Genomic DNA, 100,076 nt, shown 5'->3' with positions numbered 1-100,076 from the left:
TTTGTGACCAGCCTATGGCACTGCCCAAGGCTGCAAACATCAACGGCAGTGGATTGGCCGAATCAGTGTCGCCCTGTACGCCCGCCGTTTCATCATGAATGACCGGTGCAGCTCCGCTTACCAGTTCAAGCTCAGCTGTTGGACCATCGTCATACACAACAACATCCAAGTTAACCGTTGGTGAAACATCACCATCGTTATCAAAAACTCGGATCAGGAAGCTTTCCCCCACCTGGTCAGCTGCACCAGTTGCATTATCAATATTGTGGTCCAAGGTATTGTCGGTAAGGATGTATACCCAGTTCCCCGCAGCATCAAACTGCAAGGTACCGTACTCCCCTATAACAACACCTCCCCCTTGCACATTGACCCATACCCCATCAGCACCTTGCACTTCGATACTGGAGATGCCGTCAGGAGAGTTGATCACCAATGTGCCATGGGTAAATTCGCCATCGCTGCCCGGGTTGGATCCATCAGCCAAAGCGGCCTCATCAACAACGCCTGGACCGGCCACCACCCCTGGTTGTGGCCCCTCACTACTTGGCGGACCATCAAAATAAATCACTTCGATTTCTGGGAAAAAATCCGGAACTTCGGGAGCAGGGTCATCGGGTAAAGCCGCCGGATCCGGATCAGGAAACTCCGGCCCGGTGCTCAATCCTTCGGTTGGGAAGCCTATGATCGGATCAAGCGCACCGCCCGTTTCACTCAGCAGAACAAAGGAGTGGCCGCCCCCCGCTCCACCGGCACCACCACCGGCGCCCGGACCGGCTGCGGTGGCTTCACCTTCAAGGGTCGGGTCGACGCCGGCCTCAATCGCGGCCTGCAAGCGCTCGACATCGGTCAAGTCATTATCACTGGGCGCTGCGGGTGCGGTATCGGCGGTCTGGGGTTGCGCATCGGGCCGATAGGCCAGCATCTGCTCAGTCAGGGTCAGGCTGCTGTCGCGACCAAGGGTCAGTTGCTGGCCGTTGCTCATGGCCACAGCAATTGCGCCGGCGGCACCGGTAACGATCTGCTCACCGGCAAAGACACGATCTCCTTCCACCAGCGGGCGACGCGTTCCATCGCCTGCTACCGCATAGACTTCGCCGACAACCTGACTGACGACACCAATTAAAGTAGCCATGATTCCATCCTCACTACAGCAGCCGACCCGAGCCGACATTTATGCAGATGATCAGTGCATCAAGACTTGAAGCGCTAGCCGAGGTAAGTCACATCACATGAAGCTGCCGTTACTCGACAACAATTTGACGCAACATTCTTTGATCTCGTCTGATACCTCATTTTTTTGCACTAACCGCCAATTCAAACCCAGCCCTATATATGTCAAAAACACCTGCTTGCCGGGTACTAGAACAATGGGCCGTTTTCATGGGGATACATAAGATCTTTTCCTAATAAGGGATCTAACCAATTTTTCTATAAAAATCAGAAAAGCAAGTAAATTCAATGAAATACGCAAACATCAAAACAAACAACAATAAAAGTCATAATTTTGGCGACAGTAAATAATTTCGATGCAGCGCCCAATGAAAAAAGCCAGGGCAATCCCTGGCTTGGTTTAAGGCCTAATCGCCGCGCAAAAGACTGCAACACGGCGTGCTCACACGATGGACCATCATTCAAGTAACAGCTATCGAATGCTCACTGCCGCCCAAGAGCAAAATGACCTGATCACCAGCAGATAAATTTCCAAGGGTGGCCAACGCGACAAATCCACCTGAGGTTTCCCCCATATCGACCTCCAATAGCGCTCCACTCTCAACAGCACTGATGCGTACGGCAGATTCATCAACCTGCCCACCCTGCAAACCAAGGCTGGACTCTAGCAGGGCATCAAGATCAATCCTGCCGCTAGATGTTTCGGTATGCAGAAGTAAATCATCGGCACTTAGGAACCCTAGTGCCGCCACATCGACGACATGCATGACCTGTTCAGGCCGAAATGCAGTGTCGGCTATCGCGGCGCCTGTATTGGTAAATCCATCTTCCCCTAGTAGGAAAGCCTGGTCGCCCTCAAGCAACGCAAACTCCACGCCACTAAAAGACAATGGACTACCCGCATAAGGGCCCGCGTCAATGACGTTGAGATAGGCCTCAGCACCAAGCCCGGGGTCGAGAGGGTCAATCGGCCAGCCAAAATCACTGTAGAAAAGCATGCCGGCCTTGATGAAATAGGTTTCGACCTGACCATCGAATAACTGCCCCATCACAGCTTCATACTGACGTGGGTGGAAAGAGTCCGTAACAGCGAGAGCCACCGGATAATCCAACCTGGCACCCATGATCTCGCCATTGGTTTGCTCTATCAGAAACAGCACATGATCAATGGCCTGCGGAACTGCCAGGGCATGATGAGGGTCAGGCTCCTGCTGCAAGGCAGAATACGCCTGCGACAAATCTGCAGTTTCCAGCTGTGCCGCGCGTCCCTCGGTACCACTGCCGTGGGCCAAGATCACGCGCATACCATCCGACATCAGCAACACAACAGCACCCGACTCCCCGGCGATCAGCTGCTCACCCGCCGACACCTGAGTGCCTTGGGCCAAATCCCTGCTTGCGCCCTCACTTGTCAGTGCATGGGCCTGACCGACAACAAGACTCACTTCTGCGCTTATTCCCGTCATCGCTGCACCCTCGCTCCGGCCGGTGATCAGGTAGACACTGTCTGCACGCCACGACGCCAAGCTCCACACATCGCCGCACACCAGATTTGCCTGGTTTTTACTGCGCGTCATAAAGGATCAGAACGCGCTGTTCACATCACCCGTTTGATTACCACATATCCGCCATATCACCATGCCTCCATCAAGACCATGTGCATAAGATTTTTTCTTCATAACCTGTGTAATCAACTTTTCTAAGCTACAACTAATGTTGATCACAGCCATGCAGTTGGATCCGCAGCCACGTTTACCTTTCTGATAAGCCATTATTTTGGCGACCGGACTTAGAACATCGAAAAGGAGTGTCACCAAATGCGCGCACTTAACCCTCTATGGGCCAGCATTGCCTTGGCCATGGCATGCACACAGGTGCAGGCCATGAACCTCTCGGAAGCGATTCAGAGCACCCTGGATAACCATCCCGAGGTGCATGCTGGCGTCAACAATCGACTCTCCTCCGATGAAGAGGTGAAGATCGCCAAGGGTGGCTACCTGCCCACCGTCGACCTGCTGGTGGGCTATGGCCGGGAATACACCGACAGCCCCAGCACTCGCGGAGTCGACAGTCACAATACCGAGACCCTGACCTATGGCACCTCGGAACTGCGCCTGCGGCAGATGCTGTTTGACGGATTCAATACACCTAACGAAGTGGCGCGCACCCAGGCCGTGGTGAATTCGCGCGCCTATCGTCTGCTCGGCACCTCCGAGAGCCTGGCACTGCGTACCGTGGAGGTTTACCTGGATGTCTTGATGCGCCGGGAAATGCTCGAACTGGCCCGCAATAACCTGCAGGCTCACCAACGCATCAACGACCAGATCGCCCTGCGCAGCCAGCAAGGGGTAGGCAGCACGGCCGACCTTGATCAGTCCGAAGCCCGTCTGGCCCTGGCACAGAACAACTTCTACACCGAACAGGTCAACCTGGCAGATGCCGAAGCCAATTTCTTCAGTGCCGTTGGCCGCATGCCCAGCGAATTGCAGTCACCGGCATCGGTCAAGGGCACGCTGCCGGAAACACTGGACAGCGCCCGTTCGATGGTGATGGAGAACAACCCCTTCCTGAAATCGGCACAGGCCGATGTGCATGCTGCCGAGAAGCAGTATGAAGTGGCCAAGTCACCCTTCTATCCGCGCCTGGATCTGGAGCTGGCAGCCAATGCCAATGACAACACCCAGGGTATTGGCGGCCATGACAACAGCTGGCGTGCCGCCGTGGTGATGAACTACAACCTGTTCAACGGCATGCGCGACAAGGCACGCCTGCAGGGCGCCGCGCATCAGATCAACGAGTCCATGGATATTCGCAACAACGCCCTGCGGGTACTCAACGAGAACCTTGCCCTGGCCTGGAACGCCATGGAGAACGCCAGCCAGCAGACCCCCACCGCCCGCGACTATGCCGACTACACCGCGCGAGTACGAGAGGCCTACCAGCAGCAGTTCAGCCTCGGCCAGCGCACCCTGCTCGACCTGCTGGACAGTGAAAACGAACTGTTCACCGCCAACCGGCGCTACACAGAGGTGCGCTTTCTTGAAGAGTTCTCCATGTACCGGGTGATTGCCGCCATGGGTGAGCTGCTGCGCCAACAGCAGGTCGTGGTGCCGGCCGAAGCCGTGGCCCTTAGCGAAGTGAAGAGCGAAGCGCGTCTACCCGACATGAAGTAAGTCTGAGGAGGTGTAGACCTTGACCACCATGGAGCGGCCAGGGTCATCCAGCGATCCGCGTCTGAGTCATGACGACCCGCTGCTCGATGGCCTGTTGATCCTGTGCAAGCTCCACGGCTGTTCGGCCAGTCGTGGCAGCCTGAGTGCAGGCCTACCCATGCCCGAGCAATGCCTGTCTCCCGAGCTGCTGCCCCGGGCAGCGGCCCGGGCGGGCTTGCAAGGACGTTTGCTGCGACGTGACCTTGCCAGTATTTCCCCGCTCAACCTGCCGGTACTCTTGCTCCTGAAGGATGGCCGCAGTGCGGTACTGCGTCAGTGGGGCCCCAAGAACCAGGCGCAGATTCTGCCCTGCGAGGCCGATGGCGGCGCCCAATGGGTAGCCCGTGAACAACTGGCCAGCGAATACAGCGGCCAGGCCTTCTTCGCCCGCCCCCGGCATGAACTGGAAGAAACCCGTACTCCACTCGTCCCGCGCATAGAAGCCTGGTTCCGTGACACCCTGAAACTGTCTCGCTGGCTCTACACCGACGCCCTGCTGGCCAGCCTGCTGATCAACCTGCTGGGTCTGATGGTGCCGCTGTTTGTCATGCAGACCTACGACCGCGTGGTACCCAATCAGGCCACCGCCACACTCTGGGTATTGGCCATCGGCCTGTTTCTGGCCATGGGTTTTGAGCTGCTGCTGAAGATCCTGCGCGCCCACTTGCTGGATACCGCCGGCAAGAAGACCGATGTGGTGCTGTCTGCCACCCTGTTCGAGCGCATTACCGGCATGTCGATGAAGGCGCGCCCCGCCACGGTAGGCGGCTTTGCCCAGAGCATCCATGACTTTCAGGGACTGCGCGAATTTCTCACCGCCGTCACCCTGACCAGCCTGATCGACCTGCCCTTTTCCTTCCTGATGATTGCGGTGATCTGGTTGATCGGCGATTGGCTGGTACTGATCCCCCTATTGGCGTTCCCCATCACCGCCCTGTACGCCTTCGTGATCCAGACGCGCCTGCGCAATACCGTGGAAAAGAGTCTGCAACTGGCCTCCCAGCGTCAGGCCCTGCTGATCGAAACCCTCAGCGGCCTGGAAACCCTGAAAGCCTGCAGCGCTGAAAGCGAGCGCCAGCACCAGTGGGAAAAAACCCACGGCGCCCTCACCCGCCTGGATATTCATGCCCGCTCCCTGGCGGCCATGGCCACCAACGGCACGCAGTTTTTCCAGCAGTTCGCCGGTATGGCCACCATAGTCGCCGGGGTCTACAGCATCATCGCCGGCAACCTCAGCGTTGGCGCCCTGGTGGCCTGCTACATGCTCGGCAGCCGTATTCTTGCGCCCCTGGGGCAGATCGCCGGGCTGATCACCCGCTATCAGCAAGCGCGTCTGACCATGACCAGCACCGATGCGCTGATGGCCCTGCCCCAGGAGCGCCAGCCCAAGCAGCGCCCACTGGACAGAACCCAACTGCAGGGTGCCCTGGAGCTGCGCCAGGTCACCTTCAGCTACCCGGGCCAGAGCACCCCGGCCCTGGCCAATGTCAGCCTGCGCCTGAACGCGGGTGAGCGGGTCGGCATCATCGGCCGTAACGGCTCGGGCAAGAGCACCCTGGCCCGCCTGCTGATGGCCTTCTACAGTGCCGACGAGGGGCAGATCCTGCTCGACAACATCGACCTGCGCCAACTCGATGTCGCCGATCTGCGTCACCAGATCGGCTATGTGGCCCATGACCTGCCGCTGCTGGCCGGCAGCCTGCGTGACAACCTGATGCTGGGGGCCCGCTACGTCAGCGACACACGCATGCTGGAAGTCGCGGAGATGACCGGGGTCGTCGACCTGGCCCGGCAACATCCCCAGGGCTTCGATCGGCCAGTCGGCGAACGTGGCCAGCTGCTCTCCAGCGGTCAGCGCCAGGCCGTACTGCTGGCCCGCTCCCTGCTGCTCGACCCGCCCATTCTGTTGCTCGACGAGCCCACCAGCTCAATGGACAACACCAGCGAAGATATCCTGCGTACCCGCTTGCAGGCCTGCGCCCAGGGCAAGACCCTTTTACTGATCACCCACCGCGCCTCCATGCTCAGCCTGGTCGATCGCCTGATCGTGCTGGATAACGGCCATATCGTTGCCGACGGCCCGAAAGAAGCGGTTATCGAAGCCCTGCGCAAAGGCCGGGTCGGCCCGGCGGCCGTGTAGGAGTCATGCCATGAGCCTTTCACTCGGCCAGTATTTTCGCAGCCTGCGCGAACACAAGCAGGATACCGCGTTTATGCCGGAAGTCGACGGCGCCATTCTGGAGGACTCCCCCTGGTTTACCCGGGTAACGGTCTGGGTAGTCAGCGCCTGCCTGATTACCGCTCTGTTGTGGGCCAATTTCGCCGTCCTGGAAGAAGTCACCACCGGCGAAGGCAAGGCCATTCCCTCCAGCAAGGTGCAGGTGATCCAGAACCTTGAAGGCGGTATCGTCACCGATATTTTCGTGCGCGAAGGGCAGGTGGTGGAAAAGGGTGATGTGCTGATGCGCCTGGATGACACCCGCTTTCTTTCCAATCAGGGCGAGGCCGAAGCCGATCGGCTGGCCTTGATCGCCCGTATCGAGCGCCTGACTGCCGAAGCCGAAGGCCGCTCTATCGCCATGCCGCAAGAGATTCTGAGCCAGGCACCACAGCTGGCCGAAGATGAGCTGGCCCTGTACCGCTCTCGCCAGGGACGCCTGCAAAGCGAACAGCGCACCCTGGGCGAACAGCTTCGGCAAAAGACCCAGGAGCTGGCCGAATTTCGCGCCAAGGCACAACAGTACCGCTCAAGCCTCGGCCTGGTTCAGCAAGAGTTGAACATGTCCCAGCCGCTGGTGGCCTCCGGCGCCATTTCCGAAGTGGAGATCCTCCGTCTGCGGCGCAGCATGGTGGAGCTGCGTGGCTCCCTGGATGCCACCAACCTGGCCATTCCTCGCGCCGAATCGGCCATGGCCGAGATCAAGAGCAAAATAGAGGAATCCGAGCTGGCCTTTCGCTCGGAGGCCTTCCGCGAACTCAATGATGCGCGCACGGAATTGCAGAAGATCAACGCCACCAGCGTCGCCATTCAGGATCGGGTCAGCCGCACCACCGTGGTTTCCCCCGTGCGCGGAGTGATCAAACAGCTCAAGGTCAACACCATCGGTGGCGTAGTGCAGCCCGGCAATGACATGCTGGAAATCGTGCCGCTGGACGACAGCCTGCTGATAGAAGCCAAGGTTCGCCCCCAGGACGTGGCGTTCCTGCACCCCGGACAGAAGGCCATGGTCAAGTTCAGCGCCTACGACTTCACCATCTATGGAGGCCTGAAAGCCAATCTGGAGCTGATCAGCGCCGACACCATCACCGACGAAGAAGGCAACAGCTTCTACCTGATTCAGGTGCGCACCGATAAAAGCCACCTGGGTAGCGAGGAGCATCCGCTGCTGATCATCCCCGGCATGGTGGCTACGGTGGATATCATCACCGGCGAGAAAAGCGTGCTGGACTACCTGCTCAAACCCGTACTCAAGGCTCGCTCCGAGGCCCTGCGTGAGCGTTGATCACTCCTGCAGCCGCGCGCCGTGATTACGCGCATAGGTTGAGGCGCCCATGGCCTCGATCTGCCCCTTGATCAAGGCTTCGAACGGCTGCAGCAGGGCATCGAACCTGGCTGGAGCTTCCAGCCGGTTCAGGGCCACGGTAATCGCCTCGATGGTCGATAACGCCCCAGGCTGCGGCGCCTTGCGCAAGCGATAGCGCGAGGCCAGATCGACAGGCAAGACCACACGCGGCAAGGCCGCCAGGGCGGGGTTCAGATAGAGCAGCTTGCGCGCCTTGCGCCAGGTGCCATCGGGCACCACCAACAAGGGCGGCGGCCCGGCCTCGGAACCCGCAAAGCACTCAACCGGCAGCGCACCCTCCCCCGGGAACAACAGACAGGGGCGATAACCCGGCTGTGCCAGCAGCGCCGGCAAATCGGCAAAGACCTCGCCCACCCGCAACTCGGCATTCGCCAGCCCCAGCACCGCCAAACGGGCGGTATTGAGGGCATGGGAGACTTCAGAAGGGTGCTGCAGAATCAACACCCGGGTACGACTGGAAAGATAAGGCACCAGCGCGCACAGACAGCAACTGAGCGGGCGTGTACAACGAGAGCAGATTGGCCGCGGCATAGAAACTCCTTGGCCGCCTAGTCTGCCACAGCCCTGCCCTGCTGTTGATGCCAGGTGCACATCACGCGAACGGGCGCCCTCCTGCGCTTCAGCGATTGAATCGCTCAGCCAGGCTGTGCAGATAGTCCGCCATGTTCTCCAGCGTCTGCCCCACCTGCGCGCCCTGGTGGGCCTGCTCGGCGCTCTGATCGGACAACTGGGCAATCTGGGTAATCTGCCGGCTGATGTCTTCGGCTACATGGCTCTGCTGCTCGGACGCCGCGGCGATCTGTTGACTCATGCCGGTAATGCGACTGACCGCTTCGCTGATGCCGTCCAGTGCCGTTCGTACGGCCTCGACACTCTCCACACTCTGCCTGGAAATCGTCTCGCCCTTGCCGGCCGTAGCCACTGCCCGCTCAGCCCCGGCACGCAGTGAGGCGATGATCTGATGGATCTGCTCGGTGGACTCACGGGTGCGCGAGGCCAGAGAACGCACCTCATCGGCTACCACAGCAAAACCTCTGCCCTGCTCCCCGGCCCGGGCTGCCTCAATGGCCGCATTCAACGCCAGCAGATTGGTCTGCTCGGCGATGGCGGTAATCACATCGGCCACGCTGCCGATGGTCTGGGTCGAGTTGGCCAGATCGCCCACGGCCTGGCCGATATCCACCACCGCCTTGGCCATCTGCTGCATGGAGTCCAGGCTGCCCACAGCCAGCTGTTGCCCATCGCGCGCCAGGCGATCGGCCTCCTCGGCCGCATGGGAGGTGTTCTGCACGTTATGGGTGACTTCCTGAATGGTTGCGGCCATCTGGTTGATGGCCGTGGCGGACTGGTCGGTTTCGCTGCGCTGGCGGTCGAGAATGGTGGCCGTGGAGCGGGACAACTCGGCGGACTGCTCGGCTGCCTGCTTGACATTGACACCGGCATCCTCCAGGCGCGTCAGGGCGGTCTGCAAGCGCGCCTCCTCGCTGATCATGGCCATGTCCAGCAAGGCCTGGGCACCCCGGCTGTCGGTATAGGTCAGGGCGACCAGGGCGCTGGTAAAGGCCTTGGGGTGCTCGGCCAGGGTCGAACGGATCAGCCTGCTCTTGGCATACAGCTGGAAGGCCCCCAGGCCGATCATCACGACGACGATAAAGCCCCACAGCCATGGCCCGCTAAATACAAAGTGTCCTGCAAGAATCACCAGAGCAGCCAGGATCAACGGCCAGGATTGCTGAAAACCCAGGGTCCACTCTTCAATCTTGGGCACCGGCGGTTTGCCTTCGCGCAAGCGGGCATAGAGTTTTTCGGCGCGCTTCTTCTGCGCCTCGCTGGGCAGCGAGCGGACCGATTCGTAGCCCGCTACCTGGCCGTTTTCATAGATGGGGGTGACATAGGCGCTGACCCAGTAGAAGTCGCCATTCTTTGAGCGGTTCTTGACGATGCCCATCCAGGGTTTGCCCTGTTTGATGGTGTCCCACATATGGCCGAATACACTCGGCGGCATATCCGGATGGCGCACCAGGTTATGGGGCTGACCGATCAGCTCGTCGCGGGTAAAGCCACTGATCTTGACGAATGCATCGTTGCAGTAGGTGATCTTGCTGTGCAGGTCGGTGGTGGAAATCAACCTTTCATGCTCGGGAAAGGTTCTTTCGTTCTGGGTAACTGGAAGATTCTGGCGCATCAATGCATTCCTTGTGGCTGTCAACCAACTTGGATAAACGTCCCATTTAAATGTGTAGCACAGCTTTTATGCCCCACAACAATAAGCTGCTAAATGCAAGGCAAGCTATCGGGAAAAACACTGAATCTTGATTTAAATCAAGAACTGCCTGCGCACCAAAGAACCGGGGCCGCATATGGCGGCCCCGACAGCGTTGCACAGTGGTGGTAATCAGTCTTTGCGCGGCCTGCTTGGCGGAGCGGGACGGTTCTGGCCGTCACGTACCGGCACCGGATGCAGCTTGGGCCGGTCCAGCAGCCCCAGGGCCGCCAGCAGGTCCTGAATGAGGTTTTGCAAAATGGCGTTCATGGCACAACCTCCCGATAGGGGCTTTGGACAGGCGCATGCACGCCCCTATTGAGCCTAGCGCAAAAAATGCCTGGCAACGCTGTACGGGAGGGAGATGGCGCAACTGCTGAAACCAGGCCAACGGCAGAGTCGTCCTTCAGCCGAGCACTGCCAGCCAGAGCATGACGCACAGGAGGCGGGCGTTTGCAGCCCCAGTGGCGCCAGGCAGCGGCGGCCTTCCCTCACATCTAGAAAGCCGCTCGCAAACCGATATAGACCGTGCGCCCCGGTCCTGGCTCGAAAAAGCGTCCGCCAGCGGCGTTGATTCGCACATTGTCGAAATAGGTGCGATCCAGCAGGTTGTCGATGCCGATATGGGGCTCCAGGCTCTGTTCATTCAGCTGCAGGCGCTTGCCCAGACGCAGGCCGATCAGCGCCTGGCCGGCCACATCGACCTGATTGGCATCATCGGCGTAGAACCGATCCCGCGCAGTCAGGTTAAGACTGAGGTAGGTGCCCGCGCGCTCGTAATTCAATTCGCCAAACAGCTGTTGCCCGGGGATGCCGGGAATGCGCCTGCCGGCAAAGTCATCGTCACCACTGCGATACTCGACAAAGCGGTAACGGTTATAGCTGTAGGCCAGATAGGCGCGCCAGTGCGGGTTGAGCCGCCAGTCCAGGCTCAGCTCCAGGCCATCACGGCGCGACTGCCCGGCATTGCGGTAAAAGCTGCGGCCATCCTGGCCATCTACCTGGAAGCCGATCAGCTCATCTTCCAGCTCGATGCGATACAGCGCCAACTCGCTGCGCAGATCGCTCCACTCGCCCTTCCAGCCCAGCTCGCGGCTCAGGGCCCGGGCCGGCAGCAGACCGGGGTTAAAGCCGCCGCCGTTGGGATTGGCCAGTTCATTGATAGTCGGCGTTTCGAACGATGTGGCGATACGACCATAGAGCGATTGCTCAGGGCTGAGGCGATAGCTTATGCCCAGGCCATGGTTCCAGTCGGTCAGGGTGCGGCTGCCGGAGTCGTCACGCTTATCACTGAGAAAGCTGTCATCCACCGCCAGGCGCACGCGGTCATGGCGCAGGCCCAGATTAAGCTGCCAGCGTTCGCCCAGCTGGATTTCATCTTCGATAAACAGGCCCTGGCTGTCGGCCTGCTCTTCCTGATCCATGCGCAGCGAACCGCGCACGCCCAACAGGTTGTCATGGCGCTGGCGCTGATCGCGCTGGCTTTCCAGGTCGAAGCCGAAGGTGAGCTTATGTGTCAGGCCAGACAGCTGGCGGTGGTGACTGTACTGACCACCGACACCGGCAAACTGGCGCTCGAAACTGCTCTGCCCGCCCCGCTCAAAGGCCAGCCGATTGGCAAAATCGCGCTGACCCAGGTAAATGCGTAGCTGGTAGCGATCAGGCCCATGGCCATAACCATCCCAGACCAGGGCCAGGCGCTGCTGACGGATCGTCTCGTCGCTGTCGAACCGCAGGTTGTTCGGTGCAGCCTGACGACGGTCAGCGGCTACTTCAGCGGCGGTCAGGCCGCCCGGGTCTTCGGCGCGGTTATCGATGGCGTTAACGCTCAGGCCCAGGCGACCGGCTGCGCTATACCAACGCAACTTGCCGGTCAGGCTGTTGGTTTCTGCGCGGCCGTGACGGCGGTAGCCATCCAGCTGAGTGTGGTTATAGGCCAATAGCGCGGAAACCTGCCGCAGACCACCGCCGATCTCCGCTCGCACCTGCTCATAACCCAGTCCGCCAGCGCCAGTCTCCAACCGGGCATAGGGCACGGTCGGTGGCTCGCGGGTTTCGATGGCCAGGACACCGCCGGCGGCATTGCCATAAAGCACCGAAGCCGGCCCGCGCAGCACTTCCATGCGCTCGACCAAGCCCAGATACAGGCCATCCAGTTCGGTCTGGCCATCGGGCATGGTCAGCGGCACACCATCGACCAGCACCCGCAGGCCGCGCACGCCGAAATTGCCCCGGGCACCAAAGCCGCGCAAGGCCGGGCGCAAACCCTGGGCCAGGTTGTAACGGTTCTGGGTAAAGGCCCCAGGCACCGGTGCCAGCAGGCTGTCCAGGGCCAGGCCTTGTTCGGCGGGTCGCTGCTGGGCCTGCACCACAGTCACCGCCGTGGGCGCACTGAGCCAGCGACTGGTAGAACGCGGCGCGGTGATCAGCAGGGGCGCAGCCTCTGCCACCACCTCTTGCGCCGCGGCCCCGCTCGAAGCGCAGCCCAGCCAACCCAGCAGACTGCTCAGGCCCAGACTCAGCGTCCTGTTCACCCGCCTCAATACTCCTTGTCGGCCTGTTCCTTGCGCCGGTAGGGGAAGACATCGATCACCTTGCCCGCGCGGATCGCCTCCTGCAGGCCCTTCCAGTAGTCGGCGTCGTACAGATCGCCATGCAGCTCGCTGAACAGCTTGCGCAGCTTGATATCGGCAAACAGGAAAGGCGGGAACTCCTCGGGGAATACATCCAGCGGCGCTACCGAATACCAGGGCTCGGAGGCCATTTCGTCCTCGGGGTAGCGCGGCGGCGGAATACGCCGGAATTTGGCCTCGGTGAGAAAGCAGATCTCGTCGTAGTCATAGAACACCACCCGGCCATGGCGGGTGACACCAAAGTTCTTCAGCAGCATATCGCCGGGGAAGATATTGGCCGCCGCCAGCTGCTTGATCGCCAGCCCGTAATCGTCCAGGGCCTCGCGCACCTGGGCTTCGCTGGCACTTTCCACATAGAGGTTGAGCGGGGTCATGCGCCGCTCGGTCCAGCAGTGGCGCACCAGCACCGTATCACCCTCCACCTCGACGGTAGAGGGTGCCACCTCCAGCAACTCGGCCAGGCATTCTGGCTCGAACTTGCTCAATGGGAAGCGAAAGTCGGCGAACTCCTGGGTATCGGCCATACGCCCGACCCGGTCGACGGTCTTCACCAGGCGGTACTTCTCGATCACCGTGGCACGGTCGACGTTCTTCGACGGCGAGAAGCGGTCCTTGATGATCTTGAACACGGTGTTGAAGCCCGGCAGGGTAAATACGCTCATCACCATGCCACGCACCCCCGGCGCCATGATGAACTTGTCATCGGTGGTGGCCAGGTGGTTGATCAGCGAGCGATAGAACTCCGACTTGCCGTGCTTGTAGAAGCCGATGGAGGTATACAGCTCGGCGATATGCTTGCCCGGCAGGATGCGCTTGAGGAAGCCGACAAACTCCGCCGGGTAGCCGACCCGCACCATGAAATAGGAGCGGGTGAAGGAGAAGATGATCGACACTTCCGCCTCATCGGTGATCAGCGCATCGATCTGGATGCCCTGCCCCTCGCGGTGCAGCAGCGGGATCACCAGGGGCCACTGTTCATCACGGGTGTAGATGCGCCCCACCAGGTAGGCGCCCTTGTTGCGATACAGGCGCGAGGCGAACAGTTCGATACGCAGTTCCGGGTCCTTGCATACCCAGTCCGGCAGGTTGGCATTGAGTTGCACCAGCAACCTGGCCAGGTCCCGCTGCAGATCTTCATAGCCGACCTCGAAGCTGAAGTCGGCAAACACCTGGCGCAGGGCCTGTTCCATATTGCCCCTGGGCTCATACACCCGGGTCTGCGGCGCCCGCTCGTTGACCCGCAGGGCCGGGCGGGTGGTGTGGATAAACATGCAGCCGTCGTTGATCTGATCGTGACTGAACAGGCTGCAGAAAATCGAGTTGAACCAGGTTTCTGCCAGTTCATCGTCGTAGCGCAGGTCGATCAGGCCGATATAGGCCGACTTGACCAGCGGCCACTGTTCCACTTCCAGCAACACCTCCTCGGCATAGGCCCCGCGCAGACGCTCACTGACTTCACTGACAAATTCCTCGTACAGGGCGATGCGCGCGGCCGAGGCCTGCTGGATCTCCTGCCACTGGGCCTGCTCGAAGCGCACCCGGGCGCCATTGGTAATCTCGCGGAACTGTTCACGGTAGTCGTCGAACCCGTCGAGGATAAGTTGGGCGATCGCGGCGGCAGGCCATTGCTGTGGCATAAACGAACCCTTAGTAGGAAACACGGATAATGCGCCGAGCTTATCCAGTGGCGGCGGCAAGTAAAAGCCGGCAATCATCGTTGCCGGTGTTAATCCGCTGCGATGTCGTTATTTGCCGGCGTGTTTTGCCCTTGCCACGGCAGATGCGCCCGGCAACACTGCCCTCCCCCGATTACTGCCCTGGAGTGCGTCGTGCGTCTGGCCGACTTGTTGCGTCTGTTATTACTGGCCTCCATCTGGGGCGCCAGTTTTCTGTTTATGCGTATTGCTGCGCCTATGCTGGGCAGCATGCCCACCGCCTTCTTCCGTGCAAGCTTAGGCATGCTCGGCCTGCTGGCCCTGTTGATGGCGCTGCGCCTGCGCTGGGATTTTCGCGGCAAGCTCAAGGCCTGCCTGATGCTCGGAGTGATCAACGCCGGGCTGCCCTCGGCCATGTATTGCCTGGCGGCGCTGGTCTTGCCGGCGGGCTATTCAGCCATCTTCAACGCCACCACACCGATGATGGGCGTGCTGATCGGCATGCTGTTCTTCGCCGAGGCCCTGACCCTGAGCAAGGCAGCTGGTGTCGCCATCGGCCTGTTTGGCGTGGCAGTTTTGACCCGCACCGGCCCGGTCGAGTTTGACCTGGACCTGCTGCTGGGTGCGGCGGCCTGTCTGGTGGCCACCACCTGTTATGGTTTCGCCGGTTTCCTGACCCGGCGCTGGATTGGCCAGCAGGGTGGCCTGGATAACCGCCTGACCGCCTTTGCCAGCCTGTGCGGGGCCAGCCTGTTTCTGTTGCCGTTCTTTATTGGCAGCCTGGCTGTACAACCGCCGGCCAGTTGGGGCGGTTTGGAAGTCTGGCTGTCCCTGGCCGGCCTGGGTTTTGTCTGCACCGCGTTTGCCTATGTGCTGTATTTCCGCCTGCTGGCCGATATCGGCCCAATCAAGGCCAGCACCACCACCTTTCTGATCCCGCCCTTTGGCGTGCTCTGGGGCGCCCTGCTGCTGGGCGAGCCGCTGTCCTGGGCCTATCTGTACGGCGGCCTGCTGATCGCCCTGGCGCTTTGGCTGGTGGTGCGGCCCAGCGCCGCCAGCGCGTACAAAGGTGGATGAGGCTCTTTTCATCCACCACAAGGGCACAGCAAGCGCACCGACCTACCCAAGAATTTCGCTCAACGGAATAAACCGCAGGCTGTCACCCTCGGCCAAGGTGGTATTTTCCAGCACCTCGGCAAATCCCTCGGCCCAGGCCGCGCTGCGCAGCACTCCGGAGCTCTGGTTCGGGTAAGGCACCACCCGGCCGTTTTCAATACGCGCGCGCAGGTATTCGCGGCGTTTTCCGGCCTTGTTCCAAGCGAAGCCCGCCGGCATCGGAAAGCCCAGCGGTTCAACCCGCTGCACGCCCAGGCGGCGCAGCAGGTAAGGCCGCGCCAGCAGGCCAAAGGTCACCAGGGTCGAGGCTGGATTGCCCGGCAAACCGATCACCGGCACGCCGCGAAACTGTCCGCAGGTCAGCGGCTTGCCCGGCTTGATCGCCAGCTTCCACAGTGCCAACTCGCCTTCTTCGCGCAGGGCCATACCGAGGAAATCCGCCTCGCCCACCGACACGCCGCCGGTGGAGAGAATCAGGTCAACATCACTCAGCGCTGCCAGTGCCGCGCGGGTCTTTTCAAGGTCATCGAGCAGAATGCCGCCATCCACCACCTCACAGCCCAGACGCTGCAGCCAGGCGATCAACACGCGGCGGTTACTGTTGTAGATCTGCCCGGGCCCCAGGGGCTGGCCCGGTTCCACCAGCTCATCGCCGGTGGACAGCACGGCCACACGCGGCCGCCGGTGCACACTCAATTCGGCGCAGCCAAGCGAAGCGGCCAGGCCCAGTTCGATCGGGCCCAGACGGGTACCGGCCGGCAATACGCTATCGCCGCTACGGGTTTCCTGGCCCTGAGCGCGCACGTTCTGCCCGAGCTTGAGCGGCTCGCTAAAGGCAACGCGGCCATCCTCGTCGCGCACGGCGTTTTCCTGCATTTCCACGGTATCGGCGCCGGCTGGCAAGGGCGCGCCGGTAAAGATCCGCGCACAGGTACCTGGCTGTAACGGCTGCGGCGCACTGCCGGCCTGGATACGCTGACTGACGACCAGCGGCTCGCCATTCCAATCGGCCAGACGCAGGGCGTAGCCGTCCATGGCGCTGTTGTCCCAGGGCGGCAGATCAAGCTGAGCAAGCAACGGCGCGGCCAATACCCGACCGGCAGCCTCACTCAAACTGACAGCCTCGGTTTCAACAATGGCACTGGCATCGGCCTGGGCCAGCAAGCGCGCCAACGCCGCCTCGACCGGCATCAGCCCGGGCTGGTCACAACTGCTCATCCACGGCTCTCGCAGGCGGCCACCGCTTTCAGATGCGGCACGAAATTGCAGGGGCGATGACGGTTATCCAGTTGCTCACCGAGGATGCCATCCCAGGCTGTGCGACAGGCGTTGGTCGAGCCTGGCAGGCAGCACACCAGCGTGCCATTTGATAGTCCCGCCAAGGCGCGGGATTGAATGGTCGAGGTACCGATATCAGGCACAGAAATCTGCCGGAACAGCTCACCAAAACCATCGACCTGCTTGTCCAGCAAACAGCTCACCGCCTCCGGCGTGCTGTCGCGGCCGGTAAAGCCGGTGCCGCCGGTAATCAGCACCACTTGCACCTGGTCTTCGGCAATCCAGGTGGCGACCTGGGCGCGAATCTTGTACAGATCGTCCTTGAGCAAAACCCGGGCGGCGAGCTGATGACCGGCGGCCTGCAGACGATCGACAAACAGCTGACCGGAGGTGTCGGTGTCCAGGCTGCGGGTGTCGCTGACGGTCAGCACGGCAATATTCAGGGGCACAAAGGGTGCGTCGGCCTTGTGGCTCATGGCAGGCTTCCAGTTATGATTGAAATTGCCCGCCGTTATATCACAGGCCCGTCTATGGAGGCTTTGCATGCCCACTCACCCTGCCCTACCGACCTGCTCTGTATTGATTCTGGCGGGTGGTCGTGGACAAAGAATGGGTGGCGCCGACAAGGGCCTGCTCGACTGGCAAGGCCGTCCACTGATTGCCTGGCTGCATGAGCTGGTGCGCCCCCTGAGCGATGACCTGATCATCTCCTGCAACCGCAACGCCGATCGTTATGCGCCCTATGCCGACCGCCTGGTCAATGATGGCGATCAGGATTTCCAGGGGCCCCTGGCCGGTATCCGCGCGGGCCTCAAGGCCGCCCGCCACCCTTGGCTGCTGGTACTGCCCTGCGATGCACCACGACTTGATCGACCGTTGCTGCAGGCGTTGCTGGCAGAGGCCGGAGACAAACCTGCGGTACTGCGCCAGGGTGATTATCTCGAACCGCTGTTCAGCCTGATTCCAACCCAGCTAGCGTCGCAACTGGAGCAAGCCTGGCAAACCGGCGAGCGCAGCCCGCAACGCTGGCTGCGTAACCTCGCGATACGGCCAGTGGACTGCTGCCCGGGCGATCCGCGCCTGGCCAATCTCAATACCCCCGAACTACTGACACAAACCCACCTAACGTGAGGGAACTTGCGCGACATGCGTCCATCTGAGGCAAAGTAGTCGCAGCAATAACCAAGGAGATATCCATGCTACAGCGCCCCCTGCTCACCACCTTGCTGGCCCTCAGCCTGGCTACACTCGCCGGTTGCGCCACCCCGTCGGTTATCACCCTGACCGACGGCCGCGAGATCCAGACCCAGGACTTGCCGCAGTTCGATGAAGAGTCCGGTTTCTATCAGTTTGAACAGATCGACGGCCGTCGGGCCAAGGTCAACAAGGATCAGGTTGAGAGCATCCGCGAACTCTGAGCTCTTGGCTGTCACGCAGAGGTAAAGCAATCGAGGGCCCCGACTGCGCGCTAAAAAATTTGGCCTAACCCCTTGTGCTGCAAAACTTTTTCAGTACAATTCGCTGTTATCGGAGTGTAGCGCAGCTTGGTAGCGCGTCTCGTTCGGGACGAGAAGGTCGCAGGTTCGAATCCTGTCTCTCCGACCAAATCCCGGCTCTGGTCAAAAGCCAAGCCCACAAGAAAGCCCGCCTAATCGCGGGCTTTTTTGTGCCTGCCATTTATGCTGAGCAGGCTGCAGACGATCGTTGAGTGGCGCAATCGCTACTGACGATTGTCTATCGCCTGCCCCCTGACAGCCAATCTTCGCGGTGTGCCTGAAGGCTTTCAGCCCAGGGACTCAAAAGCCCGCACCAAGGCCTTGCTCAGATCCACCGTGGAAAACTTGGTCAGCACATCGTTAGCCCCCACCGCCTGGGCCTTTTCGGTATTCATGGTGCTGTCGAGCGAGGTGTGCAGTAAAACATAGGTCTGGCCGATTTCAGCATCCTTGCGAATGGTGCGCACCAGGTCGTAGCCATCCATCTCCGGCATCTCGATATCGGATACCAACACCTCAATCGGGCGTCCCAGCGCATGCTCGGCCTTCAGGCGCTCCAGTGCGGCGGCAGCACTGCGTACGGTCTGGCAGTCCAGCTCCAGCTTGTTCAGGGTCAGCTGGGTCTGATGCAGCGCCACGTGGGAATCATCCACCACCAGCACCCGACGGCCCTTGAGCAACTGGCGCTCATGCTCGGTGAGCAGGTTGTCATCCAACTCCTCGGGGAATGCCGGAGCGAGTTCATGCAGCACCTTCTCGATATCGAGAATCTGCACGATCTTGCCGTCGATCTGGGTCACCCCGGTGATAAACGCCTTGCCGCCGGAACCGGCAGGCGGCGGACGCACATCACGAGTGGAACACTGAACGATGCGCTCCACACTCTGCACATGCAGCCCCTGACGTGAGCGACTCAGTTCGGTGACGATCAGACAGCCCTCACGGCTGTCACTCCCCCCCTGCTCGCCAATGGCCCGAGCCAGGTCGATCACCGTCAGTGCCGAGCCCCGCAGGGTGGCCACGCCGAGTACATGGGGATGGCGACTGGGCAGTTTGGTCAGTGCCGGGCAGGGAATGATCTCCTGAACCTTGAGCAGGTTGATTCCCAGCAACCGACCACTGTGCAGGCGAAACAGCAGCAGTGAAAGTGCATCCCCCATTACCATAGCCATGGCAAGCATTCCTTAGCGTGATCTGTTGTTTCAGTCTATGCGATCAGCGACATCACGCGGGCGCTCAGCGCAAAAATGTCACCAGCTGCTCGGCCTCGAACGGCCAATCCAGCTCGGCCCCGGTATCACAGCGACGCAGCACCGGAATGCGCAAGCCATAGCGCTCGACCCAGGTTTCATCCTCGGCGATATCCACCAATTCGACCAGCAGACCATGTTCGACGAAGGGCATCAGCAGCGCCTCGGCCACCTCGCAGAGGTGGCAGCCGAGGGTGCCGAAGAGTTGACATTCAGGAAGCATGAGCGCCCATCCACAGCGGATTAAAGCCGTAGTCTAGCACTGCCAGCTCAAACCTCGGGGGCTGGCTCAGCCTGCTGCTGCGCGTCATTGAGCAGGCCCTGCAAGCCACCCAGCAAGCGACTGTTGAGTTGCTCGGCCTTATCCAGACGCTTCTGATCAAAGCGCTCATCAAGGGAGAAACCGCCCTTGAGCAAGTCGAGCAGAGTGTCCTTGCCCTCGGTAGCGGCTTCATTGGCACTGCGCAAGGCATCCAGCAAGCCCTGGGCATAATCGAACAGCGTCGCGTTGACCGCACTGGCTGCCTGGCCACCCTGCTCAGACACGGCGCTGTAGGCATCGGTGGCCTGGCGCACGCTGGTCTGGGTCAGGCGCAGGGACATGGCAGCCAACTGCTCACCGTCCAGATCCAATGCCATGGCACGGTCAAAGGCGCCGGCCATATCCCCGGCGTAGAACTTGTTCGACAGTTCCTGCACCTGGCTGAAAAGCTTTTCTAGCGAGGCCAGTTCCTGCTCGTTCAGATCGCCTTCAACACTGACCTGCCAGGCGCCGATCTGCAGACTGCCGCTACGGCTGGCAGCGAGCAGCGTGCTGCCATTGGCATCACTGCTGGCCAGCACCCCGGACTGGGAATAGCTGGCTGAAGCCTGGGCGATGGAGATACGCAGACGATCGCCCTCACGGGTGGTCACCGACAGCTCGAAGGTTTCCGCCTGGGCGGCAAACCGCTCGCTGTAGGCCGCAACACGGGTACTGTCCTGCACCGGCACCGTATCTGGATTGAAACGCTGATCCAACGCCCCCAGCCCATCCTGAATGCGCTGGTAGGTGTCATCGATATCGCTGGCCACCTTGCCCTGCAGCACCCCCATGCCATCAAGGATCTTGCGCGCCTCGGCAAAGCCCTTCTCCACGCCACTGCGGGCCTGCTCCATCAACTTCTGCAACTGACTGGTATCGGCGCCGGCCGCCTGCTCGCTCTGCAACCGCTGCTCGATAAAACCGAGCACACGCCCAGCCACCTTTTCCGGGGTGTAGTCGCTCTGCGGTGCAGCCAGGGTGCCCTTGGGCAGCCCCAGACGCTCGGCCAGACGATTGGCCAGCAGGGCCTGGGCGTCCTCGGCTGTGCGAATGGGTGGCTGGACCTGGGCCGGGGTGGCGCGGGTGGTGCTGGATGAGAGCGGTGCCAGGGGATTCATGGCGAGGTACCTGAGAAGGGTATTTGACTGGTAAGCGGCGGCAACGCACAAAACTTTAGTCGTATTTCCAAGTAGCCGACCAGCGGTGGAGCAAGGCCCACCGTATTCGCTCGACCAAAGTCTAAAAGCCCTCCAGCCCGCTCCGTGCTCTAGTGCCAGCGCTGTAACCCAACGGTCACAAGCCGACCCGCACACACGAGGAGCCAATAATAATGAGTCCAACCCCCCTCGCCCGCGCCGTGGCCTTCGCCACCCTGGGCACCTGCTTGACCCTGCCCGGACTGGCCCAGGCTGACTTTATTCAGGACAGCAAAGCCACCCTGGAACTGCGTAATTTCTATATGAACCGGGACTTCCGCGAGCGCCCGGCCTCGGGCCAATCCAAAGCCGAAGAGTGGGCGCAGGGTGCCATTCTCAAGGCCGAGTCAGGCTTTACCGAAGGCACTGTGGGCTTTGGCCTTGACGCCTATGCCGGAGTGGGTCTCAAGCTCAGCTCCGATGATGACCGCGCCAATACCGGGCTGCTGCCAAATAGCTTCGGCGACGAGGGCCCTGGCAGCTATGGCGAAGCTACCGCTGCAGTCAAGGTCAAACTGTCCAATACCGTGCTCAAGGTCGGCGGTCTGATGCCCAAACTGGCCATCGTCTCGTCCGGGGATTCGCGCCTGCTGCCCCAGTTTTTTGAAGGAGCCATGATCACTTCCCAGGAAATTGCCGGCCTGACCCTCAATGCTGGTCAGCTACGCCAGACCAACTTCCGCAACTCGACCGATCGCGAAGATATCCGCACCAGCAACTATGCAGTTGGCATCAGCGACCGTTATAACTTCGGTGGTGGCACCTACCAGTTCAATGGCGGCAATACCACCGCCGGCCTCTGGTATGGCGAACTGCAGGACGTCTATGACCAGAAGATGTACAACCTGATCCACAGTCAGGCCGTCGGTGACTGGAAGCTGGGCGCCAACCTGGCCTACTTCGACTCTTCGGAAAATGGCCGCAAACTGGCTGGCAAGATCGACAACAATCTGACTTCGCTGATGCTCTCGGCCGGAATCGGCGCCCACACCTTCCGCCTCGGCTATCAGGACAGCAGTGGCGACAATCCCTTCCCGTTCCTGGCAGAAACCGATCCGGCGATTGCCAACTACCTGCAGATTCTCGACTTTACCCGGGCTGACGAGAAATCCTGGCAGGCCCGCTATGACCTCAACTTCGCCAGCTATGGCGTTCCCGGTCTGAATGCCTTCGTCCGCTATGTACGCGGTGACGATTTCAAGGTCGGCACCGAGAATGGCAAGGAATGGGAACGCGATCTGGATATCAGCTACACCATCCAGGAAGGCACCTTCAAGAACCTCGCCTTGCGCTGGCGTAACGCCATGGTGCGTTCCGACGCGCTCGGTGAGCTGGATGAAAACCGCCTGATCGTCAGCTACAGCATTCCACTGCTGTAAGGCGTAACAGACCGGTTATCCGGTCAGCTCAGGGGCGCCGCGTGGCCACGCATCCGCGCGGCGCCCCTTCTAACGCGCCTCGACCAGACGGCGCAGCGCCAGCAGGGTGTGGAACGGCACATCCACCACAAAGCTGTTGGCCAGCCAGGCCGGCAAGCTGCCACCCGGCTCGGTGTGGGCCTGATAGATCACCTCCACCTGCCCCTCGCCCACAGGGCGCATCTGCCAGAAGCCCTCGAACTTGCTGACCCGCACCAGCCGTGGCTGCTGCGGCAGATAATCGGGCACCCCACGCAGCTGCCGCTTGACGCTGCCATCGGCGGCTGTGCGCGTGCGCACCTGGATGATCGAATCGCGTCCCGCCACCGGCCAAGGGGTATGCAAGCGGGTATAGAGCCAGTCGACCTCGCCGTCACTGGCCAGCAGGCGCTGCTCCTCGCAGGCATAGACCCAGGCGCAGGAGGCTACGACATCTTCCTGCACAGTAAGCAGCCTGGCCATCTCGGTGCGCATCAGGGTCACACCCCGATAGGCCTGGTAACGGGAGCCGGGCACCTCGGCCAGATAGACCTGCACCCCAGCCTCATCCTTGACCAGACGCCACTGCGACTCGCTGGCCAGGCTCAGGCCGGTCAGCGTACAGAGTGACGCCAGCAGCATGCAGCGCAGTATCCGGCCCATCTCGACACTCCTCAGGCCGTGGCCTGCTCCAGCCAACCCAGTAACTGGATGGCTTCCTCGCGGCTATTGCCGCAGACCAGCTGATCGGCGGCGAACTGCCCGCAGACGGCTGGGCGCTGCGCCGTGCCGAACAGCAGGCAGAGATTATCGGCAGACAGTTGTACACAGCGCACACCTGCCGGTTTGCCCATCGGCATGCCGGGTATGGGTGAACTGATGGAAGGCGCGATGCAGCAGGCACCGCAGCCGGCACGACACTCCATGGGAACCTCGCTCATAGTCGCAACGGCGGCGATTCTAGCGCCTGTTTGCGGCCAGAGGCAGAGGCTCCGACAGCCTGTATCAGCCCTTGGCCCGGGTCAGCCGCGCCATCAGACTGGAAGTATCCCAGCGACCACCGCCCATGGCCTGAACATCGGCATAGAACTGATCAACCAGGGCCGTAACCGGCAACTGCGCGCCATTGCGCCGGGCCTCGTCGAGCAGGATGGACAGGTCCTTGCGCATCCAGTCCACGGCGAAGCCAAACTCGAACTCGCCGGCCAGCATGGTCTTGTGACGATTATCCAGCTGCCAGGACTGCGCCGCACCCTTGCCGATCACCTCCATGGCACTTTCGCCATCCAGGCCGGCGCGCTGGGCAAAGTGCAGGGCTTCGGCCAGCCCCTGAACCAGCCCGGCGATGCAGATCTGATTGACCATCTTGGTCAGCTGGCCGCTGCCGGCCTCGCCCATCAGGCGGATCATCCGCGCATAGGCCTGCAGCACCGGCTCGGCCTGAGCATAGGCCGTCTTGCTGCCACCTACCATGATGGTCAGCACGCCATTTTCCGCGCCGGCCTGGCCGCCGGACACCGGCGCATCGAGAAAGCACAGGCCCAGTGCCCCGGCCTGGCTCGCCAGCTCCCGGGCCACATCAGCCGAGGCCGTGGTGTGATCAACCAGCACGGCACCTGCAGCCATGCCGGCAAAGGCACCGTCAGCGCCCAGCACCACACTGCGCAGATCCTCATCATTGCCCACGCAGGTCATCACCAGCTCGGCGCCCTGGGCCGCTTCGCGCGGGGTGGACGCCTGACTGCCGCCATGCTCGGCCATCCACTGCGCCGCCTTGGCCGGCGTGCGGTTATACACGCAGACCTGATGCCCGGCCCGCACCAGATGCCCGGCCATGGGATAACCCATCACACCCAGCCCGATAAATGCCACCTTAGCCATTTCACCCTCCTGTTCTCGACTGTGCGCAGCATACCCTGTTCAGCGCGCCACAAGCCTGCACAGCCAGCCAGCAGAACTGTTGCGCTTTACCCGGTTCATGGGCACCGACCATACTAGGCCCTCGCTAAGGAGGGCCTATGCAGCAATGGCTAGTGATCGACCTGGAAGCCACCACCGAAGAAGGCGGCTGGCCCCTGGAAGAGATGGAAATCATCGAGATCGGCGCCAGTCTGGTGGACAACAGCGGGCATGAACTGGACCACTTTCAGCGCCTGATCAAGCCGCAACGGCGCCCGCAGCTCACCCCCTTCTGCCGCGAACTGACCCATATCGACCAGACCAGCATCAATGGTGCCGCCAGCCTGCCCCAGGTCTGGGCCCAGTTCGAACCCTGGCTACAAGCCCATCAGGAGCAGCTGGTGGGCTGGGCCAGCTGGGGCGACTACGACCGCCGCCACCTGCAGCAGGAATGGCAGCAACATGGCCTTCGCAGCGCGCTGCAACAGCTGCCCCACCTCAATCTCAAGCAGGCCTTCAGCGACGCCCGCCAGCTGCCGCGCCCGGTTGGGCTGAAAAAGGCTCTGCAGCTCGCTGGTCTGAGCTTTCACGGCCAGCAGCACCGGGCCCTGGGCGATGCCCGCAATACCGCCCGACTGCTGCCGCTGGTATTGCCGGCCAAAGGCTGATGACGGGCTTTAACGCCTTGGGCATACTGGCGACCCTTTTTTCCCACCTCCCCATCTTGCGAGGATTTGCCCATGTTCAAGGTCAACCAGTACTTCGACGGCACCGTCACTTCCATTGCCTTCGCCATGAGCGAAGGCCCGGCCACCGTAGGCGTGATGGCCCCGGGTGAATACGAGTTCGGCACCAACCAGCTGGAAGTCATGCACGTGATCGCCGGCGCCCTGACCGTCAAACTGCCGGGCAGCGACAGCTGGGAAGACTTTGCCGCCGGCAGCCAGTTCACCGTACCGGCCAACAGCAAGTTCCAGCTCAAGGTGGCCGTGGATACCGCCTATCTGTGCGAATACCGCTAAGCTAGCGCCGCGAATAGCCAATGCCGCTCACCTGACTCAGGTGAGCGGCATTTTTTATGGCTTGGATACAACCCGCAGGCAGACGTCCCCACTCTTAGCTTCGCGCCCGCCTCAGGCAACCGCCTCTACACCAAACTGCAGCTCGGCCAGTCGCGCATAGAGCGGGCTGCGCTCGATCAGCTCGGCATGCTTGCCAATCGCGACCAACCTACCCTGCTCGATCACGGCGATACGGTCGGCGCTCTTTACCGTGGCCAGACGATGGGCAATCACCAGGGTGGTGCGACCGGCCATCAAGCGTGGCAGGGCCTGCTGGATCAGGTGTTCGCTCTCGGCATCCAGGGCGCTGGTGGCCTCGTCCAGCAGCAGAATGGGGGCGTCCACCAGTAGCGCCCGGGCAATGGCCAGGCGCTGGCGCTGGCCGCCGGAAAGCCCCAGGCCGGCCTCGCCCAGGTGGGTCTGGTAGCCCTCGGGCAGCTGCTGGATAAAGTCGTGGGCATGGGCGGCCTTGGCGGCAGCCTCCACCTCGGCGTGGCTAGCGCTGGTTTTGCCGTAACGGATATTGTCCGCAACTGTGCCGAAGAACAGCGCCGGATTCTGTGACACCAGGGCAAAGCACTGGCGCAGTTCACGGGGATCGAGGCATGCGATGGGCACCCCGTCGATCAGGATACGCCCGGCCTGCGGGTCGAAAAAACGCAGCAGCAGATCGAACAGGGTCGACTTGCCCGCACCTGACGGGCCGACCAAAGCCAGGGTCTCACCGGCGCCCACCTGCAGGTCGATGCCATCTACGGCGAAGCGTTCCGGGCGCGACGGATAGGCGAAGCGCAGGCCCTGCAGCTCGATGCGCCCCTGCACCGGCCGCACCAGCTGCATGGGCTCGGTCGGTGCGCTGATCTGGTTACTCGCTGCCAGCAGTTCGCCGATACGCTCGGCAGCGCCTGCGGCACGCTGCAGCTCGCCGATCACCTCGCTCAGGGTGCCGAAGGAACCGCCGACGATCAGGCTGTAGAACACAAAGGCGGCCAACTCGCCACCGGAAATGCGTCCGGCGATCACATCCATCCCGCCGACCCAGAGCATCACCCCCACCGCGCCGAGCACCAGCACGATCACCACGGTGATCAGCCAGGCACGCTGGGCGACACGCTGGCGCGCCACGGCAAAGGCCGCCTCGGCGGACAGGCCGAAACGACGCTTGTCCTCGTCCTGGTGGTTGTAGGCCTGCACGGTCTTGATCTGCCCCAGCACCTCGCCAACATAGCTGCCCACATCCGCCACCCGATCCTGGGACAGTCGTGACAAAGCGCGCACGCGGCGGCCGAAAATCAGGATCGGCGCCACCACCAGGGGCAAGGCCGCCAGGACGATGCCGCTGAGCTTGGGATTGGTCACCACCAGCAGCACGCTGCCGCCAATCAGCATGATCAGGTTGCGCAGAGCCATGGACAGCGACGAGCCGATCACCGACTGCAACAGGGTGGTATCGGCGGTCAGCCGCGACTGGATCTCCGAGCTGCGGTTGCTCTCGTAGAAGCCCGGATGCAGCTCGATCAGGTGATCGAACACCCGCCTGCGGATATCCGCCACCACCCGCTCGCCGAGCCAGGACACCAGATAGAAGCGCGTATAGGTGCCCAGGGCCAGGGCCAACACCAATACGAAGAACAGCCCGATGGACTGCTGCAGCGCCGCCGGTGACTGGGTGGCCAGCCCCTGGTCCACCAGCAGCTTGATGCCCTGGCCCATGGACAGGGTGATGGCCGCGGTAAACAGCAGCGCCAATAGCGCGCCCAATACCCGAGCGCGGTAAGGCGCGATAAAACGCCAGGCCAGCACCAGGGCATTACGCTGGCGGGAAGACAGAATCGCGGACATACAGGCTCGCTCGCAGCTCGAAGGACTTGCTCAGGAACAGGCCTGCAGGGGCCTTTCCGCCAGATGGATCACCACGCACAGGGCCAGCGCCGCCAGATTGGTCGAAACGGGATTAAAGGCCTGCAGCAGTAGATGGGGACTGAATAGCGCCACATCAAGCAGCAGCACAAACAACAACCCCGCTGCCAGCCACACTGGCCAACGCCAGCGACTCGACATCAGCAGCAAGCCCAGAAGTATTTCCCCACCCCCAGCCAGACGCGCCACCCAGTGGGCCGGCCATGGAAAGTCATGGGCCTGGATCATCGCCAGTTCATCGGGGCTTAGCCAGAGAATCTTCGGCACCAGGCCATGCCAGATAAACACCAGCGCCAGAGCGATGCGGGCGATCCAGGCGATCTGCTGCAGTCGTGCCTCAATCATGCAGAAAACGCCGGGCATGGTCGGCGCTGGGCAACAGGCACTGCTCATAGCGGCCAAACAGGCGGTAGCGATTAAGGGCAATACGGTCATAGCACCAGTCGCGCAACGGCCGTGGAATCACGCGCAACCAGGCCAGATAGCGCCAGGCCCCAGGGAGTTGGGCGAGCACACGCAGCACGGCATCGGAACGCAGCAGCATCTGGCCATTCTCGACCAGGGCCATACTGTCGAAGTGATCAGTGGGCAAACCCGCCCAGGCCAGCAGCGCCTGGCCCTGGGGCGACTGCACCGAAGCCAGGCGAAAGCGCTGCTCGCTATCCTGCTCGATCAGAAACCTGGCCCAGCCATTACAGAGCGTGCACACGCCGTCGAACAGCACCACGCGCTCACCGGCCTGGATAAAGGGAGGACGTGTTTGCACCTGCATGCCCAACTCCTTATGTGCGATGTTCAAGCGGCCGGGACTCGATAGTGCCCGGTGATGCGAAAGCCGAAGAGGATATCCTCCTCCTGGGCGCCTTGACCGATATTGTGCAGCACCAAAGGCACACCGCTGCTTGTGTGTCGGTCGCTGATAATGCCGATATGGGTCAGACCGCCGCCCAGATCCCAGGTGACGATATCGCCGGGACGATAGCGTTCTGCATCCTGACTCGGCACCAGCGCCCAGCCCTGGCGCTTAAACCAGGTCATCAGGTTGGGCACACGGCGGTGGTCGATATTGGCGTCGGGCCGGCTTAGCCCCCAGTTCTGCGGATACAGACTGAAGTGGGCGCGCATGTCCTGGTGCACCGCCTGCTGCAGATCCAGGCCCTGCTGGCGCAGGGCGCGGATCACCACATCGGTACAGACGCCGGTATTAAGCGGCACATCGCCACCGGGATAGCTCAGGCGACGGTAGGCCGGGTCATAGCCGGTGGTCACCCCGACCTGCTGGCGGGCAGCATTGACCAGAGCCTCGGGCTGCAGAGCCCAGGCTTCAAGGGACAGCAGGCCAGTGAGCAGCCATAAAACGAAAAACCGCATAAAGTCTTTCCCTCTCCCTAGCCCTCTCCCGGAGGGAGAGGGAACACACTGCGGCGGCTGAACCATTACTGGCCCAGCGGATACAGCAGCTCTTCCTTATAGCCTGCCCACACCCGCACCGCATCGGGGAAAGCCGCATCCAGCGCCGTATCGCCGGTATCCACCAACAATGGGCGACCCTGCAGGGTGCCGAGCTTGCGTTTGGTGGCCACCACCCGCAGGTTATCCAGGCCGATGGCGCGCAGCACCCGTGGGCTGACCTGCTGGTTGCCACGACCGAGGATATGCCCCTGGCCACCGATGGCGGTCACCAGCAGGCGCGCAGCATGACCATCGACCAGCGCGAACAGCTGCGCCTCGTTGACGTCGCGGGCGATCACCTGACCGTCCTCGATCACATCCACGCCCAATAAAGTGGTCTCAAGACCCAGGTTCTGCGCCAGACCATGCAGGGTCGAACCGGGGCCGAATACATAGCGCACCCCGCTCTCCCAGCTGCCTTCCAGCCAGGCGGCCAGATCGGCCAGCACCAGATCCTCGGACTCCACCCCGCCCTGCTTGACCTGCTGCACATAGCCACCCTCTTCCGGCACCGTCAGCTCGCCATACCAGCGGGCGCTGACCCGGCCTTCGCGCAGGGCGTTCTCGTCGATATCGCGCACCTCGCCGCTGGCCAGGCGCACCAGGCCACCCTCAACCAGACGCGCCGTCAGCTCACCGGCCGCCTTGGGGCTGATGGCATAGACCCCGGACTGGATCTTCACCCCGGCGGGAATCCCCAGCACCGGCTGGCCTTCGCGCACTGCCGCACAGATATCCCGCGCCGTGCCATCGCCACCAGCAAACAGAATCAGCGCCACCCCGGCCGCCTGCAGCTGCTGCACCGCCCGTTGGGTGTCCGCCGCGGTGGTCGGGCCATCACCCAGCTCGCCGAGCAGGCGATGGGCAAAGCCCATTTGCGCCAGCAGCTCACCGCCCATGGCCCCGGGAAAACTGAGGAACTCGATACGCTCGCGCAGAGGCAGCAATTGCTCCAGGGCCACTTGAGTGCGCTGCGCCGCCCGTGCTTCGACGCCCAGGGCCAGGGCCTGCTCGGCCATGCCGTCGCTGCCCTTGAAGCCCGCCGGGCCACCCAGGCCAGCCAGCGGGTTGATGATCAGACCTATATGAAATTTACTCATTACACCCTCAAGAACCTACTTACGATCTGCTACGCGTCGGCCCTGCTGCGTTAAAAACAGGCTCGGCAAGCCGCTTGCGGCTATCGCGCTTCAGCGCGACCCGAAGGGCGAGTGAAGCGAGTCATGCTCATGTACAAAAGTACACTCCGCTTCCTCGCCTGTTTTTGCCTTGCAGGACTCTAGCTCGCGAGATCGTAAATAGGTTCTAACAATTTATCTTCCGCGAGCTGGCACAGTGCCTGCAAAGAGCCCGTCAACCTGTGTCCTGCGCCGGATTAACGCCGTCGCAACTGTCATAGGGCCTTCATCCAAGACCAATAAGATCGAAGCAACTCGATAAGGAGACACCCCATGCATCAGCACTCGTCCAACTCGCCCAAACAACCTCAGCAGATGCCCCTGGGCGGTTTTTTGATCGACGCTCAGGGCCGCGAAATCCCTATCACCGAAGCCATGATCCAGCAGGCCTGCAGCGAGCTGGAAAAAGCCCTGCAACAGAGCACCCAGCGTAAGTAAGCGCCCTCAGCCCAACTGCGCACCCAGGGCCCGCACCAGGCGGGCCAGTTCGGGGGCCTCGCCATTTACCCGCACCCGCAGGCCGTCGATCTCCCGACGCATCGGGTAGTGCTTGCGCAAGGCATCGAACGCCGCACGGCGCTGGGCCTCGTCACCCACCAGGCTACGGCGGAAATCCGCATCGTCGCGGCGCGGGTCATAGACCGCGCGGCACAGACTGGCCAAGGCCCAACCCGCTTCGGCGCTGGCCTCCAGACTTACTTCAGCCAGCCAGGGCTTGGGTAGTAAATCGCTTAAGCGCACCTGTTCGGCTACCCCGAGAAAGGCACACCAGGCCTGATAGATCTGCGCCGTGCCGCGCAGCTTGCCATCCAGGCTGTAGCCGGCGATATGCGGAGTGGCCAGTTGGCACAGGGCGGCCAACTGCGGATCGGCCACGGGTTCGCCCTCCCACACATCCAGCACTGCCTTGAGATCGCTACGCTGCTGCAGCAACTCGCGCAGGGCGCGGTTATCCACCACCGCGCCGCGGCTGGCGTTGATCAGCCAGGTGCCCGGTTTGAGCACGGCCAGCCGGGCATGATCAAACAGATGACGGGTATCGGCATCCAGCGGGGTGTGCAGGCTGATCACATCACACTCGGCGATGATCTGCTCCAGGCTGACAAAGTCGCCGCCCTCGGCGGCCTGGCGCGGTGGATCGCAGACCTTCACCTGCCAGCCCAGGCCCTGCAACAGCGCAACCAGCCGGCCGCCCACCTGCCCGGCGCCGACCACGCCATAGCTGCGCTGGGCAGGGTCAACGCCCTCGCGCTCGGCCAGGGTCAGTACGCTGCCCAGTACATAGTCCACCACGCCGCGGGCATTGCAGCCCGGGGCGCTGCTCCAGGCGATGCCGGCCTCGGCAAAGTAATCCAGATCCAGATGATCGGTGCCGATGGTGCAGGTGCCAACAAAACGCACACGGCTGCCTTGCAGCAGGGCGCGGTCGACCCGGGTCACCGAGCGCACCAGCAGCAGGTCGGCATCGCGTACATCGGCGGCCGTGATGGCACGGCCAGGCAAACGCCGGATGCTGCCGAAGGCGGCAAAGAACTCATCGAGCAGGGGAATGTTTTCGTCGGCGACTATGCGCATGGCAGGCTCCATCAATCAGCCGGCATTCTAACAGCCCGTCAACGGAGCAGTCCCATCGCTTGAGACCGCACTTTCTGACCGTTGCGTCAGGGCGTAGACTACTCGGCCATTTGCCCCCGTAGCGAAATCATCAGCATGCCTGCCGAATCCCGTCTGGGCCGTGTGCGCAAGGAATTGCGTGTACTGCTGGCCCTGGCCACCCCCATTATCATTGCCCAACTGGCCCACACCGCCATGGGCTTCGTCGACACCCTGATGGCCGGGCGGGTCAGCCCCAATGATCTGGCCGCCGTGGCCCTGGGCAATTCGATCTGGGTGCCGGTGTTTCTGCTGATGACCGGCATCCTCCTGGCCACCACGGCCAAGGTGGCGCAGCGCTTTGGTGCCGGCACCGAGGCCGAGATCGGCCCGCTGGTGCGCCAGGCCCTGTGGCTGGCCCTGGCGGTGGGCGGTGGCGCTGCGGCGCTTCTGTGGAATGCCGAATTTATCCTGCGCTATATGAATATCGACCCCGAGCTGATCACCTCGTCCATGGGCTATCTGCGCGCCGTGGCCTGCGGCTTTCCAGCGGTGGCGGTGTATCACGTGCTGCGCTGCTTCAGCGACGGTCTGGGTCATACCCGGCCAAGCATGGTGCTGGGCATTCTCGGCCTGCTGCTGAATATCCCGGCCAACTACATTTTTATCTACGGCAAGCTGGGCCTGCCTGCCATGGGCGGGGTGGGTTGCGGCTGGGCCACGGCCCTGGTGATGATTTTTATGCTGGTCGGCATGCTGGTCTGGGTGCAATGGGCGCCCTACTACAAGAGCAGCGCCCTGTTCGCCCGCTTCGATTGGCCGCAATGGGCGGTGATCAAACGGCTGATGCAGGTGGGTGTGCCGATTGGCGTGGCGGTGTTTGCCGAATCCAGCATCTTCGCCGTGATCGCCCTGCTGATCGGTGGCCTGGGCGCCACGGTGGTGGCCGGGCACCAGATCGCGCTGAACTTCAGCTCGATGATCTTTATGATCCCCTACTCCCTGGGCATGGCCGCCACCGTGCGGGTCGGCCAGGCGCTGGGCGCCGGACAGCCACGGGAGGCGCGCTTTGCCGCCGGGGTCAGCATGGGCGCCGCCCTGGCCTATGCCTGCCTGTCCGCCAGCCTGATGCTGCTGCTGCGCGAGCAGATCGCGCAGATCTACACTCCGGACCGCGCGGTGATCGCCATCGCCAGCAGCCTGATCGTCTATTCGGCGCTGTTCCAATTCTCCGATGCCATTCAGGTCACCGCTGCCGGCGCCCTGCGCGGCTATCAGGACACCCGCATCACCATGCTGCTGACCCTGTTCGCCTACTGGGGTATCGGTCTGCCGGTGGGCTATGCCTTGGGCCTCTCCGACTGGCTGGGCGAACCCAGCGGCCCGGCGGGCCTGTGGCAAGGGCTGGTGGTGGGCCTGACCTGCGCCGCGCTGATGCTTGCCGTGCGCCTGGCGCGCAGTGCGCGCAAACCGATTCGCCGGCAACTGTCGCAAAATGTGGTGATTTGAGCGCCTGCAGAGCGCACTGGGCGGATTAAGCTGATGGGGTTATTCCGGCGAAGTGGGCGCAGCATGCGCAGAGTGCTTCTAATCGGCAGCCTGGTGCTGCTCACGGCCTGCACCCCGGCCAACGACGGCCTGGCCCTGCAGGCCGATTACCTTAAACGCCTGGCCAATGTGCTGGAGGCGGACACCCCCGAGCCAATTGCACGCGAGACGCTGAGCCGCTACCGCCTGCCGTCGCGACGCGAGCGGCTGCTGGATATCCCCGAACTGCGTATCGGCCTGCTCGATCTGCTGGTCGATGCCCGTCACTGCCCCGCCCTGCAGCAGCTGATCAGCCAGCGCAACAACAGCCTGGGCAAACAACTGCAGGCCAGCCAGCGCCTGGGCTATGAAGGTGAACTGCTGCGCGCCATCGACGCCTGCCTGCCCCATCTGCAGAACGAGCGCTCGACCAGCCTGCGGCAAAGCCTGCAACAGATCGCGGCAGACAAGCGCCAGCAATTGCCGGCAGTATTCTTCAATGCCCTGAATGCCAGCCCGGAGTTCGAGGGCTATCTGCGCTTTGCCGATCAGGCACTGCCCCTAGATGCCGGGGAAGACAGCGCCGCCCTGGATGCCCTGGGCCAGCTGGCGGCCATTGGCGCGGCCCTGCCCGCGCAGTTGCCACCGCCAACCCGCGAACTGGATGGCCATTTCTTCGCCCTGTATGCCAGCGCCCAGGGCGGCCAGCTGATCACCAGCCTGGCCAGCCTCACCCACAGCCTGGAGGCCGGCAGCGCGCTGCTGGAACAGCGCCAGGCCAGCCGCCCGCCCTGCCCCCTGGGCCAGGCCACACAGCGCGGACGCATCCTGCAGAACATTTTTATCAAGTACTACGCTGGCAGCCTGCAGCCTTACCTGGCCCTGGTGCATCAGCGTAGCCAGCCATGGCGCGCAAGCTTGCAGGCCCTGCAGGCAGTGGAAGGCCTGCCGCCGGCCAGCCAGGCCTATCTGCAGCGCTTGAGCGGCGAAACGGACTCGCTGTGGAGTGATTTCAATGCCGCCACCGCGCGGCATGTGCGGGCCTGGCAGGAGACCCTGAACAGCTGCGGCCTGGCCCCGGGTCAGTCGGGATGGACGGGCAGCGCCGCCAATGAGGCCCAGTAATCCGGGCTGAGAAAATCCTGACCGGCCAGCAGATGGGCCAGATAGTCCCGCGCCGGTTGCAGCCCCGGAGCACGAAAGGCCGGATTGGCGATATACACCCAGGCCGCCTGCACGCCCAAATCGCAGTGAATGGCCAGACGCTCGCGGCTGTAATAGATGGGCGTGCCCTCGAAGTGATCCAGCTTGCCGATCTCCCGCTCATCGGCCAGGCGATAGAGCACACCCTCGACCACGCCGCCAGTCTGATGACGGATATTGGCATAGGCGCGCCCCGGCGCCCGGTCCATGGCGCGCTTGTCGAAGCACAGGGCGTAACCTGGCAGGCGACCGGACATGGCCTCGCGCACCTCCAGACCACGGGCCTGCATACGGGCCGGGTTCATGTTGGAACCGTAGGCAAAGTAGTAGGGCATTTACTCGGCCTTCTTGCGAATCCAGTACAGGTAGGTGCCGGCGTCCTCGCGCTGATCCAGCAGCTCATGGCCGAGAAACAGGCAGAACTTGGGAATATCGCGGCGGGTCGAGGGATCGGTGGCGATCACCTTGAGCAGGCCACCGGCGGCCAGGTCGCGCACCTTGTTGTGCAGCATCATCACTGGCTCCGGGCAATTCAGGCCGGTGGCGTCGAGGGTGTCATCAAGGGGCAGATCGGCAGGCAGGGACATCGGCAAGCTCCAGAAAACAGGGCGCCATTGTCGCGCAAAGCTGACCCCAAGGTCACCTCTGCACGACGTTTGGGCTTAACGGCCAACCCGGCGCAGATGGCAGGTCACTTCCTCGCGGTCGTGGTAGAGCTGCTTGCAGGCGATGGACACCTTGAGCTTGCGCTCGGCAAAGCCCTCCTGCATACGCTCAAGCAGGCGGCGCACCTCGGCATAGCGCTGCTTCATCGGCAACTTGAGGTTGACTACCGCCTCACGGCAATGGCCCTCGCCGATCCAGCGTTCCACCATGGCGGCGGTGCGCGCCGGCTTTTCCACGATATCGCAGACCATCCAGTCCACCGGCTGCTTGGGCGTCCAGGTAAAGCCATCGACCATCAGGTGCTGAACCAGACCGGTGTCCATCAGGCTTTCGGCCATGGGCCCGTTGTCGATGGCGGTGACCAGCATGCCGCGACGCACCAGCTGATAGGTCCAGCCCCCGGGGGCGGCGCCCAGGTCGACCCCGGTCATCTCATCGGACAGGCGCTCATCCCACTGCTCGCGAGGGATAAAGGTGTGCCAGGCCTCCTCCAGCTTGAGGGTCGAGCGACTCGGCGCCTCGCGGGGGAATTTCAAGCGCGGAATGCCCATGGGCCACAGCGCCGAATTATTAGGTTCGGCCAGGCCGAGAAAGACCTCGCGGCCGCTCTTGAAGGTCAACAGCAGACGCGGTTTGCGCGCATCCTCGACCAGCTTGCCGGCCTTGCTCAACGCCTTGCGCAGCGGCGCCTCGAACTTCTTGCAGAAGTTCGACAGCTCCTTGCCCTCATTGCTGTCCAGCACTTCCAGCCACAGGCTGCCGCACTGCGGGTAATCCGCCAGGGCTTCAAGCAGCACGCTGATACGGTCGCTCTCGGGTAATTCAACAAAGCGGCCACGCGCCCATTGCCGGGGGAAGATCAGCTGATTGAAACGCAGGCCGGCCATCAGACGCTCGACGCCATCCGCTTCGCTGCAGATAAATTCGGCGCAGGCACTGGCCGGCTTGCCCTTGGCATAACCGGCTATCTGCAGACGGGCCGCCTGCTCGCTGATCTCGGCGCACACCTCGCCCTCGAAACCGGGGCGGCAGTGCAGAAACAAAGTGTTCATGGCTACTCTCCTGAAGGCCCGCATCATAGCAAGTCCGACCTGTGGCGCAGGCGCCAAACCGAGCAAAGCGCTGCCATGAGGGTTAAACTTCACCCTTCGATCAAGTTTACCTGCGCCTGTAACTGCAACAGCAGACGTGGCGTCATACCCTTTTCCAGGCTCAGGCAATGGCCATGACCTACCACCGATGCGCCCCAGGCCGACTAAACTTCTGCCTGCTCCGGCCGATGATTCGGTATCGCCAACAGGGATAAGCAGTCCATGCGCAATAATCAGCCCGTCACTCAACGTGAACGCACCTTCCCAGCCCAGCAACGGCTGATCTCCACCACCGACCTCAAAGGGCAGATCACCTACTGCAACGACGCCTTTGTCGAGATCAGCGGTTTTTCCCGTGATGAGCTGATGCGCGCGCCACACAACCTGGTGCGCCACCCCGATGTGCCACCGGCGGTATTCGCCCACATGTGGAACACCCTGAAGCAGGGCAAGCCGTGGATGGGCATCGTCAAGAACCGCAGCAAGAATGGTGACCACTACTGGGTCAATGCCTATGTCACACCGATGCTGGAAGGCAGCCAGGTGGTGGGCTACGAGTCGGTGCGGGTCAAACCCACCGCCGAGCAGGTACGCCGCGCCGAAGCCCTGTACAAACGGATCAACAGCGGCAAGTCGGCCATTCCCAAGCGCGACGCCTGGTTGCCGGTGCTGCAGGCCTGGCTGCCCTTTATCCTGGTCAGCCAGATCGGTTTTCTGATCGGCATGTGGCTGGGTCATGGCTGGGGCTTCCTGCTCGCCGCCCTGCTCTCCGTGCCCCTGGGCCTGATCGGCCTGGCCTGGCAGAACCGTGGACTCAAGCGCCTGCTGCAACTGGCCGAACAGACCACCTCCGACCCGCTGATCGCACAGATGTACACCGACAGCCGTGGCGACCAGGCCCGCCTGGAAATGGCCATGCTCAGCCAGGATGCGCGCCTGAAGACCTGCCTGACCCGCCTGCAGGACACCGCCGAGCACCTCACCAGCCAGGCCCGGCAGGCCGACACCCTGGCGCACAAGAGCTCCACCGGGTTGGAGCGCCAGCGCCTGGAAACCGAGCAGGTGGCCACCGCCATCAACGAAATGGCCGCCACCACCCTGGAGGTGGCCAGCAACGTGGCACGCACCGCCATCGCCACCCAGGATGCCAACCGCCTGACCCACGCCGGCCGCGATATCGCCGCGCAAACCCGCCAAGCCATCCAGCGCCTGTCGCAATCGGTGGGCGACACCGGCGAGACGGTGACCCGCCTGGCCCAGGACAGCAACGAAATCGGTGGCGTGGTCGACGTGATCAAGGGCATTGCCGACCAGACCAACCTGCTGGCCCTCAACGCCGCCATCGAGGCTGCCCGCGCCGGCGAAATGGGTCGCGGCTTCGCCGTGGTGGCCGATGAAGTGCGCTCCCTGGCCCAGCGCACCGCCGAGTCCACCGGGCAAATCCACCAGCTGATCGCCAAACTGCAACGCACCGCCGAAGAGGCCGTGGCCGCCATGGAAGTGGGCCGCAAGCAGGCCGATGAAGGCGTCGAGCGGGTGCAGGAGGCCGATGATGCGCTGGTGGGTATCAGCGAGGCGGTGGCCAATATCACCGACATGGCCAACCAGATCGCCGCCGCCGCCGAGGAGCAGAGCGCAGTGGCCGACGAGGTCAACCGCAGCATCACCACCATCGCCCAACTGGCCGACCAGACTGCCGGAGAGGCCCTCAATACGGCTCACCTGAGCGAAGAGCTGACCCGTACCGCCCAGGGCCAGTATTCCCTGGTGGAGCGCTTTAACCGCTAGGAATCTGTTTCACGCCCCTGTCACAGCCAGGGGCGTCATTTCTTGACGCAGACAAACAGTGCATTGCCGGCCTGGCCATCCCAGGGCTCGATCTTCTGGTAATCATGGGCCAGCACATGCACCTCGAAGTCAGGCGCCAGCAATTGCTGCAACTCGGCAAAGTCCACCGCCACCATGGGGTGCTCGTCCTCCCAACTCTGGGTTACGCCCTGGGTGGTTTTCTCGATAGCCAGCCTGAGGCTCTGCCTGTCGCCCTGCCCCTGGTAATGCCAGCCGGAGCTGAAGACAAACTGGCTGTCACCCTGCACGGCGGTATGCCGGGCCCATGAGCAGTTGTCGATCCGGGTCTTGTCAACGGCATTGAAGCAGAACAGCCCCGCCGGGCTGAGCGCGGCATGCACCCGGCCCAGGCAAGCGCCCAGCCCGGCCAGATCGCCACAATAGTGCAACGAGTAGAGAAAACAGGTGATCAGATCCTGCGCTTCGGCCACCGCGAAGCTGCGCATATCCTGCAGGGAAAATTGCGCCTCGGGGCAGCGCTGGCGGGCCAGCTCCAGCATCGGCTGATTCAGGTCCAGGCCACTGCTGGCAAAGCCCATATCGATAAAGTGGCGCACATGGGGCCCGCTGCCGCAGGCCAGGTCCAGATGGCGCCGACCCTGGTTGCCGAACAGCTGGTGCAGGCGGCGCAGCATCTGGCTTTGCGCCGGATAGTCGATATCGGCGCACATCAGGTCGTAATAGCCGGACAGGTCGGTGTAGAGGGCATTGGTGGTCATAGTCACCTGGCGGCATGGGTGCAAAAAGGTGGCGCATGGTACAGCAAGGCTATCTGGCGGGGGCTACCGGTGAGCATGCCGAGCCGCTTTATTCGACCGCAAACACGCAATCACCTAACCTGCAGGTCACCTGTACCCCGGGAGGCCTGCATGCCCCTCAACTACCTACTTGCGCTCGGCACACTCACCCTGTTTGGCGGCATTTCCCTTTACCTGCTGCCGCTTGAGCCCAACCTGCTGGCTCTGCAGTTCAGCTTTAACCAACATGACTTTCAGACCGTCATTGCGAAATGGCAAGGTGAGGCACTGCAGCGCTTTACCCTGCACTTCTGGGCCGATTTCGCCCTGCTGCTCTGCTACGGACTGTGGGGCTATCGCCTGACAAGCAGCGGCTCCATTGCCTGGCACCTGCCCCCTTACTGGCGCAGCCTAGGCGCTTGGCTGCTACCCCTGGCCGCCGTCTGTGACGCCCTGGAAAACCTGCTGCAGCTCTATCTGCTGCAACAGCCGACTGCTCCGGCAGCGCTCTATGCCCTGGCCGGTATGGCGGCGCTGCTGAAATGGCTGCTGTTTATCGGCTTTGCCCTGCTGCTGGCCTGGGCCTGGACAAGGCGCCGTCATGGAGCCTGATCAGATCGCGAGTCAGCCCCGCAAAAAAGCCGTCACCGCCTCGGCCGCCGCCTGCAGATGCCGGGCCTGGGTCAGGCCGCTGCTTTTCAGCGGTTTCAGATCATGGTCGGCGGCCTGCAGCCAGTGCAGTTGAATCGCCGCTGACAAGTCATAGCCCTGCACCGCCTCGCGATTGCCCAGGGCGTCGCGCTCGCCCTGGATAATCAGGGTTGGCGTGCGCAGCTCGGCCAGGTGCGCAACCCGCGGCTTTTCCGGCTTGCCCACGGCATAGAAGGGATAGCCCAGGCAGACCAGGGCGTCGACGCCCAGCTCATCGGCCAGCAGGCTGGCCATGCGCCCGCCCATGGACTTGCCGCCGATGGCCAGGGGCCCTGCGACCTGTTGGCGCACCTGGGCATAGACCTCACGCCACTGCTCCAGCAGCTGGGCCTGGGGGTTAGGCGGACGCTTCTTGCCATCGAGCCGGCGTGCGGCCATATAGGCAAACTCGAAGCGCACCACCTGCACCCCGCATGCCGCCAGGCGCCGGGCCATGTCCGTCATAAAGTCGCTGTCCATCGGGGCGCCGGCGCCATGGGCCAGAATCAGGGTGGCCAGCGGCTCACCTGCAGCCCTGTCCCAGAGCTGGCCCGTTGCTAGCTCCCTGAGCGCGCATTGATCCCCGTCAATACCTGCGTCTGTCGCTTTATTCATGCTTGCCTCGCTTTAGGACTCTATCGGCCTGCGCCATGGCGAATTGTCCATGCGCGACCGGAAGTTTCTCAACGCTTTGCCAATAAACCGTGGATGGAAGCCCAGACATGAACACAACAACCAGTGCCGCCTACAACTACAAGGTGGTTCGCCAATTCGCCATTATGACGGTGGTGTGGGGCATAGTCGGGATGGGGGTCGGGGTGCTGATCGCAGCACAGCTGGTCTGGCCCGAACTGAACCTCGACCTGCCCTGGACCAGCTTCGGTCGCCTGCGCCCACTGCATACCAATGCGGTGATCTTCGCCTTCGGCGGCTGCGCCCTGTTCGCCACCAGCTATTACGCGGTACAGCGTACCAGCCAGGCCACCCTGTTCGCGCCGAAACTGGCCGCGTTCACCTTCTGGGGCTGGCAGGCGGTGATTCTGCTGGCGGCCATCACCCTGCCCCTGGGCTGGACCAGCTCCAAGGAGTACGCCGAGCTGGAATGGCCGATCGATATCCTGATCACCGTGGTCTGGGTCAGCTACGCCATCGTCTTCTTCGGCACCGTGATGAAGCGCAAGGTCAGCCATATCTATGTGGGCAACTGGTTCTTCGGTGGTTTTATCCTCACCGTGGCCATCCTGCACCTGGTCAACAACATGGCCATGCCGGTGAGCCTGACCAAGTCCTACTCGGCCTATGCCGGCGCCACCGATGCGATGATCCAGTGGTGGTACGGGCATAACGCCGTGGGCTTCTTCCTCACCGCGGGCTTTCTGGGGATGATGTACTACTTCGTGCCCAAGCAGGCGGGTCGTCCGGTCTATTCCTATCGCCTGTCGATCGTGCACTTCTGGGCGCTGATCGCCGTCTACATCTGGGCCGGCCCGCACCATCTGCACTACACCGCCCTGCCGGACTGGGCGCAGAGCCTGGGCATGATCATGTCCCTGATCCTCCTGGCCCCCAGCTGGGGTGGCATGATCAACGGCATGATGACCCTCTCCGGGGCCTGGCATAAGCTGCGCACCGACCCGATCCTGCGCTTTCTCGTGGTGTCCCTGGCCTTCTACGGCATGAGCACCTTCGAAGGCCCGATGATGGCGATCAAGACCGTCAACGCCCTGTCCCACTACACCGACTGGACCATCGGCCACGTACACGCCGGCGCTCTCGGCTGGGTAGCCATGGTTTCCATCGGATCGCTCTACCACCTGCTGCCCAAGGTCTTCGGTCGTCAGGAAATGCACAGCATCGCCCTGATCAACCTGCACTTCTGGCTGGCCACCATCGGCACCGTGCTCTATATCGCCTCGATGTGGGTCAACGGTATCGCCCAGGGCCTGATGTGGCGTGCGGTAAACGAGGACGGCACCCTGACCTACTCCTTCGTTGAAGCCCTGGAAGCCAGTCACCCCGGCTTCGTAGTACGCCTGATCGGCGGCGCGATCTTCTTCAGCGGCATGCTGGTGATGGCCTGGAACGTCTGGCAGACCGTGCGCGACACCCAGGCTGCCGAAATGGAAGCCGCCGCGCAGTTCTCGGTTGAAGGAGCCCACTGATGAAACACGAAATACTCGAAAAGAACATCGGCCTGATGGCCCTGCTGATGGTGTTGGCCGTCAGCGTGGGCGGCCTGACCCAGATCGTCCCGCTGTTCTTCCAAGATGTGGTCAACGAGCCGGTAGCCGGCCTCAAGCCCTACACCGCGCTGCAGCTGGAAGGCCGCGACGTATACATCAAGGAAGGCTGCGTGGGCTGCCATTCGCAGATGATCCGCCCGTTCCGCGCCGAGACCGAGCGCTACGGCCACTACTCGGTAGCCGGTGAAAGCGTCTACGACCACCCCTTCCTCTGGGGCTCCAAGCGCACCGGCCCGGATCTGGCCCGCGTCGGCGGCCGCTACTCGGACGAGTGGCACCGCGCCCACCTGTACAACCCGCGCAACGTGGTGCCGGAGTCGAAGATGCCGGCCTACCCCTGGCTGGTGGAAAACACCCTCGACGGCCAGGACACGCCGAAGAAGATGCAAGCCCTGCGCACCCTCGGCGTGCCCTACACGGACGAGGACATCCAGGGAGCCACTGATGCGGTCAAGGGCAAGAGCGAGATGGATGCCATGGTCGCCTACCTGCAAGTGCTCGGCATTGCCGTGAAAAACAAGAGGTAAGGCCATGACACCTGAACTGATTGATATCGGCATGGTGCGGGGCATCGGTACGGCATTGGTCATGCTGTCCTTTGTCTGCGTAACCCTGTGGGCCTACAGCGGCAAACGTCACCAAGCCTTCAGCGAAGCGGCCCTGCTGCCCTTCGCCGATGAAACCAAGCCTGCTGCATCGAGGAGCAACACCCCATGAGCACTTTCTGGAGTTGGTACATCTCCCTGCTGACCATCGGCACCCTGCTCGCCCTGTTCTGGCTGATCTTCGCCACGCGCAAGAGCGAAGTGCACAAGAGCGAGACCGATCAGACCATGGGCCACGCCTTCGATGGCATCGAGGAGTACGACAACCCGCTGCCCAAGTGGTGGTTCATGTTGTTTATCGGCACCCTGATCTTCTCCATCGGCTATCTGGTTCTGTACCCCGGCCTGGGCAATTTCAAGGGCTGGCTGCCAGGTTATGAAGGCGGCTGGACCCAGGTCGCCCAGTGGGAAAAGGAAATGGACAAGGCCGACGAGCTGTATGGGCCGATCTTCGCCAAATATGCCGCCATGCCCCTGGAAGAAGTAGCCAAAGACGAGCAGGCACTGAAAATGGGTGGCCGCCTGTTTGCCACCTATTGCTCGATCTGCCATGGCTCCGACGCCAAGGGCGCAGTGGGCTTCCCCAACCTGACCGACAACCACTGGCGCTGGGGTGGTGATGCTGCCTCGATCAAGACCAGCATCCTCAACGGTCGCGTTGGCGCCATGCCGGCCTGGGGCGAGATCCTCGGCGAAGAGGGCGTACAACAGGTCGCCGCCTATGTACGCAACGGCCTGGCCGGCCTGCCGCTGCCGGCGGACAAGTCTTTCGACCTGGACAAGGGCGCGCAGATCTACGCCAGCAGCTGTCAGGCCTGTCACGGCGCCGAAGGCAAGGGCATGGCCATGCTCGGTGCGCCGGACCTGACCCACAATGCCGGCTGGATCTATGGCAGCAGCCTGGCGCAGCTGCAGCAGACCATCCGCTATGGCCGCAACGGTCAGATGCCGGCCCAGGAGCAATACCTGGGTAACGACAAGGTGCATCTGCTGGCTGCCTATGTATTGAGCCTGAGCAAGACCGAGCAGTAACCCAACCCTGACTGCAGGCGCGCAATGCGCCTGCAGCCGGGCTCCAGGCAGAGGGCCCGGCAAACAGCCGCTTTACCCCGCCCCATGCGACCCAAGGTCGCACCCTCCCGACCAGTGACCTGCAGGCGCCCTGACTTGAGCTAATCTGTCTCACAGTCGCCAGCTGCCATAACTCCAAGGCGATTCCTATCTTTGCGCTGCGCCGTCATGGGCGCTCAATGCTACCGACAAGACTGTGTCGGCCCGTATGAATCAGGCTTCAAGCGCCTTGCCACGCCCGGATGCGTCGTTGCAATGGCTACCTGCTTTCTCCATACTTGCCGCCGTTTTTTGTCCCCTAAAAACTCCATTAACCGTGGAACCCAGCATGAGCTCAGCAATCGCTTATAACTACAAGGTGGTTCGCCAATTCGCCGTCATGACGGTGATTTGGGGCGTCATCGGCATGGCCTTGGGTGTGTTTATCGCCGCACAACTGGTGTGGCCCGAACTCAACCTGGGCCTGGAATGGACGAGCTTCGGCCGTCTGCGTCCCCTGCACACCAACGCGGTGATCTTTGCCTTCGGCGGCTGCGCCCTGATGGCCACCTCGTTTTATGTGGTGCAACGCACCAGTCAGGCGCGCCTGATTTCCGATGGCCTGGCGGCCTTTGTATTCTGGGGTTGGCAAGCCGTGATCGTGCTGGCCGTGATCACCCTGCCCCTGGGCCTGACCGGCTCCAAGGAATATGCCGAGCTGGAATGGCCCATCGATATCCTTCTGGGGATCGTCTGGGTGGCCTATGCCGTGGTGTTCTTCGGCACCGTGATCAAGCGCCAGACCAAGCATATTTATGTGGGTAACTGGTTCTTCGGCGCCTTTATCCTGGTCACCGCCATGCTGCACATCGTCAACAGTGCGGCCATGCCGGTCAGCCTGTTCAAGTCGTACTCCATGTACGCCGGGGCGACCGACGCGATGATCCAGTGGTGGTACGGCCACAACGCGGTGGGTTTCTTCCTCACCACCGGTTTCCTGGGGATGATGTACTACTTCGTACCCAAGCAGGCCGAGCGCCCGATCTACTCCTATCGCCTGTCCATCGTGCACTTCTGGGCGCTGATCACCCTGTACATCTGGGCCGGCCCGCACCACCTGCACTACACCGCGCTGCCGGACTGGGCCCAGAGCCTGGGCATGGTGATGTCCATTATTCTGCTGGCACCCAGCTGGGGCGGCATGATCAACGGCATGATGAGCCTGTCCGGCGCCTGGCATAAGCTGCGCACCGACCCGATCCTGCGCTTCCTCGTGGTGTCCCTGGCCTTCTACGGTATGTCCACCTTCGAAGGCCCGATGATGGCGATCAAGACCGTCAACGCCCTGTCCCACTACACCGACTGGACCATCGGCCACGTACACGCCGGGGCGCTGGGCTGGGTAGCCATGATCTCCATCGGCTCGCTCTATCACCTGATTCCCAAGGTGTTTGCCCGTGAGCAGATGCACAGCGTCGCCCTGATCAACGCGCACTTCTGGCTGGCCACCATCGGCACCGTGCTGTACATCGCCTCGATGTGGGTCAACGGCATCACCCAGGGCCTGATGTGGCGTGCGGTCAACGAAGACGGCACCCTCACCTACTCCTTCGTTGAAGCCCTGGAAGCCAGCCATCCGGGTTACATCGTGCGCATGATCGGTGGCGCCTTCTTCGTCGCCGGCATGCTGCTGATGGCCTACAACACCTACCGCACCGTGCGTGCCGCCAAGGCTTCTGAGTACGAAGCCGCTGCACAGATCCCTGCTGGAGTAGCGCACTGATGAAACACGAAATTCTTGAAAAGAATATCGGCCTGATGGCGCTGCTGATGGTTCTGGCCGTCAGCATCGGCGGCCTGACCCAGATCGTCCCGCTGTTCTTCCAGGACGTGACCAATGAGCCGGTGGAGGGCCTCAAGCCCTACACCGCGCTGCAGCTGGAAGGCCGCGACATCTATATCCGTGAAGGCTGCGTGGGCTGCCATTCGCAGATGATCCGTCCGTTCCGCGCCGAAACCGAGCGTTATGGCCACTATTCGGTGGCCGGTGAAAGCGTCTGGGATCACCCCTTCCTGTGGGGTTCCAAGCGTACCGGCCCGGATCTGGCCCGCGTCGGCGGCCGCTACTCGGACGAGTGGCAGCGTGCCCACCTGTACAACCCGCGCAACGTGGTACCGGAGTCGAAGATGCCGGCCTACCCCTGGCTGGTTGAGAACAAGCTCGACGGCAAATACACCGCCAAGAAGATGGAAGTGATGCGCGGCTTTGGCATCCCTTACACCGACGAGGACATCGCCGGTGCCCAGGACGCAGTGAAAGGCAAGACCGAAATGGACGCCATCGTGGCGTACCTGCAGGTGCTTGGCACATCCATCAAGAACAAACGGTAACGCACTATGGATATCGGGATGATCCGCGGCATAGGCACCGCCATAGTCTTTATCGCCTTTGTTGGCGTGGTGCTATGGGCCTACAGCAGCAAGCGTAAAGACAGCTTCGACGAGGCCGCCAACCTGCCCTTCGCCGATGATCCCCAACCCAAAGAGCGTGACGAGCAATCTTCCAGGAGCAATAACCAATGACCACGTTCTGGAGTTGGTACATCACCATTCTGTCGCTGGGCACCATCTTCGCCCTGACCTGGCTGATCTTCGGCACCCGCAAGGGCCAGCGCCAGGAGACCACCGAGGAAACCGTCGGGCATAGCTTCGACGGCATCGAGGAGTACGACAACCCGCTGCCCAAGTGGTGGTTCATGCTGTTTGTCGGCACCATCATCTTCTCCCTGGGCTACCTGGCCCTGTACCCGGGCCTGGGCAACTTCAAGGGTTTCCTGCCGGGCTACAGCCACCTCGACAGCAAGACTGAAACCGCCTTCGCCACTGGCGAAAGCGGCTGGACCGGGGTGCACCAGTGGGAAAAGGAAATGGCCAAGGCCGACGCTCTTTACGGGCCGATCTTCGCCAAATATGCCGCCATGCCCATCGAACAGGTGGCTCAGGATGAGCAAGCCCTGAAGATGGGTGGCCGCCTGTTCGCCTCCAACTGCTCGGTTTGCCACGGCTCCGACGCCAAGGGTGCCTACGGCTTCCCCAACCTGACCGACAGCGACTGGCTGTATGGCGGCGACCCGGAAACCATCAAGACCACCCTGCTCAAGGGTCGTCAGGGCATGATGCCGGCACAGCTTGCCGTTATCGGCGAAGATGGCATACGTAATGTCGCAGGTTACATTCGCAGCCTCTCCGGCCTGAAAAACCCGGAAGGTATCGAAGTTGACCTTGCTGCAGGTCAAGACATCTTCGCGGCCAATTGTGCAGTCTGTCATGGTGCCGATGCCAAGGGCCAACAGGCTCTGGGCGCGCCGAATCTGACGGACAAGGTCTGGCTGTATGGTTCCAGCTTTGCCCAGGTCCAGCAGACTCTGCGTTACGGTCGCAGCGGCAAGATGCCTGCTCAGGAAGACTTCCTCGGCAACGATAAAGTGCACCTGCTGGCGGCTTACGTGTACAGCCTGTCGCAAGACAAAGCGGAGAAGTGATTCTCCAGGGCCGAGCAGGCGCGACCCCCGGTCGCAGCCTCTCGGCCGGCATCACAGGCGTACCATAGCGCAGCTGCGAGAACGACCCAGGCCGGCACGTATCGACCCGGGCAGCCAACCAACCGCTGTGGTACGTACTGATGAACAGCCAGATTCCCGTCAAAGATGTCACCCCTGCCAAGGCCAAGGTCGAATCCGTCGATCTGTATGCCAGCCGCGAAAAGATCTACACCCGCTCCTTCACCGGCCTGTTCCGCAACCTGCGCATGGTCGGCGGCGCCTTTCTGTTTATTCTGTATTTCGGCACTGTCTGGCTGAACTGGGAAGGGCACCAGGCCGTGTGGTGGAACCTGCCCGAGCGCAAGTTCCATATCTTCGGCGCCACCTACTGGCCCCAGGATTTCATGCTGCTGTCCTGGCTGTTGATCATCTGCGCCTTCGGCCTGTTCCTCATCACCGTATTCGCCGGCCGCGTGTGGTGCGGCTATACCTGCCCGCAAAGCGTGTTCACCTGGGTGTTCATGTGGGCCGAGAAGGTCACCGAGGGTGACCGCAACCAGCGCATGAAGCTGGACAAGACGCCCATGACGGCGCAGAAATTCCTCCGCAAGCTGGCCAAGCACGGCATCTGGGTCGGGGTATCCCTGGCCACTGCCATCACCTTCGTCGGCTACTTCACCCCGATCCGCGACCTGATCCCCGAGCTGCTCACTCTGCAAGCCAGCGGCTGGGCGCTGTTCTGGGTCGGCTTCTTCACCCTGGCCACCTACGGCAACGCCGGCTACCTGCGCGAACAGGTGTGCATCTATATGTGCCCCTATGCGCGCTTCCAGAGCGTGATGTTCGACCAGGACACCCTGATCGTCTCCTACGACCCGCGCCGCGGTGAGAGCCGTGGCCCACGCAAGCGCGATGCCGACTACAAGGCCCAGGGTCTGGGCGACTGCATCGACTGCAAGATGTGCGTGCACGTCTGCCCCACCGGCATCGATATCCGCGACGGTCTGCAGATCGAGTGCATCGGCTGCGCCGCCTGCATCGACGCCTGCGACAGCATCATGGAGAAGATGGACTACCCCAAGGGCCTGATCAGCTACACCACCGAACACAACCTGTCCGGACAGAAGACCCATATGCTGCGCCCGCGCCTGATCGGCTATGCCGTGGCACTGAGCGTGATGATGGGGGCCTTCGCCTGGGCCGTGGCCAGCCGCTCCCTGGTGGAGCTGGATGTGATCAAGGACCGCGTGCTGTTCCGCGAGAACGAGGAAGGCCGCATCGAGAACGTCTACACCCTGAAGATCATGAACAAGGCGCAGCACGATGTGACCTATGTGATCGAAGCTGATGGCCTGGACGGCCTGGTCTATGAGGGCAAGAAGGAAGTCACCGCCCTGGCCGGCGAGATTCTCTCCCTGCCGGTGGAGCTGTCCATCGACCCCGAGAAGCTGCCCTCCAGCGCCAACAAGATCCTCTTCCGCCTGCAGGCGCTGGACGATCCAAGTATCCACACCGACGCCGACAGCCGCTTTATCGGCCCCAGCGTCCGCTGATTCGAGAGCCCCATGAGCGAGACCCCCGACATCATCAAGCCCTGGTACAAGCAGTTCTGGCCCTGGTTCATCATCGCCATGCTGGGCTACTCGGTGGTCCAGGGCCTGACCCTGCTGACCATCGCCAGCAAGAACCCGCCCGGGCTGATTTCCGATGACTATTACGACGTCGGCAAGGGCATCAATCAGTCGCTGGAGCGGGAAAACCACGCCGAACGCCTCAAGCTGCGCGGCAACCTGACGCTGGACAATGAAACCGGCACGGCCAGCTTGCAACTGGAAGGCTTCAGCCGCCCACAGCACCTGCTGCTCAACCTGATCTCGCCGACCCAACCCGAGCGCGATCGCCGCGTGGTGCTGCAGCCCCTGGCCGATGGCCGTTACAGCGGGCAGATGGTCGACGCCGTGGAAGGCCGTCGTTTTGTCGAACTGCTCGGCCAGGAAGGTGGCAAGGACTGGCGCCTGTTCCAGGAGGCAACCCTGGTCAGCGGCAAGGAGGTTCTCCTGGATGCCGCCCTGTACCCGCACGACACACAAGTCACCCAGTAAGCCATGAGGCCGTACCCCATGCTGTCACAGCACGCGGTTTGCCTGATTGACGAGCGCTAGACAGTCCATGGCCACGCCCCTGCCCTGCTACCACTGCGGCTTGCCGGTTCCTGCCGGCAGCCGTTTCCACGCCGTGATCCTCGGCGAGCGCCGCGAGCTGTGCTGCCCGGGCTGCCAGGCCGTGGCCGAAGCCATTGTCGCCGGCGGCCTGGAGCACTACTACCAGCACCGCAGCGAGAATGCCGCCAACCCGCAAAGCCTGCCCCAGGCCCTGCCGGATGAGCTGGCCCTGTATGACCGCAGCGACGTGCAGCAACCCTTCGTCGAGCACAAGGGCGAGCTCAGCGAAACCTGCCTGCTGATCGAGGGCATCAGCTGCGCGGCCTGTTCCTGGCTGATCGAAAAACACCTGCGCGCCCTGCCCGGCGTCGCCAGCGCCCAGCTCAACCTGTCCAACCACCGCTTGCAGGTCAGCTGGCAGGACAGCCAGTTGCCGCTCAGCCAGTTGCTCAATGAACTGCGCCGCATCGGTTACGCCGCCCACCCCTGGCAGGCCGACGCCGCCGCCGAACAGCTGCAGCGGGAAAACCGCCGTGCCATGCGCGAGCTGGGCGTGGCCGGCATGCTGTGGATGCAGGTGATGATGGCGAGTATGGCCACCTGGCCGGAGTTCAATGTCGACCTGTCCGCCGAACTGGACCAGATCCTGCGCTGGGTCAGCCTGTTTCTCACCACGCCCATCGTCTTCTACTGCTGTGGCCAGTTTTTCCGCGGTGCCCTGCGCGACCTGCGCACCCGCCATCTGACCATGGACGTCTCGGTGTCCCTGGCCATCGGCGGCGCCTATGTGGCCGGCATCTGGTCCACGGTCACCGGCAGCGGCGAGCTGTATTTCGATGCGGTGGGCATGTTCGCCCTGTTCCTCCTAGCCGGCCGTTACCTGGAGCGCCGCGCCCGGGAACGCACGGCGGCGGCCACCGCGCAGCTGGTGCAGCTGCTGCCGGCTTCCTGCCTGCGCCTGGATGACAGCGACCAGAGCCAGCGCATCCTGCTCAGCGAACTGAGTATCGGCGAGCGGGTGCTGGTGCAGCCCGGCGCCCTGATCCCGGCAGACGGCCGCGTACTGGTCGGCCAGTCCAGTGTCGATGAGTCGGTACTCACCGGCGAATACCTGCCACAACCGCGCAGCCCGGGTGACGCAGTCACTGCCGGCACCCTCAATGTGGAAGGCCCGCTGACCGTCGAGGTGCAGGCCCTGGGCGATGCCACCCGACTGTCCGCCATCGTCCGCCTGCTGGAGCGAGCGCAGAGCGAGAAGCCGCGTCTGGCCGAGATCGCCGACCGGGTGGCACAGTGGTTCCTGCTGTTTATCCTGCTCGCCGCCGCCCTGGTCGGCCTGGTCTGGTTGCAGATCGACAGTGATCGCGCCTTCTGGGTGGTGCTGGCCCTGCTGGTGGCCACCTGCCCCTGCGCCCTGGCCCTGGCCACCCCCACGGCGCTCACCGCCGCCACCGGCAGCCTGCACAAGCTGGGCATACTGCTGACCCGCGGCCATGTGCTGGAGGGCCTGAATCAGGTGGATACCCTGGTGCTGGACAAGACCGGCACCCTCACCGAAGGCCGCCTGACCCTGAGCGCCATCCATCCCCTGGGCGATCTGGATGCCGACGCCTGCCTGGAGCTGGCTGGTGCCCTGGAGAACCGCTCCGAACACCCTATCGCCCGGGCATTTGGCCAGGCCCGCGAGGCCGCCAGCGAAGTCGACAGCCATCCGGGCCTGGGCCTGCAGGGCCGAGTCGGCGGGCGCCTGCTGCGCATCGGCGAGGCCCGCTTCGTCAGCGCCCTGAGTGGCCAGAGCGCGCCAGTCATCAGCGGCGAACATGGGCAATGGCTGCTGCTGGGTGACGAGACAGGACCACTGGCCTGGTTCGTGCTGGACGACCGCCTGCGCGAGGACGCCGCCCAGCTGATCGCTGCAGCCCGCGCCCGCCACTGGCAGATCATGCTGCTGTCCGGCGACAGCTCGCCCATGGTCGGTGAAGTGGCGCGCCAACTGGGTATCGAGGATGCCCGCGGCGGCCTCACCCCGGATGCCAAGCTGGCGGTACTGCAAGGCCTGCACGAGCAGGGTCGGCGCGTGCTGATGCTGGGCGACGGGGTCAACGACGTGCCGGTATTGGCCGCCGCCGATATCAGCGTGGCCATGGGCTCGGCCTCGGACCTGGCCAAGACCAGCGCCGATGCCGTGCTGCTGTCCAACCGCCTGGGCAGCCTGGTGCAGGCCTTACACATGGCGCAACGAACCCGTCGCATCATCATCGAGAACCTGAGCTGGGCCACCCTGTACAATTGCGCGGTGCTGCCCTTCGCCGCTCTCGGCTGGATCACTCCACTCTGGGCCGCCTTGGGCATGTCGCTCAGTTCGCTGCTGGTGGTACTCAACGCCCTGCGGCTAACCCGCCAGTAGGGTGGATCGTGCTCTACCGATCCACCACTGAGCGGTAATGGTGGATGTAAAAAGCGACATCCACCCTACGCCAGGAAGCCCGTTGTTAAACACGCTTCAGCGAAGCACCCTTAACATGGACCTATGGTGTTAAAACGCTAGCCGCACGACGCCAGACAACCCGTAGGGTGGATCACGCTTCACCGATCCACCGCAACGCCATCATCGTGGATGCATATAGCGCCAGCCACCCTTACCCAAACCGGAGATTCCATGCCCGCCCTGTATATCCTGATTCCGGTTGCCATCGCCCTGGTTGGCTTTGCCATCTGGCTGTTTTTCTGGGCGGTGGACAGCGGCCAGTACGACGACCTGGACGGGCCGGCCCACAGCATCCTGTTCGATGACGACGACCCCAAGCATCAGGCGGCTGTCGATCAGGCCAGACAGCCGGATGAAGCCCAGGACGAGGACGCCAAGCGTGGCTGAACTGCTGCCGCTGCTGATCTCGGCCCTGATTCTCGGCCTGCTCGGCGGTGGCCATTGCCTGGGCATGTGCGGTGGCCTGATGGGTGCCCTGACCCTGGCCATCCCCCCCGAGCAGCGCAGCCGCCGCCTGCATCTGCTGCTGGCCTATAACGCCGGGCGCATCCTCAGTTACAGCCTGGCCGGTCTGCTCCTGGGCCTGGCTGGCTGGGCCCTGGCGGCCGGCCCCCTGGCCACCGGGCTGCGCCTGACCGCCGGTTTGCTGCTGATCGCCATGGGCCTGTACCTAGCTGGCTGGTGGAGCGGCCTGACCCGTATCGAAGCCCTAGGCCGTGGCCTGTGGCGGCATATCCAGCCGCTGACCCGACACTTTACGCCGGTCACCAGCCTACCCCGGGCACTGGTCCTGGGCGGTTTGTGGGGCTGGCTGCCGTGCGGCCTGGTCTACAGCACCCTGCTCTGGGCCGCCAGCCAGGGCAATGCGTTCGATAGCGCAGCGCTGATGCTGGCCTTCGGCCTAGGCACCCTGCCGGTCTTGCTGGCCACGGGCCTGGCCGCCGAGCGCCTCACCGCCCTGCTGCGCCAGCGGGGCATCCGTGTGGCCGGCGGCATCCTGGTCATGCTGTTCGGCCTGTGGACCCTGCTCGGCCCGCACCAGCACTGGCTGATGGGGCACTGAAGCGCTTATCCGTAGGAGCCAGCTTGCTGGCGATGGGGCTACAGGATCGCCAGCAAGCTGGCTCCTACTGGCTAGCGCTTGATACAGGTCAAGGCATCCTGCCTGCGTCGCTCGTAGACTCCGCGGTACTGCAAGCCAAACCGGGACCGCGCCCATGCTCGACGCCATCCAATGGGATACCAGCCTGATCCGCCGCTACGATCAGGCCGGCCCTCGCTACACCTCCTACCCCACCGCGGTGCAATTCCACGATGGCATCGGCCAGTTCGACCTGCTGCACGCCCTGCGCGACAGCGCCAAGGAAAAGCGCCCGCTGTCGCTCTATGTGCACGTGCCGTTCTGCGCCCATATCTGCTACTACTGCGCCTGCAACAAGGTGATCACCAAGGATCGCGGCCGCGCCCTGCCCTATCTGGAAAAACTGCAGCGCGAAGTCGAAATCGTCAGCCGCCACCTGGACCGCAACCAGGTGGTTGAGCAGCTGCACTTCGGCGGCGGCACCCCGACCTTTCTCAGCCATGATGAACTGCGCGGGCTGATGAGCCACCTGCGCCAGCACTTCAACCTGCTGGATGACGACAGCGGCGACTACAGCATCGAAATCGATCCACGCGAGGCCGACTGGTCGACCATGGGCCTGCTTCGCGAGCTGGGTTTCAACCGCGTCAGCCTCGGCGTACAGGATCTCGACCCGGCGGTGCAGCGGGCGGTCAACCGCCTGCAGACCCTGGAGGAAACCCGCGCCATCGTCGAAGCGGCGCGCACCCTGCAGTTCCGTTCGGTGAACATCGACCTGATCTACGGCCTGCCGCTGCAGACTCCGGAGCGCTTCGCCCGCACCGTGGCGGAAGTCATCGCCCTGCAGCCCGATCGCCTGTCGCTGTTCAACTACGCCCACCTGCCCGAGCGCTTTATGCCGCAGCGGCGCATCAACACCAGTGACCTGCCCAGCCCCGGCGACAAGCTGGCCATGCTGCAGGCCAGCATCGAGCAACTGGCCGCCGCCGGTTACCGCTATATCGGCATGGATCACTTCGCCCTGCCCGATGACGAACTGGCCAGCGCCCAGGAAGACGGCAGCCTGCAGCGCAACTTCCAGGGCTACACCACCCATGGGCACTGCGACCTGATTGGTCTGGGCGTGTCGGCCATCAGCCAGATCGGCGACCTCTATTGCCAGAACAGCGCCGATATCAACCTCTACCAGCAAAGCCTGGGCGATGGTCAGCTGGCCACCCTGCGCGGCCTGCACTGCAACGCCGACGATCGCCTGCGCCGGGCGGTGATCCAGCAGCTGATCTGTCACTTCCGCCTGAGTTTCAATGAGATCGAGCAGGCCTATGCCATCGACTTTCGCAGCTACTTCGCCGAAATCTGGCCGCAGCTGCAGCAGATGGCCCAGGACGGCCTGATCCAGCTGGATGCCCAGGGCATCGAAGTACGCCCGGCCGGGCGCCTGCTGGTGCGCTCGCTGTGCATGCTGTTCGACCACTACCTCAACGAACAGAGCCGCCAGCGCTTCTCCCGGGTGATCTGAAACAGGCGCTGCGGCCTTGCGTCGCAGCGCCAACTGCTGCAGCTGCCCAACCTGTCAGCTTTTAACGGCCTATCAACAGCCCTTATAAAGCCCCAACAGGCTGTTAACAGGCTCATTTGAGCCTTTAGTCGCAGCGTCCTCGACTGGCTGAGTAGCCCTCCCTGCTGTAGGCTTATGCCCATTGCGTGTAAAGCCTAGGGAACGCCACCAATGTCCGAGAGCATCAAGCTGCACAGCCCCCATCAAGCCCATTGCAAGGATTGCAGCCTGGCCAGCCTGTGCCTGCCGCTTTCCCTCAACATGGAAGACATGGACGCCCTGGACGAAATCGTCAAACGTGGCCGCCCGCTGAAGAAGGGCGAGTTCCTGTTCCGCCAGGGCGATGCCTTCAACTCGGTATTCGCCGTGCGCTCCGGTGCCCTGAAAACCTTTAGCCTGAGCGATGGCGGCGACGAGCAGATCACCGGCTTCCACCTGCCCAGCGAACTGGTCGGTCTGTCCGGCATGGACAGCGAAATCTACCCGGTGTCCGCCGTGGCCCTGGAAACCACCTCGGTCTGCGAAATCCCCTTCGAGCGTCTGGATGACCTGGCCATGAAGCTGCCGCAACTGCGCCGCCAGTTGATGCGCATCATGAGCCGCGAGATTCGCGACGATCAGCAGATGATGCTGCTGCTGTCGAAGAAGACCGCCGACGAGCGCATCGCCACCTTCCTGGTCAACCTGTCGGCGCGTTTCCGTGCCCGCGGCTTCTCCGCCAACCAGTTCCGTCTGGCCATGTCGCGCAACGAAATTGGTAACTATTTGGGCCTTGCGGTGGAAACCGTATCCCGGGTATTTACCCGCTTCCAACAGAACCAGTTGCTCGAAGCCGAAGGCAAGGAAGTGCACATTCTCGACCCCATCGAGCTCTGTGCCCTGGCCGGTGGCAACCTCGACGGCTGAGCGGCACGCCTGCCCCAGGAAGACACGCGATGATTTTCGACGAATTCAGCATCAAGACCCTGATCCGCCCGGTGCCGGACTTTCCCAAGCCCGGCGTGGTGTTTCGCGACATTACCCCGCTGTTCCAGTCACCCCGCGCCCTGCGCATGGTGGCCGACAGCTTTATCCAGCGCTACGTCGAAGCCGAGTTCAGCCATATCGGCGCCATGGATGCCCGGGGGTTTCTGATCGGCTCGATCATCGCCTATGAACTGAACAAGCCGCTGATCCTGTTCCGCAAACAGGGCAAGCTGCCCGCCGATGTGCTCAGCGCCGCCTACCAGACCGAGTACGGCGAAGCCCATCTGGAAGTGCATGCCGACAGCCTCTGCGAAGGCGACTCGGTGCTGATCTTCGATGACCTGATTGCCACCGGCGGCACCCTGGTCGCCGCCGCGCAGCTGGTACGGCGCATGGGCGCGCATATCTTCGAAGCCGCGGCGATTATCGACCTGCCTGAGCTGGGCGGCTCGCAGAAGCTGCAGGATATGGGTATCGCGACCTTTACCCTGACCGCCTTTGCCCTAAACGACCGCTAATCCTTCTTAAGTAGGAGCGACGCCGCCTTTGTTCGCGGCTATAGCCGCTCCTGCGCCCATCCGCGTGCAATTTAGTGAACCCCATGAATCCAATCGAACTTAACCAGTCCGCCAGCCACTGGCGCCTGCGCCTGGGCGCGCTGATGGACAGCAGCGCCATCACCCGCCTGGTCACCATCCTGATCCTGATCAACGCCGCCATCCTCGGCATGCAGACCTCGGCCAGCCTGATGGCCCAGTGGGGAAGCCTGCTCAATGGCCTGGATCAACTGATCCTCGGCCTGTTTATCATCGAACTGACCCTGCGTTTTATCGCCCGCGGGCCCGCCCTGCTGCGCGACCCCTGGGCGGTGTTCGACTGCCTGATCATCGGCATCGCCCTGGTTCCGGCCAGTGGCCCCTTCGCCGTATTGCGCGCCCTGCGCGTGCTGCGGGTACTGCGCCTGATCTCGATCAACCCGAATATGCGTCGGGTGGTGCAGGCCCTGCTGTCATCACTGCCGGGCATGAGCAGCATCGCCATGCTCCTCGGCCTGCTGTTCTATGTGGCCGCGGTCATGGCCACCCAACTGTTCGGCGAGGCCTTCCCCGAATGGTTCGGCACCCTGGGCGCCAGCCTCTACACCCTGTTCCAGGTGATGACCCTGGAAAGCTGGTCCATGGGCATCGTGCGCCCGGTGATGGAGACCTTCCCCCTGGCCTGGTTGTACTTCGTGCCCTTTATCCTGATCGCCACCTTTATGATGCTTAACCTGTTTATCGCCGTGGTGGTCAATGCCATGCAGACCACCCACGACCAGGAAGCCCTGCAGGCCCCGCCCTCGCCCACCGAACAGCTGCTGCTGGACGAACTGCGCGCCCTGCGCGCGGAACTGGCCGAGTTGCGCCAGCAACGCTAAGCGCCACGCGTAGGAGCGGCCCCTGGCCGCGAACCGTCCCGCGCCTAATCCAGCGCGGGTGTGGCCCTTGCTGGCAGGCTGCGCAACAGGCGCAGCCTGCCACCTCACACCCCCATCCTGTGCCTGGCCCATTGTCCGACAACTAACCATAAGTTGGCGCTTTGCCAGCCCCCCTGGCCAGGAATGACCTCGCGGCAAAACGTCCTTGGGCTAAAGATTGTTCAAGGCCTCGGGCAGCCTCTGTGCTGCCCATTACAGGCTCAATAACAACAGCGCTCGGCCACCGAGCCATATGCCCAGGAGTCGCCCCAATGACAGCCCAGACCAGCACCCCCAGCGCCAGTTTCCCGGTTCGCCGCATGGACTTCAGCTTCAGCGAAAGCCAGAAGTTCTGGTTCGCCGGCGACCCCTTTATGAGCCATTTTATGAACAACCTGTCGTCGCTGTTCCCCTATGGCGAGAAGTTCTTCGTCGACAGCGTGCGCGCGGTGCGCGACAAGGTGACCGAGCCGCAACTGAAGAAGGACATCAGCGCCTTTATCGGCCAGGAGGCCATGCACTCCAAGGAGCATGCCGCCTATAACGACTACGCCGCCGAGCATGGCATCGATCTGGAACGGCTGGAGCTGCGCATCAAGGTGCTGCTGGAATGGGTGACCAGGATCACCACCAAGAAGCAGCGCCTGGCCGCCACCTGCGCCCTGGAACACTTCACCGCGACCATGGCCGAGCAGCTGCTGCAGCGCGAAGACCTCACCACCCAGATGAACGACCCCAAGCTCTATCAGCTGTGGATGTGGCACGCCATCGAGGAAAACGAGCACAAGGCGGTCTGCTACGACGTGTACCAGAAGGTCTACGGCGGCTACTTCACCCGCACCATCATGATGGCCATCACCACCCTGATCTTCTTCGGCGTGATCGGCTGGTTCCAGGTGCACCTGCTGCGCAAGGACGGCCAGCTGTTCAACTGGCGCAGCTGGGGCAAGGGCCTGAAGACCCTATTCGGCCCACGCAACGGCTTCCTTACCAAGCTGCTGCTGCCCTACCTGGATTACTACCGCCCGGGCTTCCACCCCAACGACCACGACAGCAAGGCCCTGGAGCAACGCTGGCGCCAGCGCCTGGGTTTTAGCAACTAAGTCCACGCCATAAAAAGATGCCGCTTACCGGGCCCTGGTAAGCGGCATCTTTGTGTGCATCCTCTTCAGTTTCTAGCCACGCTCCTGCAGCCCCCTGGCCACATGCTCGGCCAGGCCGGTGCCCGCCTCGCTCATGGTCAGGTAGGTACGGTCGGCGCCAGCCTCTTGGATGCGTCGGGCAATGTCCTCGTACAGCGCATGGGACACAATCAGCCCGGTAAAGCCCCGCTCACGCAGCTTCTGGGTGGAGATGACCTTGGCCTCCTCATCGTTCAGAGCCAGGATCACCGCCTGGATACTGGGCATCTGCAGGTGCTGCCAGAACATCTGGTCTTCACCGTCGGCAAACAGCACCCGTCGCCCTACTTTATTGCTCTGTTCGATCACCACCGGGTCCGAATCCAGGCCCACCGTGAGAAAACCCTTTTCCTGCAGATGGTCATAGGCCGCCCGACCGGTACGCCCCATGCCCATCACCAGAATCTGCGCATCGCCCAGGGACACCGGCTGCTCATCGGGGTGGCGAATATCCCGCTCCAGGGGAATCAGACGCCGCGCCAGGCGCTCGTAGAGCGGGTGAGCGATGCGATTGAGCGGCGCGGAAATGACAAAGGACAGGGCCACGGTAATGGCCAGGGGAATGATCCATTGCGGCAGCACCACACTGGCCACGATCAGGCCGAACTCGCTGTAGTTGGTCAGGCTGACCCCGGCGAGAAAGGCGCTGCGCGCGCGCAGGCGGAACAGCAGGAACAGGAAGAAGAACAGGGCGCCCTTGAGCGGCAGCAACACCGCCATGGACAGGGCGAACAGCATGGCGTGCAGATCCGGCAAGCCACCGATGCCGATCTGCAGAAAGAAGCCCACCAGAAAGACTTCCTTGATGCTCCACAGCGAGTTCGACAGTTCGGTGGCGCGCTTGTGCTTGGCCAGCATGGCACCAAAGGCCAGGGCCCCCAGCTCGGAGCTCAGGCCCAGCTGCTCGAAACCATAGCCGCCCACCACCAGGGCCAGCAGCAACCCCAGCAGCACCATCAGCTCCTCGTGGCCGCTGACATCCAGCAGACGGAACAACAACGGGCGCAACAGCGGCAGGCCGAACAGCAACAAGGCCCAGGCCGAGGGCACCTTGCCGCTGGCCAGGCTCATCACCACCAGGGCGATCAGGTCCTGGATGATCAGCACACCAATCGCCACCCGACCGTGAAAGGCGCGCAGCTCGCGCTTGCCTTCCAGCACCTTGGCCGCCAGTACGGTGCTGGAAAACGACAGGGCAATGGCCAGCAGCAGGCCCTGCTGCCAGGGCAGGTCAAGGATCAGCATGATCGCCGGCAGGAAAATCAGGCTGGAAATGGCGAAATGCAGCAGGCCGCCGCCAATCACCTCACGCCGCAACAGGTTGCCGATCTTCAGCTTGAGGCCCACGGTAAACAGCAACAGCAGCACGCCCAGATGAGCAATATGCTCCAGCGCCACACTGTCACGGGGACCGACGCCTATATAATCACCCAGGCCGGCCAAGGCAAATCCAGCAGCCAGATAACCCACCAGCGGCGGCAAGCCGATACCCCGCGCCACCAGCCCCATCACAAAGGCAAAGGCAATCCAGGTGGCTTCGATCATAGCGGGTCCTTATCGGCGGGCATGGCAAGGAAAAAGCAGGCAAGCATTATGCCGCTAAAGAATAACGCGGCCAGATGACCCCGATATTGATTTCCCTCAGCAGTGGGTACTCGCTACTCAACAGGCAACTGCAATTGACCCAACCCCTGCAACAGACTGGCACCGGCGAACAGCATGACGATCTGCTCCTCGGCCAGGGCAACGATAGCGCCGCGCCGCTCGGGCTGGCCGATATAGTCCAGGGACTGCTGGAACAGGCTGCGGCTGATCAACCCGGAGAGCTGGCGCACCACCGCCGGGGCGACCATCTCCGGGAGCAGCTTGAAGGCGATGATGTCCTCGGCCATGTCCTCGGCAAACCCGTCCATCACCTCCTGCAGGGCACTGCGCAGCACCGGCGAGGCGCCGTGCAGCTCGCGCACGCCGAGGATAAAGGACTCGGCGTTGGCGGCGACGAAATCAAAAAACAGCTGCACGGTTTCATGGCAGACCCGCCGCCCCCGGGCCAGGTCGATGCCGAACAGCTGCGCGGCCGCCGTGCCCCCGCCTTGCACCGCACGCTCGGCCGCCTCGCGGCGCAGGTCGCGCAGGGGCTGGCGTAGCTGGCTGGAAATCTGCCGGATCACGGTCAGGCCGAGGTCTTCCACATCCTTGAAATGACGATAGAAGGTATTGGGGTTGAGCCCCGCCTCCCGCGCCAGCTCGCGCAGGCCCAGGCTGCTCAGGCTGCGGCTGGTTGAGGTAAGACGTAACGCTGCATCCAGCAGCAGGCGCTTGCCTGGGGCCTCGACACTCTTATCCGCGCCCTGCGGCTGCTCATCCGTATCGCTGTACATGGTTGCCCTAGCTAAAAGTTGGCTGGTGGTAAGCGTTATTGCTGGCGAGTATACAGTTGTCTACATTGGTATACAGCTGTATACGCCAACAATAACCATAACAGGAGCCTGGCCATGAACGCCCCCGTCTCTCCCCCTGGTGCTGTGCGCCACTGCAAGGTTGCCATTATCGGCAGCGGTTTTTCCGGCCTGGGCATGGCCATCCGCCTCAAGCAGGAAGGCGAACACGACTTCCTGATGTTCGAGAAGGAAGCCGGCGTCGGCGGCACCTGGCGGGTCAACAACTACCCAGGCTGCGCCTGCGACGTGCAATCGCACCTGTATTCCTTCTCCTTTGCGCCCAACCCGAACTGGACGCGCATGTTCGCCCAGCAGGCCGAGATCAAGGGCTACCTGGAAGGCTGCTGGGAAAAGTACCGCCTGCAGAACCACACCCTGCTCGGCTGCGAAATCGCCCGCATGGCCTGGGATGAAAGCCAGGAGCTGTGGCAGATCGAGGACGCCGCCGGCAACCGCTACAGCGCCCAGTTCGTGGTATCCGGCATGGGTGCCCTGTCCACCCCCTCGATTCCCACGCTCAAGGGTTTGGAGAAATTCAAGGGCAAGGTGTTCCACTCCCAGCAGTGGGACCATGACTACGACCTCGCCGGCAAGCGCGTGGCGGTGATCGGCACCGGCGCCTCGGCCATCCAGTTCGTGCCACAGATCCAGAAGCAGGTGGCGCGCCTCGATCTGTACCAGCGCACCGCGCCCTGGATCATGCCCAAGCCGGACCGCGCCATCAGCGAGCGCGAGCGCAACCGCTTCCAGCGCTTCCCGCTGCTGCAAAAGCTTTGGCGCGGCGCCATCTATGCCCTGCTGGAAAGCCGGGTGATCGGCTTTGCCATGCTGCCCAAGGTGATGACCCTCGCGCAGAAGGTCGGCAAGTGGTACATCAACAAGCAGATCAAGGACCCGGTGCTGCGCGCCAAGGTCACCCCGGACTACCTGATGGGCTGCAAGCGGGTGCTGATCAGCAACGACTACTACCCGGCCCTGACCCAGGCCAACGTCGACCTGATCACCGACGGCATCGCCGAAATCCGCGCCGGCAGCATCCGCAGCGTCGACGGTCAGGAGCGCGAGGTGGATGCCATCATCTTCGGCACCGGCTTTACCCCCAGCGACCCCCTGCCGCGCGGCGTGGTGTTCGGCCGTGGCGGCGTCGACCTGCTCGACACCTGGCCGGAAGGCCCCCAGGCCTACAAGGGCACCCTCACCGCCGGCTTCCCCAACCTGTTCTTCCTCATGGGCCCGAACACCGGCCTGGGGCACAACTCCATGGTCTATATGATTGAATCGCAGATCCACTATGTGCTCGGCGCGCTGAAGCTGGTTGAACAGCAGCAACTGCAAAGCCTGGAGGTCAAGCAGACGGTGCAGGACCAGTTCAACGGCAAGCTGCAGGGCAGCCTGGGCAACACCGTATGGAATGCCGGCGGCTGCAAGAGCTGGTACCTGCACCCGGTGAGCGGGCGCAACTGCACGGTCTGGCCCGGTTTCACTTGGCGCTTCCGCCTGCTGACGCGCAACTTCGACCCGGCCGCCTATCACTTCAGTCGCCGGCAGGCCGCCCATCCGGCGCAAAGCAACGCCCTGCAGTTCAGCGCCCAGGAGGTGAACGCATGAAGTCTTTTGAAAACAAGGTAGCCGCCATCACCGGCGCCGGTTCCGGCATCGGCCGCGCCCTGGCCTACGGCCTGGCGCGCCAGGGTTGCCAGCTGGCACTGTCGGACGTGAACGCCGAGGGTCTGGCCGAGACGGCGGCCCAGGCGCGCAAGCTGGGGGTGCAGGTCAGCGAAGCAGTGGTCAATGTCGCCGACCGCGAGGCGGTGCACGCCTGGGCCGAGCAGGTGGTGGCCGAGCATGGCCGGGTCAACGCCATCTTCAATAACGCCGGCGTCGCCCAGGGCGGCACGGTGGAAGGCAATGACTACGCCGACTACGAGTGGATCATGGCGATCAACTTCTGGGGTGTGGTCAACGGCACCAAGGCCTTTCTGCCGCATATCAAGGCCAGCGGCCAGGGCCATATCGTCAATGTCTCCAGCGTCTTCGGCCTGTTTGCCCAGCCGGGCATGAGTGCCTACAACGCCAGCAAGTTCGCCGTGCGCGGCTTTACCGAGTCGCTGCGTCAGGAACTGGATATGGCCGACTGCGGCGTTTCCGCCAGCTGCGTGCACCCCGGCGGAATCAAGACCAATATCGCCAAGACTGCACGCATGAATGACAGCCTGGCCAGGGTCACCGGCCAGGCCGCCGAACAGGCGCGCCAGCAGTTCAATGACCAGTTGCTGCGCACCACCCCGGAGAAGGCGGCCCAGGTGATCATCAATGGTGTGCTGGGCAACAAGCGGCGCATCCTGATCGGCCCGGACGCCTATGCCCTGGATGGCATGCAGCGCCTCTGGCCGGCCTTCTACCAGCGCCTGGTGACCTTTTCCATGGGCCTGGCCGCACGTTTTGCGCCCAAACCCAAGGCAAAAGTCGAGCAACTGGGCGAGCAGGGCTGATCCTGGCTACCCACTGCAGGGCCGGCCTATGCCGGCCCTGTACGTTTGTCGGGCCATACACCACTGCCTGCCAGCTGGGCTATGGTTGAAGAAGCCACACCCGGCTGGTCTGACTTAGGCAGCTACGGCGGTATGCCAAGCCTCACCCCAGCCTCAACTGGAGGGCCACCCCATGACCACTCTGCACTGCACCCATCGCGACCACAGCATCAGCACCGATATCATGGAACACCCCGGCATCCCCACTCCCTGGGCCGGCGGCTGCCATATTACCGACCCGGACGGCCACACCAGCAGGCGCCTGGCCCTGCCCCTGGAATGCGCCTTCCTCGCCGACCTGGAAAAGGCCCAGCATGCCTCCCTGGCCCACGGTAAATGGCTGGTGGATCAAAAGCTGGATCATGGCCGTAGCTGGCATTAGATCCAGGCGCATCAGGTAGGGCGGATGGCCGCAGCCATCCGCCAATAAACGTGCTATTCAGGCCATCCCTACCCGGACTGCGCTGAGCTTGTCCGGGCTACAGCAGATGATGGGTAGCCCGGATAAGCCTTGGCGCCATCAGGGGCAAGCCCCTATCCGCCTCAACGGCGCAGGGCCTCACGAACAAAGTCCAAGCGGTCCTGGCCGAAGTACAGCTCGCCTTCGACAAAGGTCGACGGCGCACCAAACACCCCGCGCGCCACAGCTTCCTCGCTGCTCGCCTTGAGCGCCTCCTTGACCGCCAGCTCGGCGCATTGCGCCAGCAGGGCCTCGGCGTCGAAACCCGCCTGCCCCAGCACCTCGGCCACCCTGGCCGGCTCACCCAGGTTCAGCCCATCGACCCAGATGGCCTGGTAGAGCGCCTGCAAGGCCGCCTCGAAGCGCTCCGGCTGGTGCAACTGCACCGCCACCAGCAGGCGCATCAGGCCCAGAGTATTGAGGGGGAAATGCGGGTTAAAGCGCATCGGCACGCCGTAGCGTTCGGCATGGCGCGCCAGGTCGCGCAGCATATAGCGTCCCTTGGCCGGGATCATGGCCGGCGAGGCATTGCCGGTGGCCTGGAACACCGCGCCCAGCAACATGGGCCGGTAGACCAGGGTGGCGCCACTTTCGCGGCAGATGCCCGGCAGCTGGGTATAGGCCAGATAGGAGGCCGGGCTACCCAGATCGAAGAAGAACTCCACAGTCTTGCTCATAGTGCTACTCACTTATGGGTCAGGGGTTTACCAGCGTTCCATCCAGGGCCGCAGGTCCAGCTCGAAGGTCCAGGCATCGCGGGGTTGGCTGTGCAGGTACCAGTAGCTGTCGGCAATATGCTCTGGGTTGAGGATGCCGTCGCGGTCTTTCAGGGCGTATTGCTCGGGCCAGTTATCGCGGATAAAGGCGGTGTCGATGGCGCCATCCACCACCACATGGGCCACATGCACATTCAGCGGCCCCAGTTCCCGCGCCATGCTCTGGGCCAGGGCGCGGATGCCGTGCTTGGCCCCGGCGAAGGCAGCAAACCCGGCCGCACCGCGCAGCCCGGCGGTGGCCCCGGTAAACAGGATGGTGCCGCGACCACGAGCCACCATGCGCTTGGCCACCGCCTGACTGGTGAGAAAGCCGGCAAAGCAGGCCATCTCCCAGATCTTGAAGTATTTGCGCGCGGTTTCGTCGAGGATGCTGCAGGGCACGTTGGCACCGATATTGAAAACCATCACCTCGATCGGCCCGATATCCCGCTCAATCTGCTCCACCAACTCGGCCACCTGCTCTTCCTTGCGCGCATCCGAGGCAAAACCATGGGCCTCGCCTCCTGCCTCACGAATGCTGTCGAGCAAAGGCTGCAACTTATCCAGACTGCGCCGGGTGACACAGGCCACATAGCCCTCGCGGGCAAAACGGCGGGCAATGGCACCGCCGGTGGCATCACCGGCACCGATCACCAGTGCGACCTTCTTCCTGCCTGCATCAGTCATGGCTCACCTCGTTAACTAAACGATCGTTAGGTGAACGAACGTTATGCTACGATCCAACCACCGTCAAGACACTTTCAGCCGGAGCCCTTATGCGCTACTCCGCCGAACACAAGGCCGCCACCCGCGAGAAGCTGCTGGCCAGCAGCGGCGCCATCGCCAAGCAGGGCGGCTTCGCCACCACCGGGGTGGACGCCCTGATGAAGGCCATCGGCCTGAGCGGCGCGGCCTTCTACAGCCATTTCGATTCCAAGGACGCGCTGTTCGTCGCACTGCTCGAACGCGAGCTGAGCAACAGCCTGGCACGCCTGGGCTCGGGCGATGGCGGACGCGACAAACTCAAGCGCTGCCTGGCCGCCTACCTCAGCCTGGCCCATGTCGAACAGGCGCAGCAAGGTTGTGCCCTGCCCGCCCTCGGTGCGGAAATCGCCCGGGCCGACCTGGCCGTGCGCCAACGCGCCGAAGACTGGATCGTGCAATTGCAACAGGCCTGGGCCGAAATCCTCGAAGACCCGCAACTGGCCTGGGCCATCCTCGCCCAGTGCCTTGGTGCGGTACTGCTGGCGCGCATGCTGGCCAGCAGCGAGACCCGCCAGCAGGTGCTGAATGCCAGTCTCAATCTGCTGGAACAGAACCTGTCGGCCCAGGGCCAATAGCGCTAGGCTAGAGGGCACTTGCCACTGCCTGGAACACCCCATGCCCTATAGCCCCTCCCCCCTGGTTGGCGAAACCCCGCTGCATGCCATCGAGGTACGCCTGCTCGGCTGCCTGATCGAAAAGCAGCTGACCACCCCGGAAAGCTACCCCCTGACCCTCAACGCCCTGCAACTGGCCAGCAACCAGAAGACCAGCCGCGAGCCGCTGATGAGCCTGGAGACCGGCGAGATCGGCCGCTACCTGCGCAGCCTGGAAGGCCGCGGTCTGGCGCGCCTGGTGATGGGCAGCCGCGCCGACCGCTGGGAGCAGCGCTGCGACAAGCAGCTGGAACTGGTCAAGCCGCAGACCGTGCTGCTCGGCCTGCTGCTGTTACGCGGCCCGCAAACCCTCAATGAACTGCTGACCCGCAGCAACCGCATGCACGATTTCGAGGACGTGGAGGAAGTCCAGCACCAGCTCGAACGCCTGATCGCCCGTGGCCTGGCCGTGCAACTGGAGCGCCAGAGCGGCCAGCGTGAAGAGCGCTATATGCACCTGCTCGGTGAGGAGGCCGACCTGCACAGCCTGCTGGCCAGCAGACCCGCCGCCCGCAGTGACAGCGCCAATGCCAGCGAAGAGCGCCTGCAGGCCCTGGAAGCACGCATTGCCGAACTGGAGGCGCGACTGGGCAAGCTGGAAGAGGCCCTGGGCTAAACAACCATTGGCGCCCTGTCTGTTAGCGCTTTAACCTTATGCGCTAACCGCTCGACTCAAGGCCAGCCCATGACCACCCCGCTGCCACACTGCGACGCCCTGCTACTCAGCAACCAGCTGTGCTTCGCCCTGCACTCCACCTCCCTGCAAATGACCAAGGCCTACAAGCCGCTGCTGCAGGCCCTGGGCCTGACCTACCCGCAGTACCTGGCGATGCTGGTGCTGTGGGAAGGTGACGGCATTACCGTCAGCGAACTCAGCGCGCGCCTGCTCACCGACCCCGGTTCGGTCACCCCCCTGCTCAAGCGCCTGGAAAGCGAAGGCCTGCTGCAGCGTGTGCGCAGCAGCAGTGATGAGCGAGTGGTGCAGCTGTTTCTCACCGAGCAGGGCCGCGCCCTGCAGCAGCAGGCCCAGAGCATCCCCGCCTGTATCCTGGAAAAGAGCGGCCTGAGCCTGGAGCGTCTGGCCGAGCTGCGCGAAAGCCTAATCACGCTGCGCAATCAGCTCTAACAGACAGGCTGAATATGCCACGCACAGTTGTAGGAGCCAGCTTGCTGGCGATCCTCTAGGTCAAGAGCATCGCCGGAACGCCGGACCGCAGCAAGCTGGCTCCTACACACGCCCTCCTACACTGCCATAGCCGCAACGTCCCGCGTCGCGCAGCGCTAACCCCCACCCCTGGCACCTCTGCAATGCCCATGGCTACGGCTTATATCCGGCAGAGCCTGGCCTTATAAGCAAAGAATCCAATAATTAACTTGCGCGCTAAACATATGCGCACTACATTCGCCAACAAGCACTTACTTAGTGCGCAAATATTTTTTACGCAATTTAAAAGAGAGAGAACGCCATGTCCCTTGATAAAGTGCTGTACCGTGCCTATGCCGAAGCCACCGGTGGTCGTGATGGCCGCGCCATCTCCTCCGATGGCGTGCTGGATGTCGCCCTGAGCACGCCCCGAGAGCTGGGCGGTGCCGGCGGCCAGGGCAGCAACCCGGAGCAGCTGTTTGCCGCCGGTTACGCCGCCTGCTTTATCGGCGCCATGAAGGTGGTGGCGGCCAAGACCCAGGTGCAGCTGCCCGCGGACCTGTCCATCGAAGGCGTGGTGGGTATCGGCCCGATCCCCAATGGCTTCGGTATCGAAGTGGAACTGCGCATCAGCCTGCCCGGCATGGAGCGCAGCAGCGCCCAGCAATTGATCGAGCGCGCCCACGGCGTATGCCCCTACTCCAATGCCACCCGCGGCAATATAGACGTGACCCTGACCCTGCTCGACTAAGAACCTGCCTACGATCTGCTGCGCGTCGGCCCTACTGCGTTAAAACGACCAAAGGGAGTAACAGCCGAAGGCTGGCCCGAAGGACGAGCAACGCGAGTCAAACAGGCTCGGCAAGCCGCTCGCGGCTAACGCACTTCAGTGCGGCCCCAAAGGGGCGAGCGAAGCGAGTAATACTCATGTACAACAGTACACTCCGCAGCCGAGCCGCTTTGAACAGCCGAAGGCTGTTACTAACGCAGCGCCTTGTAGGTCTCTAGCTCGCGAGATCGTAAGCACGCTCTTTGAGCATCTATAAACGACAAGGCCCCGCCACTGTTGCCAGTGACGGGGCCTTGGTCTGTTCAGGTGCGCACGGCGCACCCTACGAGGTGCCTGCTGTGTAGGGTGCGCCGTGCGCACCATCGGCATCAGGCCTGGCTATGCAGCTGCTCCAGGGTCAGGTCCAGGCACAGGCGCGCCTTGCTCACCAGTTCGTCGATCTCGGCTTTGCTGATCACCAGGGGCGGGGCAATGATCATGGTGTCGCCCACGGCGCGCATGACCAGGCCGTTATTGAAGCAGTGGCCACGGCAGATCATGCCGGCGCCCTGGCCTTCGTAACGCTTGCGGCTGGCCTTGTCCTTGACCAGTTCGATGGCGCCGAGCATGCCGACACCGCGCACCTCGCCCACCAGGGGGTGATCGGCCAGGGTCGCCAGGCGTTCCTGCAGGTAGGGGCCGGTTTCCTCGCGCACCCGCTCGATGATCTTCTCCTCGCGCAGGATGCGGATATTCTCCAGGGCCACGGCGGCGGCCACCGGGTGACCGGAGTAGGTAAAACCGTGGTTGAAGTCGCCGGCCTGGCTGATCACCTCGAACACCTTGTCGCTGACCACCAGGCCGCCCATGGGCACGTAGCCGCTGGTCAGGCCCTTGGCGATGGTCATCAGGTCCGGGCTGTTGCCGTAGTAGTCGCTGCCGAACCACTCGCCGGTACGGCCGAAACCGCAGATCACCTCGTCGGCCACGAACAAAATATCGTACTTGGCGAGAATCTCGCGCACCTTCGGCCAGTAGGTCTTCGGCGGCACGATCACGCCGCCGGCGCCCTGGATCGGCTCGGCGATAAAGGCGGCGACCTTGTCCACGCCGACTTCGAGAATCTTCGCTTCCAGCTGCTCGGCGGCCCAGATGCCAAACTCATCCGGGCTCATGTCGCCGCCCTCACCGAACCAGTAAGGCTGCGGGATATGCACGATGCCTGGCAGCGTGCCGCCCTGGGCGTGCATGCCGGCCATGCCACCCAGCGCCGCGCCGGCCACGGTGGAGCCGTGGTAGCCATTGATGCGACCGATGATCGCCTGCTTATCGGGCTGGCCCTTGGTCGCCCAGTAGTGACGCACCAGGCGCAACATGGTGTCGTTGCCTTCCGAGCCGCTGCCTGTGAAGAACACATGGTTCAGGCCCTTGGGCGCGATCTCGGCTATCACCTTGGCCAGCTCCAGCACCGGCGGGTGGGCGGTCATAAAGAAGGTGTTGTAGAACGGCAGCTCCTTCATCTGCTTGCTGGCGGCTTCGGCCAGTTCATGGCGGCCGTAACCGATGGCGGCGCACCAGAGGCCGGCCATGCCGTCGAGAATCTTGTTGCCTTCGCTGTCCCAGACATAGACGCCGTCGCCCTTGACGATAATGCGCGGGCCAACGTCGCTGAGCTGCTGGTAATCGCTAAAGGGCGCCAGATGATGGTCCCGGCTCATGGCCTGCCATTGTGCGGTTTGTGGGTTTTTCATAGCGCCTCCTTACAAGTACCAGCGGTATTCACGCTGATTGATTTCATTCAGAAAGGCCAGGTGATCCTGGCGTTTGTTCTCGCAATAGACCATGACGAATTCCTCGCCCAGGCCCGCATTCACCGCGGAGCTTTCACGCATCTGGCGCACGGCTTCGAGCATGTCCTTGGGGAAATCGATGCCGCTGGCGCGGTCGTCATTCAGCGGTGCGATCGGCTCACGACGCGCCTCTAGGCCGTGCTCGATGCTGACCAGCAGCGCCGCCAGGACCAGATAGGGGTTGGCGTCAGCGCCAGGCAGACGGAATTCCAGGCGTAGGTTGCGCTCATCGGATTCGGGGATGCGCACGCAGGCGTCGCGGTCCTCATAGCCCCAGCTGGCCTTGCTCGCCGAGTTGACCATGGCGCCGAAGCGGCGGTAGCTGTTGTGGTTCGGTGCGTAGATCGGCATCAGCTGCGGCAGCAGCTCCAGGCAGCCGGCCACGGCATGGCGCAGCGGTTGCTGCTGCTCCCCGGCCAGCAAGTTGTTGCCGGCCGCATCGTACAGGCTGACATGGATATGCATGCCGCTGCCGGGGTACTGCAGGTAGGGCTTGGCCATAAAGCTGGCGCGCTGGCCGTGCTTAAGGGCCACGCCGCGGGTGCTGCGGCAGAACAGCGCCGACCAGTCGGCGGCCTGCAGCGGGTCCTCGCAGTGGGCGAAGTTGATCTCGAACTGCCCTGGGCCCAGTTCGGCGGTAATCACCGTGGCCTCGATGCCCTGCTCGCGGGCGGTCTCGGTCATGTCATCGAGCACTTCGCCAAAGCGCGACAGGCGCTCGATATGCATATTCGGCTGATCGTCCGCATCGCCGCTCAGGGCATCGCGGGGGAACTGCGGCAGGCCGTCCTTGAGCGCCTTGTCGAACAGGTAGAACTCCAGCTCGAAGGCCACCACCGGGCGGATGCCCTTGCCCGCCAGGCGCTCGACCACCTTGGCCAGCACTTCGCGTGGCTCGAACTCGATGGGCGCATGGGTGCCGTCGGAGCTGATCAGCATCTGCCCCAGGGGCTGCTTCTCCCAGTTGACGTACTTGAGGGTGCCGGGGATCAGGCGGCGCGGCGCATCCGGGTCACCATCATGGAAGCAGTACTCGCCGATCTCGTAGAGGCCGCCCTGGGCGCCGAGCAGCACGCAGTTCTGCGGCAGCTTGAGGGCGCTGCCGGCGGCGACCTTTTCCAGCATCTCGATGGGGTAGCGCTTGCCGTAGAAATGCCCGGGAATATCCAGGCAGATCAGGTCGACGAAGCGCACCTCAGGATGGCGTTGACGGAAGGCACGGACCTCGTTGAGCAGGTCGGTACTAGGGGCTGTCATTGTTATATGTCCTTGGTGAGGGGATAAGGTAAACAGGCTGGTGAAAAGCTATCTACGTTGGCAATCCTGCGTTGAAAACGGCCTCAAAATGCTCATTTACAGCTGTAAACTCCGCTTTTTCGGCCGTTTTCGCCTTGTCTTGCCTGCCTCGCCTACGCTTTTCAAAAGCCTGTAAATCAGTTGTAGACCCAGAGCACCCGACAGGGCTTGTCGCTCTGGTTGGCGTAACGCAAACGGGCGTAGCTGGAAACCTGGAAGGCATCGCCGGCCTGCAGGGTGACGCTCTCTTCATCGTCGCCCTGCCACAGGGTCAGCTCGCCTTCGAGCACATAGCCGGCCTGCTCGGAACGGTCGCTCATCTGCCGCTCGCCGCTGCTGGCACCGGGTTCCAGCTGGCTGTCGAGCAGGTTGAAGGCGCCGTGCATATTCGGCGACAGCAGCACGTCGGTGATGCCGTTGGCGAAGTACAGGGTGCGCCGCTCATCCGGGCGGGTGACCCAGCGCAGCGCCCGCGGCTTGGCCAGGCTGTAGAAATAGGTGGTGGGCACATCCAGCGCCTCGCTGATGGCGGTCAGATCCGCCACCGTGGGGCGCGACAGGCCGCGCTCGACCTGGGACAGAAAGCCCACGGAGCGGCCGATGCGCTCGGCCAGCTCATTGAGCGTGACCTTCTTGTGCTTGCGCAGGTCGTGGATAAGGATGGCCAGCGCGGCCATTTCTTCTTGCTTGTCCATGACGGTTCCCGAGTCTGATAGCGAATTAAATGAAGTCACGCAGCCGATACCAGGCCTTGCCTACGGCCTCCAGGGGCGCGGCCAGCAACTCGCCGCCAGGGAACTGCGGATTACGCAGGCCCTGGTAGAGCGCCAGCTCGTCACCGTTGCCGAGAATGGCGTCGGCCACCGCCCGGGCGCCGGCCAGGGTCGGCAGCACGCCGTGGCCGGAATAGCCCTGCAGCCAGTAGCGGTTGTCCTCGCCACCGATATCCGGAGTGCGGTGCATGCTGATATCCAGGTGGCCGCCCCAAGAAAACTCGATGGGCACCCCGGTCAGCTGCGGAAATACCCGCTCGATAAAAGGCCGGGTGGCCGCAGCGATATCCTTGGGCAGGCCGCCCAGGTAGGTGCAGCCACCGCCGAACAGCAGGCGGTTGTCCGGGGTGCGGCGAAAGTAATCGAGCACGAACTGGTTATCGGTGACGCAGCTGTTGCGCGGCAGCAGGGACTCGGCCAGGGCCGGGTCCAGCGGCGCCGTGGCCACCTGATAGTTGCCCACCGGCAGGATGCGTTTCGCCAGCTGCGGGTCGAGCTTGTCGATATAGGCGTTGCAGGCCAGCACCAGCACCTCGGACTGCACGCTGCCGCTGGCGCAGGTCAGGTGGTAGCCATCGCTACCCCGGTGGTAACTCAGTACACGGCTCTGCTCATGGATCACCCCACCGGCACGCTCGAAGGCGGCGGCCAGGCCCAGGGCCAGTTTCAGCGGATTGAGGTGGCCACCCAAAGGGTCGAACAGGCCGGCCTGGTAGCGCTCGCTGGCCACCCAGTCGCCCAGCTGGTCGCGGGGAATAAACTGCAGCTGGTCATGGCCCCACTTGTGCGCGGCGTGCTCCTGCCACTCGTGCAGCAGCGCCACCCGCCGTGGCATCACCGAGGTCCACAGGTGGCCGGCGCGGTAATCACAGTCGAAGCCATGGCGCTGCGGCAGCGCGCGAATCTCGTCAGCCGCCCAGCGCATGCCATCCCACAGACGGCGGGCTCGCTCCAGGCCCAGGGACTTTTCCAGCGGCGGCATATCGCAGGACCAGCCGAGAATAGCCTGGCCGCCATTGCGTCCCGAGGCGGCCCAGGCTACCCGGCTGGCCTCCAGCAGCACCACGCGCTTGCCGGCTTCGGCCAGGCGCAGCGCCGTATGCAGGCCGCTGAAGCCGGCACCGACCACCGCCACGTCATAACGCTGCGCGCCGGTCAGGGGCGCGAACTGGCGCAGCTGCTCGCGGCAACTGTGAGCGTAGTAGGTGTCGAGATGCTGCTCGGACTGCTTGAACATGAATACCTCATGAAATTCTTGTTTTCGAATTTCATGAAAAGCTACTAGATAAATTTCACGAAGGCAAGCCGGAGCCGTCTGCCCTTATCACGAAGGGCCTTTGTAGGGTGCGCCGCGCGCACCAGGAAACCGCAAACAGCGGTTCGCACGGAGCACCCTACGTGGCAACTTCAGACTGAAAACGTAGGCGAGGCAGCCGAGGCTAGGCAAAAACAGGCGAAAAAGTGGAGTTTGCTAATGCAAATGAGCATTTTGAGCCTGTTTTTAACGACGCATCGGCAACGCACGACTGCATGGATGCAGGAGGTAGGGCGACGCAGGAAGCTAAAGCCGAGGTAGTTTTCAACAGCCAGCCAGACCCTGCTGCTGCATCAAAGCACTGATGATCGGCACCGGGCTTAGCAGGTGCTCGCGCATAAAGGCGCTGGCGCGCGCGGCGTCGCGGGCCAGAATGGCCTCCACCAACTCGCTGTGTTCCTGGCGCTTGGCCTGCAGCGCTTGCTCGGAGAAAACCGTCTGCTGCAGCCAGAGGTGACGGTAGCGTTCGGCCTGGTCGAACAGCGCAGCGCGTACCTGCAGCAGATGCAGGGAGCCGCAGCCGGCCGCGATGGCGGCGTGGAAGGCCTTGTGCCGGGCATCCCAGAGGCTGAGCATGTCCTCCGGCCCCTTCACTTCCACCACCTTGGCCAGGGTGTGGGCGCGGGCCAGCACCTCGGCCTCCCAGGCATCGTCGCCGCGCTGGATGGCCAGGGTCACCAGCATGGCCTCCAGATTGGCGCGGGCATCGTAGATGTCCTCCAACTCGGCCAGGGACATGGGCGCCACCCGGTAGCCCTTCTGGTTCACCGCCACCACCAGGCGCTCGGCCACCAGTTGCGACAGCGCCTCGCGCAGCGGCCCGACACCGAGGCCATAGCGTTCCTTGAGCCCGCTCATCAGCAGCTTCTCACCGGGCTTGAAATGGCCACGGATGATGTCGCGCTTGAGCATGGGGTAGCCGGGGTTGACCGAGTTGTCCTGGGGGGCGGGTGACTGCATGGCGTCGTCCTTCTGAGCGTGGGCGCATCATACCCAATACCGTTACAGCCGCCGAGAGGAGCATCAACGACAAAAAATTAAAATGTAGACATTTTGAATTTACAGCGATATTTTTGCCTCACCGCGAACTACCCAGCCTTCAGGAGCCCGCCGTGAGCCAGTTCGAACCGCTGCACAATCTGCAGATCACCACCCCCAGCGAATTCAAGGGTTTCACCCTGACCCCCAGCACCCGCTCGCCGCGCCTGCTGGAACTGCGCTTTGCCGCCGCCACGGTGCAGGCCTTCCTCGCCGAGGCCGCGCAGTGGCCGGTGCAGGCCCTGGAATACAAGTCCTTCCTGCGCTTTCGCCTGGCCCGGGTACTCGATGAGTTGTGTGAAGGCACGCTGCAGCCGCTGTTGATCAACAGCCTGGTGGACCGCGCCAGTGGTGCCCTACTGATCAGCGCCGAGGGGCTGGATCAGGTGAGCCAGGCCGAGGACATGGTCAAGTTCGCCACCGCCGTGGCCCATCTGTTCGGTCGTTCCAACTTCGATGCCATGAGTGGCCAGTACTACGCCCGCTTCGTGGTGCAGAACGTCGACAACTCCGACAGCTACCTGCGCCAGCCGCACCGGGTGCTGGAGCTGCACACCGATGGCACCTTCGTCGAGCAGGACACCGACTATGTGCTGATGATGAAGATCGACGAACAGAACATGGAGGGCGGCGATTCGCTGTTGCTGCACCTGGACGACTGGGCTGACCTGGAGCGTTTCAGCTCGGACCCCATGGCCCACCGCGAAATGCGCTGGAGCGCGCCGCCGAGCAAGAACGTGCGTGCCGATGTGTTCCACCCGGTGTTCGACGTGGACGCCCAGGGCCGGCCGATCATCAGCTATATCGACCAGTTCGTGCAGCCGCGCAACTTCGAGGAAGGCAACTGGCTGGCGGAGCTGTCCGCCTCCCTGGAAAACAGCCCGGCCAAGGTTGCCGTGCCGGTGCCGGTGGGCAGCTTCCTGCTGATCAACAACCACTTCTGGCTGCACGGCCGCGACCGCTTTACCGCCCACGAGGGGCTGCGCCGCGAGCTGATGCGTCAACGCGGCTACTTCACCCACAAGAAAGTGCTGCGCCAGCCGCGCCAGTGAGTGCCAAGGCCTGTAGGAGCGGCTTCAGCCGCGATCTTCGCGGATACGTCCGCTCCTACAGCGGCCTTATCCAGCCTTTTGACGCCGCTGTGCCCAATCTCTACGGCACAGCCGCCCAGCCACAGGAATCCAAGGTGTACGACTTCATCATTATCGGCGGCGGCATCGTCGGCATGTCCACCGCCATGCAGCTCAAGCACAGCTACCCGGACAGCCGCATGCTGCTGCTGGACAAGGAGTCCGGCCCGGCCCAGCACCAGACCGGGCACAACAGCGGAGTGATCCATGCCGGGGTCTACTACACCCCCGGCAGCCTCAAGGCGCGCTTTTGCCTGCAGGGCAACAAGGCCACCAAGGCCTTCTGCCAGGCTCAGGGCATCCGCTTCGATGAATGCGGCAAGCTGCTGGTGGCCACCAACCAGGTGGAAATGCAGCGCATGCAGGCGCTCTGGCAGCGCACCGAGGCCAATGGCCTGGAGCGTCATTGGCTGAATGCCGAGCAGCTCAAGGAGCGCGAGCCGAATATCACTGGTTTGGGCGGCATCCTGGTACCCTCCAGCGGCATCGTCAGCTACGCCGAGGTGACCCAGGCCATGGCCCGGGTGTTTACCCAGGCCGGCGGCGAGATCCGCTATGGCGCGCAAGTGACCGGCCTGCAGGAAAGCCAGGACGAGGTGGTGGTGCAAAGCAGCCAGGGCGACGTCCACGGCCGTTTTCTGGTGGCCTGTGGCGGCCTGCATGCCGACCGTCTGGTGGCCATGCTGGGTATCGACCCCGGCTTCAGCATCTGCCCCTTCCGCGGCGAATACTTCCAGCTGCCGGCCAAGCACAACCAGATCGTCCGTCACCTGATCTACCCCATCCCCGATCCGGCCATGCCCTTTCTTGGCGTGCACCTGACCCGCATGATCGACGGCAGCGTCACGGTCGGCCCCAACGCGGTGCTGGCGCTCAAGCGCGAGGGCTATCGCAAGCGCGATATTTCCCTGGGCGACAGCCTGGCCATGCTCGGCGATGCGGGTATCCGCCAGGTGCTGCGCAGCCACCTGCGCCCGGGCCTGGTGGAGCTGAAGAACTCGCTGTTCAAGCGCGGCTACCTGCAACTGGTGCGCAAGTACTGCCCGAGCATCGAGCTGGGCGACCTCAAGCCCTACCCGGCCGGGGTGCGCGCCCAGGCGGTATCGCGCGACGGTAAGCTGATCGAGGACTTCCTGCTCAAGCAGACCCGGCGCAGCATCCATGTGTGCAACGCGCCCTCGCCGGCCGCCACCTCGGCCCTGCCGATCGGTGCCCACCTGGTGGACCAGATCAGCAACCAGCTGCTCGCCCTGCCCGGTTTCGATGCCCGCCGCCCAATGCATAACAACAACCCACAGCCTGCCTGAGATCGCCATGAACCAGCCACTCGACCTTGCTGCCAAGGATGTCCGTTACCAGCTGCACCCCTACACCAACGCCCGCCTGCATGAGCAGGTCGGCCCGCTGATCATCGAGCGCGGCGAAGGCATCCATGTCTATGACGATCAGGGCAAGCAGTACATAGAAGCCATGGCCGGCCTGTGGAGCGCCGCCCTGGGTTTCAGCAACGAGCGCCTGGTGCAGGCCGCCGAACGCCAGCTGCGCAGCCTGCCCTTCTATCACCTGTTCAGCCACAAGGCGCACCGCCCCAGCATCGAGCTGGCGGAGAAACTTATCGAGCTGGCGCCGGTGCCGATGAGCAAGGTGTTTTTCAGCAACTCCGGCTCTGAGGCCAACGACAGCGTGGTCAAGCTGGTCTGGTACCGCAGCAATGCCCTGGGCCAGCCGCAGAAGAAAAAGATCATCAGCCGTCACAACGCCTACCACGGCATCACCGTGGCCAGTGGCAGTCTGACCGGCCTGCCGGCCAACCAGCGCGGCTTCGACCTGCCGCTGCCGGGCTTCCTGCATGTCGGCTGCCCGCACCACTACCGCCATGGCCTGCCCGGAGAAAGCGAGGAAGCCTTTGCCGAACGCCTGGCCCAGGAGCTGGAAGCGCGCATCCTCGCCGAAGGCCCGGAGACCATCGCCGCCTTTATCGGCGAGCCGCTGATGGGCGCCGGCGGCGTGATCGTGCCGCCGCGCAGCTACTGGCAGCGCGTCCAGCAGGTTCTCAAGCGCTATGACATCCTGCTGATCGCCGATGAAGTGATCTGCGGCTTCGGCCGCACCGGCCAGTGGTTCGGCTGCCAGAGCTTCGATATCCAGCCGGATATCCTGGTGCTGTCCAAACAGCTGTCCTCCTCCTACCAGCCGATTGCCGCGGTGCTGGTCAACGACCGGGTGTTCCAGCCGGTGGCCGACCACAGCCACAGCCTCGGCACCCTGGGCCACGGCTTTACCGCCAGCGGCCACCCGGTGGCCACCGCCGTGGCCCTGGAAAACCTCAAGGTAATCGAAGAGGACGGCCTGGTAGAACATGCCGCCGCCATGGGCGAGCGCCTGCGCGCAGGGCTGGCGGCCTACCGCGACCACCCTCTGGTGGGCGAGGTGCGCGGCTGCGGTCTGATCGCCGCGGTGGAGCTGGTGGGCGACAAGGCCAGCAAGGCGCCCTACCAGGCCAGCGGCGTGCTCGGCCGCCACCTGGCCGGTCGCGCCCAGGAACACGGCATGATCAGCCGCGCCATGGGCGACGCCCTGGCCTTCTGCCCGCCGCTGATCATTCAGGAAGCCGAGGTGGACGAGATGCTGCGCCGCTTTGACCGGGCGCTTGCGGATACCACAGTCTGGGTTGAAAAAAGCTGGAAGTGAGCTGCGTGGCGGCGACGGCGGACAAGCCTTCGGCATGTCCGCCCTATGATTGCTCCGGTTAACCTTGCGTAGGGTGGATGTCGCTTTTTACATCCACCAACTGTCAGCGCCGACATGGTGTTTTACACCCACCCGCCACGCCGGATCGATCTACAACCCCATCTGCTTGGCAATAATCTCGTTCATGATCTCCCGGGTGCCGCCGCCAATCGATAGGATGCGGTTATCCCGGTACAGCCGCTCCACCAGGGACTCGCGCATAAAGCCCATGCCGCCGAGGATCTGGGTGGCGTCGTAGGTGATGCGGTCGGACACGTCGGTGGCGAAGTTCTTGGCCATGGAGATTTCCTTGATCACACTCTTGCCAGCCGCCATCTTCGCCGCCTGGCGATAGGTGAACTCGCGCGACACCTCAAGCTGAGTGGCCATCTCCGCCAGACGATGCTTGAGCACCTGGAACTTGCCGATCGGCTTGCCGAAGGCTTCGCGCCCGGCGGCCCATTTCATCGACTCTTCCAGGGCCAGCTGGGCGGTCATATTGGCCATGATCGCCAGGCTCAGGCGCTCGCTCTGAAAATTGGCCATGATGCAGGCAAAGCCCATGTTCTCCGCACCGATCAGGTTTTCCACCGGCACCTTGCAGTCGTCGAAGAACAGCTCGGCTGTGTCAGAAGCCCACCAGCCCATCTTCTTCAGGGTGCGCCCGACGCTGAACCCGGGAGTGTCCTTCTCGATCAGCAGCAGGCTGACGCCGCCAAAGCCGTCGCCACCGGTACGCACCGCCACGGTGTAGTAATCGGCACGCACGCCGCTGGTGATAAAGGTCTTGCTGCCGCTGACGCGGTAGAAATCGCCCTCGCGAACGGCGCGGGTCTTGAGGTTGGCCACATCGGAGCCGCCGGACGGTTCTGTCACCGCCAGGGCCATGATCTTCTCGCCGGCCAACACCTGGGGCACTACCCGCTCGCGTACCTGCGGCTTGGCCCATTTGACGATGGGCGGCAGGCCGATATCCAGGGAGCCCAGGCCCGCCACCAGGCCACCGGAGCCGCTGCGCATCAGCTCCTCGCTGGCCGCCACCTTGGCGAACACATCGCCCTCGTGGCTGCCGCCGAACTGCTCCGGATAGCCGATGCCGAGGATGCCGGCGGCGCCGGCCTTGCGATACAGCTCCCGGGGAAACTCCCCGGCCTCCTCCCAGTCATCGATATGCGGCAGGATCTCGCGCTCGACAAAACGGCGCACCGAGTCGCGGACCAGTTGATGGGAGTCGTCGAAGTAGTCCTGAAACGCAGCCATGGGGCATCCCTCTGAGGTTTCAGGAAAAGTACCAAGCGCTTGCTTGGTTAACAAGCCGAGAATCGGGCCATCAGGCCGGGCGATTCTGCCAGATCAGATCTGAATGGGGCGCCGCCCGGCTATGGAGTGGGCCAGCGTACCGCCGTCCACCAGCTCCAGCTCACCGCCCAGGGGCATGCCATGGGCGATACGCGAAGCGATCAGGCCCTTGCCTGCCAGCAGTTGAGCAATGTAGTGGGCAGTGGCCTCCCCCTCCACCGTCGGGTTGGTGGCCAGGATCACCTCGGTGAAACTGCCGGCCGCGATGCGCTCCAGCAACTCGGGAATGCCGATGGCTTCTGGTCCCAGGCCATCCAGGGGCGAAAGGTGCCCCTTGAGCACAAAATAACGGCCGCGATAGCCGGTGTGCTCCACGGCATAGACATCCATGGGTCCCTCGACTACGCACAGCAGGCTGTCGTCACGGCGCTCATCCAGGCACAGCTGGCAGATCTCAGCCTCGCTCAGGCTGCGGCAGCGCTTGCAGTGCCCCACTCCTTCCATCGCCTGAGTCAGAGCCTGGGCCAGACGCAGCGCACCACTGCGATCACGCTCCAGCAATTGCAGGGCCATACGCTGCGCAGTCTTCTGCCCCACCCCGGGCAGGGTACGCAGCGAGTCGATCAGTTGACGGATCAGGGGGCTAAAGCTCATGGCAAGGCATCACATGGATTGGGGCGGTTGGAAACAACAGGTTATTTCCAGGATTTTTCAGTCGATGGTGGATAACGCTGCGCGGTTATCCACCCTACTGCTTGTACAAGTATCTATCAGGGTTGGTCAGGCGCTGTGCAGAGCAAGGCGCAAGACGGCCCGGGCACCGGAGTTTACTGGCTGTAAATGAGGATGCCCGGGCCGGCTTGCAACGCAGCTATGTAGAGTGGCTGGACGACCCCACTTAGAAAGGCATTTTGAAGCCGGGGGGGAGTTGCATGCCTGCCGTCATGCCGGACATCTTTTCCTGGCTGTTCTGCTCGACCTTGCGCACTGCGTCATTGACCGCAGCGGCGATCAGGTCTTCGAGGATTTCCTTGTCTTCCTGCATCAGACTGTCGTCCAGGCTCACGCGCTTGACGTCGTGGCGACCGGTCATCACCACGCTGACCAGGCCGGCGCCGGACTGGCCGGTGACCTCGGCATTGGCCAGTTCTTCCTGCATCTTCTGCATTTTTTCCTGCATCTGCTGGGCCTGCTTCATCAGGCCGGCCATGCCACCTTTCATCATGATGTCTGTCCTCTACTCAAGCGTTGATATCTAGGGGTTCGATGCTGTCGGCGCGAATGACCGCGCCGAACTGCTGAATCATCTGCTGCACCAGCGGATCATTGTGGATCGAGGCTTCGGCACTGCTCTGGCGCTCGGCACGTTTGCGCGCAGCGGCCTGGGCCGGGGTTTCCTGCTCGGGTTTGCACAACTCGATACGCAGGTTGAGATTACGCCCATGGTACTGGTTGAGGGCATCGTTCAGGCGCCGCTGCTGGGTGCTGTTGAACAGCGCGCTCTGGGCCGGGTCCAGGTGCAGTAGCCAGTCATCGCCATTGGCCTCGATCAGGGTGCAATTGGCGGCGATGCTGCCGGTCATGCCACCCAGACCCAGCTTGGGAAACAGCTCCAGCCAGTCGGCAGCCAGACCCGTGGCGGGCATGGCGGCAGGCTGCGGCTCGACGGCGAGCACGGGCTCGGCAACGGGTAAATCGAAGTCGTAATCCAGTCCCTGGGCATCGGCCTCGACATAGTCATAGTCGCCCAGCGGCGGCTCATCATCGTCATCCGCTTCGCTCGCGGCAGGCAGAGCAGCCAACTCTTCGGTCTGTACCACCAGCTGCTCGACCACAGGCTCAGGCACCTGGCTCGGAACCGCGCCTGTATCGACAGGCGCTGCCGCAACCGGCTCCGCGCTGGCGGGTAACTCGACGGCGGCGGCCGGAGACTGCTCCCAGGGCAGATCGACAGGCTCGGCTGCCACCGACTCAACGACGGGCTCCGCACCACTCACCTGGGGTGCAACCCTATCGCCAACAGGTTCAACAGCAGCCACCTGAGGCACAGTCTGTTCGGCAGCCGGCTCGGGCTCAGCCACCTGGGGGGTACTCGCTGGCAGCGCAACTGTCGACGCCGCTACTGCAGCAGCGGGCGCACTGACAGACGCTGTCACGGGCTGGGGTGCAGGCGCGGGCGTCTCGGCAATAGCAGACGGAGCAACCTGGGCCGCTCCGGCCACTGTCTCGTTGCGGGAATCAACCGTGGCCTGGCTGATCCCCAAGGGCTTTAGCGTGACCCTCGGCGCATCGCCGTTATCGGCGGGGCGGAAGGCCAGCATCCGCAGCAGCACCATCTCGAAGCCGCCACGCGGATCCGGCGCCAGGGGCAGGTCGCGGCGACCGATCAGGCCCATCTGGTAATAGAATTGCACATCTTCGGCGGGCAGCGCCTGGGCCAGTTGCAACACCCGCTCGCGGTCGCCCTGGCCATTGTCCACCGCATCCGGCAGGGCCTGGGCGATGGCCACCCGGTGCAGCACATTGAGCATTTCGGACAGCACGCCATTCCAGTCCGGACCCTGTTCGGCCAGGTGGCGCACCGCCTCGATCAGCGCCCGCGCATCGCCCTCTATCAGCGCGTGCAGCACGCCATAGACCTGGCCATGATCCAGGGTGCCGAGCATGGCGCGCACATCGGCGGCCAGCACCTTGCCTTCACCAAAGGCGATGGCCTGGTCGGTGAGACTCATGGCGTCGCGCATCGAACCATCGGCGGCGCGACCGAGCAGCCACAGGGCGTCTTCCTCGAAGGGAATGGCCTCGGCGCTGAGCACATGGCTCAGGTGCTCCACCACCCGTTCCGGCGGCATGTTCTTCAGGGAGAACTGCAGGCAACGCGACAACACGGTGACCGGCAGTTTCTGCGGGTCGGTGGTGGCGAGGAGGAATTTGACGTGGGGCGGCGGCTCCTCCAGGGTCTTCAACAGGGCGTTGAAGGAACTGGTGGAGAGCATATGCACTTCGTCGATCAGGTAAACCTTGAAGCGCCCGCGGCTCGGCGAATACTGCACGTTGTCCAGCAACTCGCGGGTGTCTTCCACCTTGGTACGGCTGGCGGCGTCCACTTCGATCAGGTCGACGAAGCGGCCTTCATCGATCTCCCGGCATACCGAGCAGGTGCCACAGGGCCTGGAGCTGATGCCAGTTTCGCAGTTCAGGCACTTGGCGATGATCCGCGCGATAGTGGTCTTGCCCACCCCGCGAGTGCCGGTAAACAGGTAGGCATGGTGCAGGCGCTGGCTGTCCAGGGCATTGATCAGGGCCTTGAGCACATGGGTCTGACCGACCATTTCGCGGAACGAGCGCGGACGCCACTTGCGTGCAAGAACCTGATAACTCATTGAAACCCGTCACTGGATGAATGCCAAAGTGCGCTAATCCTAGCGGAGCAACCGGTAAATTGCATCCAGTGCCACGGCCCTGACACGCGAGGCAAAATACAGCTGGCTAATATTTGTGCAACTGGTTATGCTGCGCGCCGTTAGTACCACGCTGTAAGTCATACCGGCGCCCAAGCCCCCTCGATGGTATTCAGGTCACGAGCCCGCACAACGCTCGCCCACCTGCCCCACCCTGCTGACTGATCTGGCCGTCCTGCCCAGGCAACGACCCAAGCCAGCCTCCGAAGTACCGACCCGCAGAAGACCCGATAACGGGAACTTTTGCGCGCAGTCCTGCTCCGATCAAATACCCGCCGATGCCCATAAGGACAGCGGCCAGGAGCTTTATCCCGCGCACTGATGCGCATGCCGTTTTAGGAACACCCGAATAATGAATACTCAACAACAGATTCAGGATGCCGTAAGCACCCTTTCCCGCGCATTTGCGCCGCTCGATTGCCGCATTCTGGCTGCCCGCAAAGGCAGCTTCAGTTTTACCGTGGTCAACCAGGCCGGCATTGCCCAGCATAGCCAGCGCCTGTACCCGGGGCAGTACAGCGGCCAACACCTGCAGCAGGTGATTGATCGCACGCGCCAGGTCTTAAAAGCCTGAGCACCTGCTTGGCCGCGAACTATCCGGCCAACCTGGGGTCTGAAGCACTCACCCTCAGGATGGAGCATGGTTATGCATGGCATTGATCGCCAACTCGTCGAGCAACTGTTCGCCCCCTTGCGCGTTACCTTCAGCCCACCGCGCCCGGATGGCGGCATTGTCCTCTCCCTGCTGGATGACAAGGACGCCACCGCCTACAGCCGCGTACTCAGCAGCAGCCAGCGGGCCGACGCCCAGGCCTTCGCCCAAAGCCTGGAAGACATCCGCCTGGAACTGGCCGTGCGCTCGGGCAATATCCCGGCCGATCTGCGCAAGGCGCTCAAGGAACAGGACAGCGTGCTCAGCTACCACCCCGCCTGAAGGCAAGTCGCAACCCCCAAAGCCCCGCTCACGACGGGGCTTTTTAGTGCGCCCACGGCAAGGCCACAGCCTTTAGGCGACGAGCTGAACAGTAGATAAGGAATATGCAAAACAACCCGAACGGGGTTTGAGATGGAGGCAGCCCCACCAGCCACACCCCGGCACACAATGTCACCGCTACGGCTGCTCCCTTCCAGGCCTGACCGGGTTCACGGCTGATCGTTGCGGGGGGACCGATGGGACCACCATAACGCCACTCGCCAGCAGGCGAGCGGCGCCATTGTACCGGCTTGGCCTGAACTTACAACCGCTTCAAGCACTTAGCTGCTCAATCGACTCAGACCCTGAAGCGCCCGACCAGAGCGCTCAGGCCACGAGACAGCTCGGACAATCGCTGGCTGGCTTCGGCACTCTGCTCGGAGGTCTGCGCCGCCTCGTTGGACAGGTCGCGAATATCGGTGATATTGCGGGCGATCTCCTCGGTTACGCTGCTTTGCTGTTCGCAGGCGCTGGCGATTTGCGCAGTCATGTCATTGATCCGTTGCACCGAGTCACTGGTATCGGTCAGAGCCTGATCCACCCCCGAGGCCTGCTCCACGCTCTGCCGAGCCTTGTCGCTACCGGCATGGGTGGCCTTGACCGCGTTCTGCACGCCGATCTGCAGGCGTTCGATCATGGCCTGGATATCCTTGGTGGATTCCTGGGTGCGAGCGGCCAGGGCCCGCACCTCATCGGCCACCACGGCAAATCCACGCCCCTGTTCGCCAGCCCGCGCGGCCTCGATGGCCGCGTTCAGTGCCAGCAGATTGGTCTGCTCGGCAATCCCGCGAATCACCGCCAGCACCGCGCCGATATTGGCCGCCTCCTGTTCCAGGGTTTGAATGCTGTTTGACGCGCTCTCCACCTCATGGGCCAGTTGGCGGATGGAGCTGATGGTCGCGCCCACTACCTGGGCTGCATCACGGGACTGCGATTCGGCCTGCCGGGCCGCATCGGCGGCATGCTGGGCATTGCGCGCCACCTCATGCACCGCCGAGCTCATCTCGGTGGCGGCGGTGCTGACCTGATCCACCGCCGCATGCTCGCCGCTGATCAAGCGATCATTGGCCGCCGCCATACCCGCCAGGTTCTGCGCCGAACTTTCCACCTCACCGGTCACCCGCCCCACCTCCTTGATCAGGGGCTGCAACTTGTCGAGAAAACGGTTGAAGGCATGGCTGAGCTTGCCCAGCTCATCATTGGACAGCACATCCAGGCGCACGCGCAGGTCACCATCGCCATCGGCAATCTGTTCAATACGGTTAAGCAGGTTATGCAGCGGCCGGGTCACCAGCAGCGGGAAACCCAGCACCAGTACCAGACAGACCACCAGGCCAACCACGATGATCAACCCCTGCTGCCAGCTCAGGGTCTGGCCCAGGGCGATAGCCGCCAGACCTTCGGCATTGGCGGCCGCATCATCCATCTCGCCCAGCTGGTCGATGGCCGTGCGCATGACCTCGAACTGCTCCTCGCTGGCACCGAAGCTCAGTTCGCTGGCTGCCTGCGGGTCGCTGCTGGCCAGCTCCAGGACTTGCTGCGAAGTGGCCTTCCAGCGCTCGAAGCCGGTGTCGAACTGGGCCACCCGCTGCATGGCTTCGGCCCCCGGCTGCATGGCGGCGAACTTGTGCACGCGGTCATAGGCCTGCTGCAGATTCTCGGCATGGGTAGCCTTGAGAGCTGCGACATACTCGCCCGCCCCCTCATCCAGCAGGCTGCGTTCGGCGACAAAGGCCTGGTACAGGTCACGGTCGGCATTGAGCAACAGACTGATACCGGGCAGATAGCGATTGGTCAGGCGCGTGCTGGACTCGGCCACCTGATCGATACCGCGCATACCCAGCACGCCCATGCTGACCAGCAACACCGCCAGCAAGACAATGGGCAAAGCAATTTTCCAGCGAAAACCCAGATCGGCAAACAGGCGCAGCATAGTGGCTCTCCTCGTTCGACCCCCAGTAGAAGCAGCTTAGTTCAGCCCGAGGAAATCACCCAAAAGGTCAGCATGGAATGGAGTCGACGATACCCGCGCCGCAAATCGCCCGCTTTTAGCCGTAACGTCATGTATTTCAGGTCAGCCAAGGGTTAAGCTGCGGCCCAACCTGACCCACCAAGGAGCATCAACATGGCCATCAGCAAAGACCAACTGATCAGTGATATCGCCGAAGCCACTGATTCGTCCAAAAGCACAATCCGCACCGTACTGGAGCAGCTCAGCGAAATCGTCGCCGACGCCCTGGAAAACGATGGCGAGATAACCCTGCCCGGCATCGGCAAGCTGAAAGTGACCGAGCGCCCGGCCCGTACCGGCCGCAACCCGCAGACCGGCAAGGCCATCGAGATCGCGGCCAAGAAGGTGGTCAAGTATGTGCCGGCCAAGGCCCTGAGCGACTCGCTTAACTAAGGCTCCGCTGCGCGGACGGGGCAGGCAACAAGTAGGGTGCGCCGTGCGCACCTGCTCTGTCGGCAAATCGCTGGTGCGCACGGCGCACCCTACGGATCAGACCGTCTAAAGACTGGCACCTACAGGCTCACCCCATAGTCCGCCAGACAGGCAATAAAAGCCTGCTCATCCAGCACCCGCACCCCCAGCTCGCTGGCCTTGGCCAGCTTCGAGCCGGCGCCGGGGCCGGCCACCACGCAGTGGGTCTTGGCCGAGACCGAGCCGGCCACCTTGGCGCCCAGGCTTTCCAGCTTGGCCTTGGCCTGATCGCGACTCATCAGCTCCAGAGTGCCGGTGAGCACCCAGGTCTGGCCGGCCAGGGGCAGACCTTCGGCGACCTTCTTCTCGCTTTCCCAGTGCATGCCGAAGTCGCGCAGTTGCTCCTCGATGGCACGGGCACGCTGGGCGTTGTCCGGGTTGTCGAAAAATTCGCGCACCGCCTTGGCCTGTTTCTCCGGCAGGGCCTGGCGCATATCCAGCCAGTCACCGCCAAGCACACCCTGCAGGCTGACAAAGCGCTCAGCCAGCTTCTGCGCCGCACCCGGGCCGACGCTGGGGATATTGAGCTTGTCGAGCATGCCGCCCAGGGTTGCAATGGCGCTGAACTCGGCGCTCAGCTCGCCCTCCTCCTGCAACTGCAGCCCGCTCTCGCCCAGCAAGGCTTCGATTACCCGCTGGTTATGCGCATCCCCAAAGAAGCTGTGGATCTCGTGGGCCACTTCCAGGCCGATATCCGGCAGGTAGGTCAGCACCTCGGGCAGCGCCTGACGCACCCGCGCCAGGGACGCCAGGGAACGGGCCAGGACCTTGGCGGTTTCCTCGCCCACATCGGGGATGCCGAGGGCATAGATAAAGCGCGCCAGGGTCGGTCGCTTGCTGTCCTCTATGGCGGCCAGCAGCTTATTGCTAGACACCTCGGCAAAGCCTTCCAGCCCGATAATCTGCTCGAAGGTGAGGCGGTACAGATCAGCCGGCGAGGCGATCAGCTGCTCGTCCACCAGCTGCTCGATGGTCTTGTCGCCCAGACCTTCGATATCCATGGCGCGGCGCGAGACGAAGTGGATGATCGCCTGCTTGAGCTGCGCCTGGCAGCTCAGGCGACCGACACAGCGGTACACCGAGCCCTCGCTGACGCTGGCCTTGCCCTTGCTGCGCTTGACCAGCTGGGTACGCTCCACCGCCGAGCCGCAGACCGGGCACTGCTCGGGGATATGCACGGGCCGCGCATCGGCCGGGCGGCGTTCGGGCACCACAGCCATCACCTGGGGGATCACGTCACCAGCGCGGCGGATGATCACCGTGTCGCCAATCATCACGCCCAGACGCGCCACCTCGTCCATATTGTGCAGGCTGGCATTGGCCACCATCACGCCCGCCACCTTGACCGGTTTAAGGCGCGCCACCGGGGTCACGGCGCCAGTGCGACCGACCTGGAACTCCACGGCGAGCAGCTCGGTGAGCTCTTCCTGGGCGGGAAACTTGTGGGCGATGGCCCAGTGTGGCGTGCGTGCACGGAAGCCCAGCTGCTGCTGATCCTCGATGGTGTTGACCTTGAACACCACGCCGTCAATGTCGTAAGGCAGCTCCATGCGCCGCTGGCCGATATCGCGGTAATACTCAAGGCAGGCCTCAACACCCTTGGCCAGCTTCAGCTCACGACTGATGGGGATGCCCCAGACCTTGAGCTGTTCGAGCATACCCACCTGGGTAGCCGGCAACTCGCCGCTGACCTGGCCCACGCCATAGCAGCAGAACTCCAGCGGGCGGCTGGCGGTGATCTTCGGATCGAGTTGACGCAGGCTGCCGGCGGCTGCATTGCGCGGGTTGGCGAAGGTCTTACCGCCGCCCTCGGCCTGGCGCGCATTGAGCGCCTCGAAACCGGCCTTGGGCATATAGACCTCGCCGCGCACCTCCAGCACCTGGGGCCAGCCTTCGCCCTGCAGCCTGAGCGGCACATTGCGGATGGTGCGCACATTGCTGCTGATATCCTCGCCGGTGCTGCCGTCGCCACGGGTGGCGCCACGCACCAGCTGGCCGTTTTCGTAGCGCAGGCTGACCGCCAGACCATCGAGCTTGGGCTCGCAGCTGTACGCCACCTCGGCGCCGCCGCCGAACAGATCACCCCCGGGCAGGTTCAGGCCCTCACGCACGCGGCGATCAAAGTCCAGCAAATCATTATCGTCAAAGGCGTTGCCAAGACTCAGCATCGGCACTTCGTGACGCACCTCGCCAAAGGCACTCAGCGCCTCGCCGCCCACCCGCTGGGTTGACGACTCAGGAGTCACCAGCTCCGGATGCGCCGCCTCCAGCGCCTGCAGCTCACGGAACAGGCGGTCGTACTCGGCATCCGGAATACTCGGCTCGTCCAGCACGTAGTAGCGGTAGTTGTGCGCATCCAGTTCATTGCGCAGTGCGGAAATACGTTGGGCGGCGTCACTCATTGCAAATAAGCCTCAAGCTTCAAGCGGCAAGAAAGCAAAAAGCCCCAAGCCAAGCGATTAACTTGTGGCTTGAGGCTTGCAGCTTGCCGCTGTTTTTTAGCGTTTCTGGGTCAACTGGCGGCGTTCGAATTCAACGATACGCTGACGGTAATGTTCGATAGTTTGTGCGGTCAGCACGCTGCGCTGGTCATCCTTGAGCTCGCCGCCCAGTTCATGGGCCAGCTTGCGCGCCGCGGCCACCATCACATCGAAGGCCTGCTTGGGATGGCGCGGGCCTGGCAGGCCAAGGAAGAAACTCACGGCGCGGGTGCTGAAACCCTCGATATCGTCCAGATCGAAAGTGCCGGGCTTCAGGGCGTTGGCCATGGAGAACAGCACTTCGCCATTGCCGGCCATGCTTTCGTGGCGATGGAAAATATCCATTTCACCAAAACGCAGACCGCTTTCCAGAATGTTCTGTAACAGCGCCGGGCCCTTGAAGCCTTCCTCGTCGCGGGCGATCACATTGATCACCAGCACTTCCTCGACCGGTGGCAGTTCTTTTTCAGGACTCTTGGCCTGGGCTTTGGGCGCGGCGTCATCGTCTTGCTCCACCGGGCTGAGCAGGGTCGGCACCGGCTCATCCAGCCCCAGGTTGAGGTCGCCCTGCTGCGGTTCGCCACCACGGCGGCGGTTAAGCTCGCGGGCGCTTAAGGACGGCAGATCTTCTTCATCGAAAGAGGGGTCACGATTACGCTCAACTACCCGAGGCGGGCTGAGCAGATCTGGATCGCTATCATCATCGGGCAAGTTGGCAAAACTGCGATCGAGTTTGAACTTCAACTTGCCTTTGCCACCGCGCATGCGCCGCCAACCATCAAACAGGATGCCGGCGATCACAATAATGCCGATGACAATCAGCCATTCGCGCAGACCGAATTCCATGAAATACCCTAACCCCTAATGAGAAATGCTGGTTAACAGAGCGTCCCGCTCATTCCAATAACATCAACGTGGCGCCAACTCCATGATCTAACAGGCCTTTCCCACCTGTTAAAGAGCCACGCGGCAATAACAATGCGCATTAAGCTAGCACGACGAAAGACAACTTTACACAGGCAGACGCATTATGATTCAACCATTGCCAAGGCCTCTTCCACATCCACCGCCACCAGACGCGAACAACCGGGTTCATGCATGGTGACACCCATCAATTGATCGGCCATTTCCATGGCGATCTTGTTATGGGTGATATAGATAAATTGCACGGTGGCCGACATTTCCTTGACCAGCCGCGCATAGCGCCCGACGTTGGCATCGTCCAGCGGTGCATCCACCTCATCGAGCATGCAGAACGGCGCCGGATTGAGCTGGAAGATGGAAAACACCAAGGCCAAGGCGGTGAGGGCCTTTTCGCCACCGGACAGCAGGTGAATGGTGCTGTTCTTCTTGCCCGGCGGGCGCGCCATGATGGTCACCCCGGTATCCAGCAGGTCGTCCCCGGTGAGTTCCAGATAGGCGTTGCCGCCACCGAATACCTTGGGGAACAGGGCCTGCAGGCCGCCATTGATCTTGTCGAAGGTTTCCTTGAAGCGGTTGCGGGTTTCCTTGTCGATCTTGCGGATCACGTTTTCCAGGGTGTCCAGGGCTTCCACCAGGTCGGCGTCCTGGGCATCCAGATAGCGTTTGCGCTCGGATTGCTGCTGGTATTCGTCGATGGCCGCCAGGTTGATCGGCCCCAGGCGACTGATGCGGGCGGCCAGGCGCTCCAGCTCTTCTTCCCAGGCCTGCTCGCTGGCCTCGGCCGGCAAGGTGGCCAGTACGCCATGCAGGTCGTAGTTGTCCTCGGCCAGCTGGTCGGCCAGGGCCTTGCGCCGCACGTTCAGCGACTGCCAGTCCATGCGCTGCTGCTCCAGCTGCCCGCGCAATAGTTGCGACTGCTGTTCGGCCTGGGTTCGGCGCTTCTCGGCATCGCGCAGCTCGCGGTCGGCGTCTTCCAGGGCCAGGCGCGCCAGCTTGAGCTCTTCTTCCACGGCCATGCGTTTATCGAGCTGTTCTTCGAGCTTGATGCGCAGTTCTTCCAGGGGCGCCTCGCCCTCCTCCAGATTGAGGTTGAGCTGCTCACGCTTCTCATGCAGGCGCTCGGCCTGCAGCTGCAGGCGCTCCAGGGCCTGGCGGGTGGAATCGTGCTGGGCTTTCAGCGAGCCCAGACGCACCGCCAGCTGATGGGCATGGTCCTTGTGCTGGCGCGCTTCCTGACGCACCCGGTCGAGGCGCTCACGCAGAGCGTCGCGACTGGCCAGCAGGCTCTCGCGCTGCTCATTGTCCTGGGCCATGGCGTCCAGGGCGTCCTGCAGTTGCAGACGGGCTTCACCCAGTTGCTCCTGCTCGATCTCGCGCTGCTCGGCCGCTTCCCGTAGCTCGTGATCCAGGCGGGTGCGGCGCAGCACCAGCTGCTCGGCCTTGGCCTGGCCGGCTGACAGCTGCGCCTTCAGCTCGCCCAGACGCCGCGCCTGCTCTTGCACCTGGCGGCGCTGCTGCTCGCGTTGTTCCTCGGCGCTGCGCTGGGTATCGCGCAGCTGCTGCAGGCGCTCATCCAGCTGGGCCAGGGCCGCCTCGCGCTCCTCGCATTCCAGGGCCAGGGCCTCGATCTCCTGGCCTCGGGCCAGCACCCCGCTTTCCGCCTCACTGGCGCGGCGTACGCGGAGAAAATGCCGGCCGACCCAGTAGCCATCGCGGCTGATCAGGCTTTCACCCTCGCCCAGACTCTGCCGCGCAGCCAGGGCTTCATCCAGACTGGCTACCGGCCGCACCTGCCCCAGCCAGGGCGCCAGATTGACACTGGACTGCACCTTGTCCAGCAGACTGCCGGCCAGCTGCACGCCGCCTTGAGCCGGGCTGGCCAGACGCAGATCACCCTGGCTAAGGCCGGCAAAGTCCAGCCCCTGGAAATCATCCAGCAGCACCGCCTGCAGATCGGCGCCCAACACGGTTTCCACCGCCAGCTCCCAGCCAGCCTCGACCCGCAGGCCCTCGGCCAGGCGCGGACGCTCGGCCAGGCCCTGGCTGTGCAACCAGTCGCCAGCGCCCTGCCCCGGGTTCAGCGCAGCCTGTTGCAGGGCTTCTAGCGAGGCCAGACGACCGTTCAGGCGTTGCAGTTCGCCCTGGGCCTGCTGCTGCGCCTGGCCGGCCTGCTGCAGCTGTTCGCGCAGCTGCTGCAGACGTTCGCCCTGCTGCTCTTCGCCCAGTTGCGACTCTTCAAGCGTCAGCTCGCCGGCGGCAATCTGCTCGCCCAGTTCGATAATCGCCGCGTCTTGCGGGTCGGCGCTCAGCTGCTGCAGTTCATCGCCCAGGCGCCGCTGACGCTCGGCCAGACGCTCCAGGCTCTGCTCCAGCTGGGCAATGCGCGACTGCTGCACCTCGGCCTGACGGCGCGGCTCGGCGCTGCGCTGGTTGAAGCCGTCCCACTGCTCCTGCCAGCCATGCATGGCGCTTTCCGCCTCTTCCAGGGCGGCGGCGGATTCCTCGGCGGCGGCGGCGGTCAGCTCCTGTTCGGGCAGCAGCATCTCCAACTCTTCACCCAGGGTAGCCAGCAGGGTGCGGTCATGGCCCAGGTGGGATTCGGTTTCCAGGCGGGCCTTTTCTGCTTCACGCAGATCATCCTGCAGCTGGCGCAGGCGTTGCTGGCCGTGCTGAATGCTCTGCTCGATACGGGCGATATCGCCACCCACCGAGTAGAAGCGGCCCTGGACCAGATTGAAGCGCTCGCTCAGTTCATGGTGACCGTCACGCAGGCGTTCGATGGCGGCGTCGGCATTGCGCTGTTCGGCCACCAGGGCCTCGAAGGCCACTTCCTGGTCGCCGATCACCTGCTCGCGGCTGCCCACCTGCTGATTCAGGGTCTGCCAGCGCAGAGCCAGCAGCTGGGCCTTGAGCTGACGTTCCTCGGCCTTGTATTCCTGGTACTTCTCCGCTGCCTGGGCCTGGCGGTGCAGGCGTTCGAGTTGACGCTCCAGTTCCTCGCGCAGGTCGGTCAGGCGCGCCAGGTTCTCATGGGTGCGGCGGATACGGTTCTCGGTTTCACGGCGGCGCTCCTTGTACTTGGAGATGCCTGCGGCTTCCTCGATAAAGTTGCGCAGATCCTCGGGCTTGGCCTCGATCAGCTTGCTGATCATGCCCTGTTCGATGATCGAATAGCTGCGCGGCCCGAGGCCCGTGCCGAGGAAGATATCGGTGATGTCACGACGGCGGCACTTGGTGCCGTTAAGGAAATAGGTGTTCTGCCCGTCGCGGGTCACCCGGCGGCGGATGGAGATTTCCGCGAAGGCGGCGTATTCGCCCACCAGGGAATTGTCGCTGTTGTCGAAGATCAGCTCGATGGAGGCCTGGGTCACCGGCTTGCGGGTGTTGGAGCCGTTGAAGATGACATCGGTCATCGACTCGCCGCGCAGGTTCTTCGCCGAGCTCTCGCCCATCACCCAGCGCACGGCATCGATGATATTGGACTTGCCGCAGCCGTTGGGCCCGACCACCGCCGCCATATTGCTCGGAAAGCTGACCGTGGTCGGATCGACGAAGGACTTGAAACCCGCCAGTTTGATGCACTTCAGTCGCATGGGCGGTTTTCCCTAGGACTCGGCCAGTGCAGCCAGCACCAGCTGGCAATTATGTTCGCCATAGCCCAGCAGTACCTGGCGCGCCTGCTCGGCATCACGACCAACTATGGCCTGCAGCAGGCTGGCGAAGGTATTGATGAACTGGCCCATCTCGCTTTTGCGCCGCTCCAGGGCCAGGTGGTAGGTGCGGCTGATGGCCGGCAACAGGTTCTCCAGGGTTTCCTGCAGATAGGGGTTGTCGGCGAAGGGAAAGGCGGCGCGCATGATATCGAAGCTGCCTTGCACAAAGGCATTGATGTCTTCGCGCTGCAGGCTGTCCTGCAACTGCTGCTGGATGGCCATAAAGGGCGCCAGCTCCTCCTGACTCTGCCAGCGCTCGATCACCGCGCGGGCCAGCAGCACATAGAGTTCGATCACCAGGGCATACAGGCTCTTGACCTTGTGCGGGGTCAGCTCGGCCACCTGGGCACCGCGGCGCGGCGGAATCACCACCAGATGGCGCCGTTCCAGAATCAGCAGCGCTTCGCGCACCGAACCGCGGCTGACATTCAGCGCCTGGGTGACCTTCTGTTCCTGAATGCGCTCACGGGCCTTGAGTTCACCACGAATGATGCGCTCGGCCAGGTGATGGGCGATCTGCTCGGCGAGGCTGTCCGGTGCCTTGAATGTCATGGGGAAACCTTAGGTTCTATCTGACCTATTGGGATCAGGCCGTCGAAAAACTACCTGCGTTGGCAATACTGCGTTGAAAACGGTCTAAAAATGCTCATTTACGGCTCGTAAACTCCGCTTTTTAGACCGTTTGACCAGCCGGAGGCTGTTACTACGTAGCGCCTTGTCTTGCCTGCCTCGCCAACGTTTTTCAACGGCCTGCAAATGGGGCGCGAGTGTAACACAGGGTGTTACCGGGCCAAGGCCAGGGTAGCGGCCGTTTCAGAGCGAAAGGTGGGGCCCGGATGGATGGCCCGCAAGACGGATTGTCCTACAATTTACCCAGAATCCACCCGCACAATAACAAGACGGAGCCCACCATGTTCGAACGCCTGCCCTCCAACTGGATGCTCGCCCTGAAAAGCATCGGCTACTGGCTGTGGCTGATCCCGGTACTGGGTATCCCCTTGAGCTATTACTGGTCGCTGGGCAGCGAGCAGGCCGATGCCTGGGCCTGGCTGGTGGTCGGCATCGTCTTCGGGGTGATCCCGCTGCTGGACTTTATCGTCGGCCGCGACCCGGCCAACCCGGACGAGGCCGAACAGGTACCGCAGCTGGAGCAGCAGGGCTACTACCGCTTCCTCAGCCTGTGCACGGTACCCGCACTGCTGGCCATGCTCGGCTGGGCCGGCTGGGTGTTCGTGCATTATCAGGCCTGGAGCTGGGTCGGCCAGCTCGGCTGGCTGCTCTCGGTGGGCACGGTGACGGGGGCCATCGGCATTACCGTGGCCCATGAATTTATCCACAAGGACTCACGCCTCGAACAGAATGCCGGCGGCCTGCTGCTGGCGGCGGTGTGCTATGCCGGCTTCAAGGTCGAACATGTGCGTGGCCATCATGTGCATGTCTCCACCCCGGAGGATGCCAGCTCCTCGCGCTACGGCCAGAGCCTGTATGCCTTTCTGCCCCACGCCTACAAGCACAATTTCCTCAACGCCTGGAAACTGGAGGCCGAGCGTCTCAAACGACGCGGCCTGCCGGCACTGCACTGGCGCAACGAACTGATCAGCTGGTACGCCATCAGCGCCCTGATGCTGCTGGGTTTCGGCCTGGCCCTGGGCTGGCTTGGCGCACTGTTTTTTATCGTCCAGTCACTGATCGCCTTTACCCTGCTGGAAATCGTCAACTATGTGGAGCACTACGGCCTGCACCGGCGCAAGCTGGACAACGGCCGCTACGAGCGCACCAACCCCAGCCACTCGTGGAACAGCAACTTTCTGCTGACCAACCTGTTTCTCTTCCACCTGCAGCGCCATTCCGACCACCATGCCTACGCCAAACGTCGTTATCAGGTGCTGCGCCACTTCGACGACAGCCCGCAGCTGCCCAACGGCTATGCGGGGATGATCGTCCTGGCCCTGATCCCGCCGCTGTGGCGTGCGGTGATGGACCCACGGGTACGCGCCTACTATGCCGGCGAGGAGCATCAGTTGACCGATTCGCAGTTGTTACCTCGCTAAACACCTCCTTCTCGAAAGCCCCGACGGCGCAGGCCCTTGGGGCTTTTCTTTTATCTGCCCAGTCGCCTGCTAGCGTTAACAGCAAAGCCCCGCGCGCCCTCATAACCCAATGGCATGACAACCACTTGACCAAAGAGTCAAATATTTATTGACCCAAAAGTCAGAAAACTCTAGATTGAGCCCATGCCATGCCGTGTCAGAACGCCGCACCCCATGGGGCAGCGCTCTAACAGGCCTGATACGAGAACAATAAAGTGCCTGGAGGTCGTCCTTGATCCAGTTTTTACTCAACCGGGAGCTGCGTACTGAGCATGCCCTCGACCCTAACGTCACCGTGCTGCAGTACCTGCGTGAGCACGTGGGCAAGACCGGCACCAAGGAAGGTTGTGCCTCTGGCGACTGCGGTGCGTGCACCGTGGTGGTGGGCGAATTGGATGGCGAGAAGGTGCGTTACCGCACCCTGAACTCCTGCCTGACGTTCGTCGCCAGCCTGCACGGCAAGCAGCTGATCAGCGTCGAAGACCTCAAGCATGAGGGCAAGCTGCACGGCGTGCAGCAAGCGATGGTCGACTGCCATGGCTCGCAGTGCGGTTTCTGCACCCCGGGCTTTATCATGTCGCTGTTCGCCCTGCAGAAGAACAGCAACGGCTATGACAAGGGCCAGACCCTGGAAGCCCTGGCCGGCAACCTGTGCCGCTGCACCGGCTACCGCCCGATCATCGACGCCGCCGAGCAGGCCTGCTGCCAGAAGCAGCCGGATCAGTTCGACGCCTTCGAGGCCGAGACCCTGGCCCAGCTCAAGGCCATCGCCCCGCGCGAGACCGCCGAGCTCAACAGTGGCGACAAGCGCTGCCTGCTGCCGCTGACCGTGGCCGATCTGGCCGACCTCTACGCCGCCAACCCCGAGGCGCGCCTGCTCGCCGGTGGCACCGACCTGGCCCTGGAAGTCACCCAGTTCCACCGCGAACTGCCGGTGATGATCTATGTCGGCCATATCGAGTCGATGAAGCGCATCGAAATCACCGACAGCAGCATCGAGATCGGCGCCGCCGCCGCGCTGTCCGACTGCTACGAAGCCCTGGCCAGCGAATACCCGGACTTCGGCGAGCTGCTGCACCGCTTCGCCTCCCTGCAGATCCGCAACCAGGGCACCCTGGGCGGCAATATCGGCAACGCCTCGCCGATTGGTGACGCCCCGCCGCTGCTGATCGCCCTGGGCGCGCAGATCGTGCTGCGCAAGGGCAACACCAGCCGCAGCCTGCCGATCGAGGACTACTTCCTCGACTACAAGGTGACCGCACGTCAGGAAGCCGAATTTATCGAGAAGATCATCGTGCCGCGCCAACAGGCGGCTCAGACCTTCCGTGCCTACAAGGTGTCCAAGCGCCTGGACGACGATATCAGCGCGGTGTGCGCCGCCGTCAACCTGCAGATCGAAGCCGGCGTGGTGCGTGATGCGCGTATCGCCTTCGGCGGCATGGCGGCCATTCCCAAGCGCGCCAGCGCCTGCGAGGCCGTGCTCAGCGGCGGCACCTTCAACCAGGCCCTGATCGAGCGTGCCTGCAGCGCCCTGGCCGATGATTTCACCCCGCTCAGCGATTTCCGCGCCAGCAAGGAATACCGCCTGCTCACCGCGCAGAACCTGCTGCGCAAATTCTTCCTTGAGCTCAACGCTCCCGAAGTCGAAACCCGGGTGACCGCCTATGTCTAACCATATCCCCTACAAATCCCAGGAAGAGCTGGCCGAACTGTTCCGCGCCGGCATCACCACCGGCGTCGGCAAGAGCGTCAAGCACGAGAGTGCGGACAAGCATGTGTCCGGCGAAGCCGTCTATGTAGACGACCGCCTGGAGTTCCCCAACCAGCTGCACGTCTATGCGCGCCAGTCGGATCGTGCCCACGCGCGCATCGTCAGCATCGACACCCGCCCCTGCTACGAATTCCCGGGCGTGGCCATCGCCATCACCAAGGATGACGTACCCGGCCAGCTGGATATCGGCCCGGTAGTGGCCGGTGACCCGCTGCTGGCCGATGGCAAGGTGGAATACGTCGGCCAGGTGGTGCTGGCGGTGGCCGCCGACAGCCTGGAAACCGCGCGCAAGGCGGCCATGGCCGCCATCGTCGAGTACGAGGACCTGGAGCCGGTACTGGATGTGGTCGAGGCCCTGCGCAAGAAGCACTTCGTGCTGGACAGCCACACCCACCGCATCGGCGACTCGGCCAGCAGCCTGGCCGGCGCCAAGCATCGCCTGCAGGGCAGTCTGCATATCGGCGGCCAGGAGCACTTCTACCTGGAAACCCAGATTTCCTCGGTGATGCCCAGCGAAGATGGCGGCATGATCGTCTACACCTCGACGCAGAATGCCACCGAGGTACAGAAGCTGGTGGCCGAGGTGCTCGGCGTGCCGATGCACAAGATCGTCATCGACATGCGCCGCATGGGCGGCGGCTTCGGCGGCAAGGAAACCCAGGCCGCAGGCCCCGCCTGCCTCTGTGCGGTGATCGCCCATCTGACCGGACGGCCGACCAAGATGCGCCTGCCGCGCGTCGAAGACATGAGCATGACCGGCAAGCGTCACCCTTTCTATGTCGAGTACGACGTCGGCTTCGATGACGATGGCCTGCTGCAGGGCATCGAGATGGACCTGGCCGGCAACTGCGGCTATTCGCCGGACCTGTCCGGCTCCATCGTCGACCGCGCCATGTTCCACTCGGACAATGCCTACTACCTGGGCAATGCCACCATCAACGGCCATCGCTGCAAGACCAACACCGCCTCGAACACCGCCTACCGCGGCTTCGGCGGCCCCCAGGGCATGGTCGCCATCGAGGAAGTGATGGACGCCGTGGCCCGCCACCTGGGCAAGGACCCGCTTGAGGTGCGCAAGACCAACTACTACGGCAAGACCGAGCGCAACGTCACCCACTATCACCAGACGGTGGAACACAACGTTATCCACGAGATGACCGCCGAGCTGGAAGAAAGCAGCGAGTACGCCAAGCGCCGCGAGGAAATCCGCGCCTTCAATGCCCAGAGCCCGGTATTGAAGAAGGGCCTGGCCCTGACCCCGGTGAAATTCGGCATCAGCTTTACCGCCACCTTCCTCAACCAGGCCGGCGCGCTGATCCACGTCTACACCGACGGCTCGATCCACCTGAACCATGGCGGCACCGAGATGGGCCAGGGCCTCAACACCAAGGTGGCACAGATCGTCGCCGAGGTGTTCCAGGTGGATATCTCGCGCATCCAGATCACCGCCACCAATACCGACAAGGTGCCCAACACCTCGCCGACCGCAGCTTCCAGCGGCGCCGACCTCAACGGCATGGCGGCCAAGAACGCCGCCGAGACCATCAAGCAGCGCCTGGTGGACTTCCTGGTGCGCGAATACCGGGTCACCCCGGAGGATGTGGAATTCCGCAACGGCCAGGTGCGTGTGCGCGACCTGTTCCTGAGCTTCGAGGAGGTGATCCAGAAGGCCTATTTCGGTCAGGTATCGCTCTCCAGCACCGGTTTCTACCGCACCCCGAAGATCTTCTACGACCGCGACAAGGCCGCCGGCCGGCCCTTCTACTACTACGCCTATGGCGTGGCCTGCGCCGAGGTGCTGGTCGATACCCTGACCGGCGAGTACCGCATGCTGCGCACCGACATCCTGCATGACGTCGGCGACTCGCTGAACCCGGCCATCGATATCGGCCAGGTCGAAGGGGCTTTCGTCCAGGGCATGGGCTGGCTCACCTGCGAGGAGCTGGTGTGGAACGCCAAGGGCAAGCTGATGACCAACGGCCCGGCCAGCTACAAGATCCCGGCCATTGCCGACATGCCCATCGACCTGCGCGTCAAGCTGGTGGAGAACCGCAAGAACCCGGAAGAAACCGTGTTCCACTCCAAGGCCGTGGGCGAGCCGCCCTTTATGCTCGGCATCGCCGTGTGGTGCGCAATCAAGGATGCCGTGGCCAGCCTGGGCGATTACAAAGCGCAACCGCAGATCGACGCCCCGGCAACGCCTGAGCGCGTGCTCTGGGGCGTGGAGCAGATGCGCAAGCTGAAGGCCACGAGCAAAGCCGAGAGCGCAGCCGAGGTCGAAACGGTCTGACGCGAACCACCGACCTGGTGGATGTGCTGCGCGACATCCACCCTACGAAAGCTCGTAGGGTGGACAACCGCGAAGCGTTGTCCACCAGGCCGTAGACGTACAACTCAACAGGTGTAAAACAATGACAAAACACACCGAACCGAATAATCGCCCTGCCCGCCCGACGCCGGTTCCCCTCCTCGATCCGTCGCCGAGCAACTGGCGCCTGCCGCGCCCGGGACAGACCACGCCTTCCTGGAGGCTGAGCAAATGAGCTGGATCAGCGCCCTCGCCGAACTGCAGCAGCAGGGTCAAGCCTGCGTGCTGGTGACCATTATCGAAGAGCGCGGCTCAACCCCGCGCAATGCCGGCTCGAAGATGGTGGTCACCGCCGACCGCATCTTCGAGACCATCGGTGGTGGTCATCTGGAATACAAGGCGATGGAGCTGGCCCGCGAGATGCTCGCCACGCGCTGCCAGGACACCCGCCTGGAGCGCTTTTCCCTGGGCGCGAGCCTGGGGCAATGCTGCGGCGGCGCCACCGTACTGCTGTTCGAGCCCATGGGCCAGCCCCAGGCACAGATCGCCGTATTCGGCGCCGGCCATGTCGGCCGCGCCCTGGTGCCGCTACTGGCCAGCCTGCCCTGCAAGGTGCGTTGGATCGACTCGCGGGAAAACGAATTCCCCGAGCAGATACCCGCCGGGGTGGACAAGGTGGTCAATGAGGACGTCATCGACGAGATCGAGCAGATGCCTGCCGGCAGCTACTTTATCGTCATGACCCACAACCACCAGCTGGATCTGGAGCTGACCGCGGCCATCCTCAAACGCGGCGACTTCGCCTACTACGGCCTGATCGGCTCGCAGACCAAGCGCGTCAAGTTCGAGCACCGCCTGCGCGAGCGCGGTTTCGACGAGGCGCTGATGGCCCGCATGCGCTGCCCCATGGGCCTGGCCGAAGTGAAAGGCAAGCTGCCGGTGGAGATCGCCGTGTCCATCGCCGGCGAAGTGATCGCCACCTACAACGCCCATTTCGGCAGTGAAACCAAGAAGGGCGAATCCCGCGTGGCCAAGTTGCTGCCGGCCTCGCGGCGCTCGTAGCCCCGACTGCCCTACCCATTTTCTGGTGCGCACGGCGCACCCTACTGATGAGATTCACACGATGAGCAATACCCGCAAAGCCTATCGCGCCGCCATCCTGCACAGCCTGGCC

At 63.0% G+C, this 100,076-nt stretch carries 92 protein-coding genes, 1 tRNA gene, 1 other RNA gene and 4 pseudogenes (1 of these 98 running past the window's edge); 51 read left to right on the top strand and 47 right to left on the bottom strand.

Going from position 1 to position 100,076, the window contains the following annotated elements; genetic code table 11:
* Together GJV18_RS10220 and GJV18_RS10215 are read right to left on the bottom strand one after the other, a co-directional pair.
* On the bottom strand, positions 1 to 1,132 hold a 1,132-nt coding region (locus tag GJV18_RS10220; protein WP_160345060.1), incomplete at its 3' end, for a retention module-containing protein.
* A gap of 499 nt (positions 1,133 to 1,631) precedes the next feature.
* Complete coding sequence (locus GJV18_RS10215) at positions 1,632 to 2,747, bottom strand: hypothetical protein (RefSeq protein ID WP_160345058.1); 1,116 nt, start codon at positions 2,745 to 2,747, stop codon at positions 1,632 to 1,634.
* Positions 2,748 to 2,987: 240 nt separating this feature from the next.
* Here GJV18_RS10215 and GJV18_RS10210 point away from each other — a divergent pair, with 240 nt between their 5' ends.
* From GJV18_RS10210 to GJV18_RS10200, 3 genes are read left to right on the top strand one after another with little or no spacing between them, the layout of a single operon-like run.
* On the top strand, positions 2,988 to 4,343 hold the full coding sequence (locus GJV18_RS10210) for a TolC family outer membrane protein (RefSeq protein ID WP_160345056.1): 1,356 nt from the start codon (positions 2,988 to 2,990) through the stop codon (positions 4,341 to 4,343).
* A 28-nt stretch (positions 4,344 to 4,371) separates the two neighbouring features.
* Complete coding sequence (locus GJV18_RS10205) at positions 4,372 to 6,522, top strand: type I secretion system permease/ATPase (RefSeq protein WP_407692358.1); 2,151 nt, start codon at positions 4,372 to 4,374, stop codon at positions 6,520 to 6,522.
* Between the two features lie 10 nt (positions 6,523 to 6,532).
* Positions 6,533 to 7,885: an HlyD family type I secretion periplasmic adaptor subunit gene (locus GJV18_RS10200; protein WP_160345052.1), complete on the top strand. Its 1,353-nt coding sequence runs from the start codon at positions 6,533 to 6,535 to the stop codon at positions 7,883 to 7,885.
* Here GJV18_RS10200 and GJV18_RS10195 read toward each other — a convergent pair whose 3' ends face one another.
* The 6 genes and pseudogenes from GJV18_RS10195 to aceK form a co-directional block, all read right to left on the bottom strand.
* Positions 7,886 to 8,497 carry a tRNA-uridine aminocarboxypropyltransferase gene (locus GJV18_RS10195; RefSeq protein WP_160345050.1) on the bottom strand — a complete coding sequence of 204 codons (612 nt, stop codon included), beginning with the start codon at positions 8,495 to 8,497 and terminating at the stop codon, positions 7,886 to 7,888.
* Positions 8,498 to 8,585: 88 nt separating this feature from the next.
* Positions 8,586 to 9,554 (bottom strand): annotated as a pseudogene (locus GJV18_RS18910) (methyl-accepting chemotaxis protein); the annotation flags it as partial.
* Between the two features lie 315 nt (positions 9,555 to 9,869).
* A pseudogene (locus GJV18_RS18905) lies at positions 9,870 to 10,151 on the bottom strand (PAS domain-containing protein); the annotation flags it as partial.
* Between the two features lie 210 nt (positions 10,152 to 10,361).
* Positions 10,362 to 10,499, bottom strand: a complete 138-nt coding sequence (locus GJV18_RS18515) for a PA1414 family protein (protein ID WP_178113429.1) — start codon at positions 10,497 to 10,499, stop codon at positions 10,362 to 10,364.
* A 227-nt stretch (positions 10,500 to 10,726) separates the two neighbouring features.
* A complete protein-coding gene (locus GJV18_RS10185) occupies positions 10,727 to 12,763 on the bottom strand; it encodes a TonB-dependent receptor family protein (RefSeq protein ID WP_325065249.1) in 2,037 nt (678 codons plus the stop codon).
* A gap of 5 nt (positions 12,764 to 12,768) precedes the next feature.
* Positions 12,769 to 14,499 (bottom strand): bifunctional isocitrate dehydrogenase kinase/phosphatase, encoded by a 1,731-nt coding sequence (gene aceK / locus GJV18_RS10180; RefSeq protein ID WP_160345047.1) that lies wholly within the window; start codon positions 14,497 to 14,499, stop codon positions 12,769 to 12,771.
* Between the two features lie 192 nt (positions 14,500 to 14,691).
* Between aceK and GJV18_RS10175 the strand changes: the two genes are divergently transcribed.
* The gene (locus tag GJV18_RS10175; protein WP_160345045.1) at positions 14,692 to 15,594 is read left to right on the top strand and encodes a DMT family transporter; all 903 of its coding nucleotides are present in this window, start codon (positions 14,692 to 14,694) and stop codon (positions 15,592 to 15,594) included.
* 42 nt (positions 15,595 to 15,636) lie between these two features.
* On the opposite strand, the gene GJV18_RS10170 is transcribed toward GJV18_RS10175, so the two are convergent.
* Together GJV18_RS10170 and moaB are read right to left on the bottom strand one after the other, a co-directional pair.
* Positions 15,637 to 16,851, bottom strand: a complete 1,215-nt coding sequence (locus tag GJV18_RS10170; RefSeq protein WP_160345043.1) for a molybdopterin molybdotransferase MoeA — start codon at positions 16,849 to 16,851, stop codon at positions 15,637 to 15,639.
* Positions 16,848 to 17,387 carry a molybdenum cofactor biosynthesis protein B gene (gene moaB, locus GJV18_RS10165; protein ID WP_160345041.1) on the bottom strand — a complete coding sequence of 180 codons (540 nt, stop codon included), beginning with the start codon at positions 17,385 to 17,387 and terminating at the stop codon, positions 16,848 to 16,850. The genes GJV18_RS10170 and moaB overlap by 4 nt, the downstream gene beginning before the upstream one ends.
* A gap of 67 nt (positions 17,388 to 17,454) precedes the next feature.
* On the opposite strand from moaB, the gene mobA reads away from it, so the two are divergent.
* From mobA to GJV18_RS10150, 3 genes are all read left to right on the top strand, one after another.
* The gene (gene mobA, locus GJV18_RS10160; RefSeq protein WP_160345039.1) at positions 17,455 to 18,042 is read left to right on the top strand and encodes a molybdenum cofactor guanylyltransferase MobA; all 588 of its coding nucleotides are present in this window, start codon (positions 17,455 to 17,457) and stop codon (positions 18,040 to 18,042) included.
* 65 nt (positions 18,043 to 18,107) lie between these two features.
* The gene (locus GJV18_RS10155; RefSeq protein ID WP_160345037.1) at positions 18,108 to 18,329 is read left to right on the top strand and encodes a YgdI/YgdR family lipoprotein; all 222 of its coding nucleotides are present in this window, start codon (positions 18,108 to 18,110) and stop codon (positions 18,327 to 18,329) included.
* A 110-nt stretch (positions 18,330 to 18,439) separates the two neighbouring features.
* A tRNA-Pro gene (locus tag GJV18_RS10150) sits at positions 18,440 to 18,516 on the top strand.
* A 178-nt stretch (positions 18,517 to 18,694) separates the two neighbouring features.
* Here GJV18_RS10150 and GJV18_RS10145 read toward each other — a convergent pair.
* From GJV18_RS10145 to GJV18_RS10135, 3 genes are all read right to left on the bottom strand, one after another.
* A complete protein-coding gene (locus tag GJV18_RS10145; protein WP_160345035.1) occupies positions 18,695 to 19,579 on the bottom strand; it encodes a chemotaxis protein CheV in 885 nt (294 codons plus the stop codon).
* Positions 19,580 to 19,643: 64 nt separating this feature from the next.
* A complete protein-coding gene (locus GJV18_RS10140; protein ID WP_160345034.1) occupies positions 19,644 to 19,880 on the bottom strand; it encodes a glutaredoxin family protein in 237 nt (78 codons plus the stop codon).
* A 47-nt stretch (positions 19,881 to 19,927) separates the two neighbouring features.
* Positions 19,928 to 21,079, bottom strand: a complete 1,152-nt coding sequence (locus tag GJV18_RS10135; RefSeq protein ID WP_160345032.1) for a DUF5610 domain-containing protein — start codon at positions 21,077 to 21,079, stop codon at positions 19,928 to 19,930.
* A gap of 212 nt (positions 21,080 to 21,291) precedes the next feature.
* Between GJV18_RS10135 and GJV18_RS10130 the strand changes: the two genes are divergently transcribed.
* Positions 21,292 to 22,536, top strand: coding sequence for an OprD family porin (locus GJV18_RS10130; RefSeq protein WP_160345030.1), 1,245 nt, complete (start codon positions 21,292 to 21,294; stop codon positions 22,534 to 22,536).
* A 69-nt stretch (positions 22,537 to 22,605) separates the two neighbouring features.
* On the opposite strand, the gene GJV18_RS10125 is transcribed toward GJV18_RS10130, so the two are convergent.
* The 3 genes and pseudogenes from GJV18_RS10125 to GJV18_RS10115 form a co-directional block, all read right to left on the bottom strand.
* Positions 22,606 to 23,217 carry an START domain-containing protein gene (locus tag GJV18_RS10125; RefSeq protein WP_160345028.1) on the bottom strand — a complete coding sequence of 204 codons (612 nt, stop codon included), beginning with the start codon at positions 23,215 to 23,217 and terminating at the stop codon, positions 22,606 to 22,608.
* An 11-nt stretch (positions 23,218 to 23,228) separates the two neighbouring features.
* Positions 23,229 to 23,480, bottom strand: a complete 252-nt coding sequence (locus tag GJV18_RS10120; RefSeq protein ID WP_160345026.1) for a YkgJ family cysteine cluster protein — start codon at positions 23,478 to 23,480, stop codon at positions 23,229 to 23,231.
* A 79-nt stretch (positions 23,481 to 23,559) separates the two neighbouring features.
* Positions 23,560 to 24,444: pseudogene (locus GJV18_RS10115) on the bottom strand (NAD(P)-dependent oxidoreductase); the annotation flags it as partial.
* Positions 24,445 to 24,572: 128 nt separating this feature from the next.
* Between GJV18_RS10115 and GJV18_RS10110 the strand changes: the two are divergent.
* Both GJV18_RS10110 and ppnP read left to right on the top strand, forming a co-directional pair.
* On the top strand, positions 24,573 to 25,121 hold the full coding sequence (locus GJV18_RS10110) for an exonuclease domain-containing protein (protein WP_160345021.1): 549 nt from the start codon (positions 24,573 to 24,575) through the stop codon (positions 25,119 to 25,121).
* A gap of 72 nt (positions 25,122 to 25,193) precedes the next feature.
* On the top strand, positions 25,194 to 25,475 hold the full coding sequence (ppnP, locus tag GJV18_RS10105) for a pyrimidine/purine nucleoside phosphorylase (RefSeq protein WP_160345019.1): 282 nt from the start codon (positions 25,194 to 25,196) through the stop codon (positions 25,473 to 25,475).
* A gap of 111 nt (positions 25,476 to 25,586) precedes the next feature.
* Here the strand turns inward: ppnP and GJV18_RS10100 are convergent, their stop codons facing one another.
* The 5 genes from GJV18_RS10100 to GJV18_RS10080 form a co-directional block, all read right to left on the bottom strand.
* On the bottom strand, positions 25,587 to 27,356 hold the full coding sequence (locus tag GJV18_RS10100) for an ABC transporter transmembrane domain-containing protein (RefSeq protein WP_160345017.1): 1,770 nt from the start codon (positions 27,354 to 27,356) through the stop codon (positions 25,587 to 25,589).
* Positions 27,357 to 27,386: 30 nt separating this feature from the next.
* A complete protein-coding gene (locus GJV18_RS10095) occupies positions 27,387 to 27,779 on the bottom strand; it encodes a DoxX-like family protein (protein WP_160345015.1) in 393 nt (130 codons plus the stop codon).
* Complete coding sequence (locus GJV18_RS10090; protein ID WP_160345013.1) at positions 27,772 to 28,206, bottom strand: thiol-disulfide oxidoreductase DCC family protein; 435 nt, start codon at positions 28,204 to 28,206, stop codon at positions 27,772 to 27,774. The genes GJV18_RS10095 and GJV18_RS10090 overlap by 8 nt, the downstream gene beginning before the upstream one ends.
* A gap of 23 nt (positions 28,207 to 28,229) precedes the next feature.
* The gene (locus tag GJV18_RS10085) at positions 28,230 to 28,805 is read right to left on the bottom strand and encodes a DUF1287 domain-containing protein (protein WP_160345011.1); all 576 of its coding nucleotides are present in this window, start codon (positions 28,803 to 28,805) and stop codon (positions 28,230 to 28,232) included.
* A gap of 65 nt (positions 28,806 to 28,870) precedes the next feature.
* On the bottom strand, positions 28,871 to 29,986 hold the full coding sequence (locus GJV18_RS10080; RefSeq protein ID WP_160345009.1) for an ATP-NAD kinase family protein: 1,116 nt from the start codon (positions 29,984 to 29,986) through the stop codon (positions 28,871 to 28,873).
* Positions 29,987 to 30,337: 351 nt separating this feature from the next.
* Between GJV18_RS10080 and GJV18_RS18510 the strand changes: the two genes are divergently transcribed.
* A complete protein-coding gene (locus tag GJV18_RS18510; RefSeq protein ID WP_178113428.1) occupies positions 30,338 to 30,502 on the top strand; it encodes a PA1571 family protein in 165 nt (54 codons plus the stop codon).
* Between the two features lie 6 nt (positions 30,503 to 30,508).
* On the opposite strand, the gene pdxB is transcribed toward GJV18_RS18510, so the two are convergent.
* Positions 30,509 to 31,639 (bottom strand): 4-phosphoerythronate dehydrogenase PdxB, encoded by a 1,131-nt coding sequence (gene pdxB / locus GJV18_RS10075; protein WP_160345007.1) that lies wholly within the window; start codon positions 31,637 to 31,639, stop codon positions 30,509 to 30,511.
* Positions 31,640 to 31,774: 135 nt separating this feature from the next.
* Between pdxB and GJV18_RS10070 the strand changes: the two genes are divergently transcribed.
* Together GJV18_RS10070 and GJV18_RS10065 are read left to right on the top strand one after the other, a co-directional pair.
* Entirely contained in the window at positions 31,775 to 33,166 is a 1,392-nt protein-coding gene (locus GJV18_RS10070; protein ID WP_160345005.1) for an MATE family efflux transporter, read from the top strand.
* 63 nt (positions 33,167 to 33,229) lie between these two features.
* Positions 33,230 to 34,309 (top strand): DUF3080 family protein, encoded by a 1,080-nt coding sequence (locus tag GJV18_RS10065; RefSeq protein WP_160345003.1) that lies wholly within the window; start codon positions 33,230 to 33,232, stop codon positions 34,307 to 34,309.
* On the opposite strand, the gene GJV18_RS10060 is transcribed toward GJV18_RS10065, so the two are convergent.
* The 3 genes from GJV18_RS10060 to rlmM form a co-directional block, all read right to left on the bottom strand.
* Complete coding sequence (locus GJV18_RS10060; RefSeq protein ID WP_160345001.1) at positions 34,267 to 34,722, bottom strand: gamma-glutamylcyclotransferase family protein; 456 nt, start codon at positions 34,720 to 34,722, stop codon at positions 34,267 to 34,269. The two genes, GJV18_RS10065 and GJV18_RS10060, sit on opposite strands and share 43 nt — an antisense overlap.
* Positions 34,723 to 34,974 (bottom strand): sulfurtransferase TusA, encoded by a 252-nt coding sequence (tusA, locus tag GJV18_RS10055; RefSeq protein ID WP_160344999.1) that lies wholly within the window; start codon positions 34,972 to 34,974, stop codon positions 34,723 to 34,725.
* 75 nt (positions 34,975 to 35,049) lie between these two features.
* Positions 35,050 to 36,105, bottom strand: coding sequence for a 23S rRNA (cytidine(2498)-2'-O)-methyltransferase RlmM (rlmM, locus tag GJV18_RS10050; protein ID WP_160344998.1), 1,056 nt, complete (start codon positions 36,103 to 36,105; stop codon positions 35,050 to 35,052).
* A gap of 261 nt (positions 36,106 to 36,366) precedes the next feature.
* Here rlmM and GJV18_RS10045 point away from each other — a divergent pair, with 261 nt between their 5' ends.
* The gene (locus GJV18_RS10045; RefSeq protein WP_160344996.1) at positions 36,367 to 37,932 is read left to right on the top strand and encodes a methyl-accepting chemotaxis protein; all 1,566 of its coding nucleotides are present in this window, start codon (positions 36,367 to 36,369) and stop codon (positions 37,930 to 37,932) included.
* Between the two features lie 35 nt (positions 37,933 to 37,967).
* On the opposite strand, the gene GJV18_RS10040 is transcribed toward GJV18_RS10045, so the two are convergent.
* Entirely contained in the window at positions 37,968 to 38,711 is a 744-nt protein-coding gene (locus GJV18_RS10040; RefSeq protein WP_160344994.1) for a class I SAM-dependent DNA methyltransferase, read from the bottom strand.
* 150 nt (positions 38,712 to 38,861) lie between these two features.
* Here GJV18_RS10040 and GJV18_RS10035 point away from each other — a divergent pair, with 150 nt between their 5' ends.
* Positions 38,862 to 39,341 carry a hypothetical protein gene (locus GJV18_RS10035; RefSeq protein ID WP_160344993.1) on the top strand — a complete coding sequence of 160 codons (480 nt, stop codon included), beginning with the start codon at positions 38,862 to 38,864 and terminating at the stop codon, positions 39,339 to 39,341.
* Positions 39,342 to 39,353: 12 nt separating this feature from the next.
* Here GJV18_RS10035 and GJV18_RS10030 read toward each other — a convergent pair whose 3' ends face one another.
* The gene (locus GJV18_RS10030) at positions 39,354 to 40,034 is read right to left on the bottom strand and encodes an alpha/beta family hydrolase (RefSeq protein ID WP_160344991.1); all 681 of its coding nucleotides are present in this window, start codon (positions 40,032 to 40,034) and stop codon (positions 39,354 to 39,356) included.
* 107 nt (positions 40,035 to 40,141) lie between these two features.
* On the opposite strand from GJV18_RS10030, the gene ccoN (GJV18_RS10025) reads away from it, so the two are divergent.
* From ccoN (GJV18_RS10025) to GJV18_RS09940, 18 genes are all read left to right on the top strand, one after another.
* The gene (gene ccoN, locus GJV18_RS10025; RefSeq protein ID WP_160344989.1) at positions 40,142 to 41,581 is read left to right on the top strand and encodes a cytochrome-c oxidase, cbb3-type subunit I; all 1,440 of its coding nucleotides are present in this window, start codon (positions 40,142 to 40,144) and stop codon (positions 41,579 to 41,581) included.
* A complete protein-coding gene (gene ccoO / locus GJV18_RS10020; RefSeq protein ID WP_160344987.1) occupies positions 41,581 to 42,189 on the top strand; it encodes a cytochrome-c oxidase, cbb3-type subunit II in 609 nt (202 codons plus the stop codon). Before ccoN (GJV18_RS10025) ends, ccoO (GJV18_RS10020) begins: the two co-directional genes overlap by 1 nt.
* A gap of 4 nt (positions 42,190 to 42,193) precedes the next feature.
* Complete coding sequence (locus tag GJV18_RS10015) at positions 42,194 to 42,379, top strand: cbb3-type cytochrome oxidase subunit 3 (protein ID WP_178113427.1); 186 nt, start codon at positions 42,194 to 42,196, stop codon at positions 42,377 to 42,379.
* The gene (gene ccoP, locus GJV18_RS10010; protein WP_160344985.1) at positions 42,376 to 43,299 is read left to right on the top strand and encodes a cytochrome-c oxidase, cbb3-type subunit III; all 924 of its coding nucleotides are present in this window, start codon (positions 42,376 to 42,378) and stop codon (positions 43,297 to 43,299) included. Before GJV18_RS10015 ends, ccoP (GJV18_RS10010) begins: the two co-directional genes overlap by 4 nt.
* A gap of 367 nt (positions 43,300 to 43,666) precedes the next feature.
* Entirely contained in the window at positions 43,667 to 45,100 is a 1,434-nt protein-coding gene (gene ccoN / locus GJV18_RS10005) for a cytochrome-c oxidase, cbb3-type subunit I (RefSeq protein ID WP_160344983.1), read from the top strand.
* Complete coding sequence (gene ccoO, locus GJV18_RS10000; protein WP_160344981.1) at positions 45,100 to 45,708, top strand: cytochrome-c oxidase, cbb3-type subunit II; 609 nt, start codon at positions 45,100 to 45,102, stop codon at positions 45,706 to 45,708. The genes ccoN (GJV18_RS10005) and ccoO (GJV18_RS10000) overlap by 1 nt, the downstream gene beginning before the upstream one ends.
* Positions 45,709 to 45,714: 6 nt before the next feature.
* Positions 45,715 to 45,900, top strand: coding sequence for a cbb3-type cytochrome oxidase subunit 3 (locus tag GJV18_RS09995; protein ID WP_160344979.1), 186 nt, complete (start codon positions 45,715 to 45,717; stop codon positions 45,898 to 45,900).
* Positions 45,897 to 46,859: a cytochrome-c oxidase, cbb3-type subunit III gene (ccoP, locus tag GJV18_RS09990; protein ID WP_160344978.1), complete on the top strand. Its 963-nt coding sequence runs from the start codon at positions 45,897 to 45,899 to the stop codon at positions 46,857 to 46,859. The genes GJV18_RS09995 and ccoP (GJV18_RS09990) overlap by 4 nt, the downstream gene beginning before the upstream one ends.
* A 140-nt stretch (positions 46,860 to 46,999) precedes the next feature.
* Positions 47,000 to 48,412 carry a cytochrome c oxidase accessory protein CcoG gene (ccoG, locus tag GJV18_RS09985; RefSeq protein WP_160344976.1) on the top strand — a complete coding sequence of 471 codons (1,413 nt, stop codon included), beginning with the start codon at positions 47,000 to 47,002 and terminating at the stop codon, positions 48,410 to 48,412.
* 12 nt (positions 48,413 to 48,424) lie between these two features.
* On the top strand, positions 48,425 to 48,961 hold the full coding sequence (locus GJV18_RS09980; RefSeq protein ID WP_160344974.1) for a FixH family protein: 537 nt from the start codon (positions 48,425 to 48,427) through the stop codon (positions 48,959 to 48,961).
* 67 nt (positions 48,962 to 49,028) lie between these two features.
* Complete coding sequence (locus GJV18_RS09975; RefSeq protein ID WP_160344972.1) at positions 49,029 to 51,428, top strand: heavy metal translocating P-type ATPase; 2,400 nt, start codon at positions 49,029 to 49,031, stop codon at positions 51,426 to 51,428.
* Positions 51,429 to 51,680: 252 nt separating this feature from the next.
* The gene (ccoS, locus tag GJV18_RS09970) at positions 51,681 to 51,896 is read left to right on the top strand and encodes a cbb3-type cytochrome oxidase assembly protein CcoS (RefSeq protein WP_160344970.1); all 216 of its coding nucleotides are present in this window, start codon (positions 51,681 to 51,683) and stop codon (positions 51,894 to 51,896) included.
* Complete coding sequence (locus tag GJV18_RS09965) at positions 51,889 to 52,572, top strand: sulfite exporter TauE/SafE family protein (RefSeq protein ID WP_160344968.1); 684 nt, start codon at positions 51,889 to 51,891, stop codon at positions 52,570 to 52,572. Before ccoS ends, GJV18_RS09965 begins: the two co-directional genes overlap by 8 nt.
* 154 nt (positions 52,573 to 52,726) lie before the next feature.
* Positions 52,727 to 54,109 (top strand): oxygen-independent coproporphyrinogen III oxidase, encoded by a 1,383-nt coding sequence (gene hemN / locus GJV18_RS09960; RefSeq protein WP_160344966.1) that lies wholly within the window; start codon positions 52,727 to 52,729, stop codon positions 54,107 to 54,109.
* Positions 54,110 to 54,319: 210 nt separating this feature from the next.
* Complete coding sequence (fnr, locus tag GJV18_RS09955) at positions 54,320 to 55,054, top strand: fumarate/nitrate reduction transcriptional regulator Fnr (protein ID WP_160344964.1); 735 nt, start codon at positions 54,320 to 54,322, stop codon at positions 55,052 to 55,054.
* Positions 55,055 to 55,083: 29 nt separating this feature from the next.
* Positions 55,084 to 55,632, top strand: a complete 549-nt coding sequence (locus GJV18_RS09950; RefSeq protein ID WP_160344962.1) for an adenine phosphoribosyltransferase — start codon at positions 55,084 to 55,086, stop codon at positions 55,630 to 55,632.
* 83 nt (positions 55,633 to 55,715) lie between these two features.
* A complete protein-coding gene (locus GJV18_RS09945) occupies positions 55,716 to 56,531 on the top strand; it encodes an ion transporter (RefSeq protein WP_160344960.1) in 816 nt (271 codons plus the stop codon).
* A 311-nt stretch (positions 56,532 to 56,842) separates the two neighbouring features.
* A complete protein-coding gene (locus GJV18_RS09940; protein ID WP_160344958.1) occupies positions 56,843 to 57,673 on the top strand; it encodes a metal-dependent hydrolase in 831 nt (276 codons plus the stop codon).
* 72 nt (positions 57,674 to 57,745) lie between these two features.
* Here GJV18_RS09940 and GJV18_RS09935 read toward each other — a convergent pair whose 3' ends face one another.
* Positions 57,746 to 59,296: a cation:proton antiporter family protein gene (locus GJV18_RS09935; RefSeq protein ID WP_160344956.1), complete on the bottom strand. Its 1,551-nt coding sequence runs from the start codon at positions 59,294 to 59,296 to the stop codon at positions 57,746 to 57,748.
* Positions 59,297 to 59,409: 113 nt separating this feature from the next.
* Positions 59,410 to 60,132 (bottom strand): TetR family transcriptional regulator, encoded by a 723-nt coding sequence (locus GJV18_RS09930; protein WP_160344954.1) that lies wholly within the window; start codon positions 60,130 to 60,132, stop codon positions 59,410 to 59,412.
* Positions 60,133 to 60,246: 114 nt separating this feature from the next.
* Between GJV18_RS09930 and GJV18_RS09925 the strand changes: the two genes are divergently transcribed.
* The 3 genes from GJV18_RS09925 (at position 60,247) to GJV18_RS09915 (ending at position 63,105) form a co-directional block, all read left to right on the top strand.
* Positions 60,247 to 61,800 (top strand): flavin-containing monooxygenase, encoded by a 1,554-nt coding sequence (locus tag GJV18_RS09925; RefSeq protein WP_160344952.1) that lies wholly within the window; start codon positions 60,247 to 60,249, stop codon positions 61,798 to 61,800.
* Positions 61,797 to 62,684 (top strand): SDR family NAD(P)-dependent oxidoreductase, encoded by an 888-nt coding sequence (locus GJV18_RS09920; RefSeq protein WP_160344949.1) that lies wholly within the window; start codon positions 61,797 to 61,799, stop codon positions 62,682 to 62,684. Before GJV18_RS09925 ends, GJV18_RS09920 begins: the two co-directional genes overlap by 4 nt.
* Positions 62,685 to 62,856: 172 nt before the next feature.
* On the top strand, positions 62,857 to 63,105 hold the full coding sequence (locus GJV18_RS09915; protein ID WP_160344947.1) for a hypothetical protein: 249 nt from the start codon (positions 62,857 to 62,859) through the stop codon (positions 63,103 to 63,105).
* Positions 63,106 to 63,266: 161 nt separating this feature from the next.
* Here GJV18_RS09915 and GJV18_RS09910 read toward each other — a convergent pair whose 3' ends face one another.
* Positions 63,267 to 63,860, bottom strand: a complete 594-nt coding sequence (locus GJV18_RS09910) for a 2-hydroxychromene-2-carboxylate isomerase (protein ID WP_160344945.1) — start codon at positions 63,858 to 63,860, stop codon at positions 63,267 to 63,269.
* Between the two features lie 27 nt (positions 63,861 to 63,887).
* Positions 63,888 to 64,625, bottom strand: coding sequence for an SDR family oxidoreductase (locus tag GJV18_RS09905; protein WP_160344943.1), 738 nt, complete (start codon positions 64,623 to 64,625; stop codon positions 63,888 to 63,890).
* Positions 64,626 to 64,714: 89 nt separating this feature from the next.
* Between GJV18_RS09905 and GJV18_RS09900 the strand changes: the two genes are divergently transcribed.
* The 4 genes from GJV18_RS09900 (at position 64,715) to GJV18_RS09885 (ending at position 67,251) form a co-directional block, all read left to right on the top strand.
* On the top strand, positions 64,715 to 65,278 hold the full coding sequence (locus GJV18_RS09900; RefSeq protein WP_160344941.1) for a TetR/AcrR family transcriptional regulator: 564 nt from the start codon (positions 64,715 to 64,717) through the stop codon (positions 65,276 to 65,278).
* A gap of 40 nt (positions 65,279 to 65,318) precedes the next feature.
* A complete protein-coding gene (locus GJV18_RS09895; RefSeq protein ID WP_160344939.1) occupies positions 65,319 to 65,972 on the top strand; it encodes a YceH family protein in 654 nt (217 codons plus the stop codon).
* A gap of 69 nt (positions 65,973 to 66,041) precedes the next feature.
* Positions 66,042 to 66,482 (top strand): MarR family winged helix-turn-helix transcriptional regulator, encoded by a 441-nt coding sequence (locus GJV18_RS09890; protein WP_160344937.1) that lies wholly within the window; start codon positions 66,042 to 66,044, stop codon positions 66,480 to 66,482.
* 340 nt (positions 66,483 to 66,822) lie between these two features.
* Positions 66,823 to 67,251 carry an organic hydroperoxide resistance protein gene (locus GJV18_RS09885; protein ID WP_160344935.1) on the top strand — a complete coding sequence of 143 codons (429 nt, stop codon included), beginning with the start codon at positions 66,823 to 66,825 and terminating at the stop codon, positions 67,249 to 67,251.
* Between the two features lie 407 nt (positions 67,252 to 67,658).
* Here the strand turns inward: GJV18_RS09885 and GJV18_RS09880 are convergent, their stop codons facing one another.
* The 5 genes from GJV18_RS09880 to csiR form a co-directional block, all read right to left on the bottom strand.
* The gene (locus GJV18_RS09880) at positions 67,659 to 69,020 is read right to left on the bottom strand and encodes an aspartate aminotransferase family protein (RefSeq protein WP_160344933.1); all 1,362 of its coding nucleotides are present in this window, start codon (positions 69,018 to 69,020) and stop codon (positions 67,659 to 67,661) included.
* A 9-nt stretch (positions 69,021 to 69,029) separates the two neighbouring features.
* Positions 69,030 to 70,376 (bottom strand): glutamine synthetase family protein, encoded by a 1,347-nt coding sequence (locus tag GJV18_RS09875; protein WP_160344931.1) that lies wholly within the window; start codon positions 70,374 to 70,376, stop codon positions 69,030 to 69,032.
* Positions 70,377 to 70,552: 176 nt separating this feature from the next.
* The gene (locus GJV18_RS09870) at positions 70,553 to 71,110 is read right to left on the bottom strand and encodes a helix-turn-helix domain-containing protein (protein WP_160344929.1); all 558 of its coding nucleotides are present in this window, start codon (positions 71,108 to 71,110) and stop codon (positions 70,553 to 70,555) included.
* A 25-nt stretch (positions 71,111 to 71,135) separates the two neighbouring features.
* A complete protein-coding gene (locus tag GJV18_RS09865) occupies positions 71,136 to 72,425 on the bottom strand; it encodes an NAD(P)/FAD-dependent oxidoreductase (protein WP_160344927.1) in 1,290 nt (429 codons plus the stop codon).
* Between the two features lie 342 nt (positions 72,426 to 72,767).
* Entirely contained in the window at positions 72,768 to 73,463 is a 696-nt protein-coding gene (csiR, locus tag GJV18_RS09860; protein ID WP_160344925.1) for a DNA-binding transcriptional regulator CsiR, read from the bottom strand.
* A gap of 170 nt (positions 73,464 to 73,633) precedes the next feature.
* Here csiR and glaH point away from each other — a divergent pair, with 170 nt between their 5' ends.
* The 3 genes from glaH (at position 73,634) to GJV18_RS09845 (ending at position 77,362) form a co-directional block, all read left to right on the top strand.
* Positions 73,634 to 74,593 carry a glutarate dioxygenase GlaH gene (gene glaH, locus GJV18_RS09855; protein WP_218572089.1) on the top strand — a complete coding sequence of 320 codons (960 nt, stop codon included), beginning with the start codon at positions 73,634 to 73,636 and terminating at the stop codon, positions 74,591 to 74,593.
* 134 nt (positions 74,594 to 74,727) lie between these two features.
* On the top strand, positions 74,728 to 75,978 hold the full coding sequence (gene lhgO, locus GJV18_RS09850; RefSeq protein ID WP_160344921.1) for an L-2-hydroxyglutarate oxidase: 1,251 nt from the start codon (positions 74,728 to 74,730) through the stop codon (positions 75,976 to 75,978).
* Between the two features lie 7 nt (positions 75,979 to 75,985).
* A complete protein-coding gene (locus tag GJV18_RS09845) occupies positions 75,986 to 77,362 on the top strand; it encodes an aspartate aminotransferase family protein (protein ID WP_160344919.1) in 1,377 nt (458 codons plus the stop codon).
* Between the two features lie 150 nt (positions 77,363 to 77,512).
* On the opposite strand, the gene GJV18_RS09840 is transcribed toward GJV18_RS09845, so the two are convergent.
* The 4 genes from GJV18_RS09840 to dnaX all read right to left on the bottom strand — a co-directional run bounded on the left by GJV18_RS09840 (position 77,513) and on the right by dnaX (position 82,083).
* A complete protein-coding gene (locus GJV18_RS09840) occupies positions 77,513 to 78,661 on the bottom strand; it encodes an acyl-CoA dehydrogenase family protein (RefSeq protein WP_160344917.1) in 1,149 nt (382 codons plus the stop codon).
* Between the two features lie 93 nt (positions 78,662 to 78,754).
* A complete protein-coding gene (gene recR / locus GJV18_RS09835; protein ID WP_160344915.1) occupies positions 78,755 to 79,354 on the bottom strand; it encodes a recombination mediator RecR in 600 nt (199 codons plus the stop codon).
* 244 nt (positions 79,355 to 79,598) lie between these two features.
* Positions 79,599 to 79,925 carry a YbaB/EbfC family nucleoid-associated protein gene (locus GJV18_RS09830; RefSeq protein ID WP_160344913.1) on the bottom strand — a complete coding sequence of 109 codons (327 nt, stop codon included), beginning with the start codon at positions 79,923 to 79,925 and terminating at the stop codon, positions 79,599 to 79,601.
* A gap of 16 nt (positions 79,926 to 79,941) precedes the next feature.
* Positions 79,942 to 82,083: a DNA polymerase III subunit gamma/tau gene (gene dnaX, locus GJV18_RS09825; RefSeq protein ID WP_160344911.1), complete on the bottom strand. Its 2,142-nt coding sequence runs from the start codon at positions 82,081 to 82,083 to the stop codon at positions 79,942 to 79,944.
* 430 nt (positions 82,084 to 82,513) lie between these two features.
* Here dnaX and GJV18_RS09820 point away from each other — a divergent pair, with 430 nt between their 5' ends.
* Both GJV18_RS09820 and GJV18_RS09815 read left to right on the top strand, forming a co-directional pair.
* Entirely contained in the window at positions 82,514 to 82,735 is a 222-nt protein-coding gene (locus tag GJV18_RS09820; RefSeq protein ID WP_160344909.1) for a hypothetical protein, read from the top strand.
* A gap of 72 nt (positions 82,736 to 82,807) precedes the next feature.
* Complete coding sequence (locus GJV18_RS09815) at positions 82,808 to 83,095, top strand: DUF3509 domain-containing protein (RefSeq protein WP_160344907.1); 288 nt, start codon at positions 82,808 to 82,810, stop codon at positions 83,093 to 83,095.
* A gap of 142 nt (positions 83,096 to 83,237) precedes the next feature.
* On the opposite strand, the gene ffs is transcribed toward GJV18_RS09815, so the two are convergent.
* The 3 genes and pseudogenes from ffs to GJV18_RS18895 all read right to left on the bottom strand — a co-directional run.
* Positions 83,238 to 83,334, bottom strand: an RNA gene (gene ffs, locus GJV18_RS09810) — signal recognition particle sRNA small type.
* A gap of 98 nt (positions 83,335 to 83,432) precedes the next feature.
* The gene (locus GJV18_RS18900; protein ID WP_407692357.1) at positions 83,433 to 84,212 is read right to left on the bottom strand and encodes a methyl-accepting chemotaxis protein; all 780 of its coding nucleotides are present in this window, start codon (positions 84,210 to 84,212) and stop codon (positions 83,433 to 83,435) included.
* Positions 84,213 to 84,290: 78 nt separating this feature from the next.
* Positions 84,291 to 85,067, bottom strand: a pseudogene (locus GJV18_RS18895) (MCP four helix bundle domain-containing protein); the annotation flags it as partial.
* 192 nt (positions 85,068 to 85,259) lie between these two features.
* Here GJV18_RS18895 and GJV18_RS09800 point away from each other — a divergent pair.
* Positions 85,260 to 85,538, top strand: coding sequence for an HU family DNA-binding protein (locus GJV18_RS09800; protein WP_160344903.1), 279 nt, complete (start codon positions 85,260 to 85,262; stop codon positions 85,536 to 85,538).
* A 119-nt stretch (positions 85,539 to 85,657) separates the two neighbouring features.
* Here GJV18_RS09800 and ligA read toward each other — a convergent pair whose 3' ends face one another.
* The 4 genes from ligA to GJV18_RS09780 all read right to left on the bottom strand — a co-directional run bounded on the left by ligA (position 85,658) and on the right by GJV18_RS09780 (position 93,285).
* Positions 85,658 to 88,018, bottom strand: coding sequence for an NAD-dependent DNA ligase LigA (gene ligA, locus GJV18_RS09795; protein ID WP_160344901.1), 2,361 nt, complete (start codon positions 88,016 to 88,018; stop codon positions 85,658 to 85,660).
* Positions 88,019 to 88,114: 96 nt separating this feature from the next.
* Positions 88,115 to 88,942 (bottom strand): cell division protein ZipA, encoded by an 828-nt coding sequence (gene zipA / locus GJV18_RS09790; protein ID WP_160344899.1) that lies wholly within the window; start codon positions 88,940 to 88,942, stop codon positions 88,115 to 88,117.
* A gap of 182 nt (positions 88,943 to 89,124) precedes the next feature.
* Positions 89,125 to 92,613 carry a chromosome segregation protein SMC gene (gene smc / locus GJV18_RS09785; RefSeq protein ID WP_160344897.1) on the bottom strand — a complete coding sequence of 1,163 codons (3,489 nt, stop codon included), beginning with the start codon at positions 92,611 to 92,613 and terminating at the stop codon, positions 89,125 to 89,127.
* A gap of 12 nt (positions 92,614 to 92,625) precedes the next feature.
* Entirely contained in the window at positions 92,626 to 93,285 is a 660-nt protein-coding gene (locus tag GJV18_RS09780; RefSeq protein WP_160344895.1) for a GntR family transcriptional regulator, read from the bottom strand.
* 359 nt (positions 93,286 to 93,644) lie between these two features.
* On the opposite strand from GJV18_RS09780, the gene GJV18_RS09775 reads away from it, so the two are divergent.
* The 5 genes from GJV18_RS09775 to guaD all read left to right on the top strand — a co-directional run.
* On the top strand, positions 93,645 to 94,784 hold the full coding sequence (locus GJV18_RS09775) for an alkane 1-monooxygenase (protein WP_160344893.1): 1,140 nt from the start codon (positions 93,645 to 93,647) through the stop codon (positions 94,782 to 94,784).
* A gap of 271 nt (positions 94,785 to 95,055) precedes the next feature.
* Complete coding sequence (gene xdhA / locus GJV18_RS09770) at positions 95,056 to 96,495, top strand: xanthine dehydrogenase small subunit (RefSeq protein WP_160344891.1); 1,440 nt, start codon at positions 95,056 to 95,058, stop codon at positions 96,493 to 96,495.
* Positions 96,488 to 98,884: a xanthine dehydrogenase molybdopterin binding subunit gene (gene xdhB, locus GJV18_RS09765; RefSeq protein ID WP_160344887.1), complete on the top strand. Its 2,397-nt coding sequence runs from the start codon at positions 96,488 to 96,490 to the stop codon at positions 98,882 to 98,884. The genes xdhA and xdhB overlap by 8 nt, the downstream gene beginning before the upstream one ends.
* A gap of 249 nt (positions 98,885 to 99,133) precedes the next feature.
* Complete coding sequence (xdhC, locus tag GJV18_RS09760; protein ID WP_160344885.1) at positions 99,134 to 99,964, top strand: xanthine dehydrogenase accessory protein XdhC; 831 nt, start codon at positions 99,134 to 99,136, stop codon at positions 99,962 to 99,964.
* Between the two features lie 61 nt (positions 99,965 to 100,025).
* Positions 100,026 to 100,076 carry the beginning of a guanine deaminase gene (gene guaD / locus GJV18_RS09755; protein WP_160344883.1) on the top strand. It continues 1,254 nt past the right edge of the window, so the window shows 51 of its 1,305 coding nt (coding positions 1-51); it begins with the start codon at positions 100,026 to 100,028; the stop codon falls past the right edge of the window.

Source organism: Pseudomonas xionganensis (genome assembly GCF_009763245.1).
GTDB lineage: Bacteria > Pseudomonadota > Gammaproteobacteria > Pseudomonadales > Pseudomonadaceae > Aquipseudomonas > Aquipseudomonas xionganensis.
This window is presented reverse-complemented; position numbering and strand designations above follow the sequence as displayed.

Bases quoted from the DNA above. Each gene is read 5' to 3' on its own strand.
- GJV18_RS10215 (WP_160345058.1), bottom strand. From the start codon at position 2,747: ATGACGCGCAGTAAAAACCAGGCAAATCTGGTGTGCGGCGATGTGTGG.
- GJV18_RS10210 (WP_160345056.1), top strand. From the start codon at position 2,988: ATGCGCGCACTTAACCCTCTATGGGCCAGCATTGCCTTGGCCATGGCA.
- GJV18_RS10205 (WP_407692358.1), top strand. From the start codon at position 4,372: ATGGAGCGGCCAGGGTCATCCAGCGATCCGCGTCTGAGTCATGACGAC.
- GJV18_RS10200 (WP_160345052.1), top strand. From the start codon at position 6,533: ATGAGCCTTTCACTCGGCCAGTATTTTCGCAGCCTGCGCGAACACAAG.
- GJV18_RS10195 (WP_160345050.1), bottom strand. From the start codon at position 8,497: ATGCCGCGGCCAATCTGCTCTCGTTGTACACGCCCGCTCAGTTGCTGT.
- GJV18_RS18515 (WP_178113429.1), bottom strand. From the start codon at position 10,499: ATGAACGCCATTTTGCAAAACCTCATTCAGGACCTGCTGGCGGCCCTG.
- aceK (WP_160345047.1), bottom strand. From the start codon at position 14,499: ATGCCACAGCAATGGCCTGCCGCCGCGATCGCCCAACTTATCCTCGAC.
- GJV18_RS10170 (WP_160345043.1), bottom strand. From the start codon at position 16,851: ATGAGCAGTTGTGACCAGCCCGGGCTGATGCCGGTCGAGGCGGCGTTG.
- moaB (WP_160345041.1), bottom strand. From the start codon at position 17,387: ATGAGCCACAAGGCCGACGCACCCTTTGTGCCCCTGAATATTGCCGTG.
- mobA (WP_160345039.1), top strand. From the start codon at position 17,455: ATGCCCACTCACCCTGCCCTACCGACCTGCTCTGTATTGATTCTGGCG.
- GJV18_RS10155 (WP_160345037.1), top strand. From the start codon at position 18,108: ATGCTACAGCGCCCCCTGCTCACCACCTTGCTGGCCCTCAGCCTGGCT.
- GJV18_RS10145 (WP_160345035.1), bottom strand. From the start codon at position 19,579: ATGGCTATGGTAATGGGGGATGCACTTTCACTGCTGCTGTTTCGCCTG.
- GJV18_RS10140 (WP_160345034.1), bottom strand. From the start codon at position 19,880: ATGCTTCCTGAATGTCAACTCTTCGGCACCCTCGGCTGCCACCTCTGC.
- GJV18_RS10135 (WP_160345032.1), bottom strand. From the start codon at position 21,079: ATGAATCCCCTGGCACCGCTCTCATCCAGCACCACCCGCGCCACCCCG.
- GJV18_RS10130 (WP_160345030.1), top strand. From the start codon at position 21,292: ATGAGTCCAACCCCCCTCGCCCGCGCCGTGGCCTTCGCCACCCTGGGC.
- GJV18_RS10125 (WP_160345028.1), bottom strand. From the start codon at position 23,217: ATGGGCCGGATACTGCGCTGCATGCTGCTGGCGTCACTCTGTACGCTG.
- GJV18_RS10120 (WP_160345026.1), bottom strand. From the start codon at position 23,480: ATGGAGTGTCGTGCCGGCTGCGGTGCCTGCTGCATCGCGCCTTCCATC.
- GJV18_RS10110 (WP_160345021.1), top strand. From the start codon at position 24,573: ATGCAGCAATGGCTAGTGATCGACCTGGAAGCCACCACCGAAGAAGGC.
- ppnP (WP_160345019.1), top strand. From the start codon at position 25,194: ATGTTCAAGGTCAACCAGTACTTCGACGGCACCGTCACTTCCATTGCC.
- GJV18_RS10100 (WP_160345017.1), bottom strand. From the start codon at position 27,356: ATGTCCGCGATTCTGTCTTCCCGCCAGCGTAATGCCCTGGTGCTGGCC.
- GJV18_RS10095 (WP_160345015.1), bottom strand. From the start codon at position 27,779: ATGATTGAGGCACGACTGCAGCAGATCGCCTGGATCGCCCGCATCGCT.
- GJV18_RS10090 (WP_160345013.1), bottom strand. From the start codon at position 28,206: ATGCAGGTGCAAACACGTCCTCCCTTTATCCAGGCCGGTGAGCGCGTG.
- GJV18_RS10085 (WP_160345011.1), bottom strand. From the start codon at position 28,805: ATGCGGTTTTTCGTTTTATGGCTGCTCACTGGCCTGCTGTCCCTTGAA.
- GJV18_RS10080 (WP_160345009.1), bottom strand. From the start codon at position 29,986: ATGAGTAAATTTCATATAGGTCTGATCATCAACCCGCTGGCTGGCCTG.
- GJV18_RS18510 (WP_178113428.1), top strand. From the start codon at position 30,338: ATGCATCAGCACTCGTCCAACTCGCCCAAACAACCTCAGCAGATGCCC.
- pdxB (WP_160345007.1), bottom strand. From the start codon at position 31,639: ATGCGCATAGTCGCCGACGAAAACATTCCCCTGCTCGATGAGTTCTTT.
- GJV18_RS10070 (WP_160345005.1), top strand. From the start codon at position 31,775: ATGCCTGCCGAATCCCGTCTGGGCCGTGTGCGCAAGGAATTGCGTGTA.
- GJV18_RS10065 (WP_160345003.1), top strand. From the start codon at position 33,230: ATGCGCAGAGTGCTTCTAATCGGCAGCCTGGTGCTGCTCACGGCCTGC.
- GJV18_RS10060 (WP_160345001.1), bottom strand. From the start codon at position 34,722: ATGCCCTACTACTTTGCCTACGGTTCCAACATGAACCCGGCCCGTATG.
- tusA (WP_160344999.1), bottom strand. From the start codon at position 34,974: ATGTCCCTGCCTGCCGATCTGCCCCTTGATGACACCCTCGACGCCACC.
- rlmM (WP_160344998.1), bottom strand. From the start codon at position 36,105: ATGAACACTTTGTTTCTGCACTGCCGCCCCGGTTTCGAGGGCGAGGTG.
- GJV18_RS10045 (WP_160344996.1), top strand. From the start codon at position 36,367: ATGCGCAATAATCAGCCCGTCACTCAACGTGAACGCACCTTCCCAGCC.
- GJV18_RS10040 (WP_160344994.1), bottom strand. From the start codon at position 38,711: ATGACCACCAATGCCCTCTACACCGACCTGTCCGGCTATTACGACCTG.
- GJV18_RS10035 (WP_160344993.1), top strand. From the start codon at position 38,862: ATGCCCCTCAACTACCTACTTGCGCTCGGCACACTCACCCTGTTTGGC.
- GJV18_RS10030 (WP_160344991.1), bottom strand. From the start codon at position 40,034: ATGAATAAAGCGACAGACGCAGGTATTGACGGGGATCAATGCGCGCTC.
- ccoN (WP_160344989.1), top strand. From the start codon at position 40,142: ATGAACACAACAACCAGTGCCGCCTACAACTACAAGGTGGTTCGCCAA.
- ccoO (WP_160344987.1), top strand. From the start codon at position 41,581: ATGAAACACGAAATACTCGAAAAGAACATCGGCCTGATGGCCCTGCTG.
- GJV18_RS10015 (WP_178113427.1), top strand. From the start codon at position 42,194: ATGACACCTGAACTGATTGATATCGGCATGGTGCGGGGCATCGGTACG.
- ccoP (WP_160344985.1), top strand. From the start codon at position 42,376: ATGAGCACTTTCTGGAGTTGGTACATCTCCCTGCTGACCATCGGCACC.
- ccoN (WP_160344983.1), top strand. From the start codon at position 43,667: ATGAGCTCAGCAATCGCTTATAACTACAAGGTGGTTCGCCAATTCGCC.
- ccoO (WP_160344981.1), top strand. From the start codon at position 45,100: ATGAAACACGAAATTCTTGAAAAGAATATCGGCCTGATGGCGCTGCTG.
- GJV18_RS09995 (WP_160344979.1), top strand. From the start codon at position 45,715: ATGGATATCGGGATGATCCGCGGCATAGGCACCGCCATAGTCTTTATC.
- ccoP (WP_160344978.1), top strand. From the start codon at position 45,897: ATGACCACGTTCTGGAGTTGGTACATCACCATTCTGTCGCTGGGCACC.
- ccoG (WP_160344976.1), top strand. From the start codon at position 47,000: ATGAACAGCCAGATTCCCGTCAAAGATGTCACCCCTGCCAAGGCCAAG.
- GJV18_RS09980 (WP_160344974.1), top strand. From the start codon at position 48,425: ATGAGCGAGACCCCCGACATCATCAAGCCCTGGTACAAGCAGTTCTGG.
- GJV18_RS09975 (WP_160344972.1), top strand. From the start codon at position 49,029: ATGGCCACGCCCCTGCCCTGCTACCACTGCGGCTTGCCGGTTCCTGCC.
- ccoS (WP_160344970.1), top strand. From the start codon at position 51,681: ATGCCCGCCCTGTATATCCTGATTCCGGTTGCCATCGCCCTGGTTGGC.
- hemN (WP_160344966.1), top strand. From the start codon at position 52,727: ATGCTCGACGCCATCCAATGGGATACCAGCCTGATCCGCCGCTACGAT.
- fnr (WP_160344964.1), top strand. From the start codon at position 54,320: ATGTCCGAGAGCATCAAGCTGCACAGCCCCCATCAAGCCCATTGCAAG.
- GJV18_RS09950 (WP_160344962.1), top strand. From the start codon at position 55,084: ATGATTTTCGACGAATTCAGCATCAAGACCCTGATCCGCCCGGTGCCG.
- GJV18_RS09945 (WP_160344960.1), top strand. From the start codon at position 55,716: ATGAATCCAATCGAACTTAACCAGTCCGCCAGCCACTGGCGCCTGCGC.
- GJV18_RS09940 (WP_160344958.1), top strand. From the start codon at position 56,843: ATGACAGCCCAGACCAGCACCCCCAGCGCCAGTTTCCCGGTTCGCCGC.
- GJV18_RS09935 (WP_160344956.1), bottom strand. From the start codon at position 59,296: ATGATCGAAGCCACCTGGATTGCCTTTGCCTTTGTGATGGGGCTGGTG.
- GJV18_RS09930 (WP_160344954.1), bottom strand. From the start codon at position 60,132: ATGTACAGCGATACGGATGAGCAGCCGCAGGGCGCGGATAAGAGTGTC.
- GJV18_RS09925 (WP_160344952.1), top strand. From the start codon at position 60,247: ATGAACGCCCCCGTCTCTCCCCCTGGTGCTGTGCGCCACTGCAAGGTT.
- GJV18_RS09920 (WP_160344949.1), top strand. From the start codon at position 61,797: ATGAAGTCTTTTGAAAACAAGGTAGCCGCCATCACCGGCGCCGGTTCC.
- GJV18_RS09915 (WP_160344947.1), top strand. From the start codon at position 62,857: ATGACCACTCTGCACTGCACCCATCGCGACCACAGCATCAGCACCGAT.
- GJV18_RS09910 (WP_160344945.1), bottom strand. From the start codon at position 63,860: ATGAGCAAGACTGTGGAGTTCTTCTTCGATCTGGGTAGCCCGGCCTCC.
- GJV18_RS09905 (WP_160344943.1), bottom strand. From the start codon at position 64,625: ATGACTGATGCAGGCAGGAAGAAGGTCGCACTGGTGATCGGTGCCGGT.
- GJV18_RS09900 (WP_160344941.1), top strand. From the start codon at position 64,715: ATGCGCTACTCCGCCGAACACAAGGCCGCCACCCGCGAGAAGCTGCTG.
- GJV18_RS09895 (WP_160344939.1), top strand. From the start codon at position 65,319: ATGCCCTATAGCCCCTCCCCCCTGGTTGGCGAAACCCCGCTGCATGCC.
- GJV18_RS09890 (WP_160344937.1), top strand. From the start codon at position 66,042: ATGACCACCCCGCTGCCACACTGCGACGCCCTGCTACTCAGCAACCAG.
- GJV18_RS09885 (WP_160344935.1), top strand. From the start codon at position 66,823: ATGTCCCTTGATAAAGTGCTGTACCGTGCCTATGCCGAAGCCACCGGT.
- GJV18_RS09880 (WP_160344933.1), bottom strand. From the start codon at position 69,020: ATGAAAAACCCACAAACCGCACAATGGCAGGCCATGAGCCGGGACCAT.
- GJV18_RS09875 (WP_160344931.1), bottom strand. From the start codon at position 70,376: ATGACAGCCCCTAGTACCGACCTGCTCAACGAGGTCCGTGCCTTCCGT.
- GJV18_RS09870 (WP_160344929.1), bottom strand. From the start codon at position 71,110: ATGGACAAGCAAGAAGAAATGGCCGCGCTGGCCATCCTTATCCACGAC.
- GJV18_RS09865 (WP_160344927.1), bottom strand. From the start codon at position 72,425: ATGTTCAAGCAGTCCGAGCAGCATCTCGACACCTACTACGCTCACAGT.
- csiR (WP_160344925.1), bottom strand. From the start codon at position 73,463: ATGCAGTCACCCGCCCCCCAGGACAACTCGGTCAACCCCGGCTACCCC.
- GJV18_RS09845 (WP_160344919.1), top strand. From the start codon at position 75,986: ATGAACCAGCCACTCGACCTTGCTGCCAAGGATGTCCGTTACCAGCTG.
- GJV18_RS09840 (WP_160344917.1), bottom strand. From the start codon at position 78,661: ATGGCTGCGTTTCAGGACTACTTCGACGACTCCCATCAACTGGTCCGC.
- recR (WP_160344915.1), bottom strand. From the start codon at position 79,354: ATGAGCTTTAGCCCCCTGATCCGTCAACTGATCGACTCGCTGCGTACC.
- GJV18_RS09830 (WP_160344913.1), bottom strand. From the start codon at position 79,925: ATGATGAAAGGTGGCATGGCCGGCCTGATGAAGCAGGCCCAGCAGATG.
- dnaX (WP_160344911.1), bottom strand. From the start codon at position 82,083: ATGAGTTATCAGGTTCTTGCACGCAAGTGGCGTCCGCGCTCGTTCCGC.
- GJV18_RS09820 (WP_160344909.1), top strand. From the start codon at position 82,514: ATGAATACTCAACAACAGATTCAGGATGCCGTAAGCACCCTTTCCCGC.
- GJV18_RS09815 (WP_160344907.1), top strand. From the start codon at position 82,808: ATGCATGGCATTGATCGCCAACTCGTCGAGCAACTGTTCGCCCCCTTG.
- GJV18_RS18900 (WP_407692357.1), bottom strand. From the start codon at position 84,212: ATGGCGGCGGCCAATGATCGCTTGATCAGCGGCGAGCATGCGGCGGTG.
- GJV18_RS09800 (WP_160344903.1), top strand. From the start codon at position 85,260: ATGGCCATCAGCAAAGACCAACTGATCAGTGATATCGCCGAAGCCACT.
- ligA (WP_160344901.1), bottom strand. From the start codon at position 88,018: ATGAGTGACGCCGCCCAACGTATTTCCGCACTGCGCAATGAACTGGAT.
- zipA (WP_160344899.1), bottom strand. From the start codon at position 88,942: ATGGAATTCGGTCTGCGCGAATGGCTGATTGTCATCGGCATTATTGTG.
- smc (WP_160344897.1), bottom strand. From the start codon at position 92,613: ATGCGACTGAAGTGCATCAAACTGGCGGGTTTCAAGTCCTTCGTCGAT.
- GJV18_RS09780 (WP_160344895.1), bottom strand. From the start codon at position 93,285: ATGACATTCAAGGCACCGGACAGCCTCGCCGAGCAGATCGCCCATCAC.
- GJV18_RS09775 (WP_160344893.1), top strand. From the start codon at position 93,645: ATGTTCGAACGCCTGCCCTCCAACTGGATGCTCGCCCTGAAAAGCATC.
- xdhB (WP_160344887.1), top strand. From the start codon at position 96,488: ATGTCTAACCATATCCCCTACAAATCCCAGGAAGAGCTGGCCGAACTG.
- xdhC (WP_160344885.1), top strand. From the start codon at position 99,134: ATGAGCTGGATCAGCGCCCTCGCCGAACTGCAGCAGCAGGGTCAAGCC.